Here is a 112469-nt window from a genome sequence, read left to right as displayed (position 1 = left end):
CCCGCACCCGCACCAGCTGGAGATGCTGGCTGCGGCGCGTGCCGGCCGCTCGGCCCTGCTGATCGCCCCGACCGGCGGCGGCAAGACCCTGGCCGGGTTCCTGGCCAGCCTGGTCGACCTCGCCGAGACTCCGCGCGACGGCCTGCACACCCTCTACGTCTCGCCGCTGAAGGCGCTGGCGGTCGACATCCACCGCAACCTGACGGTGCCGATCGAGGAGATGGGCCTGGCCGTCACCGCCGAGACCCGCACCGGCGACACCCCGCAGGGCAAGCGCCAGCGCCAGCGCCAGCGGCCGCCGAACCTGCTGCTGACCACGCCGGAGAGCCTGGCGCTGCTGATCTCCTACCCGGACGCGAGCCAAGTGTTCGAGGGCCTGCGCTGCGTGGTGATCGACGAGCTGCACGCGCTCGCCGGCACCAAGCGCGGCGAACTGCTGGCGCTCGGCCTGGCTCGGCTCTCCGGCCTCGCACCGCAGGCCCGGCGGGTCGGGCTGTCGGCGACGGTCGCCTACCCGGCGGCGCTGGAGGCGTTCCTGGCGCGCTCCGGGCAGGCCTCTTCCGGCGACGTCGCGGTGGTCCGAGGCGGGGAAGCGGCCCGCGCTGAGGTCAAGATCCTGATGCCGGACGGCCGGCTGCCATGGTCCGGGCACATGGGGCTGCACGCGGTCGAGCGGATCTACACCGCCATCAAGGCACACCGAACCACCATCGTGTTCGTCAACACAAGGGCGCAGTCCGAGCTGATCTTCCAGGCGCTGTGGCACGCCAACGAGGACCACTTGGCCATCGCCCTGCACCACGGCTCGCTGGCGGCCGAGCAGCGCCGCAAGGTCGAGGCGATGATGAGCCGCGGCGCCCTGCGCGCCGTGGTCGCCACCTCCTCGCTCGACCTCGGCATCGACTGGGCCGCCGTCGACCTCGTCATCCAGGTCGGCGCGCCGAAGGGCGCCTCGCGGCTGCTGCAGCGGATCGGCCGCGCCAATCACCGCCTCGACGAGCCGAGCCGCGCCCTGCTGGTGCCGGCCAACCGCTTCGAGGTGCTGGAGTGCAAGGCGGCGCTGGACGCCGTGCGCGCCGGCGACCTCGACGGCGACGCGCCGCGGCCCGGCGGGCTCGACGTGCTGGCCCAGCACGTGCTCGGCACCGCCTGCGCCGATCCGCTCGACCCGGACGAGCTGTACGCCGAGGTGGTGACCGCCGCACCCTACGCCGACCTCGACCGTGAAACCTTCGACGAGGTCGTGGAGTTCGTGCGCTCCGGCGGCTACGCGCTGTCGGCCTACGAGCGCTGGCAGCGGCTGCGGCCGACCGACGACGGCCGCCTGCGCATCGCCCACCCGCGGGTCGCCCAGTCCTACCGAATGAACGTCGGCACCATCGTCGAGGCCGAGGTGCTGAAGGTGCGGCTGTCGCGCAGCCGCATCCTCGGCGAGATCGAGGAGTTCTTCGTGCAGGGCCTCAGGCCCGGCGACACCTTCATGTTCGCCGGCCGGCTGCTGACCTTCCAGGGCATCCGCGAGCGCTTCGTCGAGGCCACGCCCGGCGGCCAGGGCGAGCCGGCGGTGCCGGTCTACGGCGGCGGCCGGCTGCCGCTGACCACCCGGCTCGCCACCCGGGTGCGGGCGATCCTGGAGGATCCGGACGCCTGGGCCACCCTACCCGGCCCGGTCGAGGAATGGCTGGAGCTGCAGCGCTGGCGCTCGGTGCTGCCGCGGGCCGACACCCTGCTGATCGAGAGCTTCCCGCGGGCCGAGCGCCAGTACCTGGTGGCCTACACCTTCGAGGGCCGCAACGCCCACCAGACCCTGGGCATGCTGCTGACCCGGCGGATGGAGCGCATGGGCCTCGGCCCGCTCGGCTTCGTCGCCACCGACTACGTGATCGCGGTGTGGTCGGTGCGCCCTTGCGAGGACATGGACGCGCTGTTCGACCAGGGCATGCTGGGCGACGACCTCGAGGAGTGGATGGCGGAGTCCAGCCTGCTGAAGCGCACCTTCCGCAACGTCGCGGTGATCGCCGGGCTGATCGAGCGCAAGCTGCCCGGCCACGAGAAGACCGGCCGGCAGGTCAGCTTCAACGCCGACCTGATCTACGACGTGCTGCGCCGCCACCAGCCGGATCACATCCTGCTGCGCGCCACCCGCGAGGACGCCGCCCGCGGCCTGACCGACATCTCCCGCCTGGCCGGGCTGCTGACCCGGGTGCAGGGCCGGATCGTGCACCGCCGCCTCGACCGCGTGTCGCCGCTGGCGGTGCCGGTGCTGCTGGAGATCGGCCGCGAGCAGGTCGCCGGCGGCGCCGTCGACATCCTGATGGACGAGCTGACCGAGGAGCTGGTGGCGGAAGCGACGGGCGGGGCGATGCAGGGGAGCCTGCCGGTGTGAACGGATGTGTCGTCAGAGCTACGCGGCGATGTAGCGCTCGATCTCCCTAACCCTAGCAGTCAAGACTTCGGGACCGGTCACTGCCTTGGCGTACCCGACGATCAGGCCGACCGCGAGGCTGGTCGGCGTGTCGATCGCAGCGCTCCCGGTCGCATAGCCGGCGACCGTCCGCTTCGAGACGTTGAGCAGACCGGCGACGTCGTCCTGCTTGAGGTGGCGGGTCGCCATCCAACGCCGGAAGAAGCTGGTGCGCAGCCGAGGACCCTTCTGGCTTTCGATCAGCTCGCGGAGCTGCTCCGGGCTCACTTCCAGGTCCGGGCCGTCGCCCCAGACGAGACCGTTGCCATACTCGTCGACAGCCACCTGCCGGAACCGCTCCAGATCCCGTAGCGGCCGGAGGATCTTGTACCGGAACACCAGCGGCGCGAGGTCGACCTCCTCGGTCCGGCCGTCCCGCCACGTGACCGAGAGCAGGTACTCCGGCCCGAGGTATTCGACGCTCCAGACGAACTCGAACGGCTCTTCAGGTCGCGCTTCAGTCATCCTCACGCTCCACGATCCGGTTCCATTCGGCCAACAGCCGGGACCGGTTCTCAAGGACCCATGCCAGACTCTCGGCCAGGGCTCGCACCGACGCCTCGCTGCCCTTGAGGACTTGGCCGGTTGCGATCTCGGCGACGATCTTGTGCTCCGCTGAAACAAGGTGAACGTGTGGCGGCGCATGGTCGTTGGCGAAGATCTGGACCTTCCAGCCTTGCTGCCTGTGAACCGTCGGCATCGCATGATTATATAGTGTAAAATTTGCACTATCAACCCGAGGGGCGCGGCAATACCCTCACCCCGCCGCCGCCCCGCACACTGCCTCCAGGAACTCCAGGAACACCCGCAGCCGGGCCGATATCAGTCGACGCGACGGGAACACGGCCGACAGGGTCGCCGCCGACATCTCGAACTGGACGTGCGGGAACACCTCGACCAGCTCGCCGCGGCGCAGGTGCTGGGTGCAGTAGCGGTCCGGCAGGAACGAGATCCCGGCCCCGCGCAGCACCGCCTCGCGCACGGTCACCGGGTCGTTGGCCCGCATCACGCCGCTCGCGAGAGACAGGACGGCCGGCTCGCCGTCCACCCGCACCGGCAGGCGCGGCAGCGCGTAGCGGGTCTCGCAGATCGCGATGTGCGCCAGCAGGTCGTCGACGGTCTCGCCGATCTCGGTCTGGGCCAGGTAACCGGGGCTGGCGATCCAGACCAGTCGGCCGGCCAGCAGAACCTTCTGGGTCAGCTCGGAATCCGGCTGCGCCCCGACCACGATGGCGATGTCGAGCTGGTCGCGCAGCACGTCGACCGGCTGACCGGTCACGACCAGGTCGAGCTCGACCCTGGGATAGCGCCGGCGGAACTCGTGCAGCCGGGGTGCCAGGATCTCCTGGCTGAACGCCGCCGGCAGCGCCACCGTCAGACGGCCGGTCGGCGTGGCGGTCAGCCCGGCCATCAGGGCGTCGGCCTCGTCGACCTGCTCCATGATCAGCAGGCAGTGCCGGTAGAAGGTCTCGCCCTCGCCGGTCAGCCGCATCCGCCGGGTGTTGCGGTCGAGCAGCCGGACGCCGAGGTCCTGTTCCAGCCGGCTGATCGCGGTGCTGACCGTCGACTTCGGCATGCCCAGCGCCTCGGCCGCGGCGCTGATGCCGGCGTGCTCGACCACCGCGCGGAACACCGGCACGTCGTCGATCTTCCACTTCATGGGGCACCCATTGTTCAATTATCTGAACACAGCGTTAGCACAACGCCGATTGTATCGTCACGCGAACCGGCTACCGTCAGTGGAGGCTGGGTGGTGCGGCGTCCGGGTCCGGAGGGTCGTCGGCGCGCCGCCACGGCCGCCCGACAAGAACCCGGAGGAGACACGGACATGGCCCGGATCATCGGCGGCATCGGCGCCTCGCACTCCCCGACCATCGGCTTCGCGCTCGACACCAAGAAGCAGGACGACCCGGCCTGGAAGCCGATCTTCGAAGGCTTCGCGGTGGTGCGCGACTGGGTGAAGCGCAACGACATCGACGTGCTGTTCATGATCTACAACGATCACATCACGTCGTTCTTCTTCGACCACTACTCGGCCTTCGCGCTCGGCGTCGACGACACCTACGCCCCGGCGGACGAGGGCGGCGGCCCGCGCAAGGTCCCGCCGGCCCGCGGCCATGCCGCACTCGCCCGGCACATCGGCCGGGCGCTGGTCGCCGACGAGTTCGACATGGCGTTCTTTCAAGGCAAGCCGCTCGACCACGGCTGCCTGTCGCCGCTGTCGATGATGGGCGACGAGACCGGCCCGTGGCCCGGCAGCATCGTGCCGCTGCAGGTCGGCGTGCTGCAGATGCCGATCCCGAGCGCCCGGCGCTGCTACAAGCTGGGCCAATCGCTGCGCAAGGCGATCCAGAGCTTCCCCGAGGACCTGAGGGTCGCGGTCATGGCCACCGGCGGGTTGTCGCACCAGGTCCACGGCGAGCGCGCCGGGTTCCTCAACGAGGCCTGGGACCAGGAGTTCCTGGGCCTGCTGGAGACCGCGCCCGAGAAGCTGGTCGAGAAGCGGCTGGCCGAATACGCCACCCTCGGCGGCATGGAGGGGTCCGAGGTCATCATGTGGCTGATCATGCGCGGCGCCCTGTCGGACACGGTCACCAAGGTGCATTCGGCGACCTACGCGCCGTCGGTCGCCAACATCGCGACCGTGGTGTTCGAGGACCAGGGCGACCAGCCGTCCGAGCAGGCGCTCGAGGCGTACCGCGCCCATATCGGCTACCAGATGGCCGGGGCCGAGGCGCTGAAGGGCACCTATCCGTTCACCCTGGAGCGCAGCCTGGACAACTTCCGGATCAACGACTTCCTGCACCGGCTGGTCGAGCCGGCGCACCGCGAGCGGTTCCTGAACGACTTCGCCGCCCTGGCCGACGAGTACGCGCTGACGGCGGAGGAGCGCGACCTGATCGAGGGCCGCAAGTGGATCGAGATGATCCGCCGCGGCGTCAGCTTCTTCGTGCTGGAGAAGATGGCCGCGGTGATCGGCGTGTCCAACCCGCAGGTCTACGCCAGCATGCGCGGCGAGACCCTCGAGGAGTTCATGAAGACCCGCAAGGTGGCGATCCAGTACTCGGTCGCCGGCGGCGCCAAGGCGGAGCAGATCGACAGGCGCTGACGGGCTCGGCGAGACCCGGGGCCGCCACCGCCTTGCGGCCGGGCGCGGGGAACGGTCACTATCGTCCGATACACCCGCAGCGCCCAGGAGCCGAGACCCGCATGCCCCAACCGATCCGCCTCGGCATGATCACGCCGTCGTCGAACACCGTGCTGGAACCGATGACGGCGGCTCTGCTGGCCGGCACGCCGCACATCTCGTCGCATTCGGCGCGCATCCGGGTGACCTCGATCTCGATGGGCGGCGGCTCGGTCGCGCAGTTCGACACCTCGCCGATGCGCGAGGCCGCCGGGCTGCTGGCCGACGCCAGGGTCGGGTCGATCTGCTGGAACGGCACCTCGGCCGGCTGGCTCGGCCCCGACCGCGACCGGCGGATCCTCGGCGACATCACCGCCGAGACCGGGATCCCGGCGACCTCGGCGGTGCTGGATACGCTGGAGGCGCTGCGGCTGCTCGATGTCCCGGGCTTCGGGCTGGTGACGCCCTACGTCGCCGACGTGCAGGAACGGGTGCGGGAGAACTTCGAGGCCGCCGGCTTCGCCTGCGTCGCCGACCGGCGGCTCGACATCACCGACAACTTCGCCTTCGCTGAGGTGCCGGAGGCGACCATCGAAGGCATGATCCGCGAGGTCGCCCAGGAAGGTGCGCCGGCGGTGGTGGTGCTGTGCACCAACCTGCGGGGCGCGCGGCTGGCCGAGCGGCTCGAGGCCGAGCTCGGCATCACGCTGCTGGACAGCGTGTCGGTGGCGCTGTGGGGCGCGATCCGGGCCGCCGGCGGGGCCCCGTCGGCGATCCGCGGCTGGGGCCGGCTGTTCGGACTCGGGTGATCGGCGGCGCGCTCAGCCGCCGGCCACGCGCCCGGCGAGCCAGACGTAGAACGGCAGCCCGACCGTCAGGTTGAACGGAAAGGTTATGCCGAGGGACAGCGTCAGGTAGACGGCCGGCCTCGCCTCCGGCAGCGCGACCCGCAACGCCGCCGGCACGGCGATGTACGACGCGCTGGCCGCGAGGGTGATCATCAGCGCGGCACTGCCCTGCCCGAGGCCGACCAGCCAGGCTGCGAGCGTGCCGAACAGCGCCCCGACCACCGGCAGCACGAAACCCGACGCCAGGGTCCGCGGCCCGAGTTCCCGCGTCGCCGAGCGCAGCCCTTCGCCGGCCTTCAGCCCCATTTCCAGGAGGAAGACGCACAGCACGCCGAGGAACGGATCCACGATCAGCGGCGCCACCTTCTCCATGCCCGGCTTGCCGGTGACCGCCCCGATCGCGAACGCCCCGAGCAGCAGAACGATGGAGCCGTTGACCGCGACCTCGCGCACCAGCGATCCGGTGGCGGCGCGCGTGGCGGTGCCGCTCCAGGCAGCCAGCAGCAGGGCGGTCAGGATGGCCGGGGCCTCCATGGCGGCGGCGACCGCCACCATCCAGCCGTCGGCCCCGATCCCCATCTCCCGGATGACTTCGGTGGCGGCGACGAAGGTGACGACGCTGATCGACCCGTAGTGGCCGGCGACCGCCGCCGCGTCGACCGCCGGCAGCCGGGTCACCGCACGCAGCCAGCCGAAGGCGACCACCGGCAGCAGGAAACTGAGGGCGATTCCGGCCGCGATCGCCGCCAGCAGGGTCTGGCCGACCCCCGCCTCGGCGACCGCAGCGCCGCCCTTCATGCCGATCGCGATCAGCAGGTAAAGCGACAGCGCCTTGGCGATGGCGTCCGGGATCGTCAGGTCCGACCGCACCAGCTGCGCGAACAGGCCGAGCAGGAAGAACAGCACCGGCGGCGACAGCAGGTTGGACAGCGCCAGATCGATCGGAGACATGCGTACCTCGCTGAAAGCCCGTCGGAAAGATGGCCGCCGGAACGCAAACGTCCAGCCCCGATCCTACCGACGGCCGTCTACGTCCCGACCAGCCGGCGTTCAAGCGGCCAGCGCGGCGCCGCCGGCACGCCCGGCCCGAAGCCGAGCCGCCCGAGCATCTGTACCGCCTGTCCGAGCTCGGCCAGCAGCTCGTGCGCCCGGCGCCGGTGCATCGACAGCTCGCGGTACTCCTGCAGGGTCTGGCTGACCGGGTGCAGCCCGAGGCCGAGGGCGGTCGCCGCCAGGTTCAACCGCAGCCAGCGCCGCCCGGCCTCGATCTGGTCCAGGCGGGTGTTGTCCGGGGTGACGATCACGGCGAAGGCCGGGGTCGCCCACAGAACCCGCTCCTGCAGCCGCATCATCGCGTCGAACGCCGCCGAGTCCCGGTCCAGCAGGGCGGCCCGGTCGAGCGCGCCGAGGCTCATCAGCCCTTCCAGGAGACCGCCGCCGACCGCGATCCCGTCGGGCTCGGCTTCGATCTCGGCCTTGCCGAACCGCATCAGCCCGACATTCTCCCGCAACGTGCGCGGGGTGCGGGCCTCGACCTGCCAGGCCGTCCAGCTCAACCCCTTGAGGCTCTCCACCAGGTCCGGTTCGACGACGATGCGGGCGTGCTCGGAAAGCTGCCTCACCATCTCGGCCGGCAGCGGCCTGTCCTCGTAGGGTTCCTTGCACGAGCGCCGCGCCAGAACCTGCCGGAACAGCGGGTCGGGCGTCCCGCCGGGTCCGAGATGCGCGATCGCGACCGGGCCATCGTCGCCGTCCGGCAGCAGGTCCAGGGTCACGGCATGGCCGTCCTCGGCCGCCGCCATGACCAGCAGTTCCAGGAAGCAGCCCATGGCGATGGTGAGCTGGCGGCCGTACGGATCGGTCTCCGGCAGCCGCCGGTCCGGATCGCGCAGGATGCCGATCCGACCCGGCTGCCGGAGGTCGGCCAGCCACGGCTGAAGGTTGTGCGGGCTCGGCGCCAGGATCGCATAGGACAGGGCTCGCCGCCGGGGCTCGTCGTAGCCGCCGGCGTGACGCCACGGCTCGAGCGCCGCCGCCGGCCGCCGCGTGCGGTCGTAGTGGTAGCCGCCGACGGCAGCGCCGGCCGCCAGCACGACCCCGCCGCCGACCAGCGCCAGGGCCTTCCGCCGGGACATCCGCCTGCGTCTCATCCTACCCCGCCGGTTGCACGCCTGATCTCTAAGTAGGACGGCCCGGGCGCGGCGTCGAGGCGCCGCCGGGCGTTGCACGATCCGGCTCCGCCCCGACCCGGTCGAGCCAGCCCAGCAGGCGCCGCCGCAGGAACGGGATGTCGAGAGCCGCGACGGCTCCGCCCAGCGGCAGCATCCAGAATCCGAGAACCGGCAGGAACCCGAACAAGCCGCCGATCATCAGCAGGAATCCGGCCGCCGTCCGGACGCCCGGCGGCAGGGTATCGTCCGCCCACCGCACGCCGTCGCGAATGACCGTCATCGGCCGGCGACCCGCGATCTTCATGGCCAGGTCCTTCACCGCAGCAAGCATCGCCGTCGGCAGCGTGGTGCCTGCCGAGGGTGCTCCGCAAGCCCGTTGACCTTTCGAACGCCGCGAATACGGTCGCACCATGACGTCCCCGATCCTGCATCTCAACGGCGCCGAACTGCATGCCGATCCCCTCGGCGTCCTGCTGTGGCCGGCGCGGCGCACCCTGGTGGTCGCCGACCTGCACCTGGAGAAGGGCTCCGGCTTCGCGCGCCGCGGCGTGCTGCTGCCGCCCTACGACAGCGCCGCGACCCTGGCGCGCCTGGCCACCGCCATCGAGGCGCATCGGCCGGAGCGCGTGATCTGCCTCGGCGACAGCTTCCACGATGCCGGCGCCGGCGACCGGCTGGGCGAGGCCGAGCGCGACCGGCTGGCCGCCCTGACCCGCGATGTCGACTGGATCTGGATCGCCGGCAACCACGACCCCGAGCCGCCCGCCGACTGGGGCGGCCGGGTGCTGCCGGACCTGATCGACGGGCCGCTGGTGTTCCGGCACGCGGCGACCGCCGGGCCGGTGCACGGCGAGGTCTCCGCCCACTACCACCCGAAGGCCCGGGTCAAGCTGCGGGCCCGCAACCTGACGGGGCGCTGCTTCGCGACCGACGGCAGGCGGCTGATCCTGCCGTCGTTCGGCGCCTACACCGGCGGGCTGGACGTGCTGAGCCCGGATCTCCGCCGGCTGTTCCAGCGCCGGTTCGAGGTCCTGCTGCTGGCGTCCGAGCGGCTGCTGCGGGTGCCGAACGACCGGCTGGTGCCGCCGGTCCCGGACCTGACCCGGGCCGAGCTCCGCGCCCGCGGGTGATCCGGTCGCCGACCGCGGCCGTAGACGCCTGCGTCCGTCCACCGCCCCGGAATGCCGCCCCATGACCGCCGCCCCCACCCTGCTGTGGTTCCGCCAGGACCTGCGCTTGACCGACAACCCGGCGCTCACAGCCGCCGTCGCGGCCGGCCGGCCGTTGATCCCGGTGTTCGTGCTCGACGACGCCGACGCCGGGCACTGGGCGACGGGCGGTGCTGCGCGCTGGTGGCTGCACCACTCGCTCGAAGCGCTGGCCGAGGCCATGGGCACGCGCGGCGGCAGCCTCGTCCTGCGGCGCGGTCCGGCATCCGAGGTCATCGGGCGGCTGGTCGAGGAGACCGGTGCTGCGGCGGTCTTCTGGAACCGCCGCTACGAACCCTGGGCGACGCGGCGCGACGCCGAGATCAAGGCGGACCTCAAGCGTCGCGGGGTCGAGGCCCGCAGCTTCAACAGCGCCCTGCTGTGCGAGCCGTGGCAGATCGAGACCAGGACCGGCGGCCCGTACAAGGTGTTCACGCCGTTCTGGAAGGCACTGCGCGCCGCCGTCGAGACCGCCACGCCGACCCCGCCACCGGAGCGCCTGCCGACACCGGCGCGGATGCCGACCGGCGACGCCCTCGCCGACTGGGCCCTGACCCCGCGCGGTCCGGACTGGGCCGGCGGCCTGCGCGCCGCCTGGCTGCCGGGCGAGAACGCTGCGCTGCGTCGCCTGGACGGGTTCCTGGACGAGGCGGTGCTGGACTACGCCCGCAAGCGCGACCTGCCGGCCGAACCGGCCACCTCGCGGCTGTCGCCACACCTGCATTTCGGCGAGCTCGGGCCGCGCCAGGCCTGGCACGCCGCGCTCTCCCGGCACGAGCCCGGCCGCACCGACAAATTCCTGTCCGAGCTGGCCTGGCGCGAGTTCGCCCATCACCTGCTGCATCACTTTCCCGACCTGCCCGACAGGCCGCTGCGCCCGGAGTTCGCCGGCTTCCCCTGGGTCGACGACCCGCAGGGCCTGCGCGCCTGGCAGCAGGGCCGCACCGGCTACCCGATCGTCGATGCCGGCCTGCGCGAGCTGTGGCAGACCGGCTGGATGCACAACCGGGTCCGGATGATCGTGGCGTCGTTCCTGATCAAGGATCTGCTGATCCCGTGGCAGGCCGGCGAGGCCTGGTTCTGGGACACGCTGGTCGACGCCGACCTCGCCAACAACGCGGCGTCCTGGCAGTGGGTGGCCGGTTGCGGCGCAGACGCCGCGCCGTTCTTCCGGGTGTTCAACCCGTCGCTGCAGGGCGTCAAGTTCGATCCGGACGGTGCCTATGTCCGGCGCTGGGTGCCCGAACTGGCGCGGCTGCCCGCCGCCGCCATCCATTCACCCTGGGCCGCCCGGCCGCTGGATCTCGCCGACGCCGGCATCCGCCTGGGGCGCGACTATCCCGGGCCGATCGTCGACCACGCCGCCGCCCGCGACCGGGCGCTGGCGGCGTTCAAGGCACTCCGGAAGGACTGAACCGGACGCGCGGGTTGGCAGCCCCCCCGCCAAACCTGATATACGGGGGGGTCCCGCTGACGGAGATCTCCTTGGCCGAGGCCGAACGCTTTCCCGGACACGAGCACGACCACGCGCACTGCGTCGCCGACGCGCTGGCCGCGGCCGAGATCGTGTGCCGCCAGCGCGGCGCCCGGCTGACCGACCTGCGCCGCCGGGTGCTGGAGCTGATCTGGGAAAGCCACGCCCCGATCGGCGCCTACGAGCTGATCGACAAGCTGTCGCGGGCCCGCGAGGCCGACGGCGAAGGCGGCCGGGTGGCGCCGCCCACCGTCTACCGGGCGCTCGAGTTCCTGATCGAGCAGGGACTGGTGCACCGGATCGAGAGCCGCAACGCGTTCGTCGGCTGCGCCCAGCCCGAGCACCCCCACCGCGGCTATTTCCTGATCTGCGAGACCTGCGGAATCGCCCACGAGCTGGAAGGCGGCGCACTCGACGCCGACCTCAAGGCCAAGGCCCGCGAAATGGACTTCGAGATCCGCCGCATCACCATCGAGGTGGCCGGCCGCTGTCCGGCCTGCCGCCGCCCGGGTGGTCAAGCCCGGTCCAGACCGTCCCACGCCGGAGAGCACGCATGACCGACGAAGCCCCCTCCCCGCTGGACCGCATGCCGGTCTCGATCCTGACCGGCTTCCTCGGCAGCGGGAAGACCACGCTGCTGAAGGCGCTGCTGGCGCATCCGGGGATGAACCGGGTCGCGGTGATCATCAACGAGTTCGGCGAGATCGGCCTCGACCACACCCTGATCGAGAAGGTCGACGAGGACGCCGTCCTGCTGAACTCCGGCTGCCTGTGCTGCACCGTGCGCGGCGACCTGCTCGACACCCTGAAGTCGCTCTACAAGCGGCGCGCCAAGGGCGAGATCGCGCCGTTCGACCGGATCGTCATCGAGACCACCGGCCTCGCCGACCCGGCGCCGATCCTGCACACCATGATGTCCGACGGCTTCCTGGTGACCCGCTTCACGCTGGACGGGGTGATCGCCGTGGTCGACGCGGTGAACGCGCCCTGGCAGCTCGACCAGCAGTTCGAGAGCGTCAAGCAGGTAGCGGTCGCCGACCGCATCGTGCTCAGCAAGACCGACCTCGCCCCGGCCGGGGCGGTCTCCGCCCTCGAGGAGCGGCTGTACGCCATCAACCCGGCGGCGCCGGTGCTGAAGGCGGTGAACGGCGACATCGAGCCGAAGGCGCTGTTCGACGCCGGCCTGTACAACCCGATGACCAAGTCGTCGGACGTTCAGCGCTGGCTGAAGGAGGAGGCCTACCGCGACACCGAGGGCCACGTCTATCACCGCGAGCACGAGCACGGGCATGGCCACGGTCATGGGCATCATCACCACGACCACGGTCATGACCACCATGGGCACGACCATCACCACCACGACGTCAACCGGCACGACGACCACATCCGCGCGTTCTGCCTGACCTTCGACGAGCCGTTCGCCTGGAACGCCATCGCCCCGGCGCTCGACATGCTGGTGCAGAGCCACGGCCTGAACCTGCTGCGCATGAAGGGCATCCTGAACGTCAAGGAGGTCGACCAGCCGGTGGTGGTGCACGCGGTCCAGCACCTGTTCCACCCGCCGGCCAAGCTCGACGCCTGGCCGGACGACGACCGCCGCTCCAAGCTGGTGATCATCGCCCGCGACCTGGAGAAGGAGGCCGTCGAACGGATCCTGAACTCCTACCTGGCGCTGGAGTTCGCGTAACCGTTCCCCGCTGAGGCGGCCGGTGGATCCCGGCTCGTCCCCCGGATCAGGTCCGGGGTTCGGCCGGGATGACGACAAAGGAAGGGAGTAGCCGCCCCCCACCCCTGTCGTCATTCCGGACGGACGCGCCGCCCCGGCGCGGTCGAGCCGGAACCCACCCGCCGCCACCGGCCCATCGCAATTGTACCGCAAGCGCCGGGACGCGGGCCCTCTCGCCAGACCCTAGCGTACCTCCATCGCAACGATGGAGGCCGTCATGGATTTCCGCATCTCCGGGCTGTCGCCCGAGCCGTTCCGCCACCTGTACGGCCTGACCGACGCCGCGCTGGCCGAGCGCGGCGCGCGGCGCTGCGTCGCCGACAGCAAGCCGGGCTTCCCCGACCGGGTCGAGGTCCGCGATGCCGAGCCGGGCGAACGCCTGCTGCTGGTCAACTACACCCACCAGCCGGCCGACGGCCCGTACCGCTCCAGCCACGCGATCTTCGTGCTGGAGGGGGCCGAGGTCGCCTACGACCGGGTCAACGAGGTTCCCGAGGCCCTCAAGCTCCGGCCGATCTCGCTACGCGCCTTCGACGCCGACCACATGATCGTCGCCGCCGAGCTGGCCCGCGGCGACGAGGTCGAGGCGCTGATCCATCGCTACCTGACCGACCCGGCGACCGCCTACCTGCACGCCCACTACGCGACGCGCGGCTGCTACGCCGCCCGCATCGACCGCGCCTGAGGGTGGAGCCCGCCATGTCCTCTCCCGCTCCCCGGTTCCCGGTCTCCTTCGTCCGACTCGCCTGGTCCAACCTGGCGGCCCAGTCGGCCGAGCAGGTGGCGCTGGCCGCCGCCCCGCTGGTCGCTGTGCTGGCGCTGGGCGCCGGCGCCGCCGAGACCGGCCTGCTGCAGACCGCCCTGACCCTGCCGTTCCTGCTGCTGGCGATCCCCGCCGGGGTGCTGGCGGACCGGCTGTCGCGCCGCGGCCTGATGGTCGCGGCCGAGGCGCTGCGCGCGCTTGCCCTGCTGGCGATCCTGGCGCTGATCCTGGGCGGCCACGTCACCTGGCCGCTGCTGGCGGCGCTCGGCTTCCTGGCGGCCTGCGGGACCGTGGTCTACAGCGTCGCCGCCCCGGCGCTGGTGCCGGCCCTGGTCCCGGCCGACCGGCTGGCACCCGCCAACGCCCGGCTGGAGCTCGCCCGCACCCTGGCCTTCACCGCCGGGCCGGCGCTCGGCGGCGTGCTGGTCGGCTGGACCGGCGCCGGCGCCGCCTTCGCCGTGGCGGCCGGGCTTTCGCTGGCGGCGACCGGCCTGCTGGCCGGCCTGCACGAACCGGCCCGGGCCGCGCGGCCCCGGCGCCACGTGCTGCAGGAGATCGCCGAGGGCGCGCGGTTCGTCGCCGGTCATGCCCTGCTGCGGCCGGTGCTGATCACCCAGTTCGTGTTCAACACCGCCTACTTCGTCATCATGGCGGTGTTCGTGCCCTTTGCGGTGCGCCACCTCGCCATGACCGCCTCCGGCGTCGGGCTGGTGCTCGCCCTGTACGGTGCCGGCATGGTGGCGGGCGCGCTGCTGGCGCCGGCGGTGATGCGCCGGCTGGCGTTCGGCACGGTGGTCGCGATCGGCCCGGTCACCGGGCTGGCCGCCTCGCTGGTGATGGCCGCGACCATCTGGGTCCCGACCCCGGTGCTCGCCGGCCTCGGCTTCTTCCTGCTGGGGCTCGGGCCGATCCTGTGGGTGATCAGCACCACCACGCTGCGCCAGGCGGTGACGCCGCCGGGCCTGCTCGGCCGGGTGTCGTCGTTCAGCGTCCTGGCCCAGGGCTCGCGCCCGCTCGGCGCCGCGCTCGGGGCGGCGGTGGCGGCGATGTCCGGGGCCGAGGCCTGCCTGCTGCTGGCGGTCGTCGGCTTCCTGCTGCAGGCCCTGGTCATCCTGGCGTCTCCGGCGGTCCGCCTGGCCCGCCAGCCGGAGATGGCGACGGCGACGACCTGACCTCAGAGAGAAAGGCCGCCGAACCGGACCAGCCAGATCACCACCGGCAGGGCGGCGAAGCCCAGCACCGTCGACTGCACGACCGCGCCGGCCACCGCCTCCGGGCGGCGGCCGTAGCGCAGCGCGAACAGGTAGCTGAACACCGCGATCGGCATCGACGACTGCAGGATCAGCACGCCGGCGGCCTCGGCCGACAGCCCGAGGCCCCAGGCGACCGCGGTTCCGACCCCGAAGCCGATGAACAGCCGGGCCAGCGCGACCGCCAGCCCGTCGCCGAGCGACCGCACCTCCAGCTTGGCCAGCGACACCCCGAGCGCGATCAGCATCACCGGGATGGTGAAGCCGGCCAGCAGGTGCAGGGTCTTGGCGGCGACCGCCGGCACCTCCAGGTCGAACGCCATCACCGGCAGCGCCGCGACGACCGCGTACAGCACCGGCGAGGTCAGCGCCATGCGCAGCGAGGCCCGGCCAGAGGCGATCGCCACGCCGACCGTGAACTGCAGGATCACCATGGCCGCGAAGAACGAGATCGCCAGGGCCAGGCCGCGGTCGCCGAACGCGAACAGGGCGATCGGCAGCCCCATGTTGCCGGTGTTCGGGAACATCAGGGCCGGCAGGAAGGTCGCCCGGTCGAGGCCGGCGGCGTACAGCCACGGGATCGCCAGCAGCCCGAAGCCGATCACCGTCAGCCCGGTGCCGGCCGCCATCATCCCGAAATCGGCGATGTTGAGGTCGAGCCGGGTCAGCGTATCGAACACCAGGCAGGGCGTGCCGATCTGCACGGTCAGGCCGGTCACCGTCTCGCTGTCGAACGCCTTGCCGAGCTTGGCCCAGGTCCAGCCGATGACCGCGCACACGAACACCGGGGCGACGATGCCCACCAGATCCAGGACGATCACGCGTTCACTTCCCCCGCTCGGCCACGGCCGGGCACAGTACCGTTTCCGCCGCGGCGGTTGCGCGGGCCCGGGCAGTGCGCCACATCTGATCCTGTCTTAGCGCGTGCGGGAGGGTAACGCATGATCTTCTACGAGCCGGGCCGTCACAAGGACCAGGGCTTCCGCCACGACCCGTTCAAGGCCTTCGTGTCGCCCCGGCCGATCGGCTGGATCTCGACCGTCGACGCCGACGGGCGCACCAACCTGGCGCCCTACAGCTTCTTCAACGCCATGTCGTTCCTGCCGCCCGTCGTGGTGTTCGGCACCGGCACCAAGCCCGACGGCTCGCCGAAGGACAGCCAGCGCAACGTCGAGGCGACCGGCGAGTTCGTCTGCAACATCGTCTCCGAAGCGCTGAAGGAGCAGATGAACGAGACCTCGGCCCACCTGCCGCACGGCGACGACGAGATGGCCAAGGCCGGCTTGCGGGGCGCCGCCTGCCAGAAGGTCAGGCCGCTGCGGGTCGCCGCCGCCCCGGTGGCGCTGGAGTGCCGGTACCTGGAGACCGTCAAGCTGCCGTCCTGGAACGAGCCGGCCGGCAACTACGCGATCTTCGGCGAGGTCATCGGCGTCCACGTCGACCCGGCGATCGTCGAGGACGGCCTGGTCGACGTCACCCGCTACCGCCCGGTCTCCCGGCTCGGCTACTTCGACTACGCGACCGTCACCGAGGTGTTCCAGATGATGCGGCCGGACTGACGGCGCAGGCGGCAGGCTTGCCGCAGTCGTCCCATGCGCTATCTTTATCGGCATAAGATTTCTGCCTGGGAATAGCGATGCCCCTGAACATCAAGGATCCGGTCACCGAGAGGCTGGTTCGGGAACTTGCTGCCGCCACCGGCGAAGGCGTGACGGGCGCCATACGGAAGGCGACCGAGGAACGGCTGCAGCGACTGCGACGCGACAAAGCCGGCCGCAGCCTCGCGGCCGAACTGCTGGCCATCGGACAGCGGTGCGCCGCCCTGCCCGATCTCGACAGCCGGACGGCCGAAGAGGTCATCGGCTACGACGAGCACGGACTGCCGCACTGATGGTGATCGACACGTCGGCGGTCGTCGCGATCCTTCTGAACGAACCCGACGCCGGCCGCTTCGCCGAAGCAATCGAGGCCGCCGGCCCGAGGCTGATGTCGGCGGCGACGCTGCTGGAGGCCTCGATCGTCATCGAAACCAGGAAGGGCGAGAGCGCCGGTAGGGAACTCGACCTGCTGGTCTACCGCGCCGGGATCGAAATCGTGCCGGTCGACCACGAGCAGACGGAGATCGCGCGCGTGGCTTGGCGGCAGTTCGGCAAGGGTCGGCATCCGGCCGCCCTGAACTACGGCGACTGCTTTGCCTATGCACTGGCGAAGGTCACCGGTTCGCCCCTGCTCTACAAAGGCGACGACTTCTCGAAGACCGACCTCTAGGCCCGCGCCACCGTCTCGGCGTCCTTGCCGAGCGCGGTCAGGGCGGTCGCCACGATGCCGGCGGCGTCGAGCCCGGCCCGGGCGTACTGCACCTCGGGCTTGTCGTGGTCGATGAAGCGGTCCGGCAGGGTCATCGGCCGCACCACCAGGCCGCGGTCGAGCAGGCCCTCGGACGCCAGGTACTGCAGCACCTGGGCCGCGAAGCCGCCGACCGCGCCCTCCTCGACCGTGATCAGCACGGCGTGCTCGGCCGCCAGCCGGCGCACCAGGTCGGTGTCGATCGGCTTGGCGAAGCGGGCGTCGGCGACCGTGGTCGACAGGCCGCGGGCCGCCAGCTCGTCGGCCGCCTTCAGGCATTCCTGCATGCGGCCGCCGAGCGACAGCAGCGCGACCGACGAGCCCTCGCGCACGATACGGCCACGGCCGATCTCCAGCGGCGTGCCGCGGGCCGGCAGCTCGACCCCGACGCCCTCGCCACGCGGGTAGCGCACCGCGCTCGGGCCGTCGTCGATGGCGGCCGCGGTCGCCACCATGTGCACCAGTTCGGCCTCGTCCGACGGCGCCATGATCACGAAGCCCGGCAGGCAGCCGAGATAGGCGAGGTCGTAGGCGCCGGCGTGCGTAGCGCCGTCGGCCCCGACCAGCCCGGCCCGGTCGATCGCGAACCGCACCGGCAGGCCCTGGATCGCCACGTCGTGCACGACCTGGTCGTAGCCGCGCTGCAGGAAGGTCGAGTAGATCGCGCAGAACGGCTTCATGCCCTCGGTCGCCATGCCGGCGGCGAAGGTCACGGCGTGCTGCTCGGCGATGCCGACGTCGAAGCTGCGCTCCGGGAACCGCCGGGCGAACCGGTCGAGGCCGGTGCCGGACGGCATGGCGGCGGTGATCGCGACGATCCGCTCGTCGCTCTCGGCCTCGGCGATCAGGCTCTCGGCGAACACGTGGGTATAGGACGGCGCGTTGGCCTTGGGCTTGGACTGGGCGCCGGTCACCAGGTCGAACTTGGCGACCGCGTGGTACTTCTCGGCACTGGCCTCCGGGAACGGGTGGCCGCGGCCCTTCTCGGTCACAACGTGCAGCAGCACCGGTCCGTCGCCGGGGGTGTCGCGCAGGTTCTTCAGGACCGGCAGCAGATGGTCGAGGTTGTGGCCGTCGACCGGGCCGACATAGAGGAATCCCAGCTCCTCGAACAGCGTGCCGCCGGTCACCAGCCCGCGGGCGAACTCCTCGGCCCGCTTGGCGGTGCGCTCCAGCGGCTTCGGCAGGTGCTGGGCGACCTGCTTGGCGATGTGCCGGAACGACCGGTACGAGCGCGACGAGACGATCTGCGAGAGATACGCACTCATGGCGCCGACCGCCGGCGCGATCGACATGTCGTTGTCGTTCAGGATGACGATCAGCCGGCTGTCGGACGAACCGGCGTTGTTCATCGCCTCGTAGGCCATGCCGGCGCTCATGGCGCCGTCGCCGATGACCGCGACAACGTTGAACTTCTCGCCCTTCAGGTCGCGGGCGACCGCCATGCCCAGACCGGCCGAGATCGAGGTCGAGGAGTGCGCCGCGCCGAACGGGTCGTACTCGCTCTCCGAGCGCCGGGTGAAGCCGCTCAGGCCCCCACCCTGACGCAGGGTCCGGATGCGGTCGCGCCGACCAGTCAGGATCTTGTGCGGATAGGCCTGGTGGCCGACGTCCCAGATCACCTTGTCGCGCGGCGTGTCGAACACGTGGTGCAGCGCCACGGTCAGCTCGACCACGCCGAGCCCGGCGCCGAGGTGGCCGCCGGTCACCGATACCGCGTCGATGGTCTCGCGCCGCAACTCGTCGGCGACCTGCTTCAGGTCGGCGACCTCGAGGTCCTTCAGGTCCGCGGGAAGGCGCACCGTGTCCAGCAGCGGGGTCTTGCTCTCGGCCATGGCCGGTCCTTCACTTGGTCCGCGCGACGACATAGCGCGCGGCCTCCCTCAGAAGATCGGCCTTCTCGTCGAAAACGTCGAGGGCCCTGATCGCCTGTTCGACCAACAGCCCGGCCTGGGCACGCGCGCGCTCGGCCCCCAGGATCGACACGAAGGTCGCCTTGCCGGCCTCGGCGTCGCGCCCGGTCGGCTTGCCGATCCACTCGGAATCGCCCTGCGCGTCCAGCAGGTCGTCCACGATCTGGAACGCCAGGCCGAACTCCTGGGCGTAGTTGTGCAGCGCCATGTACGACCGATAGGAGCCCTTGCCGAGCACCGCGCCGGCGATCGCCGAGAACGCGAACATCTCGCCGGTCTTCAGGCGCTGCAGCCGGGTGATGGCGCCGATGTCCATCTCGGTGCTCTCGGCCAGCAGGTCGATCATCTGGCCGCCGCACATCCCGCGTCCGCCCGCCGCCTGCGCCAGCTCGCGCACCAGTTCGGCGCGCACCGCCGGGTCCGAATGGGTCTCGGGCATCGACACCACTTCGAACGCCAGGGCCTGCAGCGCATCGCCGGCCAGGATCGCGGTCGCCTCGTCGAACTTGGCGTGGCAGCTCGGCCGGCCGCGCCGCATGTCGGCATCGTCCATCGCCGGCAGGTCGTCGTGGATCAGCGAGTAGGTGTGCACGAACTCGACCGCCGCGGCGACGCGGGCGGCGCAGCGGGTATCGACCCCGAACAGTCGGGACGACTGCATCACCAGGAACGGCCGCAGCCGCTTGCCGCCGGCGAAGGACGAGTGGCGCATCGCCTCGTACAGGCGTGCCTCCGGCCCTTCCGGCTGCGGCAGCAGCAGGTCCATCATGCGCTCGACCTCGTCGGCGCACTCCGACAGCGCGGCCTGCAGATCAGCCATCCCCGCCTCCGATCAGCCGTCGAGCCCGGCGGTCCCGGCCGGCTGGCCGCCGTCGTCGAGCTTGATCTTCTCGACCTTCAGGCGCGCCTCCTCGAGCTTGGCCTGACAGTACTTCTTCAATTTGGCCCCACGCTCGTAGGCGGCAATGGCATCGTCCAAGGATCCCTGGCCGCGCTCGAGGGTCTCCACGATGCGCTCCAGCTCCTTGAGGGCGTCCTCGAAGCTCAGGCCTTCGGGCTCGGCTCCGGGTTCGGCGGTATCGGTCGTCACGGCGTCCCTCCGAAAGAGGCGCGGAGTTTATGCATCGGCAGATGGCGAGACAAGGGCGGCGCGGCGCGACCGAGCGACGCTGCGCCGGTCCCGCGAGCGCAGGCTTGAACGTCGGAATCCGAGATGAGAGTATCTCCCGGATTTCGCGAAGGTTGATCCGTGATCCATTTCTTCAAGTATTCAGCCGGCCAGAACCTCGTCCAACGCCTCAAGGAGGAGATCGGCAATCCGGAGGTCGCCCAGCTTCTGGACACCTGGCTGCGGCTGGCGCCGGAGAGCGGCCTGCCGGACAAGGCCGGCTTCGACCCCCTGGACCATCCGTCGCTGCTACCCCGGATGTGGATCTACGAGCTGACGCCGGACCGCGACGATTTCGTCTGCCGACTGGCGGGCGAGGAGATCCGGCACGTCTGGGGCAAGACCACCAAGGGCATGCTGCTGTCCGATATCTCGGCGCCGGGATACTTCCGGGCCGGCCACCGGCGCTGGCTCTATTGCGTGTCGGCCCCGGCAGTGCTGCTCGGGCGCTCGATCGAGCGCGACCACTACGTCGTCAAGCGGCTGTCCCTGCCGTTCACCGATCAGGCCGGGCGCCTCTACGTCATCGGCGCCAGCCGGTACGACTTCGACTACGTAGACCCGTACGAGGAACGACACCCGTTCCGGTACTCGCAGCGGGCGGTCGCGGTACGGGCGGTCGACCTGATCCGGTCGGCGAGAACCCCCGAGGACGCCGATCAGGCGGCCATGAGCTCGCGAACATGGGCGGCGCAGGCCTCGCCGAGCGCGTGCAAGTCGTAACCGCCCTCCAGGCATGACACGACCCGGCCGTCGCACACCATGTCGGCCACCCGGATCAGTTCGCGCGTCGCCCAGGCGAAGTCCTCGGTCTCCAGCGCGACCGACGCCAGCGGGTCGTCGACATGCGCGTCGAACCCGGCCGAGATGATCAGCAGGTCGGGATGGAAGTCGATCAGCGCCGGCACGACCACCTCGCCGATCGCGTGCCGGAAGTCGGCACCGCCGGCCATCGGCCGCATCGGCACGTTCAGGATGTTGCCGACCCCGCGCTCGCTCGCCGCCCCGGTACCCGGGTACAGCGGAACCTGGTGGGTCGAGGCGTAGAACAGGCTGCCGTCGGCCTCGAACGCCGCCTGGGTGCCGTTGCCGTGGTGCACGTCGAAATCGACCACGGCGACGTGCCGCAGCCCGTGCACGGCGCGGGCGTGGGCCGCGGCGACCGCCACGTTGTTGAAGAAGCAGAAGCCCATGGCCCGCGTCGGCTCGGCATGATGGCCGGGCGGCCGGGTGGCGCAGAACGCGTTGCGCGCCTCCCCGGCCAGCACCGCGTCGACCGCGGCGACCGCCGCGCCGGCGGCCCGCAGCGCGGCCTCGCCGGTCCCCGGCGACATGAAAGTGTCGGCGTCGATCGCCGCCATGCCCTCGGTCGGCACAGAGGCGAGGATGTTGCGGACAAAGGCTTCCGGATGGACCCGGGCAATCTGCTCGATCGTGGCTTCCGGGGCCTCGCGCCGCTCGAGCGTCGAGAACTCCGGCTCGCCGAGCGCCAGCAGCACCGACTTCAGCCGGGCCGGGTGCTCGGGATGCATGCGGCCCGGATCGTGCGCGAAGCAGGCCTCGTGGGTGAACAGCAGCGTCGTCATGGCAGCCAACCTAGCACGGCGGAACCCCGCCGACAGCCTCGCCGATCGAGCCGCGGAAAGTCGACCGTCGTCCCCACCCTCATTCGGCCGCCTGTGGTATCGGCACGGCGCGGCGGCCCAGCGGCATCGGAAGTTCGAACCGCTCGAGACGCTCCGGGCACAGCCGGCAGATGCTCTCTTCCTCGCGCGCGAAGAACGCGTCGAGTTCGGCGTCGCCGGCCGACGGACCGAGCGGCTCGTATCCACGGAACAGGGCGCGCGCCGAGTCGGCGGTGCGACGGGTCCCCGCGACCATCTCGAAATAGGCGGCCGGCGCGCACTTCCAAAGCCGGCCGTCGTGCAACTGCGTGCAGTACTTGCCGACGCAAGCCGTCCAGGCCGTCCGCGCGTCGCTGTCATAGAACCGGATGGCCTCGTCGTCGGCTTCGTAGCGTCGGGACCACTTGCGGCTGGCTTCGATCAGCCGGACGTGCAGGCCGTAGGTCTGCTGCCATTGCCCGACAAGCTCGCGGACCGGCGCGAACCGGCGCTGAAACGGCTCGGAAGCGTGGTGCGAGTTCACCTCCAAGGTCGAGCGCGCGGCCCGCTTCATGACCTCCGGCAGGCGCGGATGGCGGTGCAGGTAGAAGCCGTTGGTCACGACCCGGATATGGCTCCGCGGCCAGCACTCCACCGCCGCTTCGACGATCTCGACAAACTCCCGGTTCATCGCCGGCTCGCCGCCGAGAACGGAAAACACCACCGGTTCCAGCCGGTCCCGCCAGGCGGCCATCCAGGCCCGGCAGTCCGCCGCCGACGGTCCGCCCCGCAGGTTCAGCGACGAGAAGTGGGAACAGCTCTCGCAGGCCAGATTGCAGCCATGCCACGCATGCATCTCGAGATTCTGGATGCGCTTCATGCGAGCGTGCCCCCCCACACGTGCCCCGATCCGCCCCGCCCGGGCCGGCCACGCCGATACGCCGGCGGCCACGCTACGACCGACGCGCGCAGGCATGCCCCAACCGGTGGAATTCGGCTTGTCGGCTGATGCCCCGGATCATGCTGCCCTGATCGAAAGACGGTCGCGATCGCCGGAGCGTCGATTCACCCATGCTCGCCCATCGACCCCGCCAGAACGACGTATCATTGTGCCCCGGCGAGAAGCAAGCTTCACCACCTTCGGATGTGGTTGGGGCAGTGGTCGACACGCCCGTCTCGGCGCGGTCGCGCTTCCCCGGCCCCCCCGTCACGGCCCGGCTTGACGGTCCGTTGCAGCGATGCTCACCTGCCGGCAACTGCGCCCCGGGCCGGATTCCGGCCGGCGCGTTCGATGGGAGGAAATCCGTATGAAGAAGACCCTGACGGCGGCGCTCGCTGCCGCCACGCTCGTCCTGTCGGCCGCCGGCCCGGCCGCCGCCGACGGCCGCGTCACCCTGAAGGCCGCAAAGTCCGGCTCGTCCTACTACGTGATGGCCGTCCAGCTGTCCGAGGCGGCCAAGACCGCCGCCGGCCTCGACGTCACCGTCGAGGAGAGCCAGGGCTCGGTGCAGAACGTCAAGGAGGCCAAGCGCCGGACCGGCGGCTACGTGTTCACCTCGCCGCCGTCGCTGGTCGGCAACGCCATGGCCGGCAAGAAGCCGTTCGAGGGCGAGGACGGCTACGACGTGGTGCGCGGCCTGTTCCCGATCCCGTCCCTGACCATGCACTGGGTGGTGCGCGCCGATTCCGGCGTGCAGAGCTTCGCCGACCTCGCCGGCAAGAGCTTCATCGCCGGCGGCAAGGGCAGCTTCGGCGAGCGCAAGACCCACGACGTCTTCAAGGCGCTCGGGATCGACGACAAGGTCTCGTTCGTCGACGTCGAGCTGAACGCCGCGGTGCCGGCCCTCAAGAACAACCAGGTCGCGGGCTTCGCGACCGCCGGCTCCTATCCGGCGCCGAACGTCACCGAGGCCGCCGCCGGCACCGCCGTCCGGCTGCTCGGCCTGAGCGCGGCCGACCTGGAGAAGGTCAAGGGCGACCAGCTGGTGATCCCGGCCGGGACCTATCCCGGCGTCGACTACGACGTGACGACGATCTCGCTGCCGGTCAACGCCTACACCGTCGCCTCGATGGACGACGACACCGCCTACAAGCTGACCAAGGCGTTCTGGACCAGCAAGGCCGGCATGACCAAGAGCAACCCGTGGTGGGGCGGCGTGACCGCCGGGATGCTGGCCAACCTCGGCGCCAAGCTGCACCCGGGTGCCGCGAAGTACTACGCCGAGGCCGGCGTGGCGGTCCCCGACACCGTGAAGTGAGCGACGGCGCCGTCACACCCGACCGGGGGACCGCCATCGTCGACCCGCTGGGCCATCCCCTGGTCCGGCGGGTCGCGGTGTTTTGGGGGCTGCTCGGCGCCGGCTACCATCTCTACCTGATGTCGGCCGGGCTGCTGCCGAACCTGGTGACCCGGCCGATCCACCTGCTGTTCGCGCTGCCCTGGGTGTTCGTGTTCGCGCCGGTCTCCGGGCGACTGGCGCGCTGGGGCGGCTGGCTGGCGGCCGCGGTCGGCGCCGCCGGCTGCCTGTGGGTCGCACTCGACCGCGACGCCCTGGTCGACCAGTACGGCTACCTGGAGGGCCCGGCCCAGGTCGCGATATCGGTCGGCCTGATCCTGGTGGTCCTGGAGATGGGCCGGCGGGCGATCAAGTGGATCCTGCCGGCGGTCGCCCTGGTGGCGCTCGCCTACGGGGTGTTCGGCGACCTGCTGCCCGGCCGGTTCGGCCACCCCGGCTTCCCGCTCGAGAGCTTCCTCGGCACCCTGACGATCGCCGAGGGCGGCCTGTGGGGGCCGCTGACCGGGATCTCGGTCGACGTGGTGGCGGTGTTCGTGCTGCTCGGCGCCGTGGTCGGCTCGGGCGAGGCCGGCCGCGCCTTCATGGCGATCGCGGTGTGGAGCGCCGGCGGCCTCAGGGCCGGCGCCGCCAAGGTGGCGGTGATCGCCTCGGCGCTGTTCGGCTCGATCAGCGGCTCGGCCTCCGCCAACGTCGCCTCGACCGGGGCGATCACGCTGCCGGCCATGAAGCGGCTCGGCTATCCGGCCAGCCTGGCCGCCGCGGTCGAGGCCGTGGCGTCGACCGGCGGCCAGATCATGCCGCCGCTGATGGGGGCCGGGGCCTTCGTCATGGCCGAGTTGCTGACCCGGCCCTACACCGACATCGTGGTCGCCGCGACGCTGCCGGCGATCCTGTTCTTCATCGCCGTCTGGATCGGCGTCGACCGCCAGTCCCAGCACGCCGGGCTGGCGCCGATGCCGGCCTCGGAGCGGCCGAGCGGCCGCTCGGTGCTGCGCCTGCTGCCGTTCTTCGCGCTGCCGTTCGGGGTGCTGCTGGCGGTGCTGTTCGGGACCGGCCGGACCCCGCAGTCGGCGGCCGGCGCGGCGATCGTCACCGCCGCCGCCCTGCTGATGGTCGACGAGCGGTTGCGCCCGGTTCCGCGGGCGTTCGTCGACCGGATCGCCCGGGCGGCGGTCGACGCCGGCCGGCAGACCGCCGGGATCGCCGCGATCATCGTCTGCGCCGGGCTGATCGTCGGGGTGCTGAACCAGACCGGGCTCGGGGTGAAGGTGACGTCGGCGATGCTGGCGGTGTCCGGCGGCCAGCTCTGGGCCGCCCTGGCGCTGACCGCGCTGGCCTGCCTGATCCTCGGCATGGAGGTGCCGACGACGGCGGCCTACGTGATCTGCGTCGCGGTCGCCGGCCCGGCGCTGATCGAGCTCGGCCTGCCGCCGCTGGTCGCCCATCTGTTCGTGTTCTGGTACGCCCTGCTGTCGACCATCACCCCGCCGGTGTGCGGGACCGTGTTCATCGCCGCCGGGATGGCCGACGCGCCGTGGCTGGCGGTCGCCGGCCGGGCGCTGCGGCTGGGCCTCGGCCTGTACCTGGTGCCGATCGCCTTCGTGGTGCAGCCGGCCCTGCTGGACCCGGCCGGCCAGCCGCTCGCCGCCGCGATCGCGTTCCTGCGCATCGGCGCCGCGCTCTGGCTGATCGCCGCCGCCCTGGCCGGCCGCACCGACGCGCTGGTGCTGTCCTGGCGGCGGTCGGCGATGCTGGCGGCCGGCCTGGTCCTGCTGTTCGTCCGGCTGGTGTGAGGTCCGGCGGCCTCACGCCTGCGTATACTGCGTCGATCGTCCTTCGCAGCTGCGAGGATTCGTTGATATAACCCGTGGTCCGGCCGCGTGTCCGGACCCGATCGGTGTTGGACAGGATGCGCCAGATGTTCCTCCGCCTCGCCCTCGTCGCCCTCGCCCTCCTGGCCTCGACGCCGTCCGCGACCGCGCAGTCCGGCCCCGGCCAGGAACGCAAGCAGGGCGTCGGCGTGGACGCGGTGCGCGAGGAGCCGATGAGCCAGACCATCGACGTGCTCGGCCGGCTGGTGGCCCGGCAGAGCGGCGTGGTCGCGGCCCGCGTGGCGGAGCGGGTGGACCGTGTGCAGGTCCAGGTCGGCGACCGGGTGCAGCGCGGCGACGTGCTCGCCAAGCTCTCGGACGACCGGGCCGAGAGCGAGCGGCGGCTGCGGGCGGCAGCCGTCGAGGCGGCGCGCGCGGCCGTCGGCCGCGACCGGGCCACCCTGGCCAAGGCCCGGCAGGCGCTGGACCGCCAGGAACAGCTCAAGGGCTCGACCGCCTACCGCAAGGACCGGGCCGAGGACGCCCAGCGCGACGTCGAGATCGCCCAGTCGACGCTGTCCCGGTCGGAGGCCGATCTGGCGGCGGCGACGGCGCAGCTCAACCTCGCCGAGATCGCGCTCGTGGACACCAGCGTCCGGGCGCCGTACGACGGGGTGGTGACCGTCAAGCACCAGGCCGCCGGCGCCTATGTGCGGGTCGGCGACCCGGTGGTCACCCTCCTGAACGATGCCGAGATCGAGGTCGAGGCCGACGTGCCGGCCGACCGGCTCGACGGCATCCCGCCCGGCACCACCGTCGAGGCCGAGATCCAGAACGGCGACCACATCCTGGTGGCGGTCCGGGCGATCGTGCCCGAGGAGAACCCGCGGACCCGCACCCGGGCGGTGCGCTTCGTCCTGGCGACCGAGCACGTCAGCCACGTGATCGCCGCCAACCAGTCGGTGATGCTGCACATCCCGATCGGCAACACCCGCGACGTCCTGACCGTGTCGAAGGACGCGATCGTGCGCGCCGGAGAGCGCCAGTCGGTGTTCGTCGTGGTCGACGGCAAGGCGGTCGCCAAGACCGTTCAGCTCGGCGAGAGCATCGGCAGCCGGTACGAGGTCCTGCAGGGCCTCAACGCCGGCGACGTGGTGGTGGTGCGCGGCAACGAGAACCTGCGCTCCGGCCAGCCCGTGCAACCGCAGTCCTGACGGCGCGAGGAGCGACTCATGGATCTCATCCGCGCCTCCATCGAGCGCCCGATCGCGGTGGTCTCCACCGTGCTGATGGTGATCCTGTTCGGGTACGTCGCCCTGCTCAGCATCCCGATCCAGCTCGCCCCCGACGTCAACCAGCCGGTCATCACCGTCACCACCGAGTGGCCGGGCGCGGCGCCGGCCGAGGTCGAGCGCGAGATCACCAACCGCCAGGAGGACGAGCTGCGCGGCCTGGAAGGGCTGCGCTCGATGACCAGCCAGTCGGAGATCGGCCGGGCCCGGGTCGAGCTCGAGTTCCTGATCGGCACCGACATGGACAAGGCGCTGCTGCTGGTGGCCAACCGGCTGGACCGGGTCGGCGACTACCCCGCCGAGGCCGAGGAGCCGATCCTCGACACCGCGGGGTCCGACGACAACGCCATCGCCTGGATGGTGCTGATGCCCGGTCCCGGCAACGAGCGGCGGATCGGGACCTACTACGACTTCGCCGAGGACGTCATCAAGGACCGCATCGAGCGCGTGCCCGGCATCGCCCGCATGAACATCTACGGCGGCAGCGAGCGCGAGATGCAGGTGATCGTCGATCCCGAGCGGCTGGCGCGCTTCCAGATCACCGTGCCGCAGGTGGTGTCGGCGCTGCGCCAGGCCAACGCGTCGATTTCCGGCGGCGCCGTCGAGGAAGGCAAGCGGCGCTATACCGTGCGCACCGAAGGCGACCTGGAGAGCCCGGGGGCAGTGCGCGACGTGGTGCTGCGGTCCGATACCGACCCGGTCACCGGCCGGGTCGCGCGGGTGACCGTGGGCGACGTCGCCGAGGTGACGTTCGACTACAAGGAAGCGGTCTCCAACATCCGCCGCTTCGGCACGCCGGCGATCGGCATGCCGATGTACCGTGAGACCGGCGCCAACGTCATCGAGACCATGCAGGGCGTGCGCGACGCCATCGCCGAACTGCAGCGCGACTACCTGCCGGCCCAGAACCTGATCCTGCAGCAGGTCTACGACGAGACCACCTACATCGACTCCGCGATCGAGCTGGTCACCAGCAACATCTACATCGGCGGCGCGCTGGCGGCGCTGGTGCTGTTCACCTTCCTGCGGTCCTGGCAGGCGACGCTCGTCGTGTCCCTGGCGATCCCGGTATCGGTCATCGGCTCGTTCGTCGCGATGGCGGCGCTCGGGCGGTCGATCAATGTCATCTCGCTGGCCGGCATCGCCTTCGCGGTCGGCATGGTGGTCGACGCCGCCATCGTCGTGCTGGAGAACATCTTCCGGCTGCGCCAGACCGGTCACAGCGCCCGCGACGCCGCCTATCGCGGCGCCGCCCAGGTCTGGGGCGCGGTGCTGGTCTCGGCCCTCACCACGGTCATGGTGTTCCTGCCGATCCTGATCATGGAGCTGGAGGTCGGCCAGCTGTTCCGCGACATCGCGGTGGCGATCTCGGTCTCGGTCCTGCTGTCGCTGCTGGTGTCGGTGACCGTGATCCCGGCGCTCGCCGGCCGGCTGCTCGGCAAGAACCCGAACTCCATGGGCACCCTGCGGATACCGCTGATCGACTCCGGCGCCCGGGCGTTCAAGGCCGGCGCCCTCGCCCTGACCCGCCAGGCCATCCACCACAAGCCGGTCGCGATCGGCCTGATCGTCGGGCTCACCGCCGTCACCTCGGCGGTCACCTGGGCGATGCTGCCGAAGATCGACTACCTGCCGAACGGCAACCGGAACCTGGTGATCGGGTGGGTGCAGCCGCCGGCCGGCTACAACCTCGGGACCATGACCGCGATCGCCGGGCGCATCGAGGACGCCACCCGCGACCTGTGGGCCACCGACGGCGACCAGTCGCCCACGACCGCCGACGGCCGGCCGAAAATCGCGCAGTTCTTCTTCGCCGCGTTCCGGGCCAACGCGATCATCGGCGCCGCGGCGGTCGACCCGGCGCGCGCCGCCGACCTGATCGACCCGATGCGCAATGCCGCGTTCAGCGAGCCGGGCACCCTCGGCTTCTTCCGCCAGACCTCGCTGTTCGGCCGCGGCATCGGCGGCGCCAGGGCGATCGACCTGGACATCGCCGGCGGCAGCCTGGAGCAGATCGTCGAGGTCGCCGGCCGGGCCGCCCGCAAGGTCGCGACCGCCATGCCGCGCGACCAGGGCACCCAGATGCGGCCGCGTCCCGGCCTGACCCTGGGAGCCCCGGAGGTCCGGGTGGTTCCCGACCGGCTGCGGCTGGCCGACAACGGCGTCACCGCGGTCGAGCTTGGCCAGACCGTCGACGCCTTCAACGACGGCCTGCGGGTGGCCGAGATCACCGTCGCCGGCGAACGCATCGACCTGACCCTGCGCGGCCCGTTCAAGCAGATCACCGAGACCCAGGGCATCCGAGACCTGCCGGTGGTCACCGCTTCGGGGACGATCGTGCCGGTCGGCTCGCTCGCCGGCGTGTTCGAGACCGCCGGTCCGACCGAGATCCGCCACCGCGAGCGCGCCCGGACCATCACCTTGCAGATCAGCCCGCCCGCGGCGATGCCTCTGGAGCAGGCGATGGACATCCTGCGCGCCGAGGTGATCGAGCCGCTGCGTGCCGAGGGGCTGCCGCCGGGCACCAAGCTGCTGATGTCCGGTACCGCCGACAAGCTGACCGAGACCTGGAACCACATGGTCCTGGACCTCGCGCTGGCGCTGGTCATCGTCTACCTGGTGATGGCGGTGCTGTTCGAGAGCTTCTTCTATCCGCTGATCATCGTGTTCTCGGTGCCGCTGGCGACCGCCGGCGGCGTGATCGGGCTGTGGCTGCTGAACCGGCTGTACCAGCAGAACCTCGACATGCTGACCCTGCTGGGCTTCGTGATCCTGATCGGGACCGTGGTCAACAACGCCATCCTGCTGGTCGACCAGACCCTGTACCACCTGCGCAAGGAGGGCCTGACGCCGGCCGAGGCGATCCTCGAGGCGACCGGCAACCGCATCCGACCGATCTTCATGTCCACCCTGACCAGCGTGCTGGGCATGATGCCGCTGGTGCTGATGCCCGGCGCCGGCTCGGAGCTGTATCGCGGCCTCGGCTCGGTGGTGGTGGGCGGGCTGTCGCTGTCGGCGGTGCTGACCCTCGGGCTGATTCCGCCGATGCTGTCGCTGTTCATGGCGGCGATCGAGGGGCGTGCGGCCCGGGACAAGGCCAAGCCGGCGGCCGGCCCGGTCGCCGAGGGCAAGGCTCCGGCCGAGTAGCGCCGCGCCGTCACCGGGCGGCCCGAAACCTGCATGAACTCGGACGGGCGGGTGCGCGTGTCACGCGCACCGTCGCGCGACGGGGAGAATATGTTAACATTTTCTAGGACAGGGTTGGGGAAGCCTGTACAGGTTCGTCAAGGGATCTCGGGGGCGCCGGCATGACGCCGCAGCAGTTTGTGAGCGTTCTACAGGAACACGAGGCATGGCTCGCCAAGGGCCGGGGCGGCGTGCGCGCCAACCTGGCCCGGCAGAACCTCGCCGGCTTCTCGCTGGAGGGCGCCCGGCTTCGCGGCGCCAAGATGTCGGGTGCCGACCTGTCCCGCTCGATCCTGATCCGCACCGACCTCAGCCACACCGACCTGTTCTGCGCGATCCTCGACGGCGCCGACGCCAAGGGCGCCAGCTTCGAGAACGCCGACCTGCGCGGCGCCAACATCCGCAACGTCAACTTCAACGGCGCAAACCTCCGCGGCGCCGACTTCCGCGGCGGCACGCTGATGTTCGGCAGCGACAACGAGGACGGCAGCCGCGAGGCCCCGACCCGCAACGAGCGCGGCGCCGACCTGTCGAACTCCGCGATGGCGAACGCCAACCTTGCCGGCGCGACCCTGACCGGGGCCAACCTGTCCAGCGTCAACCTGCGCAACGCCAACCTCGAGGGCGCCGATCTCTCGAACTGCATCCTGGCGGACACCGACTTCACCGGCGCCAACCTTCAGGACGTCAACCTGAAGAACGCGATCATCGACAACACCATCTTCAAGCACGCCAATCTCGCCGGCGCGACCATCGACGGCTGCGACATGGCCTCGGCGAACCTGACCGGCGCCAACATGGTGCGCAGCGAGGACTCGCTGCCGCCGGACATCCGCGACACCCTGAACAACCACTACGTCTGGATCCGCGAGGACGGCCGCCTCGGCAACCGCGCGGTGCTGGTCAACACCGACCTCACCTTCATCGACATCCCGGGCGTAAACCTGTCGGGGGCCGACCTGCACGGCTCCAACATGTCGGGCGCCAACCTCTCCGAGGTCCTGATGGTCATGTCCGACCTCGCCAAGTGCAACCTGGAGGGCGCCAATCTCTCCAAGTCGCTGCTCGAGGGCGTCAACCTGTCGGGCGCCAACCTGACCGGCGCCAATCTCGAGGAGGCGGTGATCGGCCCGGTCAACCTCAAGGACAGCAAGGGCAGGCAGACCGGGCGCCTGTGGCCCGCGAACCTGTCGGGTGCCAAGCTCAACGACGCCAAGCTGCGCGGCGCCAACCTGCGCGGCGCCAACCTGTCGCATTGCGATCTCACCGGCGCCGATCTGACCGGCGCCGACATCACCGGCTGCAATCTCACCGATTCGATCGTCGACATCGAACAGCTGGATGCCGCGGTGAACAACGAGGCCGCGACCGCCTGATCCGCACGGTTTCCGGGGGGCGCGCAAGGCGGTTCAGGCGTCGGCCCGCCGATCGGATACCGCAGGTTCGCCGATCGAATACCGAAACATCCTTTTAACCTTTGGCCCTTAAGGCTATGACAAGGCTGTTCATCCGGGCACTCTGTCCGGGTCGTGAAACCGTTAGCGATGAACGCCGGCTTGTCAGCACCTTCGAACGACGCACGCGGCCGAATGCTCTCGACCATCAGCGACCAACTGGAGCGGCTGATGACGCGGGTTGCGGATGACGTTGCCCGCTATGCCGACACCAAAGTCGGTCCGGCCGGTGGCGGTTTCGTGATTTACTACCTGACCGACGAGACCGGCGAGCCGTTGAAGTCCACGAACGCCGGCGACCAGGGAATCACGCTGGAGGATATCGAGAGGACCGGCGGGTTCGAACGACTGCGGAACTACTGCGAGGAACTGTCCCTGTCTCTCCGCATCGACGAGCACTACTACGCGGACGACCCGCGACCGACGAAGATCTACCGCGTCATCGTCGATGGGTGGGGTTGACGTGTCGTCATGACCATGACCCCCGAACAGATCCTGGACATCATCGCGAGCCATGAGCGTTGGCTTCAGCGCAAGTCCGGCGGCAGCCGGGCGAACCTGTCGGGCTGCAACCTCGCCGACTTCAACCTCGCCCAGGTCAACCTGCAGTCCGCCAAGCTGTCCGGCGCCTATCTGGCACGCGCCATTCTCACCGGCGCCGACCTGTCCTATTCCGACATGTTCTGCGCCAACCTGGACGGCGCCGACCTCAACCGCGCGCTGCTGATCCGCGCCGACCTGCGCGGCGCCTTCATGCGCGGCGCCAACCTCGCCCACGCCAACCTGAAGGAAGCCGACCTGCGCGGCGGCGCGCTGATCAGCGGCAACCCGGCCGCCCCCGCCACCATCATCCGTGCCAACATCGGCCAGTCGGACATGGACGAGGCCGACATGGGCGGCGCCAACCTGTCAGGCACCGACCTGTCGCATTCGAGCATGATCGGCGCGACACTCGAGAAGACGCTGCTGTGCGGCGCCAACCTGTCCGGCGTGAACCTGGAGGGGGCCAATCTGCAGGGCGCCGACCTGTCGGGCGCCAACCTCTCCAGCGCCCGTATCGTCGGTGCCAACCTCGCCGGCGCCAACCTGACCGGCGCGCTGATCCACCGGACCCAGTTCCAGAAGTCCGACCTGCACGGCGCCGTGCTGGAGAACGTCGACCTGTCCTCGGCCGACCTCGCCGGCGCCAACCTCAGCGCCGGCGACGGCCGCGGGCTGTCGCGCTCGATGCGGGACATCCTGCAAGAGCACGCGGTCTGGATCCGCGAGCAGGGACGCGGCGGTTCGCGGGCCCAGCTCGCCAAGACCGATCTCAGCAACATCGACATCTCGGACGTCAACCTGTCCGGTGCCGACCTGCGCGAGGCGGTGCTGACGGGGGCGGTGATGCGCCGGACCAGCCTGGTGATGTCGGACCTGTCCGGCGCCCGCCTCAACGGCGCCGACCTGCGCGACGCCGAACTGGCCGGCGTCAACCTGACCGGCGCCGACCTGACCGGCGCCCGGCTCGCCGGCGTCGATCTGACCTCGGTCGAGCTGAAGGGGGCCGACGGCCAGCCGACCGGCCGCCTCTGGGTCGCCAACCTGTCGGGCGCGATCCTCGTGGATGTCGACCTGACCGGCGCCCGGCTGTCCGGCGCCAACCTGAAGGGCGCCGATCTGACCGGGGCCCGCCTGACGCGCGCGCAACTCCGGGGTACCGACCTCGACGGTGCCCGCATCACCGAGCAGCAGCTCGCACAGGCGTCCATGCGGTGACCCGCCTGCCCGGCACCGCGTCAACGGCGGCGAACCGGGCGTCGAGCCTGCGGCAACCGCCTCGCGTCCCGCCGAGCCGGCCGGTACCGCGCGCCACCCCGGACAGCCCGCACTAACCGGACGTCGCCATGTCGAGCACCGGGCACGTCGAAGAGACCATGAGGCTGCTGGCGCTCGCCGGCCGACTGACGCAGGCCGGCGAACATGCCAGCGCGATCGAAACCTACCGCACCATTGCCGGACGCCATCCCGCCGCCCCAGCAGGCTGGCGACAGCTGGCCGCGGCAAGCGCACAGTACGGCACGCGCCCGGCCGCCGCCGTCGCCCTGAAGCGGGCCCTGACGCTCGCCCCGGAGGACGGCGCCACGACCCGGTTGCTGCTGTTCATCGACCTCGCCGGAACCCCCGCCGCCCGCCACCGGGCGCTCGCGATGGCAGCCTTGACCAACCCGGCCGAGGCCCGGGCGATGGGACAGCTCGCGTCGAGCTATCAGCTGCAGGACCGAACCGGACCGGCGGAGCGCTGCGCCCGGCAGGCGCTGGCCGCCGATCCCAGCCTGGTCGAGGTGCGGATGAACCTCGCCGTGATCCTGCGCAACAATGGGCAGGTCGCGGCCAGTCGCGCCGAGCTCCGGCGGGCGGCCATCCTGCAGCCGGCGGCGCTGCTGACCTGGCGCCGCATCGCCATCGCCGAGGAGCTGCTGTCCAATCTGGCGGGTGCCGAGGCGGCCGCCCGACGCGCCCTTGCCGTCGACCGCCGCGACCACGACGCCGCAATCGTCCTGGCCTTCGTCCACCGCCGGACCGGGCGGATCGAGGCCGCCCTGCAGGGCTTGGCCGCGCTGCCGGACCGGCTGCTCGGCGAGATCAAGCGCGACGTCGTCGAGTTCGAGCTCGGGGCCCTGCACGACCGGCTAGGCGAGACCGACGCCGCTTTCGCCCACTTCACCCGGGGAAACGCGCTGGCGCTCGCCCGCGCGGCCCCCGGTACGGCCAACGCGGCCGCCTATGTCGCCGAGGTCCGGGCGCACGCCCAGGCGCTGGCCGCGTCCTACGTGCGACGCTGGCGGCCGGCCCGGCCGGTCGACCCGCCGCCGGTCTTCATGGTCGGCTTCCCGCGGTCCGGCACGACGCTGCTCGACCAGGTCCTGGACGCGCATCCCGAGGTCCGCGTGCTCGAGGAACTGCCGATCCTGTCCGCGGTGGCGAACCGGCTCGCGCGCCCGCACGCGACCCTGCCGGAGCGCCTCGCCGACCTGACCGAGCCCCAGATCGGCGAGCTGCGGGCGACGTACTCGGCACTCCGCGAGCGCTACGCCGGCCCCGACGCGCCGGCGATGGTAATCGACAAGATGCCGCTCAACATCGCGCTGACCGGGCTGATCCTGCGGATGTACCCGAACGCCCGGATCGTGCTGTCGCTGCGCCACCCGTGCGACGTCTGCCTGAGCTGCTTCATGCAGCCGTTCCGGCTCAACCCGTCGATGGCGAACTTCGTCGACCTGGATTCGGCGACGCGCCTGTATGCCCTGGTCATGCGGGTCTGGCTGCGGGCCCGCCACGCGCTGTCGCCCGACCACGTCGCGGTGCGCTACGAGGACCTGATCGAGGACGTCGAAGGCCATGCCCGCCGGACGGTCGCCTTCCTGGGGCTGGAGTGGGACGACCGGGTGCTCGGCCATCTCGAGCACGCCAGGTCGCGCGGCCTGATCCGGACCCCGAGCTTCCGCCAGGTGACGGAGCCGATCTACAAGCGGGCCCGTGGCCGGTGGCACCGGTACCGCGCCCACCTCGAGCCGTTCATGGACCGGCTGGACCCGTTCATCGACGAATTCGGCTACCGCGAGGAAGGTTGACCGCGGCCGCCGCTACCAGCCGTTGACGCGATCCCAGAACTCGACCACCGGCTGCTCCTCGCCCAGCTCCGTCCCGTCGACCACCGCATAGCGCTCGTACATGGCGGCGGTCATGCAGGCGTGGTTCGGCAGCACCCGGACCCGCGCGCCGATCGGCAGCACCGCAAACGGAACGCCGCCGGGTCCACCCAGCCGCCCGTGCTCCTGGTGTACCGCCTCGACCGTGAGGTTGGGGAACGGCGACCCGGCGACGTCGGTGACCAGGCCGAAGTGGCGGTCGGTCGGCTGCGACGCCGTCGACCGGTCCTTCGACAGCGCCAGCCCGCCGGCGTCGATATGGGCGGTGCCCTCGGTCGTGCGGTGGTTGATCACGCTGGACAGCACGCTCAGCGCGATGTCGTCGAGCCCGCAGCAGCCGACGCCGGCCTGGAACAGGTCCATGAACATGTACACGCCCGGCCGGAACTCGGTCACCCCCTCCAGGTGGCGGGCGAACAGCGCGCCCGGGGTCGAGCCGACGCTGACCTCGCGGCACGGGATGCCGGTCGCCCGGATCCGCTCGGCCGCGCTCACCGCGCCGGCGCGCTCGGCCTCGGCGATCACCGCCACCGCGTCGGCATCGGTGCAGCCGTAGGTGTGGCCGGCATGGGCCAGAACGCCGCGCACCTCCATGCCGCCTTCGTGGAGGATCCGGGCGGCGGCAAGCAGCGCCTCGGACCCCGGGGCGACGCCGCCGCGGTGCTCGCCGACGTCGACCTCCAGCATGACCGCGAACCGCACACCCTGCCCGCGCCCGACCCGCACCACCTCGGCCGCCACGTCCGGGCTGTCGATGGTGATCGCCAGGTCGACGCCGTCGCGCAGCAGCGCCGCCGCCTCGGGCAGCCGGTTGGGGGCGATGCAGTTGGCGTGGACGATGTCGCGGATGCCGTTCTCCGCGAAGTAGTGCGCCTCGCGCAGGGTCGACACCGTCACCGCCAGCGGGCCGTCGCCGACCGCCCGGCGTACCACCTCGGCCGATTTCGCGGTCTTGCCGTGCGGCCGCAGCCGGACCCCCAGCTCGGCGGCACGCGCCCGCATGCGCGCCTGGTTGCTCTCCAGCTTGCGCCGGTCCAGCACCAGGTGCGGGGTCGGCAGATCCTTGATCAGCATGTCGGTTTCCTGTCCTCAGACCACGCGATGCACCAGCTCGCGCCCGTCGCGCAGCCGGGCGATATTGTCGATCACGACCGCCAGGCCGCGTTCCAGCGTGCCGAGCGTGAAGAACGCCACATGCGGGGCGACCACCACCCGGTCGATCGCCAGCAGCGGGTTGTCGCGCGGCGTCGGCTCCTCGGCGAACACGTCGAGCCCGGCCCCCATGAGATGCCCGCTGGTCAGCGCCGCCACCATCGCGTCCTCGGCTATCAGCCCGCCGCGCGCGGTGTTGACGACGATCGCGCCCGGCTTCATCGCGGCGATCGCCTCGCGGTCTAGCCAGTGCCGCGTGTCCTCGGTCAGCGGCATGTGCAGCGACAGGATGTCGGACTCGGCCAGCAGCGTCGGCTTGTCGACCCAGGTGCCGACCGCGTCGGCCTTCTCGGACCGGCAGCAGTAGACGACGCGCGCGCCCATCGCCTCCAGCACCGGCGCCAGCAGCCGCGGCACCGACCCGTAGCCGGCGAGGCCGACGGTACGGCCGGCCAGCTCGCCGAGCGTGTCCTGCATCTCGGCCGGCCAGCCCCAGCCCTCGCCGCGCCGGGTGCGGGCGTCGAACACCGGCAGCCGACGCAGGCAGGACAGCATCAGCAGCAGCGTCATCTCCATGACCGCCCGGCTGTTGGAGCCCGGCATGTTGCAGACCGCCACGCCGCGCGCGCGGGCGGCCTCCAGGTCGATGGTGTTGACCCCGACCCCGAGCTTCTGGACCAGCTTCAGCCGCGGGGCGGCCGCGATATGCTCGGCGGTGACCGGCCGAAGGTTGTGCAGCAGCACGTCGGTGTCCGGCAGCAGTTCGGCCAGCCGGGCATCGTCGTCCTCGGCGCAGGCGGCGATCTCCAGATCGTGCTCGGCCGCCAGCGCCTCCAGCCGGGCGGCCAGCCAGGGGCCGACGCCGTAGTGGTAGATGACCTTCATGACGCCACCGCCCGGCCCCAGGGGAAGCGCGAGCGCGGCGGCAGCGCGACTCCGCCCGGCACCTCCTCGGCCAGCCGCAGCCCCTCGTTCCACTTGGCCATGCGCTCGGACCGGGCGAACGACCCGACCTTGAGCTGGGGGATCGCCCAGCCGACCGCGAGGTGCACGATCGTAACGTCCTCGGTCTCGCCGGACCGGGCCGACACGATGGCGCCCCAGCCGGCCGCATCGGCCGCCGCGAGGGCGGCCCGGGTCTCGGTCAGGGTGCCGATCTGGTTCGGCTTGATCAGTGCGGTGTTGCCGGCCCCGGCCGCGGCCGCCGCGGCGATCCGCGCGGCGTTGGTGGTGACCAGATCATCGCCGACGATCTGCACGCCGGCCGGCGCCGCCCGGGTGAACGCCGCGACACCGGCCAGGTCGTCCTCGGCCAGCGGGTCCTCGATCGACACCACCGGATAACGCTCCAGCCAGCCCAGCAGCATCTCGGCGAGGCCGTCGGAGTCGATCTCCCGGCCGTCGCGCGCCAGCCGGTAGCGGCCGTCGCGGCCGAAATCCGAGGCGGCGATGTCGAGGGCGATGGCGACCTCGTCGCCCGGCTTGCGGCCGGACCGCTCGATCGCCCGCAGCAGCAGGTCGAGGGCGTCCTCGTTGCCGTCGAACGCCGGCCACCAGCCGCCCTCGTCGGCCACCCCCTGCAGCCGGCCGGCATCGGCCAGCAGTTCGCCCGCCGCCCGGTACACCTCGGCGGTCCAGTCGAGCGCGGTCGGGTAGTCGGGGGCGCCGACCGCGACCACCATGAAGTCCTGCACGTCGACCCGGCGCGCGGCATGGGCACCGCCGCCGAGGATCTGGATCTCCGGCAGCGGCAGCGGCCCGGGCTCGTCGCCGGCCAGGTAGCGCCACAGCGGCAGGCCGCGCGCGGCGGCGGCGGCGTGCGCCAGCGCCATCGAGGTGGCGACCAGCGCGTTGCCGCCGAGGCGGGACTTGTCCGGGCTGCCATCCAGCGCGATCAGCACGCGGTCCAGCTCCTCCTGGGCCGAAGCGTCGCGGCCGACCAGGGTCTCGGCGATCGGCCCGTTGACCGCCGCCACCGCGGCCCGCACGTCGCGGCCGCCGAACGCCGTCCCACCGTCGCGCTTGTCCAGGGCCTCGGCCGATCCGGTCGAGGCGCCGGCCGGCGCGATCGCCCGGCCGACGGCGCCGCCGGCACAGCGGATCTCGACCTCGACGGTCGGCCGGCCACGGCTGTCCCAGACCCGCCTGCCGATCACTCTCTCGATGCGGTCGCTCACCCTGCGATCTCCCTGGTCCAGTCGTCCCGAAGTGCCGCCAAACGTTCCACCGGCTCGGCCAGCCACTCCCTGGCCTTGCCCCGGACCCGCGCACGCTCCGCCTCGTCGGTCAGGTACTCGACCGGCGACTTGCCGTCCACCCGGGCCAGGAACAGCCCCGGCAGCAGCGTGGCGATGCGGGCCTCGACGGCGTCCGCCGGCTCCCAGTCCACCCGCGCCCGGTAGCCGGCCCACAAGCGATCGAACGATTCCAGCAGGTCGGCGGCGGCCCGCTTCACGTGCAGGGCCTTCAGCAGCAGGTGGTTGAGGCAGAACGCCACGTCGAAGGCCGGGTCGCCCCACCAGGCGCACTCGGCGTCCAGCAGGATGGGGCCGTGCGGCCCGACCTGGATGTTCTTCGGGCTGACGTCGCCATGCACCAGACAGCGCCTGGTCGCCGCCGTGCGGGCCACCAGCGCGTGCAGGATCTCGGCCCGGTCCGGGTGGGCCCGCGCCGCCGCCTCCAGATAGGGCTCCAAGCGGATCGCGTGGAAGATCGCATCGGTGGCGAACTCGACCGCCAGTTCGGGCCGGGCGGCGCTGCCGGCATGGATCCGCCCGAGCCGGTCGCCGACCGCCCAGGCGACCGCCGGGTCGACGACACCGGCCAGCAGGTCTGCCTTCCACAGCCGGTGCCGCGACGGCTCCAGCCACGCCATGGCGAACAGCCCGGCCGTCGCGTCGTGACCGAGGATCGCCGGCACCGCCTCCGGCACGAGCGCGCCGGCGACCCGGAACCACGCCACCTCGTAGACGTTGCGCTCGACCGGGGCGCGCCAGTCGGCCGCGACCTTGAGTCGGGCGAGCGCCCGCTTCACGCAGAATGGCCCGCCGGCCGCGTCGATCCGCCAGATGTCGGACGCGACCCCGCCGCTCAGCGCCTCGGTCTGCGGGGTCTCGTCGGGTCCGACCAGCCGCATCCGCCGGACGGCGTCCAGGACCTCGCGCGGCAGATCCCCCGTCATGCCGCACCCCCGTTCTCGAGCTCCCGGATCATGAGCTGCACCGTCTTGGCGCCGTTCTCGGTGTCCTGGGTGCCGACGCCGCGGAATCCCAGGCGCTCGTGAAACCGGATCGAGCGGTCGTTGGCCGGCCGCAGGTTGACCTCGCAGGCCAGCCGCGGCACGCCGGCGGCACCGGCCGCCGCCGCCAGGTCGTCGTACAGCGCGGCGCCGATGCCGGCCGACCGCAGCGCGGAATCGACCACGATCCGGTCGACGTACAGGAAGGCGTCGTAACGCTGCTCGAACCACCGGTAGTTCGGGCTGCCGTAGTCGACTCCGGGCCCCAGGGCGATCATCATCCCGACGGGGTTGTCGTCCCGCACCGCGACGCGGAAGTGCGGCACGGTCGCCGCGAACCGCTCGAGGTCGTGCCGCTCCAGGGCATTGACCGCCGGAACCGCGGCGTTGTTCAGCGGCACCAGCGCCGCAAGGTCGTCGGCCGCCACACCGCGTATCCGCACACCCGCGCTCATGCCGTTCGCCCCCGCCGCCCGCGCCGTCGCGGCGCCTCGTTGAAATCCAGACCGATACCGTTCAGTACACGATCCAGCTCGGCCGCGTCAGCCGGTCCGCAGGCCTCCCGGGCCGCCCGCACCGTGCGAGCGTCCAGGGTCGCCTCCGCCGCCCCCGTGCCGGACAGCCGGGCCCGGGCGGCGTCCAGCCGGTCGGCCGTCGGGGTCAGTGCCGCCAGTGTCCCCGCGAAGTCGGCGCCGCCCGCGACCGCCGCGGTCAACGCGAGCCGCCGCCGCGGTCCGCCCGCAGCCTCGACAACGGCCGACAGTCGCAGCGCGCGCTCCATCGCCGCCACCCGGTCGCCGCCGGACGCCAGCAGCCCGGCGATATCGACCTCGGCAGCCCCGGCGTCGACGGCGATCAGGGCGGCGACCGCAGCCGACCGGGCGAAGGCGTCGTCCGGGACCGCGTCGATCCGGTCGCCGGCCAGGATCGCCTCGGCCGGGCGCAGCGCCGGATGCCGGACCGGGCGCGCCGCACCGGTCTCGTCGGCGATCCAGGCAACCGCACCGACCGCGAGCGCCGCCGCCGGGGTCGCCGGCACCATCAGCAGCGCCGGGATCCCCGAGGCCACCACCGGGTCGCCGCCGGCGCCCGGCCGGTCCGCCAGTGCCCGGTAGGGGCTACGCTGGGCGACCATCAGCGCGGCCGCCTTTGCGACGTCCAGGGCGACGCCGCCACCGATCGCGACCACCGCGTCGCAACCCTCGAAGCCATAGCCGGCCACCGCCTCGGCGACGGTCGCCACGGACGGGCCGGTCGCCCGGTCGAACGCCCAGACCGCGAGGCCCTCGGCCTCCAGGCCGTGCACCACGTCCAGGCCGGCCGGCGGGGTTCCGAGCGACCGGCCACCGACCAGCATCGGTCGCCCGATCCGCCGGTCGCGGCACCATTCCGCAATCGCCGAAATCGCCGCGGGTACGCGCCGTGTCGGCGCGGGCAGCCCCCATAGATATCCACAGGCCGTCATCGCGAAGTCGTCCTGTCCACGACAAGAATGCCGAGCGGTTTCGAGCCCGATCGACCCCTGCTGTGTTGCCGCATCTGCAACGGCCTGCGGCAGGCGGAGGACCGAGTGTTTACCATAACAATTTGACATCTCCGGAGCGGCGACCAATGATTTTGCCGGCAGGTAGCGGCGGGCACACGATGCGTTCGTCGCTCCGCGTACGGCGCGGGGGGAAGACGCCGGGGACGACTGTAGACGCCAAGCAAGATCGATAAAAAGCGCGTCTGGACCATCACTCGGTAGTGTCTGAGCCGTCTGGGATTGCATTCCTGGAAACCGTGCCGCGCGGACAACGACAACGAACGAGAGACGGGAGCAGATCATGGACAAGCGCAAGTCGGGGGCCAATCATCCCTACATTCCCGAGCTGAGGGAACAGCTCCGACGAGGTGAGGTCGATCGTCGCGAGTTCCTGCGCACGATTACGCTGCTCGGCGTGTCGGCCGGGTCCGCCTACGCGATGGCGGGCGAGATCCTCGGCCAGGGGCTGACCGCGCCGGCGCGCGCCCAGGGCAAGGCCGGCGGCACCTTCAAGTTCGCCATGAAGGTCCAGGAGATGACCGATCCGGCGACCTTCGACTGGACCGAGAAGTCGAACGTGGCGCGCCACATCCTCGAGTATCTGACCATCACCGGGCCGGACAACGTCACCCGCCCGTATCTCGCCGAGAGCTGGTCGGCCTCCGAGGACCTGAAGACCTGGGAGCTGAAGCTCCGCAAGGGCGTGAAGTGGAACAACGGCGACGAGTTCAACGCCGACGACGTGGTCTACAACTTCACCCGCTGGCTGGATCCGAAGACCGGCTCGTCCAACGTCGGCCTGTTCTCGGCGATGGTCGAGGAGGTCGACACCGGCAAGAAGGACAAGGACGGCAAGCCCGTCATGTCCAAGCGGATGACCGAGGGCGCGGTCGAGAAGGTCGACAGCCACACCGTCCGCCTGCACCTGAACTCGCCGGTGCTGTCGATCCCCGAGAACCTGTACAACTACCCGACCGCCATCGTGCACCGGAAGTTCGGCGAGATGGGCGCAAACCTGTCGAAGAACCCGATCGGCACGGGCCCCTACGAACTCGCCGAGTTCACGGTCGGCAGCCTTGCCGTCCTGAAGAAGCGGAAGGACCCGTACTGGGGCGGCGAAGTGTATCTCGACGAGATCCAGTACATCGATCTCGGTGAGGACTCCTCGGCGCAGATCGCGGCGATCGCCTCCGGCCAGGTCGACGGCATCTACGAGGTCGACGTCAGCCAGCTCGACGTCTACGACGCCCTGCCGGGCGTGAAGGTATACGAGGCGGCGACCGCCCAGACCGCGATCGGCCGCATGAAGGTCACCGAGAAGCCGTTCGACGACATCAAGGTACGCAAGGCCGTCCAGCTCTGCATGAACACCCCGGAGATCCTGAAGATCGCCTATCGCGGTCGCGGGCAGCCGGCCGAGCACCACCACGTGTCGCCGATTCATCCCGAGTACTTCAAGCTGCCGTTCCCGAAGTACGACCCGGCGGCCGCCAAGAAGCTGCTCGCGGAGGCCGGCTACCCGGACGGCATCACCCTGAAGATCGATTTCGGCCAGACTTCCGGCGCCTGGGAGCTGGCGGCGATGCAGGCCTTCAAGGAGCAGTGCGCACCGGCCGGCATCAACCTGGAGCTCAACCCGGTCCCGGCGGCCACCTACTGGGGCATCTGGACGACCACGCCGTTCGGCATGACGTCCTGGACCCACCGGCCGCTCGGCGTGATGGTGCTGAACCTCGCCTATCGCTCCGGGGTGCCGTGGAACGAGGCCAGCTACGCCAATCCGGAGTTCGACAAGGCTCTCGACGTGGCCAGTGCGATCCTCGACGTCACCAAGCGCAAGGCTGCGATGGAGAAGGTCGAGAGGATCCTTCAGGACGACGCGATCATGGTGCAACCGATCTGGCGGTCGGTGTTCTCCGCCGCCACCGACAAGGTGAAGGGCTACGTCACGCACCCGACCCTGTACCATCAGTGGCACAAGGTCTGGCTGGACGCGTAAGCCGGCCGCGAACCGGCGGGCGGTGTGATGGCGCCGCCCGCTGGTCTTCGTAGCGACGATCGCGCGCCAAGGGTGCGCGCCACCGAGGGGGGCGTGCCGGCGGTCCAATGGCCGCCGGCGCGGCACGGGAGGCGAACCGAGCGATGCTGATCTTTCTCGCCAAGCGACTGGGATACCTGGTGTTCACCATGCTGGTGGTGTCCATCCTGGTGTTCCTCGTGCTGGAGCTCGATCCGGGGAACGTGGCGCAGAAGGTGCTGGGGCCGTATTCCAACGACGAGCAGCGCCAGATCTGGATGGAGGCCAACGGGTATCTCGACCCGCTGCCGGTCCGTTACGCGCGCTGGCTGGGCGACTTCATGATCGGCGACTTCGGGATGTCGACCCGCTTCAAGGTGCCGGTCTCCGAGATCCTGCTGCCGCGCCTCGGCAACACCGCCCTGCTCGGCCTCGGGGTGCTGCTGGTCATGGTCCCGCTGGCGCTGCTGCTGGGCGTGCTGTCCGGCATGAAGGAAGGCTCGGTCCAGGACCGCACGATCTCGGTATTCTCGATCGCCACGACCTCGGTTCCGGAGTTCGCCTCGGGCGTGTTCCTGGTCGGGATCTTCGTGCTGTGGCTAGGCTGGCTGCCGGGTGTCAGCAACATGGTCGGCGGGTTCGACATCGCCCAGATGGTGCTGCCGGTGGCGGCGCTGGTCATGTACGGCTTCGGCTACATCACCCGCATGACCCGGGCGTCGATGGCCGAGGTGATGCAGACCCACTACATCCGGACCGCGGTCCTCAAGGGCGTGCCGCAGCGCCAGGTGATCATGAAGCATGCGCTGCGCAATGCCCTGATCGCGCCGTTCACGGTGATCATGCTGCAGATCAACTGGCTGCTCTCGGGCGTGATCGTCATCGAGTACCTGTTCGCCTACAAGGGCTTCGGCTCGCTGCTGCTGGAAGCCGCCCTGAACAAGGACATCTTCGTCATCGAGGCGTGCACCATGGTGGCGGTGCTGGTCGCCGTCGGCACCCAGACCCTGGCGGACATCGGGTACATGTACCTGAACCCGCGCATCCGGTTCAGCTGAGGAGCGCGCGATGGTCGCAAGCACGGAAGCCGCCGTCCCGCTGCCTCGGCGCCAGTCCGCCCTGGCCCGGTTCCTCAAGAGCGTCGCCCTGCTGCGCGAGAGCCCGGTCGGGATGGTCGGGGCCGGCATCGTGATCGCCTGGGCCCTGGCCGCGATCCTCGCCCCGCTGATCTCGCCGTTCGACCCGAACTCGACGATCCTGCCGTTCCAGAAGCCCGGCGCGATCGACCCGACCACCGGCAAGGTGTTCTGGCTCGGCACCGACAAGATCGGCCGCGACATCCTTTCGCGGATCATCTATGGCGGCCGCCGGGTGCTGATCTACGGGCCGATCGCCACCGCCTGCGCCTACGCGGTCGGCATCGTCATGGGACTGGCCGCCGGCTACTTCCGGGGCTGGTGGGATTCGATCCTGTCGCGGGTGTCGGACATCGTGCTGTCGTTCCCGATCTTCGTGCTGTACGTGATCGTGATCTCGACCTTCGGCGCCTCGGGGCTGAACATCGTGCTGGCGATCATCTTCGCCTCCGCCCCCGGGATCATGCGCATCGTGCGCGGCCTGACCCTGGACCTGCGCAACCGCGACTACGTGGCGGCCGCGCAGACCCGCGGCGAGAGCCCACTCTACATCATGTTCGTGGAGATCCTGCCGAACGCCCGCGGCCCGCTGATCGTCGACGCCTGCCTGCGGCTCGGCTACGTGACCATCACCATCGGCACCCTCGGCTTCCTCGGACTCGGCCTGCCGCCGCCGGATCCGGACTGGGGCGGCATGGTCAACGAGAACCGGGCCCTGGCCCCGGCCTTTCCGCACATGATCGTGTACCCCTGCCTGGCGATCTCGTCGCTGGTGCTGGGGCTCAACCTGCTGGCCGACGGCCTGCGCGAGATCTCGATCCGGGATTGAGGAGGCAGCGATGACGGAAGACGCCCGCCCGCCGGTCCTGGAGATCGAGAACCTGTGCATCTCCTACTTCACCCGGGCCGGCGAGATCCCGGCGGTGAAGGACTTCAACCTGACCGTCCATGCGGGCGAAAGCGTCGGGCTCGTCGGCGAGTCGGGCTGCGGCAAGTCGACCGTCGCCATGGCGATCATGCGCTATCTCGGTTCCAACGGCGGCATCGTCGGCGGCTCCATCAAGTTCAAGGGCCGCGACATCACCCACCTGTCGGACGAGGAGCTGCGCCGGATGCGCGGCTCCGAGGTGGCGATGATCTACCAGGAGCCGATGGCCGCCCTCAATCCCGCGTTGACCATCGGCGCCCAGCTCATGGAAGTGCCGCTAATCCACGAAGCGGTGTCCGAGCAGGAGGCCTACGACCGCTCTCGGCAGATGCTGGCCGACGTCAAGCTGCCGGACCCGGACAGGGTGATGGCGGCCTATCCGCACCAGATCTCCGGCGGTCAGCAGCAGCGCGTGGTGATCGCCATGGCGCTGCTGTCCAAGCCCGCCCTGCTGCTGCTCGACGAGCCGACGACCGCGCTCGACGTCACGGTCGAAGCCGGCATCATCGAGCTGATCGCCGAGATCGCCGGGAAGTTCGGGACCGCCCAGGTGTTCATCAGCCACAACCTCGGGCTGGTGCGCGAGACCTGCGACCGGATCTGCGTGATGTACTCCGGCGAGGCGGTCGAGACCGGCACCATCGGCGACGTCTTCACCAGGATGCGCCACCCCTACACGCGCGGGCTGTTCGGCGCGATCCCGCTGCCCAGCGCCAACAAGAACGACCGGCCGCTGGTGGCGATCCCGGGGCAGCTGCCGCTGCCGCACCAGCGCCCGGAAGGCTGCAACTTCGGGCCGCGCTGCGAGTACTTCCGGGACGGTGTCTGCGGCCCGAACGCGATCGAGATGCGCGACGTTCCAGGGGAGAAGAGCCCGCACCAGACCCGCTGCGCCCGCTTCGAGGAGATCGACTGGGACGCGCCGCTCGGCGCCGGCCAGGTCAACGATCCGATCGAGCCCGGCGAGCCGGTGCTGGTGGTCGACGGCATGCGCAAGTACTACGAGCTGTACGACCGCTCGATCAAGGCCATGCTGTCGGGCGAGGGCGTGAAGTACGTCAAGGCCAACGAGACCCTGTCGTTCGACGCCCGCGAGGCGGAGATCGTCGCGATCGTCGGCGAGTCCGGATGCGGCAAGTCGACCTTCGCCAAGGTCCTGATGGGGCTGGAGACCGCCACCGAAGGCACCATCACCTTCAAGGGCGACGAGATCGAGAGCACCGAAGTCCAGCAACGGCCGCGCGAGCAGGTGGCGTCGCTGCAGATGGTGTTCCAGAATCCGAACGATACCCTGAACCCGTCGATGACGGTCGGCGGCCAGATCGGCCGGGTGATCCGCAAGTTCGGGGTCGAGACCGACCCCGACAAGGTGCACGAGCGGGTGATGCGGCTGCTCGACATGGTCAAGCTGCCGCGCGACTTCTACTTCCGCCGGCCGCGCCAGCTCTCGGGCGGCCAGAAGCAGCGGGTCGGCGTGGCCCGGGCGTTCGCCGGCAACCCGGCCATGGTGATCGCCGACGAGCCGGTCTCGGCGCTCGACGTGTCGGTGCAGGCGGCGGTCACCGAACTGCTCATGGAGATCCAGCGCGAGCACGGCACCACGCTGCTGTTCATCAGCCACGACCTGTCGGTGGTCCGCTACCTCGCCGACCGCATCGTGGTCATGTATCTCGGCCAGATCATGGAGCAGGGCACCACCGAGGAGGTGTTCGCGCCGCCCTATCACCCGTACACCGAGGCGCTGCTGTCGGCGGTGCCGATCGCCGACACCTCGGTCGACAAGCGCAAGATCGTGCTGGAAGGCAACCTGCCGAGCGTGCTCAACCCGCCGAAGGGGTGCCCGTTCGAGACCCGCTGCCCGCGCAAGCTGGGCGCGATCTGCGAGACCGAGCGCCCGCCGGTCCTGGTTGACAGCGACACCCATCGGATCGCCTGTCACATCCCGCTGGAAAGCCTGCAGGCGGTGGAACCGGTGTTCTTCAGCGTGGCAGAGACCGGATCGCCGGCCGGCCCAGGGGCCGGGAGCGCGACAACCGGGAGCGCGGCGGGCGAGTGAACGGGGCCGCAGCGACGATCGACGGCCGTTAACGGGATGTTCACCAGTCGGCCGTAAGGTGCTACTCGACCATCCGACGCACGGAGGAAATTTATGGCCATTGACGGCATCGGCACCACGCTCAGCTCGCACACCGTCGCCGGGGTGCGGGCCCAGAACGAGCAGGTCCGGACGCTCGGGGCCGGCTTCTCGAAGCTCCTGGAAGGCGCTGCGCAGGTCGCCGAGGGCGCCCAGGGCGCGGCGTCGAGCAGTGCGGCGGCTCCGATCGACCCGAACCGCGGCCAGACGGTCGACATCTTCGCCTGACAGCGCTTCGGGGCGGCATCGGACACCCGTTACCCGTTCCCTGCACCGACACAGACGAGAAGGGCGCACCGCTGATCGCGGCGCGCCCTTTCCGCATCCAGCCAGCGGCATGCTCCTTCAGAGCGGGTCGCTTCCGAACAGGCGGTGCAGCACGCGCACGGCCTGGGCGAAGTGGTCGGCCAGTTCGGCCAGGACGGCTTCTGAAGGCGCCCCGAGAGCCTCGCGCCGGGCGTTCTCCCGGAGCTTGGCCAGCATCGGGGCGCGGTCCTCCCTGGTGACGGCCACCAACGTCTCCTGCTCACCTTCCTCTTGGTCCCAGGCGCGCAGCGCCGTCAGGAGCAGGACGTCGAGGGATTCGATCAGAGTATCGGTCATGCGGCCGGGGTGGGCGCAGGCGAGGGAGGCGAAGCCGTGAACGGATTCCGTCAGGGCGTCGAAGGCCACCAGCTGTCTTTCCCGCCGAACGACGGCAGCGGTTTGTTCGGGGGTCTTGGACGCGGCGGCGATGTGGGCCAGGTATTTCTGGAGCAACTGCCGGATCCTGGCCGCGCACCGGGTGCGGACACCGAGGGAATACCCCTCGTCACTCTCACCGCGGGCGATGTTGAGTACGACCAGGAGACGGGCCAGTTGCACGCCCAGTTCCTGGTCGACCAAGGCCAGGGCCTCGCCGGGAGCCGGGGTGGGTGAGACGAGATACACGGGCTCGGAAAGTTCCGGCGCGGCCAGGGAACTGGCTTCGCGTTTCATCCAGCGGCTGGTGCGGGAAAGGTCGAAATGGATGAAATAGCGGGTCTCCCCCTCGATGACCGCCTCGTCGATCGGGATGGCTCCGATCCGCCGGTAGAGGGGGAGAATCTTGGGGGCGGTCGTGCCGACGGTGTGGGTGAAGCCCTCCTCGCGGAGCGCCTCGAAGACATCGTTCCAGAAGGCGAACAGGCCGGAGAGGGAGTTGTCGTCCACCACAAAGAACGCCATGAACTCGCAGACACGGCCCTGGGCCGCCTGCGGGGTGAGTTCCAGCGGCATGGTGAAGCCGAAGGCGCCGCTCTGCAGCTGGTTGAGCCGGACGTTCACCGCGGCCCCAGCGTCGAACCGATCGTTGGTGAAACGGCCCCAGAGTGCCTGGTCCTCGTAGGGCACGCGGGTGCGCAGGCGCTCGCCGGGAATATCCCAGTCCCAAAGGGTGCGGATGAGGCGGTTGTGGGTCACATGCGCGAAGCCCCGGTAGAAAAGGCGCTCGAACGATTCGCGCACGGCAGGATCGTTGGCATCGAGGCGGCGGGTGCGGCGGAGGAGCTTGGCGGGTTCGGTCACGGTGGGCGGCGGCCGGTCATGGATGATGCCGAATTGCGGTGTCAGTTACGATGACAGTGCGCCGGACTGACGATCGCGTCGAGCGACGCTGCCCTCTCGATCGATCCGAGTCGCGTCCAGACCGTCGGCATCTTCGCCCGACGGCGTCCCGCGACGATCCGCAGCAACGAGAAGAGCGCGCCGCGAATTGCGGCGCGCCCTTTCCTCATGCCACCCGGAGGGTCGGTCAGACCTCTTCGGGGATCGCGGTCGCGACCGACTTCACCATCTCGGTGATGCGCTTGCGCAGGTTCGGATTCTTGATCGAGTAGTAGGCGCGAACCAGCTCGAGGGTCTCGCGGCGGGCCATCGGATCCGTCGGGTTCTCCTCGTACTCGTCCTTCACTGCACCGCTCTTCATCCGGCGCGGCGAGTGCGCGGCGGTGTCATCCGACATGTCGTCGAAGAAAAAGCTGACCGGCACGTCCAGGATCTGGCCGATGTCCCAGAGCCGGGAGGCGCTGATCCGGTTGCTGCCGCGCTCGTACTTCTGAACCTGCTGGAACGTGATGTTGAGGGCGTCGCCGAGCTGCTCCTGGCTCATGCCGAGCAGTGTGCGGCGCAGCCGGACGCGGCGACCGACGTGAACGTCGATCGGGTTGTTGTTCGTGATCTGGTAGTTCGGATCGTCGCGTCGGGATTCAGCTTTCGCTTGAGCCATGTGACGAATCTAACCTCCTCGTGGCAAGTGCAATGCCAGCTTAATTACCAGCATATGCCGAATATTCCGTTAACAGTAGCGCAGCAGAGGTGATCGATAGATCCGTATTTTCCACAGTACCGCGCCCGGCACACAGCCCTTGCTTGGAATCTCCGGTCGGGGGACGGCGTGCGGAGGGCTCCCGCGTCGCCACGGTCGATCAACCGTGACGGGCGATATAGGGTTCCCGAATTCGGAACGCAATCAAAATGACCCGACGACGTGGGCCGGACCGTCCCGCCGCGCGGAGACGGCGGTCGCTGAATGCAGGGTTGCTCTGCCGTATCGCCGGGGCGCCGCAGTCGTGCGGCCGAAGGTCACACCGGCCGGCCGGGGTGCCGGGGATGGTCGCGCGGCGCCAGCAGCCAGCGGCGGGCCACCTCGCCGTATCCGGACAGCCGGAACCCGCCGTTGCGCTCCAGTACCGCACTGCGGTTGGCCCGAAAGACCTTCGGCAGCACGAACCAGGCGAGGCCAGGCCGCTCGTGGTGGAGCGCATGCAGGTTGTTGGAGAGGTACAGCCAGGCAAGCGGGCCGCGGCTCTCGACGATGGCGCTGCGGTGGCCCGGCAGCGCGGCCGGGCGATGCTCGGCGAACGACCGAAGCAGCATCAGCGAGGTCGCCGGCCAGGCCACGGCGAGCAGGTAGAGCCAGACCGGAACCCCGAACGCACCGTCGACGACGGCCGCCACCGCCGCCGCTTGCAGGGCGTGCCGGAGCCACAGGTTCCTCAACCTGCGGTCACCGCGATGCAGCCGCCGCCCCTCCGCGACCGCGAACCGGCCGACGGTCCACAACGGCCCCAGGACAAGCCGTCCGGCCAGCGTGTTGAGCACCAAAAGCAGGTTTCGGTGCAGCCGGCCGATGCGCTCCCAGGTCCCGGCGGTCACGTAGAAGCTCTCGGGGTCGTCCAGCGGATCGGTGAGCCGTTCGTCCACATGGTGCTGCATGTGGGTTTCCCGATAGCGCTCGTAGGCCAGCCAGAGGGTCAGCGGCGGCCCGGCGATCCAGCGGTTCAGGCCGGGGCTCGGCGTCGGATGGCCGTGGATGACTTCGTGCTGGAGCGAGGCCTGCCAGGCGACGCACCAGGCCGCCAGCGGCGCCCACAGCCAGAGCGGCAGCAACGCCCCGCCGCCGGCGGCCAGAGCCGCCGCCCAGCCGCCATAGATCCCGGCCGCCAGGGCCACGGTCTGCCATTCCACGCGGTCCGTCAGCCGGACCTCGGCGGCCGCGGCCGACGGCAGGGCGGCTCCGCCGCTGTCGCCGAAGATCCCGGTGGTCGGGGCGGCGGGACGGGCATCGAACGGAGCGCTGTCGGGGGTCTGCGTCATGCAGCCGACGGTATGGTCTGTGCGACCGTTGCCACAACGCTGGTACGCGAAACTTATGTTGTTTATGGTGCGCAATCGTTCTTTCTGTTTACTAAACGCAACACCCGACCATGGCCCCTGCGACGTCGAGCCTCGACAAGCGCCTCACCGTCCAGCTGTTCAGGGATCGCCTGGAACAGGCCATGGAGCGCACCGGCACGACCCGGGCCGGGCTGGCGCGCCGGATCGGCGTCGACCGCTCCACCCTGTCGCAGATCCTGTCGCCGGAAAGCGTCCGGCTGCCGCGGGCCGACACCGTCGCCGCCATGGCCGGGGCGCTGCAGGTCAGCCTGGACTGGCTGCTCGGGCTGACCGAAGGCAACCAGCTCGGTGCCGACATCCTGGAGCGGGCGCCGGAGATCTCGCCGCGGCGCCGGGCGCCGGAGGACGAGAACCTGCGCCGCTGGTACGCCGAGGCCGCCGGCTACAAGATCCGCCTGGTACCGACCAATCTGCCGGACCCCCTGAAGATCGCCGAGGTCGTCGCCTACGAGTACCGCGAGACCCCGGGGCTGAGCGCCGAGCAGGCCATGCGGCGCTCGCTCGACCGCCTCGACTACGCCCGCCAGCCCGAGACCGACATCGAGATATGCACCTCGATCCAGATGCTGCGCGGTTTCGCCCTGGGCCAGGGAGTCTGGGAGGACCTGCCGGCGGAGGTGCGGATCCGCCAGCTGGTCCACATCGCCGACCTGATCGACGAGCTGTATCCGAGCGTCCGGTGGTATCTCTACGACGGCCGGAACGAGTACGCGGTGCCGGTGACGGTGTTCGGCCCGAAGCGGGCGGCCCTGTATGTCGGCAACATGTACCTGGTGTTCACCACGACCGAGCATATCCGGGTGCTGACCCGCCGGTTCGACGACCTGATCCGGCGGGCCGTCGTCCAGGCCCACGAGATCCCCGGCTTCGTGCGCCGGCTGGTCGCCGAACTGCAGGAGACCGGTGGATGAGTGCCGTCGCCGCCCTCGCCATGTACGACCTCCCGGAACTGCGGGCCGCGACCGATTCCTGGTGGCATGCGATCGCCCGGGCCCTGCGGGCCGAAGGTCTCGCCGACGTGCCGCCGGCCCTCGACCGGGCCCGCCCGGTGCAGACGATCTGGCGCGACCCGGCGCTGCTGCTGACCCAGACCTGCGGCTACCCGCTGATGCACGAGTTCGCCGACGTGCTGTCCGCGGTGGCCGTGCCGAGCTACGCCGCCGAGGGCTGTGCCGCCGGCCGCTACCGCAGCGCCTTCGTGGTCCGCGACGACGATCCCGCGGTCGGTCTCGCCGACCTGCGCGGCCGCCGCGCGGCGGCCAACGGCCCGGACTCGCAGTCCGGCTGCAACGTCCTGCGCGCCGCCGTCGCGCCGCTCGCCGGGGCCGGCCGGTTCTTCGGCGCGGTCGTCTGGTCCGGCGCCCACCGGGCCAGCGCAGCGGCCGTGCGGACCGGCGCCGCCGACATCGCGGCGATCGACGCCGTCACCTTCGCGCTGCTGCGCCGCTACGCCCCCGCCGAGGTCGACGGGCTGCGGGTGCTGGACTGGAGCGCCGAGGCCCCCGCCCTGCCCTACGCCACCCGCCGCGACGCCGATGCCGAGACCCGGGCCCGGATCACCGCCGCCCTGTTGAACGCCGCCGAGCACCCGGACGCCGCCGCGGCGCGAGCCGGACTGCTGCTGACGGCCGTGGCGCCGATCGACGACGGCGCCTATGCCGCGATTCCCGCGATGCGACGGACCGCCGAGCGGCTCGGATATCCAGAGCTCGCCTGAGCTTTCCACCACTGGTTTCACCGCCCTGCCGACGGCGCCATACTGCCGGCCCGCAAGCAGAGGACCGAACCATGCACAAGAGCCGCCTGGGTGCCGTGGTGATCGACTGCCGCACCGATGACCTCGACGACGCCACCGCGTTCTGGACCGGGGCTCTCGGCTACGACGTGGCCCCCGACCAATCGGACGACAGATACGTCTCCCTGGTCGGGCCCGGCGGCGAGGTGAAGATCATCCTCCAGAAGGTCGAGCACGACAGCCGTGTCCATCTCGACATCGAGACCGACGATATCGAGGCCGAGGTCGAGCGGCTGGTCGGCCTGGGTGCTGCGATCGTCGCCCGGATCAAGGGATGGGTCGTGCTGGAGGCCCCCAGCGGTCATCGGTTCTGCGTGGTCAAGCCGCAGCGCTCGGACTTCGCCGCGAACGCCACCCCGCACGCCTGAACCCGGCCGTGCTGCTGATCTTCGACGTCGACGGCACCTTGGTCGACAGCCGCGCCATGATCCTGGAGTGCGCCCGCCGCACCTTCGCCGACGGGTGGTTTCCCCATCCCGGCGACGCGGCGTTCCTGGCGACCATCGGCCTGCTGCCGGACCGCATGATGGAGCGGTTGTTCCCGGACCGCCCGGAGCCGGAGCGCTTGGCGCTGGCCGCGCGCTACGTCGAGGCGGTGAAATCGGCCCGGCGCGAGCGGCCGGACATCGAGACGCCGTACCCCGGCATCGACGGCCTGCTGGCGGCGGTCGACCGGGCCGGCTTCGCCCTCGGCATCGCCACCGGCAAGCGCCGCCCGGGCGTCGACCACATGCTGGACACCAACGGCTGGCACGGGTTGTTCCGCTCGCTGCAGACCGCCGAGAGCGGCCCGGGCAAGCCGGATCCGACGCTGATCCGCAACGCCATGGCCGAGACCGGTCACGCCCCCGAGGCGACCGTGATGATCGGCGACTCGGTGTTCGACATGCAGATGGCGCGGGCGGCGGGCGTCACCGCGATCGGCGTCGGCTGGGGGTACAACGCCCTCGACGCGCTGTCTTCGGCCGGCGCCCACCATATCGTGGCCGGCGTGCCGGCCCTGCGGGACCTTCTGCTGGGTCTGGACCGCAACGCCTGAAGCCGGACGCGGCGACGCATGCGGTGTTGACGCCGGTCGAACCGCCGCGCCAACTGGATGTCATGAAGATCGAGCGGATCGACGTCACCCGGCACCGCCTGCATCTCGACCCGCCGTTCCGGGCCAGCTGGGACACCCGGCCCCGAACCGTGTTCGAGGCGGCGGTGATGCGGGTGATCACCGACGACGGGCTGGTCGGCATCGGCTCCGGCGACCTGATGCTGGGCTTCGAGCAGCACGAGCACCTGTTCCTCGGCCGGGACCCGCTCGACCTGGACCGCCACTGGCGGGTCCTCGACAACCTGGCGTTCCACTACAGCCGCTACTGGCCGCTCGACCTGGCGCTCTGGGACCTCGCCGGCAAGATCCTGGGCCAGCCGGTCTGGCGGCTGGTCGGCGGCCGCTCCGACCGCACGGCGCTGTACGCCTCGTCGGGCACCCTGCGCGACCCGTCGGCGATGGCCGACGCCGCCTATGCGTTCCTCGACGCCGGCTTCCCGGCGATGAAGATCCGCTTCCACCGCGGCGACTGGCGCGAGGACATCGCCGCGCTGGAGGCGGTGCGCGACGCGGTCGGCGACCGGCTGGTCCTGATGGTCGACTGCAACCAGGGTTGGCGCATGCCCTGGGACGTCGAGCCGCCCTGGACCCTGAAGGACGCCGTCGCGGTCGGCCGTGAGCTCGAGGAGCTCGACGTGTTCTGGATGGAGGAGCCGCTGCACCGCGCCGACTACGCCGGCATGGCGGCCCTGCGCGACATGCTCGACGTCCGCATCGCCGGCGGCGAGATGAACCGCGAGACCTTCGAGTTCCGCACCCTGATCGAGCGGCGCTGCCTGGACGTGCTGCAGCCGGACGCCGCCCTGACCGGCGGGATCGGCGGGCTGAAGCGGGTCGCCGAGGCGGCCGTCGACGCCGGGCTGACGTTCACCCCGCACACCTGGTCGAACGGGCTCGGCTTCGTCGCCAACGCCCATCTGGCGGTCGGCGCCGGCAACCCGCCCTTTCTCGAATTCCCCTACGACCCGCCGGAATGGACGCCGGAACGCCGCGACTTCATGCTGACCGAGCCGATCCAGGTCCCCGAAGGCGGCGAGCTGATCCTGTCCGATGAGCCCGGTCTCGGCGTCGCCCTCGACGAGGACCGGCTGGCGGCGACCCGGATCGGCTGACAAGCTGGGTCATGGGTCCCGGCTCTCCGCTTTGCTGCGGCCAGGATGAGGGGGATATGGATGCGCCCCGCTTCCTCATCCCGGCCGAAGCGGCGAAGCCGCGATGAGCCGGGACCCATGCGCGAGTTGCCCCGTCCTACACCGGCCCCGCCCGGCCGGCCGCCAGGTCGGCGATCCGGCCGGCGTGGAACGGCGCGTACCCCGGCGATTCATGGACCCGCGCGCCCTTCATCAGTTCGGCATAGGCCGGCAGCGCATGGAACGGGATCGCCGGGTTGGCGTGGTGCTCGGCATGGTTCGGCATGTTCCACGCGATCCAGCGCACCGGCGCCAGCGACACCGTCGAGCGGGTGTTGGCCCAGTAGTCCCTCACCGTCGGGCAGCCCCAGTGCTCGCTCAGCAGATACAGCCGCAGGAACGGCTGGCCGAGCAGCACCGGGACCACCCAGAGCCTTAGCGCAAGGTCGCTGCCGAGGGCGACGGATCCGGCCGCCAGGACCCCGTACAGCGCGAGATAGGCCCGGGCCTCCGCGATCGACCGGCGACGCAGCCGGTCGTCCAGGAAGGCGTCCGGCGCGATTCCGCGCGCCCGGCGCAGCAGGCCGCGGACGGTGCGGAACCAGTACTCGATTCCCGAGACGATCCAGGCATAGCCGACCAGTGTCGTCGGCTTCGGGGTCGCCAGTTCCGGGTCGCGTTCCGGGTCCTGGGTGAACCGGTGGTGGGCGAAGTGGAAGGCCGCGAACCAGCGCGGCGGCAGGACCAGGACGAATCCCGCCACATCCCCCACGACGCGGTTCAGCCACCCGGTACGGAACGCCGTGCGGTGCACCGTCTCGTGCAGCGGGGCGAACAGGAAGACCAGCACGATGCCATGGGCAACCGCCGGCAGCAGCCACCACGCCCCGGGGGCCGCCAGGACCGCCGCCCCGGTCATTGCCGCCAGGCCGAGATGCGTCAGAATCCGCCGGACTCCGGGGCCGTCGCGCCGTTCCGACAGGGCTTTCAGACGGGCCGCATCCGGCCGGGGACGATGTTGCAATTCGGTCACAGCAAGCTCGCTATCGATCATGCCAGAAAATTTTTTGCGCCTGCTCACTAATTTTCCGCTTGCGTTACGCAGCGCGGGAGACCAGATTTTGCAGTGCAGCACGACTGCCCAACGTGCTGCTTCACTTCTTGGGCGTTTCCTCCCTTAACTCGGGCCGCCGTCAGGCGGCCCTTTTTTCTTGCCCGGCCATCGGAGCGGCGGATCTTTGCGCCCGGCCGGCCGCCGATGCTACCCGGACGGGTGGGGTCTTGCCTACGCGGCTCGATGGTCCGGTCGGCTGCCAAGCCGGTCAGGCCCCGCGGCGCGGCGGGAACTGCCGGTGCCGCGCGGCAGGCCTTGCCGGGGCGGCCGAACCGGAGCCCCGGCAAATCCTGCCCCCGCCCTGCGTCGACCGTCTCAACCAACTGAAAAAATACACTTTTCATTCGACGACACCCTGGCCCGGCGCTTGCGACGCCTCCCGCGAACGAACACCAATCGCGGGAGCGACCGAATGTCCGACTACGATCCGCGCGCCATCGAGGGCGCCAGCACCGACTGGCCGGCAGTGATCGACGGGCCGGCGCCCGGGGTGCCGATCCGCACGCCGGCCGAGCTGTGCGGCCGCGCCGCCGGACCGGTCGAGATCGCGGCGGCCAACGAGAACGCCCCGCTGGCCGACGACGACGGCGACTCCGGCTCGCAGCTGTTCGACCAGCTGCCGCGGGTGATCCGCGAGGCGGTCGACGAGTGGGCCACCAAGCTGATGGCCCAGCCCTGGCGGTTCCGGCGCGAGGTGATGACCCATTTTGCCAAGGTGTTCGCCGACCAGTTCGAGGCCAACATCCCGGACATGACCGAGGAGGCCTATGAGGGCCTGCGCGAGATCGGCTTCACCTGCCTGCTCGAGCGCCTCGACGACGGCAAGCCGGTCGCCGACCTGCACCAGGCCCGGATCTACCTCGACAGCGTTCACGACCATCACAAGCTCGCGGCCAGGGTCTTCCTCGGCCGCACGGGGCCGCGTCAGCTGGCACTTAACTGACCGGTTTCGCCTACCGCCTCCTCGCAGGCGGCGACTACTCCAGAGCCCTCACTTCGGCCGTCCCCCTCGGGACGGCCGCTTTCTTTGCGGTGGCCTGCCCGTGCTGGCTTGCTCGGTGCGGAACGGACGTGGCGCGTCGCCTTTCCGCCCCCCCCCCGAGATCACGCCCGCGCACGCAGGTTCAGCGGCGGGCGCGGCCTGGCCATCCTCCGGACACAGGTCCCGGCTCTCCGCGGCTATGCCGCTACGGCCGGGATGAGGGGAGCAAGGGAGACCGCCCAAGCCCCCTCATCCCGGACCGGGGTGCCGGAGGCACGGCGGAGCAACTGTCATGTTCAGGCGTTGCTGCCGGGCGCCCGCCAGTTCGGCGCCCCCGGCGGTCGCGGGTACGCCGAGCAGCACCGGCGCGAGCCGACGGCAGCCCGTCGCACCGCATGCCTCCCGGTCCGCGGACAAAAAAGGGGCCGCCCGGAAGCGGCCCTCGAGTTCGGGGGGAATGAAAAGGTCCGGCGCGATACTCAGCGGCGAACCATGCCGGAGACACCGACGTCCCCGGCCTCGATCGCGGCCTTGAGCATGTCGAGGCCGCGGGCGAGCTCTTCGTAGGTCTCGCGATAACGGGTCAGCTCGCGGACCTCGGTGTCCTGGACGGTTCCCTTGGTCGGGTTGCCGAGATCGAGCAGCTTGGCGAGGTATCGGCCCTTGATCCGGGCGGCCAGCTTGGCGACCCCCTCGATCTCGGCGGGGTTCACGTCCATCACGGTGTCGGCGACGACGCGCCGGGACTCCTCGGCCGCGAACCGTTCCAGCTCGCGGATGTACTGGGCGGCGTTGACCCGGCCGCGTTGCGGCATGCCCTCGTGCAGCCAAGCGGCCTTGCCGCGGGCCTTCGGGGCGGCGGAACGCGGCGCAGGCTTCCCGGACAGGACCGCGCGGGCCTGGGCCGGCCGGGCATCGCCGGAGCGGGCGGCTGCGGCATGGGCCGCCGGGCGGTCGAAGTCGGCAAGCTCGTCCATGTCGCGGACCGGCCGAAGCTGGCTCTGCACCCGCGGCGCGGCGCGATCCGCCGCCGCGTTGACGTTGGCCGGGGTGCGGTTCGGGGACGCCACGCTGCGCGCCGGGCGGGCCGGACGGGCCGCCGGCAGCTTGGCCGGCGCCGGCGCCTCGCCCCCGGTCTCCTGGAACGGATCCCAGTTCCCGAGGGTGTCGATGGCGGCCTGGCCCTTCTTCAACGCTGCAGCAAGCGACATGTGCGTCTCCCTGGTCTCGGCGGCCCGGCAGAGGATTCCGCCGCACCTGATCTCGATACGACCGAAGCAAGGGGCATGCCATTCACCGGGACAACGCTCGACCGTCGCCCCCGGTTCCCGGGTCTGCTAGGGTCCGCGCGGGCCGCGTTCGCCGGCCCGGAGAACCGACGGGGCGCGCAGGGAGGACGGGATGGTCGCGGTCATCGAGGGGCTGCTGTCCAAGGATCAGGTACAGACCATCGCCAAGCGGCTGTTCGGCGCCCAGTTCGTCGACGGCAGCATGAGCGGCGGCCCGCTCGGCGAGAGCATCAAGAAGAACACCCAGGTGTCGCCGCAGAGCCCGGAGTACCGGGAGCTGTCGCAGCTGGTCCTGGGCGTGCTGCGCCAGAACGACCAGGTGGCGATCACCGCCCTGCCGCGGCGCATCCTGTCGCCGATCTTTGCGTCCTACGTCGAAGGCAACCGCTACGGCGAGCACGTCGACGCCGCCCTGATGGGGCCGTATCCGGGAATGCGTACCGACCTGTCGATCACCATCTTCCTGAACGATCCCGGCGCCTACGAGGGCGGCGAGCTGGTGATGCAGACCCCGTTCGGCGAGCAGGTCTACAAGCGCCCGTCCGGCGACGCGGTGCTGTACCCGACCCACTACGTGCACCGGGTCAACCCGGTGACCCGCGGCCGGCGGCTGGCGATCGTGACCTGGATGGAGAGCATGGTCCGCGACCCGGCCAAGCGCGAGATCATCGGCGACCTGGCGGAGGTGATGGACCGGCTGGTCCGCGACAACGCCGACGGCGAGAGCATCCGGCGGGTCGAGAAGGCGCGCCTGAACCTGCTGCGGATGTGGGCCGAGACCTGACCGGCCGCGGCTTGACCCGGCCCCGGCCGCGCGCGAGCATTCCCATGGAACGACGAACCGGACCTGTGCCGGCAGGGAGCGAGGCAGACCGATGGTCGCAGGCCGCACATCCGCCCTGCTGAAGCGGCTGACCCGGCCGGCCCCGCCCTTGCCGGCCGACTTCCCCAATTTCTCCTACGCCACCCCCGAGCACCGGCTGCTCAAGCGGCTGGCGATCCAGGTGGTCGAGCGGCTGACCGGCCAGCCGAGGCTGAAGCGGCTGTACCTGGAGCACCGGCTGAACCCGATCCCCGACGAGGACTTCTGGACCGCCGCGATCCGCAAGCTCGAGCTCAACCTGGTGTACGACCGGGCGCGCTGGCGGGCGGTGCCGAAGGACGGCCCGCTGGTGATCGTCGCCAACCACCCGTTCGGGGTACTGGACGGCATCATCATCAGCTACCTGACCTCGCAGATCCGACCGCGCTTCAAGGTGCTGACCAACTCGGTGCTGTTCCGGGCGCCGGAGGTCCAGCCGTTCCTGCTGCCGATCGACTTCGCCGAGACCCGCGCAGCGCTCGCCACCAACATCGAGTCGCGGCGCCAGGCCCTGCAGGAGCTGTCGGAAGGCGGTGCCGTGGTGGTGTTCCCCGGCGGCACCGTGTCGACGGCGACGCCGCCGTTCGGCCGCGCCTACGACCCGGACTGGAAGCCGTTCACGTCGAAGCTGATCGTGCAGGCCCGGGCCAGCGTGGTGCCGGTGTTCTTCGAGGGCCAGAACAGCCGGTTGTTCCAGATCGCCAGCAACCTCAGCCAGACGGCCCGCGAGTCGCTGCTGTTCAAGGAGATCGCCCGGCGCATCGGCAGCGACGTTCCGATCCGGATCGGCGACGTCCTGCCCTACGCGACCCTGGAGCGCTACCGCGACCGCAAGGAGCTGATCGAGTACCTGCGCCGGGTCACCTACGAGCTCGGCGGCCAGGATCCCTCGAAGCGGATGCGGGTGCGGTAGCGGTCACGCGCTGCGCGGCCAGTCCGGGTGGTGGCTGTCGATCACGTAGGCATGGCTGTGCCGCAGCCCGCCGCCGGCCGGCACGGCGCCGCGCACGTGCGGGTGATCGGCCGGCAGGTCGGCATGCACGTGCTCGAGAGTCTCCGGGTCCCGGCTCGGCCAGAGCATGACGGCCAGCAGCACGGCGCCGCCGGCGACCGCCGCCAGCACGGCGAAGGTCAGCGGGATGCCGATCCCGGTCCCGAGCCAGCCGGCGGCCGGGTAGGTCAGCAGCCAGCAGGCATGCGACAGCGCGAACTGCGCGGCGAACAGCGCCGGCCGGTCCTCCGGATGCGACGACCGCCGCAGCAGCCGGCCCGACGGGGTCTGGGTGACCGAATAGGCCAGCCCCAGCAGCAGCCAGAACCCGACGATCGCCGGGAAGCCCGAGCCGAACGCTGCCGCCGCCGCCAGCCCCGCCGTCAGCATCGCACCGCCGCCGAGCATCGCGGCCCGGTCGGCAACCGTCTCCAGCAGACGCGGCAGCACCAGGGCGGCGATCATCGAGCCGCCGCCGAAGGCCGCCAGCGCCAGCGCGGTCGCCTGCTGGTCCAGCCCGAGACCGCCCTGCACGATCACCACGGTGTTGACGATCACCATCGACCCGCCGGCCGAGACCGCCAGGCTGAGTGCCAGCAGACCGCGCAGCCGCGGCGTGGCCAGGTAGATGCGCAGGCCCCGGGTGGTGCGGTCGTAGATGCCGCGCGGTGCCACCGGCGCCGGACTCGGCAGCGCCACCGACACGACCAGCGCCGCCGACGCCAGGAAGCCGAGGACGGTCCCGGCGAACAGGTCGTGGAAGCCGACGACCGTGAGCAGCGCCGCCGCCAGCATCGGGCTGACCAGGCTCTCCATGTCGTAGGCCAGCCGGGACAGCGACAGCGCGCGGGTGTAGTCGGCCTCGTCCGGCAGCACGTCCGGGATGGTCGCCTGGAAGGTCGGGGTGAAGGCGGCGGAGGCAGCCTGCAGCGCGAAGATCAGGACGTAGACCTGCCAGACCTCGGTCACGAACGGCAGCGAGACGGCGACGGCCGCGCGTACCAGATCGAGGGCGACCAGCATCCCCCGCCGCGGCCAGCGCTCGGCGAACGCCGCAGCGATCGGGGCGACGCCGACATAGGCGATCATCTTGATGGCCAGCGCCGTCCCCAGCACCAGACCGGCGTCCGCGCCGGCCAGGTCGTAGGCCAGCAGGCCGAGCGCCACCGTGGCCAGTCCGGTGCCGACCAGGGCGACGACCTGGGCCAGAAACAGGTGGCGGTAGGTCCGGTTACCGAGAACCCGCAGCATGGCGCCGGTCCGCGCGGTTCAGCCGGGATAGCCCAGCAGCCGCGCCGCTTCGGCCGGCAGCCGGCCGCGGCGGCCGAGCGCGTCGACCTTCATCAGCATCATCATGCTGAACGCGTCGCGGATCTTGCCGTCGAGCACCATGTCCAGGGCCTCGGCGAACGGCAGCCGGCGGATCTCCAGCATCTCGCCGTCGTCGGGGTCGGTGTCGCCGGGGCTGAGATCCCAGGCCAGGAACCCGAAGCCGATCTCGTCGGTCACCGCGTTCGAGAAGTCGGTCTGCAGGAACTCGTGCCAGCTGGCGGCGCTCAGCCCGGTCTCCTCGCGCAGCTCGCGCCTGGCCGATTCCAGCGGCGGCAGGGCCGGGTCGCCGCCGCCCTCCGGCAGCTCCCAGGAGTAGTAGTCGCGCGGGAACCGGTGCTGGCCGACCAGCCAGGTACAGCCGTCGGCATCGACCGGCACCACTCCGACGGCGATGCCCTTCATGCTGCACACCCCGTAGATGCCGGGATTGCCGCTCGGCCGCAGCACGTCGTGCTCGATCACGCTGATCCACGGATTGTCGTAGACCCGCCGGCTGCTCCGCACGGTCCACGGCCCGCGCCGCTGCTCGTCCGCCATGAAGAACTCCGATATGGTGCGGCGGGACCCTACCCCGCGGCGACCGCTGCCGGAAGATGGTGAGACGGCGATGACCATGGATGCTGGCGCCACCGCGTTCTGGATCGAGCGGCCCGGGCACGCGGCCCTGCGGACCGAGGACCTGCCGCCGCGCGGCCCCGACGACGTCCTGGTCGAGACCCTGTACAGCGGGGTCAGCCGCGGCACCGAGACCCTGGTGTTCACCGGCCGGGTCCCGGTCAGCCAGCACGACGTCATGCGCTGCCCGTTCCAGGCCGGCGGGTTCCCCGGCCCGGTCAAGTACGGCTACTGCTCGGTCGGGCGCGTCGTCGAAGGGCCTGCCGGCCTGGTCGGCCGCGCCGGGTTCTGTCTGCACCCGCACCAGGACCGCTACGTGGTGCCGGCCGCCTCCTTCACCCCGCTGCCCGACGCCCTGCCGCCGGCGCGCGCGGTGCTGGCCGCCAACATGGAGACGGCGCTGAACGGGGTCTGGGACGCCGCGATCCGGCCGGGCGACCGGGTCTGCGTGATCGGCCTCGGCGTCGTCGGCCTGCTGGCCGCCCGGCTGGCGGCGCGGATCCCGCAGGCCGAGGTGCTGGCGGTCGACCTCGATCCGGCCAAGCGGACGCCGGCCGAGGCGCTCGGGCTGCGCTTCGCCGAAGCGCCACCGGACGGGGCCGAGTTCGACGTGATCCTGCATGCCAGCGGCCACCCGGACGGGCTGGTCACCGCCCTCGGGGTCGCCGGCTTCGAGGCCACCATCGTGGAGCTGAGCTGGTACGGATCGACCCCGGTGACATTGCCGCTCGGCGAGGCGTTCCACTCCAGGCGGCTGACCATCCGGTCGAGCCAGGTCGGCGCGGTGGCGACCGCCCAGCGCAGCCGCTGGAGCTACGCCCGGCGGATGGCCAAGGCGCTGGACCTGCTGTGCGATCCGGCACTCGACGCGCTGATCGACGGCGAGAGCCGGTTCGCCGACCTGCCGGCGACCATGGCGGCCCTTGCCGAGGGACGGCTGGCGGCCCTATGTCATCGCGTCCGCTACCCAGCCGCCGAAGGATAGGCCGTCGATGTTCAGCGTCACCGTCCGCGACCACGTGATGATCGCCCACTCGTTCCGCGGCGAGCTGTTCGGCCCGGCCCAGGGGCTGCACGGCGCCACCTACGTGGTCGACGTCACCTTCCGGGCCCGCGAGCTCGACCCGAACGGCGTGGTGATCGACATCGCCGCCGCCCACCAGGCGCTCAAGGACACGCTCGGACCCTGGGCCTACCGGAACCTGGACGAGCTGCCGGAGTTCGCCGGCGTCAACACCACCACCGAGTTCCTGGCCAAGGCGGTGTTCGACAAGCTGGCCGCCAGGGCACGCGCCGGCGCGCTCGGCCGGCCGGGCGGCGAGCTCGACTCCATCGAGGTGGTCCTGAACGAATCCCACGTCGCCTCGGCCGGCTTCAGCGGCCCGGTCTGAGGCGCCATGCGCGACGCCCCGGTCTGGTTCCTGGTTCCGGGCGACCCGGACACGCCGACCGGCGGCTTCGTCTACGACCGCTACGCGGTGCAGGGGCTGGCCGGCGCCGGCCGGCTCGGTGGCGTGCTGCGGGTCGACGGGCGGTTCCCCGCCACCGACGCCGACACCCTCGCCCGGTCCGCCGAAGCCGTGGCCGGCGTGCCGGACGGCGCGATCCTGGTGGTCGACGGCCTGGCCTTCGCCCCGCTGGTCGAAAGCCTGCGGCCGCACGCCGGTCGGCTGACCCTGGTCGCCCTGGTGCATCACCCGCTGGGCGACGAGACCGGGATCACCGACGCCGAGCGGGCCCGCTGGCTGCGCGACGAGGTCGCCGCCCTGCGACCGGTCCGGCGCATCGTCACCACCAGCCGGACCACCGCCCGGCGGCTCGCCGAGCTGGGACTCGACCCGGGCCGGATCCGGGCGGTCCCGCCGGGCGTCGACGGCCCGATCGACCTGTCGTTCCGCAGGCCGCCGGCCGCCGACGCACCGCTGCGGCTGCTGACCGTCGCCACCCTGATCCCGCGTAAGGGCCAGGACCTGCTGGTCGACGCCCTGGCCCGGCTGCAGGACCGGCCCTGGACCGCCGACCTGGTGGGCGACGCCCGCCACCCGGCGTTCGCCCGAGCGGTCGCCGGGCGCATCGGCGAACTCGGCCTCGGCGACCGGATCGCCCTGCGCGGCGCGGTCCGCCACGACGACCTGGACCGCTACTGGCGCGCGGCCGACCTGTTCGTGCTGCCGAGCCGGCACGAGGGCTGGGGCATCGCCTATGTCGAGGCGGTGCGCTGGGGGTTGCCGGTGATCGGCACTTCGGCCGGCGCCATTCCCGAGGCTGTGCCGGCCGGGGCCGGCGTCCTGGTGCCGCCGGACGACCTCGAAGCCCTGACCGCGGCGCTCGCCCGGCTGCTGGACGACCGTGCCGCGTTCGCCCGGCTGGCCGTCGGCGCCGTCGCGGCCGCCGCCGGCCTGCGTCGCTGGATCGACACCGAGCGCGAGTTCGTCGCCGCCGTGACCGAGGGACCGCCGTGACGGAGGAATCGTGAGCTTCTCGGAAACCTGGCTGGCGCTGCGCGCCGGCTACGACACCGCCGCCCGGTCCCCTGTGCTGGAGCGCGAGCTGGCCCGCTGGGCCGCGGCCCGCACCGCAGCGGCCGGCCGGGCACTATCGGTGGTCGACCTCGGTGCCGGAACCGGCAACAACCAGCGGCATCTGGCGCCGCGACTGCCGGTCGAGCAGTCCTGGACCCTGGTCGATGCCGACCCGGCCCTGCTGGAGGCGGCCCGTCGGGCCGACCCGTCCGTTGCGGTCCGCGGGGTCGACCTCGCCGCCGACCTCGAGGCGGCGATCCCGGAGACCACCGACCTGGTCACCGCCTCGGCGCTGATCGACCTGGTCTCGGCCGGGTGGCTGGAGCGCCTGCTGGCGCGGGTCGACGCCGTCGGCGCCGCCCTGCTGGTAGTGCTCACCTACGACGGCCGGACCGCCTGGCAGCCGCCGGATCCGGTCGACGGGCGCGTCGTCGAACTGGTGAACCGGCACCAGCGTACCGACAAGGGCTTCGGGCCGGCGCTCGGCCCGGATGCCGGACCGGCGTTGGCCCGGCTCGCCGGCGCCCGCGTCTCCCAGGCGACCAGCGACTGGGTCATCGCCCCGAACGACGCGCCGATGCGGTCGGCCCTGGTCGAGGGCTGGACGGCGGCCGCCATCGAGATGTCGCCGGGCGAGGCGACCGAGATCGACGCCTGGCGCAGCCGCTCGCTCGGCCGGCAGGCCAGGCTGACCGTCGGCCACCTCGACCAGCTGGTCATGCCGGGAGCTTAGCGGCCGACGCCGTCAGGTCGAACAGCGTGTCGTCGCCGAGCGGATAGCGGCGGGCGTCGAACCGCAGGGCGCCGGCCATGGTCGCCACCTCCGGCAGGACGATGCCCGGCCGCCCGGACCCGAGCAGGGTCGGCGCCACCAGCAGGTGCAGCCGGTCGATGCAGCCGTCGCCCAGGAACCGCGAGACCGTCGCGGCCCCGCCCTCGACCAGCACGACCTCCAGGCCACGCGCCGCCAGCGCAAGCAGGATCGCCCGCGGCGACGCGCCTCCCGCCGGCAGATCCAGGGTCTCGGTGCCGTCCCGGGCCGGGCCGCACACCAGGGTCGGCGCCAGTCCGTCGGTGAGTAGCTTGCGGCCGGCCGGGACCCGCCCCGACGGGTCGATCAGGACCCGGACCGGGTTCGGCCCGTCGACCCGGCGGGTGGTCAGCGAGGGATCGTCGTCGACCGCGGTGCCGGCCCCGATCACCACCGCGTCCGCCAGCGCCCGCAGCCGGTGCAGGTGGTCGAGCGCCTCCGGCCCGTTCACGTAGCGCGAATGACCGGTGACGGTGGCGATCCGGCCGTCCAGGGTCTGGCCGAGTTGGGCGACCGCCGTCGGTCCGGCTCCGGCCCGCGCCACGAGATCGAGCAGGGCCGGCCCGGCGGGCGGCAGATCGGCACGGCCGCGCAGGCCGGCCAGGAGCGCCGCAAGATCGTCCGCGGACACGTCGCCACGCCGCACGCGCCGCGCCGTCGCCATGGCGTCGCGGACCGCCGGCCAGGCGTCGCTCATCCGCCGAACCCTTCGAAGGCGTGGAGTTCGCCGATCAGCACCGCCAGGCGCCCGGCGACCCGGTCGAGCAGGTGCCGGCCGATCGCCTCGGTGGCGGCCGCGGCGTTGCCGGTGGCCCCGGACGGGTTGAGGTCCTCGGCCATCCAGCCGAGCCCGGCCGTACCCTCGACCCGCAGTTCCCGATAACGGTCGGCGACGGACTCGGCGGCCGACACGAAGTCGTCCAGGCGATCCCGCCGCACCAGTTCCGGTCGCAGCGCCAGCATCAGCGCAGTCTCGACCTGGCCGCCGTGCCAGCCGAACCGGCGCTCGCGCCCGTCGATCGCGGGATCGCCGCCGATCAGGTCGAAGTAGGTGACCCGGGCGACCGTCATCCCGTGCTCGGCGCGCAGCCGCATGGCCACCACGTCGACCATGGCGGCCTGGCCGCCATGGCCGTTCACCAGCATCAGGCGACGGATCCCGGCGCGCGCCACCGCGGCGCCGATGGCCGTCCACTGCGCCATCACGGTCCCGGGATCCAGGGTGAGGGTGCCGGCAAAGCCGGCGTGCTCCGGGCTGAGACCGACCCGCTGGGTCGGCAGGCGAAGCGCGAGGCAGGAGTCCGGGAGCCGGTCCAGGGCGGCATCGAGGACGCCGTCGACCAGGATCGCATCGGTGCCGAGCGGCAGGTGGGGGCCGTGCTGCTCGACCGCCCCGACCGGCAGCACGGCGACCGCGTCGCGGAAGCCCGGGGCCGCGAGGTCGGTGGTCGTCAGGTGTTCCCAGTGATGCCAGGCCATGCGCGACAGAACGCCGGGGACGGGACGGCGTCAAGCCCGCCCCGCCCCCGGACGCATCAGATGTCCGGCCGCATCAGTTGTCGGGCCGCGACGGCACGGCGTGGCTGAGCGTCATGGTCGGGCCGAGCGCGGCGCCCGGCGCGATCACCGGCGTCGGCACCGGCGCCATCACCTCGGCGACCTCGGCGGTCGGCTCGAACTCCTCCGGAACGGCGCACAGGCCGACCCGCCGGAAGAACCGGCCGAGGCCGGCGCTGGAGGTCAGCACCGCGAACGGCACCGCCAGCACCCACGCGACCAGCAGCGGCGTCGCCCACGGCAGGGCCCCCGGCGCCCAGGCCCAGAGCGCGGCACCGAACAGCACCCCGCACACCGTCTGCAGCCACAGCCCGCGCAGCGCCCGGCTCCAGGCGACGGTCTCGAGGTCGCGGGCCTGGACGTTCCAGGCGACCTTCTTGCCGAACATCAGCCCGATCACGAACACGGTCTGGGCGACCGCCACGATCGGCGCCAGCAGCGCGCCGAACACCATCTCGACGACGGTGCCGACGAGCGTCCGGACGCCGCCGCCGTAGCGCCGCCGCTTCTGCGACGACAGCATGATGTCCAGCACCCCGAAGATCTTCGGCGCGAAGATGATCGCCATCATGGTCCCGAACAGCGCCAGCCCTTCGCCCGACGCCGCCCGCTCCCACACCGCCGGCATGAACGCGAACTCGGTGTTCGGGAACAGGGCGGTCGCCACGGTCCGCATCAGCCCGGCGAACAGGAAGCCCATCCACATGACCGGCGACAGGTACATCAGGATGGCCAGCGCCAGCTGCAGGCGGCCGAGCGGCCGCCAGACCTTCCAGTTGATCAGCCGCACGTACTGGATGTTGCCCTGGCACCAGCGCAGGTCGCGCTTGATGAAGTCCGGCAGGGTCGGCGGGTTCTCCTCGTAGGAGCCGCACTCGATCGGCAGCACCCGCACGTCGTAGCCGGCGGCCCGCATCAGCGCCGCCTCGACCTGGTCGTGGCTCAGGATCTCGCCGCCCAGCGGCGCCTTGCCCGGCAGCCGCGGCAGGTGGCAGTGCCGGATGAACGGCGCCAGCCGGATGATCGCGTTGTGCCCCCAGTACGGGCCGCTGTCGCCCTGCCACCAGGCGCTGCCGGTGGTGTAGGAGCGCATGCCGTGGCGCATGCCGAACTGGAACATCCGCGCGAACGGGCTGGTGGCCGGCAGGCCGACGACCAGGGTCTGCAGGATACCGAGCCGCGGGTTGTGCTCCATCAGCCGGACCAGCCGGGTGACCGCCTCGCCCGACATCAGGCTGTCGGCGTCCAGCACCAGCATGTGGTCGAACTTGTGGCCCCAGCGGTCGCAGAAGGATTCCAGGTTGCCGACCTTCTGCCGCACGTTGTCGAGCCGGCGACGGTAGTGCAGCCGCTCCGGGTGCGCCGAGGTCATGCGCCAGTTCTCGAACCGCCGCTCCTCCTCCTCGTAGACCTCCTGCACCCGGGTGTCCGACAGCAGGAAGAACTCGAAGGCGTGGGCCTGACCGGTCCGCTCGAGCGAGGCCTCGATCGTGTGGAGGTGCTTGAACACGCGCGCCGGATCCTCGTTGTAGACCGGCATGACGATCGCCGTGCGCGACGTGATCGGCGAGCTCGTGTCGTCCAGCCCGTCCAGCGGCACGACCGAGCGCAGCCAGCCGCGCTTCAGGTAGATCAGGGCCACGCCGATCACGGCGTTCCACAGCCCGATCACCACCCATGGGAGAGTCCCGCCGTACAGCGCCAGCACCATCACGTCGAACACGTCGACCCCGTCGGCGCCGACGAGGCGGGTCATCCACCCGAACAGCGCCAGACAGGTGAGCGAAACCAGGGTGAAGAAAACCATGCGGCGGCGCGCCATGATGCGCGCCTGATCCACTGTGGCGCCATCGCTGGCCGGCGCCGACAGATCGATACTGGACATGCTGTCGTCCCCTCACGGCAAAACGGCCCGGAAATCGGGCTACCCGACCGTGCGGGACTATGTGGGCTGGAAACGGGCGAATCCAGATGCGCGAAAGCCGCATGACAGACTCGTGAGTCGATATGATCCAAAGCGCTTGACCGGAAGCCCGGAAGACCCATCGGCTCCCTCACATTCCCGTCAGAAGGCTTGATCCTTGTTGATTGGCCCGGACGCCCCCCGATCTCTTAGGTTGTCCAGCACGATCGACGTACTGACGAGGCATAGACCATGACGACGAGCGGCCCCGGCACGGGCGGCCCTCGGGTCCGCGATCCGCGGCTCGACTTCTTCCGCGGTCTCGCGATGCTCATCATCTTCATCGCGCACGTGCCGAACAATCCGTGGAACGAATACATCCCGGCCCGGTTCGGCTGGTCGGACGCCACCGAGATGTTCGTGTTCTGCTCGGGCTTCGCGGCCGCGATCGCGTTCGGCGGCACCTTCGTCAAGGCCGGCTACGGCTACGGCACGGCGCGCATCGGCTACCGGGTGTGGCAGATCTACGCCGCGCACGTCGCGATGTTCTTCTTCATCGCCGCCGTCGTCGCCGCCGGCAGCGCCTGGCTGGACGGCGACTACCTCAAGCAGTTGAACCTCACCTGGTTCATGGAGAACCCCGCGCAGGGTCTTCTGGGGCTGTTCACCCTGACCTATGTGCCGAACTACTTCGACATCCTGCCGATGTACATCGGCGCCCTGGTGCTGGTGCCGGTGGTGATGGCGCTGTCGCGGCTGCATGCCTGGGCCGGGCTGACTTTCTGCGCCGCCCTGTACGCCGCCAACTGGCTGTACGGCTGGGGCCTCCCGGCCGAGCCGTTCTCCGACCGCGAGTGGTTCTTCAACCCGCTCGGCTGGCAGCTGCTGTTCTTCACCGGCTTCGGCATCTCGATGGGCTGGATCCGGACCCCGCCGATCTCGCGCCCGCTGCTGTGGCTGGCCGGCGGCTTCGTCGTGCTGTCGATCCCGGCCGCCCATTGGGGCACCGCCCAGCATTTCGGGTTCCTGCAGCAGCTTCGCGAGGACATCTGGATCTGGCAGGAGAAGACCGACTTCGGCGTTCTGCGCTACCTGCACTTCCTGGCGCTCGCCTATCTCGCGGTGGCGCTGGCGAAGGGCCGCGAGCACCACCTGCTCGAGCGCTGGGCCCGGCCGATCCTGACCGTCGGCCGCAACTCCCTGCCGATCTTCCTGCTGTCGATGGGCCTGGCGCGGGTCGCCGGCATGGCGCTCGACGAGTTCGGTCGCTCGGCCGCGTCGCTCGCCCTGGTTCACGGAGCCGGAATCGCGATCCTGATCGGGTTCGCCTACTGGTGCACCCTGCTGAAGCGCCAGCCCTGGCGCCGGCTCGAGGCCGAGCACTCGTCCCGGTCGGCGGCGGCCGCCAATGCGAGCGCCCCGCATCCGGTCGTCACCTACCGGCCGGGCGTCGCCCCCGCCGAATGAGCCTCGCCGGAGCCCTCACCCGTACCGCCGTCGTCGCCCTGGCCCTGGCCGGGGCGACCGACGTTCGCGGGGCGGGCGCCGGAACCCTGGAGACCCGGTCGTTCGCAAGCCCGGCCCTCGGCGCCGACATCCCGGCGGTCGTCTACCGGCCGGACCGCGCCGACGGACCGCTCGGCGTGCTCTACCTGCTGCACGGCTACGGCGGCGGCGAGCGGGACTGGGGCAATGCCGGCGTCGTCGAGACGGCGGACGCGGTGTTCGCGGAGCCCGACGCGGTGCCGCTGCTGATCGTGATGCCGGGCGTCGGCAACTCCTGGTATGTGGACTCGGCGCGCTACGGCAACTGGGGCCGGGCGGTCGGCGAGGATCTGGTGGCCGCGGTCGACGCCGCCTACCCGACCGACGGGCGGCGCGCCCGCCGGTTCGTCGCCGGGCTGTCGATGGGCGGGTACGGCGCCCTGCACCTGGCGACCCATCGTCCGGACCGGTTCCGCGCGGCCGCGGCGCTCAGCCCGGCGATCTTCGAGGACGTCAGGTCGGCCGGCCAGTTTCCCGACTTCCAGATCGAGTTCTTCGCCGGGGCCTTCGGCAGTCCGCTCGACCCGGCGGCGTTCAACGCCCGCAACGTGTTCGCGCCGCTGGTGTCGCTGGGGCGGCGAAGCGGCGGGACGCCGACCGATTTCTACCTGATGACCGGCGACCACGACTCCTTCGGCCTGTGGCACGGCACGTTGCAGTTCTTCAAGGCCGCGCGCCGGGCCGGTCATGGCGCCGAGTTGCGGGTCCGGGACGGCGACCACGAGTGGCGCCTGTGGCGCGAGGAGCTCGCCCCGGTCCTGCGGTGGATCGGCGCGGTGATCCGCGCCGACCGTTCCGCGGCTCAGTGAGCCACCGGCTGCAGCAGCTCGATCTCGTCCGCATCCGCCAGCGACCAGTCGTCGCCGTAGGCGTCGATCAGTTCGTCCAGATCCGAGGACAGGATGGCCGAAGCGGTAAGCTCGTCGGCCGCGGGCCCGTAGTCGTCGGAGAACTTCGGCAGGTGTCGCATCGTTCCCTCCCGGGTGATGTCATGTCCTGCAAGCAACGAAGCAAACAGCGTGCCATTGCCGACTACCGGACGATCCGCCAGCTGCCGTCCGGCCGCCGGCAGGCGGTGCCGTAGGCCTCCTGGGTGCGGCCGCCGACCGAGGCGCGCGTGGTGTACTCGCGGCAGTAGGTGCCGGCGTTCTCGTAGGTCCGGGTCGGGACCATGGCGTACCGGGTCCCCCGGTCCGGATTGTCCCAGACCACCGGCCGGCCGGTGTCGGCGGTCTCGAGCGCCTGCTGCGCGCACGCCGCATCGGCGGCGTCGAGCGATCCGCCGATCTCGGTCCCGATCAGGACACCCAGCAACGCGCCGCCGGCGGTGGCGGCGAGCTTACCGGTTCCCTTGCCGAACTGCGAGCCGGCGACCGCGCCACCGGCGCCGCCCAGGATCTGGGCCAGCAGGGTCTTGTTGCCGTCGAGCAGCGACCGGTCGCAGCGGTAGGATGCGCCGCGGGTGACGATCACCGGCCGGCCGTAGTCGTCCGCCCGGTCGTAGTGGTGATAGACGTGGACCTCGCGGTGGCGGTCATGGCCATGATGCTTGGCCCGCCAGCCATGGGCCGGCGCCCAGGGCGGCGGTTCGGCAAACGCCGGCCCGGCCGGGGCTGCCGCGATCATCAGCGCTGCGGCAACGGCAAGACCGAAATTGAGGGAGCGCATGGTCGACCTCCGTTGGGTTGGCGATCGGACAACGCCGACCGATTTCCCCGGTTCCCGTCCCAAGCAAACGGCCGCAGCCGCGATTTCCGTCGCGCGGGGCGCGGCGACACGGCATCGTCGCCTGGCAGTTCCGGAGGTCCCATGCGCAGCAATACCGTCATCCACATCGTCGGCTGTCACGCCGAGGGCGAGGTCGGCGACGTCATCGTCGGCGGCGTGGCACCGCCGCCCGGGGCGACCCTGTGGGAACAGTCGCGCCACATCGCGCGCGACGGGGCGCTGCGGAACCTGGTGCTGAACGAGCCGCGCGGCGGCGTGTTCCGGCACGTCAACCTGCTGGTCCCGCCCAAGGACCCGCGCGCAGCCATGGGTTTCATCATCATGGAACCGGCCGACACCCCGCCGATGTCCGGGTCGAACAGCCTGTGCGTCGCCACCGTCCTGCTGGAGACCGGGATCGTGCCGATGACCGAGCCGGTCACCCGGCTGGTCCTGGAGGCGCCGGGCGGGCTGGTGGAGGCGACCGCCACCTGCCGCGCCGGCAAGGTCGAGCGGGTGCGGATCCGCAACATCCCGTCCTTCGCCGACCGGCTCGACGCGGTCCTGGAGGTCGAGGGGATCGGCACGCTGACCGTCGACACCGCGTTCGGCGGCGACAGCTTCGTGATCGTTCCCGCGGGCGACCTCGGCTTCGCGCTGACGCCCGACGAGGCGCGCGACATCGCGGTCGTCGGCACCCGGATCACGGCGGCCGCGACCGAGCAGCTGCCGTTCGCCCATCCCGACCTGCCGGAGTGGACCCACTACTCGTTCTGCCAGGTCGCCGGGCCGGTCGAGCCGCAGGGCGACGGCTTCACCGCCAGGAACGCGGTGGTGATCCGGCCCGGCAAGATCGACCGGTCGCCGACCGGCACCGGCTGCTCGGCCCGCATGGCCGTGCTGCACGCCCGCGGCCGGCTCGCCGTCGGCCAGCCCTTCGCGGCGACCTCGATCATCGACTCGCGCTTCGACGGCCGCATCGAGGCGGTCGAGCAGCGGGCCGGCAAGACCTGGGTGACGCCCTCGATCGAGGGGCGCGCCTGGATCACCGGCACCCGCCAGCTGATGGTCGACCCGGACGATCCGTGGCCACAGGGCTACCGGTTGAGCGACACCTGGCCGACTGGTTGATTTTCGCCGCCGGTCTTAGGATTTCGTTCACCCGACTCGGGGACAATGAGGTTAACAACCCGCCCCCCCCGAGACACGCCATGACCGCGCCGGAAACGCTCGACAGAATCACTCTCGATCTGATCCGCGACACCTACATGGAAGCGGCCGAGGAGACGCTGCAGCGCGGCGGCTCCAAGCTGACCGCCCACAAGGAGGGCACCGTGGCGGCCGCCATGTACGTTGCCGCCGCCATCGGCATCGAGGACGAGGACGCCAAGCGCCTGGTCGTCCAGGTGGTGCGCAGCGACGCCGAGATGGCGCTGTAGAACCGCCTCACCCGTTCGCCAGCTGCATCGCCAGCGCCCGCCGCACCGCCGGCCGCTCACCCATCATCTCGCGGTGCGCCGCGACCTTCGGGAACCGGGCCGGATCGACCTCGTCGCCCTCCATCCAGCGCGCCAGCGTGAACAGGTACGGATCGGCGATCGTGTAGGTCTCGCCCATCACGTAAGGGCCGACGAAGGCGTGGCGCTCGATATAGTCGAAGCCCGCCGCAACGGTCTCCGGCACCTTCCGCTTCATCTCCGCAATGGCGTCGGGGTCGTCGGCCCAGCGGTGCCCGCGCATCCTGTGGGCATGCGCCACGTGCAGGGTCGAGCACAGGAAGCTGTTGAGCTCCTGCACCCGGGCCAGCGCGAACGGGTCGGCGAGCGGCGCCAGCCGGGCCTGCGGGAACGACTGGGCGATGTAGACCAGCAGCGCCGGGGTCTCGGTCAGTACGCCCGACGGCGTCACCAGCGCCGGCACCCGGCCCTTCGGGTTGATCGCCAGGTAGGCCGGCTGGCGCTGCTCCTGCTTGGCGAAGTCGACCCGGCGCGCCTCGTACTCGGCACCGGCCTCCTCGAGGCAGATATGCGACGCCAGCGCACAGGTACCGGGCGTGTAGTACAGGGTCAGCACGGGGCGGCCTCCGGAAGGTGATCGGCCACGATCTTCGCGGCGACCGGGGCCGGCGTCCAGACCAGGGCGAAGCTGGCGGGATGGTGCCGGTACCTGGCGTGCCATTTCGGCTTCACGTCCCGCCAGTCGTCGTCGACCACATTCTCCGCCATCTCCTGCAGCCGGAACCCGGCGGCGTGGGCGGCCGCTACATGGTCGCTGGTCAGGTGCACGTGGCTGCGGATCGCCACCGGCCCGCCGCCCGGCCGGTCGAAATGGGTGACGATGCCGAGCATCAGGAAGTGCGGGTGGTAGCCGACCAGCACGAACCGCCCGCCGGGTGCCAACAGGCGATGCGCCTCGCGGTACAGCGGCCGCAGATCCGCCAGGTGCTCGTCGACCAGGCACGCGGTCACGAGGTCGTAGGCCCCGGTCTCGAAGCCGGTCGCCGCGAGGTCGCCAAGCACAAGATCGTCGTGGACGCCCCTCGCCCGGGCCTTCGCCAGCATCTCCGGCGTCAGGTCGATGCCGTCGATCCGTCCGACCCCGGCGGCCTTCAGCCAGGCGCCGGTGCGGCCGGTGCCGCAGGCCAGGTCGGCAGCCCGATCGCAGGCCGGCCAGTCGACCGCGGCCAGCCGCTCCAGAAGCCGGATGTCCAGCAGGTCGAACACCGTCCGCTCGTAGCTCTCGGCCCATTCGCCGTAGCCTTCGGCCACCGGCAGGGTCGGGTAGCCGCGGGTGTCGAAGGGATCGAAGTCCATGGTTCGCTCGTCGCTTAAGGGGCACCGCCAGATAGCGCATCGGAGGTCCCGCCGCCGCGCATATCTTATGCACCCGGTCTTGGGCACCTGGACGGAACGATGCCGGTCGCCGCTCGCTGCTGGGAAAGCCCGGGCGGCCGGGATACTGTCCGTCATCCGCCCTCTCAGCCGCCCGCTCAGCCGGAGCGCCTATGCCCGACCGACGCCTGCCGTCCCCGCCGACGTCACCCTGCCAGAGCTGCGGCGCCTGTTGTGCGTATTCGCGGAACTGGCCGCGCTTCACCGTCGAGGACGACGCCGAGATCGCGCTCATCCCCGGTTATCTGGTCGACGACACCGGGTCCGGCATGCGCTGCACCGGCAATCGCTGCGCCGCCCTGGTCGGGAAGATCGGCGTCGAGACCGCCTGCGGGATCTACGACTTCCGACCGGTCGTCTGCCGGGAGTGCCAACCCGGCGACGAGGAGTGCCTGACGGCGCGCCGGCACCACGGGCTGGGCCCGCTCGAAGCCTGCCCGGCAACCTGACCGCACCGAACACCGAACCCCCCGGCGCGCCGGGCGCCGAGGGTCGCTTCGCGTTCTCCGGTGCCTGTTCGCCGGCTCAGACCGGGCCGGCGTACTCGCCGCGCGCCGGGTAGTTCTTGGCGATCGCGAAGTCGAGGGCCGCGACCAGCTCGGAGAAATGCGGCCGCACGAACGGCATGGTCTGGACCGAGCCGTAGTACAGCGAGCGGTCCGGCGTCACCATGAACAGGCCGGGCTCGGCAAACAGCGCCGGCTCCTCGATGCCGATCGAGGTGGTGCCGCGCGAGGTCGAGATGTACAGCCCCCACTCGCGGGCCTTGGCGAGCGTCAGGCCGTAGCCGAAGCGCAGCGCCTTGGCGCCGATCTTTTCGGCCATCGCCCTTGTGCGCTCCTCGTCGTCGGTGCTGACGGCGATCGTGCCGACCCCGCGCTCGGCGAACTCCGGCGTCCGCTTCTCCAGCTCGGTCAGGTAGTTGGCGCAGATCGGGCAGTGCAGGCCGCGGTAGAAGCAGACCACGGTGCCGCGTTCCGACGGCTCCGAGCCGAGGTCGAAGCGGCCGTGGGCGACGGTCTCGAGGGTCAGGTCGGGGGTCTTCTGGCGGGGCATCAGCATCGGGGCTCTCCCGGGCGTCGTTGCGGAGCATCGACAGGTAGCGGATGATACGGTCCGAAAAACCCCGATTATCCGATAGAAACCCCCATGATCCGCTACGACCGCCTGTCCGCCCTGATCGCCCGCTTCGAGATGCGCGTGGTCCAGGCCGACCCCGGGACCGGCAACCTGCGCATCCTCGGCGACGCCGACACCGGCACGCCGTCCCGCATGACGCTGCGGCTGCGCGGCCCGGCGGGCGCCGGGCCGGCCGGGGAGCGCCCGCTGATCGAAGCCGCCGCCACCTGGGGCGGCGACAGCAACCCCCTGCTCGCCGCACTGCCGGCCTGCGTGAGCCTGGCGATCGACGACGACGATACCCGCGCCCTGGTGCGGTTCCTGATCGCCGAGGCGCAGGCGAAGCGTTGCGGCTCGGGCGTCGTGCTGAGCCGGCTGGCGGAGGTGCTGGTGGTCCGCATGCTGCGGGCCGAGATCGAGCGCGGCAGCACCGAGCCCGGGCTGGTCGCCGGCCTGGCCGATCCGCGGTTGAGCCGCGCCATCGTCGCCATGCACGAGGAGCCGGGCCAAGGCTGGTCCAGCGCCGATCTGGCAGAAGTCGCCGGCATGTCGCTGAGCCGGTTCGCCGAGGCCTTCCGCACCCGGGTCGGGGAAACCCCGATGGCCTATCTGCGACGCTGGCGGATGACGCTGGCTCGCCAGGACCTCGACCGCGGACATCGCGTGCAGGCCGTGGCACGACGCTACGGCTACGGCAGCTCGGAGGCCCTGGCGCGTGCCTTCCAGCGCCAGCACGGCGTGACCCCGCTGGCGGCGCGCCGATCCGCCGCGGCCACGCCCGCACCGTGATCGCGGCCGGGCGTTCGCTCCGATCGGCTGTCGGCGGCCGACCGCGCCGGTTGGCCGAACCACCCTGGACCCGCGGGCGAAAACTCCTCTACCCTCGACCCTCCACAACTCCTTAACAACGGAGGGGCTCATGAACTGGGGACGCTCGTTCGCACGCAGCCTGCTGGCAGCGGCGGCGGCGGTGCCGATGCTCGCGGGGCTGATGACCGCGACGCCGGCAGCTGCCGAGACCACGCTGCGCGTGGTGATGCACTCGGACCTGAAGATCGTCGACCCGATCTGGACCACGGCCTACATCACCCGCAACCACGGCTACATGATCTACGACACGCTTTTCGCCATGGACGAGAAGCTGAACGTGACGCCGCAGATGGTCGACACCTGGAAGGTCAGTGACGACAAGCTGACCTACACCTTCACCCTGCGCGACGGCCTGAAGTGGCACGACGGCGCCCCGGTGACGGCCGAGGACTGCATCGCGTCGGTCAAGCGCTGGGGTTCCAAGGACTCCATGGGCCAGAAGCTGATGTCCTTCGTCGCCGAGATGAAGGCCGTCGACGACAAGACCTTCACCATGCAGCTGAAGGAGCCCTACGGTCTGGTGCTGCTGTCGCTCGCCAAGCCGAGCTCCAACGTGCCCTTCATGATGCCGAAGCGGGTCGCCGAGACCCCGGCCGGCGAGCAGATCTCCGACTACGTCGGCTCCGGCCCGTTCGTGTTCCAGAAAGACGAGTGGAAGCCGGGCGACAAGACCGTCTACACCAAGTTCGCCGACTACAAGCCGCGCAGCGAGCCGGGCAGCTGGGCCGCCGGCGGCAAGGTCGCGAAGGTCGACCGGGTCGAGTGGATCTCGATGCCCGACCACCAGACCGCGGTGAACGCGCTGGTCGCCGGCGAGATCGACGTCCTGGAGGCGCCGCCGCACGACCTGCTGCCGATCCTCGAGGGCGCCGAGGAAGTCGCGCTGCTCAACACCAACCCGCTGGGCAACCAGTACATGTTCCGCATGAACTGGCTGCATCCGCCGTTCGACAACCAGAAGGTCCGGCAGGCGGCGATCGCAGCGCTCAGCCAGGAGCCGTTCCTGCAGGCCGTCATCGGCAACCCGGCCTACTACAAGGTCTGCCCGGCGATGTTCGTCTGCGACACGCCGTTCGCCTTCACCGAGGGCGGCGACGCGATGGTCAAGTCGGACTTCGAGAAGTCGAAGGCGCTGCTGAAGGAAGCCGGCTATGACGGCACGCCGGTGGTGCTGATGCACTCGACCGACCTGGCGGTGCTGGCCAACCTCGCCCCGGTCGCGGCCGACCTGCTGCGCAAGGGCGGCTTCACCGTCGACATGCAGTCGATGGACTGGCAGACCCTGGTGTCGCGCCGGGCCAAGAAGGAGAAGCCGTCCGAGGGCGGCTGGAACGCCTTCCTGACCTCCTGGGTGGCGGCCGACATCCTGAACCCGATCTCGGCGGCCGGCTACAACACCGGCTGCGACAAGGCGTGGTTCGGCTGGCCGTGCGACGAGAAGATGGAGCAGCTGCGCAACGCCTTCGCGACCGAGACCGACGAGGCGAAGCAGAAGGATCTGGCCAAGCAGATCCAGGTCCGCGCCATGGAGATCGGCACCCACGCCCATGCCGGCCAGTGGTACCAGCCGACCGCCGTCCGCAAGGACAAGGTCGAGGGCATGCTGAACGGCCCGGCGCCGTTCTTCTGGAACATCAGCCGCATCGACGGCTGACGTCCGGCCGCATCGGAGCACGGAGAGCGATGACGGACATCCGAGGGGAAGACTGCGCATGACCGCCTTCGTCGCGCAACGTCTGTTGGCCACCATCCCGGTGCTGGTGATGGTGGCGCTCTTCGTGTTCCTGATGCTGCGGCTGACCCCGGGGGACCCGGCGGCGATCATCGCCGGCGACAACGCCACCCCGGTGCAGATCGAGGAAATCCGCGAGCGCCTGGGGCTGAACGACCCGCTGCCGACCCAGCTCGCGATCTGGGCCGGCAAGCTGCTGCAGGGCGATCTCGGCGAGTCCTTCTTCTTCAAGAAGAAGGTCACCGAGCTGATCCTGCAGCGGGTCGAGCCGACCCTGGCGCTCGCCACCACCACCATGATCATCACTCTGCTGGTCGCGATCCCGCTCGGCGTGCTCGCGGCTTACCGGCAGGGCGGCTGGCTGGACCGGACGGTCATGGGGTTCTCGGTGGCCGGCTTCTCGGTGCCGGTGTTCGTGCTCGGCTACCTGCTGATCTACGTGTTCGCGGTCGAGCTGAAATGGTTCCCGGTGCAGGGCTACAAGTCGATATCGGCCGGGTTGTGGCCGTTCCTGCACCGCCTGATCCTGCCGAGCCTGACGCTGAGCGTGATCTACATCGCGCTGATCGCCCGGATCACCCGGGCCAGCGTGATCGACGTGCTGGGCGAGGACTACATCCGCACCGCCAAGGCCAAGGGACTGACCAACCGCACCGTGCTGGTCAAGCACGCGCTGCGCAATGCCGCGGTGCCGATCGTCACGATCGTCGGCATCGGCATCGCCCTGCTGATCGGCGGCGTGGTGGTGACCGAGAGCGTCTACAACATCCCAGGGCTCGGCCGGCTGACCGTCGATGCGGTTCTGGGCCGCGACTACCCGACGATCCAGGCGGTGATCCTGGTGTTCTCGTTCGTCTACGTGCTGATCAACCTGGTGATCGACCTGTCCTACACCCTGCTCGACCCGCGGATCCGGTATTGAGGGGGCGGGCATGAGCCGGTTCGCAAACAGACTTCCCGTCGGATCCCTGCGCCGCCCGTCACGACGCGGGTTCCGGCGCATCCGCCCAGCGTAGCGAGGCGACCGTTCGATGACCTCCCCCGACCTCGTCGATTCCGCCGCCCAGGCCGCCGCCTCCGCCGAACGGCCGGGCCTGCTGCGCCAGCTCTCGCGCAACCCGAGCGTGGTGTTCGGCACGGTGGTCCTGCTGGTGATGGTGGTGCTGGGCCTTCTGGCGCCGGCGCTGGACACCCTCGACCCGGCCGGGATCGACCCGGCCTGGCGCAACAAGCGGCCGGGCACCGAGCACACCATCACCCTGCCGTCCGGCCAGGAGCTGGAGTACGTGCACCGCATGGGCACCGACTCGCTGGGCCGCGACCTGTACAGCCGGGTACTGTACGGCGCCCGCATCTCGCTCGTCGTCGGCCTGGCGGTGGCGGTCATCTCGATCGCGGTCGGCCTGGTGATCGGCCTGCTGGCCGGCTACGTGCGCTGGCTCGACGGCGTCGCGATGCGGGTGATGGACGGCCTGATGGCGATTCCGGGAATCCTGCTCGCCATCGGCCTGGTGTCGCTGTGGGGAGCCGGCCTCGCCACGGTCATCATCGCCATCGCCGTGCCGGAGATCCCGCGGGTGGTGCGGCTGGTGCGCTCGATCGTGCTGTCGATCCGCGAGGAGCCCTACGTCGAGGCGGCGATCTCGGTGGGCACGCCGCTGGTGCCGATCCTGTACCGCCACGTGCTGCCGAACACCATCGCGCCGCTGCTGGTCCAGGGCACCTACGTCTGCGCCTCGGCGATCCTGGTGGAGGCGATCCTGAGCTTCCTCGGCGTCGGCATCCCGCCGGAGACCCCGACCTGGGGCAACATCATGGCCGAGGGTCGCGTGCTGTTTCAGGTGTTCCCGCACAACATCCTGTTCCCGGGCGTGTTCCTGGCGCTGACCATCCTGGCGGTGAACCTGCTCGGCGACGGTCTGCGCGACACGCTCGACCCGCGCATGGCGAAGCGTTTCTGAGGGGGCCCGGAGTGGCTGACAGCGTGACGACGGCCGACGGGAAGGCGGACCGGCCGGTCCTGGAGATCGACGACCTGACCATCAGGCTGCCGAAGGGCGCCGACCGCGAGCACGCGATCGAGAACGTCTCGATCAGCGTCCGCAAGCGCGAGATCGTCTGCCTGGTCGGCGAGTCCGGCTCCGGCAAGTCGGTCAGCGCGTTCTCGGTCATGGGGCTGCTGCCGAGCCGCGACATGGCGCCGGTCGGCGGCGCCATCCGGCTCGAGGGCGAGAACCTGCTGGAGGTCGACGAGGCCCGCCTGCGCGAGCTGCGCGGCGCCCGTATGTCAATGATCTTCCAGGAACCGATGACCGCCCTGAACCCGACCATGACCTGCGGCGCGCAGATCGAGGAGGTCCTGACCACCCATACCGACTACGGCCCCGAGGAGCGCCAGCGCCGGATCCTGGGCATTCTGGAGCAGGTGCACCTGCCGGACCCGCCGCGCATGGCCGCGTCCTACCCGCACCAGCTCTCGGGCGGGCAGCGCCAGCGCATCATGATCGCCATGGCCCTGGTGCTGGAGCCGGTACTGCTGATCGCCGACGAGCCGACGACCGCGCTCGACGTCACGACCCAGGCGCAGATCCTGAAGCTGATCAAGGAGATCCAGGAGACCCACGACACCGCCGTGCTGTTCATCACCCACGATTTCGGCGTGGTCGCCGACATCGCCGACCGGGTGGCGGTGATGCAGTGGGGCAAGGTGGTCGAGGAAGGCACCGCCGAGGAGGTCCTGCAGCGGCCGAGCCATCCCTACACCAGGATGCTGATCGGCGCGGTGCCGAGCTTCACGCCGCGCCAGCGGCCGCGCGATCCGGCCGCCATGGTGGTGCTGGCGACCGACGGGCTGTCCAAGATCTACACCGGCGGCGGGTTCTTCCAGAAGGCCCGGGCGGTGCACGCCGCCGACAGCGTGTCGATCGAGATCCGCAAGGGCGAGACCCTCGGCATCGTCGGCGAGTCCGGGTCCGGGAAGTCGACGGTGGCGCGCTGCATCGCCCGGCTGATCGATCCGAGCGACGGCCACGTCTACCTGGACGGCGACGACATCGCCCGTGCCTCGACCGCCCGGCTGCGCCAGCTCCGGCGCCGGGTGCAGATCGTGTTCCAGGACCCGTACCGCTCGCTCAACCCGCGGCGCACCGTCGGCGCCTCGATCGTCGAGGGGCCGATGAACTACGGCACCGGCGCGGCCGAGGCGATGGCCCGGGCCCGCGAGCTGATGACCCTGGTCCGGCTCGATCCGGGCGCGCTCGACCGTTACCCGCACCAGTTCTCCGGCGGCCAGCGCCAGCGCATCTGCATCGCCCGGGCCCTGGCGATGGAGCCGGATCTGCTGATCGCCGACGAGGCGGTCTCGGCGCTGGACGTGTCGGTGCAGGCCCAGGTGCTCGACCTGCTGGACGACATCCGCCAGCGCCTCGACCTCGCCATGCTGTTCATCACCCACGACCTGCGGGTCGCGGCCCAGGTCTGCGACACCGTCGCGGTCATGCACCGGGGCAAGGTGGTGGAGTACGGTACTGCCGGCGAGGTGTTCGGCGATCCGCGGCACGACTACACGCGGTCGCTGTTCGCCGCCGCCCCGGGACGGGGCTTTGCCTTCGGCGGCGTCGCCGCGTAGCCTGCGCCATCGGAAGGCCGCGCCCGGAGCTCGCGGCAGCGGTCAGAGGGTTCTCCCCATGAGCGACAACGCCGCCGCCCGGTCGAGCGTGATGTACCTGTCGGTCGACATGGTCAGCTCGAAGAAGCTGAAGACCGCCTACATGCAGCGGAACGAATCCTGGCTGCCGTTGTTCCGCGACCTGTTCGAGACCTTCCCGCTGGTGTTCGTCGGCAGGGTCGCCCTGCGGTTCGACGACGAGCACGAGATCCCGGACTACAGCGTCTGGAAGACCCTCGGCGACGAGATCGTGTTCTACGCGCCGGTGCCGGACGGCCGGCCCCGGGTCCTGCTGCTCGCGGCGTTTCACGACGCCGTCGAGCAGTTCGACGCGCGCAACCGGCAGATGGGCGGATACGGGGTCAAGGGCTGCGCCTGGAACGTCGTGCTCGATGGCCTGAACGAGACCATCGAGATTCCGGAGATGGGCTCCGCCGGCGGTGCCGCCTACACCGACGTCATCGGTCCCGACGTCGACTTCGGCTTCGTGCTCTCGAAGCATGGCCGCGGTGGAAAGACCGTGGTGGACCAGGGCCTGGCCGGCCTGGTCGGGCGGCTCGGCGGCCCGATCGGTCTCGGGACGATCGAGCATGACCGGGTCGACACGCCGTTCCGGCTCGAGAGCGCGGCCAACACCTTCCTGCTGCAGACGCAGCCCTGACCACGCAGCCGGGACAAGCAAGCGTTACTTTGCCGTCGGGCGTAACTTGTGACACTCTGCCGCAGGGGTGACCTGCCGGACCCGTCAAGGTCGAGTCCTGCCCGACCGGCCGACGGCCCGTGCCACCCCCGAAGCGCACGCAGGAGGTGGCCGAGCAACGTCCGCATCGAACCCGACGCTGAAGCGCCAGACCTCCGACCGACAATAGTCCGACAAGGACACACCCGTCAGGGTTGATAACGCAAGGGGAGGAGTGCCGTGAACATGATCACCGAGAACCATTCCCTGTCGCGCCGCAAGCTGCTGAAGGGCAGCGCCCTCGCTGCCGGCGCGTCCGCCGCCGGCGTCCTCGCCGCACCGGCGATCGCCCAGAGCCCGGTCGTCGTTAAGATGCAGACCTCCTGGCCGGCCTCCGACATCTGGATGGACTTCGCCCGGCAGTACGTCGACCGGGTCGAGCAGATGTCGGGCGGCCGCCTGAAGGTCGACCTGCTGCCGTCCGGCGCGGTCGTCGCGGCGTTCCAGGTCCTCGACGCCGTGAACGACGGCGTTCTCGACGCCGCCCACACCGTACCCGTCTACTGGTACGGCAAGCACAAGGCCGCCTCGCTGTTCGGCACCGGCCCGGTGTTCGGCGGCAGCGCCAACACCATGCTTGCCTGGTTCTACGCCGGCGGCGGCCAGGAGCTGTACCGGGAGCTGACCCAGGACATCCTCGGGCTCAACGTCTACGGGTTCTACGGCTTCCCGATGCCGGCGCAGCCCTTCGGGTGGTTCAAGCAGCCGGTGACCAAGGTCGCCGAGCTCAAGGGCTTCAAATACCGGACCGTCGGCCTCGCCGCCGACCTGATGCAGCGGCTCGGCATGAGCGTGGCCCAGCTGCCGGGCGGCGAGATCGTGCCGGCCATGGAACGCGGCGTGATCGACGCCTTCGAGTTCAACAACCCGTCGTCCGACATGCGGTTCGGCGCCCAGGACGTCGCCAAGAACTACATGCTGTCGTCGTACCACCAGGCCAGCGAGTCCTTCGAGTTCCTGTTCAACAAGGACTTCTACGACGACCTGCCGCCGGACCTGCAGGCGATCCTGCGCTACGCCGTCGAGGCGGTCAGCACCTCGAACACCGCGCTCGCGCTCGACCAGTACTCGACCGACCTGCGCAAGCTGCAGGACGAGCACGGGGTCAAGGTGCACCGGACCTCCAAGGAGATCCTCGACGCCGAGCTCAAGGCCTGGGACGAGCTGATCCCGGAGCTGGAGCAGGACGCCTACATGAAGAAGGTCCTCGACAGCCAGCGCGCCTGGGTCGAGCGGGTGGTGTTCTACGAGCTGATGAACGCGCCCGACTACGCGCTCGCCTACGACCATTACTTCCCCGGCAAGCTCCAGCTCTGAGGCTGCCCCGCGTCCGTCGGGCCGCCCCGGTGCCCAGTCCGCCGGGGCGGCCGAACGCCGCCAGCCCGTGAGGCCGCGATGATCAGCTGCATCATGTTCGCCGACCGCCTGTCAGCGTGGTTCGGCAAGGCGTTCGCGTGGACGATCCTGGTCATGACCTTCGGCGTGGCCTACGAGGTGTTCGTCCGCTACGTGCTGAACGCCCCGACCACCTGGTCGCTCGACGTCTCCTTCATCATGTACGGCAGCCTGTTCATGATGGGCGGGGCCTACACGCTGTCGCGCGGCGGCCACGTCAGGGGCGACTTCGTCTATCGGCTGTGGTCGCCGCGCACCCAGGCGCGGGTCGAACTGGTCCTGTACTTCCTGTTCTTCTTTCCCGGCGTGCTCGCCCTGGTGTTCGCCGGCTGGAAGTACGCGGCCCGCTCGTGGCGGTACCTCGAGGTCAGCGTCAACAGTCCGGCCGGCGTACCGGTGTTCCAGCTGAAGTCGGTGATCGTCGCCGCCGGCCTGCTGCTGCTGATCCAGGGGATCGCCCAGGTCCTGCGCTGCATCCTCTGCATCCGCACCGGCGAGTGGCTGCGCGCCGCCGAGGACGTCGAGGAGACCGAGGTCATGCTCATGGACAAGGCCTCCCACGACATCCTCGACCACGGCTCGGAGGCGGTCGACTTCATCAGGCCGTCCGACGACGACAACCGGGGTGGCAGGCGCTCATGACCGATCCGCAAGTCGCCCTGTTCATGCTGGGCATCTTCATCCTGATCATCTTCCTGGGGTTCCCGATCGCCTTCACCCTGATGGCGATGGGCATCAGCTTCGGCTACTACGCCTACTTCGACGCCCCGCGCATGTGGCGCGCCTACAACCGGGCGGTCGACCGCGGCGCCGACGACTGGACCCAATTCCAGACCTGGATCGAGGGGTTCTTCAACAACCGCATCTTCGACCTGTTCATCAACCAGACCTACTCGGTCATGACCAACGAGGTCCTGACCGCGGTGCCGCTGTTCCTGTTCATGGGCTACATCGTCGAGCGCGCCAACATCGTGGCGCGGCTGTTCTCGACCCTGAACATCGCGTCGCGGCGGATCCCCGGCTCGATGGCGGTGGCGGCGCTGATCACCTGCACGCTGTTCGCGACCGCCACCGGCATCGTCGGCGCGGTGGTGACGCTGATGGGGCTGCTGGCGCTGCCGGCCATGCTGAAGGCGCGCTATGACAACAGCTTCGCCGCCGGCATCATCTGCGCCGGCGGGACCCTCGGCATCCTGATCCCGCCGTCGATCATGCTGATCGTGTACGCCGCCTCGTCCGGGGTCTCGATCGTCCAGCTCTACGCCGGCGCCCTGCTCCCGGGACTGCTGCTGTCCGGGCTGTACCTGCTCTACGTCGTCGGCCGCGCCGTCGTGCAGCCATCGGTGGCGCCGAAGCCGACCGCGGAGGAGGTTCCGGACATTCCGGTCGGCGAACTCATCGTCATGCTGCTGACCTCGTTCTTCCCGCTGGCGGTGCTGATCCTGGCGGTGCTCGGCGCCATCCTGTTCGGCCTCGCAACCCCGACCGAGGCGGCGTCGATCGGCGCACTCGGCGGCCTGGTGCTGGCGGTCGCGTACCGCGCGCTCACCTGGGACCGGCTGCGCGAGTCGGTGTACCTGACGGTGCGGACGACGGCGATGGTATGCTGGCTGTTCGTCGGCTCGTGGACGTTCTCGTCGGTGTTCTCGTACCTGGGCGGCGAGCAGATCATCAACGACTTCGTCACCGGCCTCGACATCACGCCGCTGCAGTTCCTGATCCTGGCCCAGCTGATCATCTTCCTGCTCGGCTGGCCGCTGGAATGGTCGGAGATCATCATCATCTTCGTGCCGATCTTCCTGCCGCTGCTGCCGCATTTCGGGATCGACCCGCTGTTCTTCGGCATCCTGGTCGCGCTCAACCTTCAGACCTCGTTCCTGACCCCGCCGATGGCCATGTCGGCCTATTACCTCAAGGGGATAGCGCCACCGCACGTGCAGCTCATCCAGATCTTCAAGGGCTGCATGCCGTTCCTGGTGATGGTGTTCATCGCCATGGCGGTGCTGTACCTGCAGCCGAAGATCGCGCTGTGGCTGCCGGGGATCATCTATGGCCGCTGAGGCGCCCGCCGATCCGATCCTCGGGCTCGACGCCGTCGCCCTGCGCGAGCGGCTGGCCGCCGGCTCGCTGCGCGCCGCCGAGCTGGTCGAGGCCTGCCTGGCGCAGATCGCCCGGCGCGAGCCGGCGGTCGGCGCCTGGGCCTGGATCGACCCCGACCACGCCCGCCGCCAGGCCCGTGCCCTGGACGAGCACCGGGCGGCCGGCCGGCCGATCGGACCGCTGCACGGCCTGCCGGTCGGCCTCAAGGACATCGTCGACGCCGCCGGCATGCCGACCGGCAACGGCACCGCGGTCGACGCCGGCAGGGTACCGCAGTCCGACGCGTTCGTGGTGCGGCGCCTCAGGCAGGCCGGCGCCGTGGTGATGGGCAAGACCGTGACCACGGAGCTGGCGTTCCGGCATCCGGGGACGACCCGCAATCCGCACGACCCGGCGCGTACGCCGGGCGGGTCGTCCTCGGGATCGGCCGCGGCGGTGGCGGCGGCCATGGTGCCGCTGGCGATCGGCACCCAGACCGTGGGCTCGGTGATCCGCCCGGCGTCGTTCTGCGGGGTCGTCGGGTTCAAGCCGAGCTTCGGGGCGATCCCTCGCACCGGCATCCTGGCGCAGGCGCCGTCGCTCGACACCGCCGGGGTGTTCGCCGGCAGCGTCGCCGGCGCCGCCCTGCTGGCCGAAACCCTGTTCGGCTGCGACCCGGGCGATCCGGCGACCCGGCCGGCACCGGCACCCGGCCTGGCCGCCGTCGCCGGCAGCGAGCCGCCGGTCCGGCCGAGCCTCGCCTTCGTCCGGCAGCCGGCCTGGGACACCGCCGATCCCGACATCCACGCCGGCTTCGCCGAGCTGCTCGCCGCCCTCGGCGACGCCTGCGACGAAGCCGAGCTGCCGCCGGCCTTCGCCGAGGCCGGGCCGTTGTGCGAGCTGGTGCAGCTGGCGGAGATGGCCAAGAGCTACCACCGCTACCGGCAGCGGGCCGGCGACCGGCTGAGCCCCGAGCTCGTGGACGCGATCGACCGGGGCCGGCGGATCCTGGCCCACGACTACCTGGCGGCCCGCGACTGGCCCGGTGTCCTGACCGCGTCGCTGGAGGCGGTGTTCGAGCGCTACGACGCCATCCTCACCCCGGCGGCATCCGGACCGGCGCCGCCCGGGCTGGACTCGACCGGCAGCCCGGCGTTCAACGCGCTCTGGAGCTTCTGCGGCCTGCCGGCGGTGACGGTGCCGCTGCTCCAGTCCTATGGCGGGCTGCCGATCGGCGTGCAGCTTGTCGGCCGCCACGGCGACGACGGGCGGCTCCTGCGCACCGCCCGCTGGCTGGCTGCCGCAGTCTCGGCGCAGGCCGGAAGCGGATCGACGGAGGACGGGCAATGGACAAGGTGATCGGCGTCGCGGCCATCGCTCTGCTGGCCGGGTTCATGGGCATCCTGGTCGGCTTCGTGCCGGACATCGACCTGGTGATCGTCGTCGCCGTGGTCGTGGCGATGGCCGGCTACGATTTCTACCGGTCGCTGTTCGCCAAGCAGGACGATCGGCAGTGAGCTCCCGTCGAACCGCCTAGCCGACGGGATCAAGCGTCCGTACGGCGCCCTTGGACGCACTGGCGACGGTCCGGCCGTACAGGGCGAGCGCCCGGGAGATCGGCCGATGCCGCTCACCGGGCCGCCAGACCGGGCCGCACCGGGCGTCGGTCGCGGCCCGGCGCCGCTGTAGTTCGTCCTCGTCCACGGCGAGTTCGATGCAGCGGTCGTCGATGTCGATACGAATGACGTCGCCGTCCTCGACCAGCCCGATGACCCCCGCCTCCGCCGCCTCGGGCGAAATGTGCCCGACCGAGAGCCCGGACGACCCGCCGGAGAACCGGCCGTCGGTGATCAGCGCGCAGCTCCGGTCCAGCCCCACCGAGCGCAGGTAGGTCGACGGGTACAGCATCTCCTGCATGCCCGGCCCGCCCTTGGGGCCCTCGTAGCGGACCACGATCACGGTTCCAGGCTCGATGCCGCCCTCCAGGATCGCAACGGTCACCGCCTCCTGCGACTCGAACACCCGGGCCGGCCCGACGAAGCGCCGCATCTCCGCCGGCACCCCGGCGGTCTTCACGATACAGCCGTCGCGCGCCAGGTTGCCGTACAGCACCGCCAGCCCGCCATCGCGGCTGTAGGCGCCGTCGAGGTCGCGAATGCAGCCCTCGCGGCGATCGAGATCGAGGGCTTCGTGCATCCGGTCCTGCGAGAGCGGCTGGATGGTGCGCACGCCGCCAGGCGCGGCGCGGAAGAAGTCGTGGACCGCCGGATCGCCGGTCGAGCGGACGTCCCAGGCGTCGATGAAGGCGCCCAGGCTCGACGAATGGATGGTCGGGATCTCGGTGTGCAGCAGGCCGAGCCGGCGCAGCTCGCCGAGGATCGCGACGATGCCGCCGGCCCGGTGCACGTCCTCGATGTGGAACCTGCCGGTCGACGGCGCGACCTTGCACAAATGCGGCACCCGCCGCGACAGCCGGTCGATGTCGGCGAGCGTGAAGTCGACCTCGGCCTCGCCGGCCATCGCCAGCAGGTGCAGCACCGTGTTGGTCGACCCGCCCATGGCGATGTCGAGGGCCATGGCGTTCTCGAACGCCTCGAAGGTCGCGATGCCGCGCGGCAGGGCCGTCGCGTCCTCGTGTTCGTACCAGCGGCGCGCCAGCTCGACGATCAGTTCTCCGGCCCGCTCGTACAGGCCGAGCCGCAGCTCGTGGGTGGCCAGCAGCGAGCCGTTGCCGGGCAGCGCCAGCCCGAGCGCCTCGGCGAGACAGTTCATCGAGTTGGCGCTGAACATCCCGGAGCAGGATCCGCAGGTCGGGCAGGCCGAGCGCTCCAGCGCGTCGACGTCGGCGTCGCTGACGGTCGGGTCGGCGCTCGCCGCCATGGCGTCGATCAGGTCGGTGGCACGCTCGACGCCACCGAGGGTGGTGCGCCCCGCCTCCATCGGCCCGCCGGAGACGAACACCGTCGGGACGTTCAGGCGCATCGCCGCCAGCAGCATGCCGGGCGTGATCTTGTCGCAGTTCGAGATGCAGACCATCGCGTCGACGCAGTGCGCGTTGATCATGTACTCGATGGAGTCGGCGATCAGCTCGCGCGACGGCAGGCTGTACAGCATCCCGTGATGGCCCATGGCGATGCCGTCGTCGACCGCGATGGTGTTGAACTCGCGGGCCACCCCGCCGGCCGCCCAGACCGCCTCGGCGACGATGTCGCCGATCCCCTTCAGGTGGACATGGCCCGGCACGAACTGGGTGTAGGAGTTGACGATCGCCACGATCGGCTTGCCGAAATCCTCGTCGACCAGCCCGGTGGCGCGCCACAGGCTGCGGGCCGACGCCATGCGGCGCCCCGAGGTGGTGGTACGCGAGCGATAGGCCGGCATGTCTGAACCCCCTTCGGACGTGACTTGTCGCGTCCACGCTAGGCGGCCCCGAATCATCTGAGAAACGAATTGAATTGATAGTCGTCATTCGAATCTCTGATATTGAAACGATGCACGATCTCGACACCCAGACCCTCCGCTCGTTCCTGGCGGTCGCCGAGACCGGGGGGTTCACGCACGCCGCGCGGCGGGTACATCGATCGCAGTCGGCCGTCAGCATGCAGATCAGGAAGCTGGAGGACGCGGTCGGCGGGCCGGTGTTCGAACGGTCGGCCCGCGGCGTGACGCTGACCCGCAAGGGGGAGACGCTGCTCGGCTATGCCCGACGCCTGCTCGAGCTGCACGACCGCGCCCTGACCGAGATGCACGGCGCCTCGGTCGAGGGCACGGTCCGGATCGGCGTCATGGACGACTATGCGACCCACGTGCTGCCACGGATCTTCGCCGGGTTCGAGCGCCGCTTCGCCAGCGTGATCCTGGAAGTGACCACCGGCTTCACCGCCGACCTGCTGCAGGAGCTCGGCGAGAGCTTCGACCTGGTACTGGCGACCCAGCCGATCGGCACCGGGACCGGTCGGGTGCTGCGGACCGAGGACACGTGCTGGGCCTATGCCGCCCGGCTGCCGCTGCCCGATCTCGGCACGGTGCCGCTGGCGGTGCTGGCCCGCGGCAACCTGTTCCGGAACTGGGCGACCGGCGCGCTGGACGCGGCCGGCATCCCGTGGCGGGTGGTGTACAGCAGCACCAGCATCGCGGCGGTCGAGTCGGCCGCGGCGGCCGGCATCGCGGTCACCGTCGTCAAGCGCAGCACCGCGCGCGACGACCTGCGCCTGATCGGCCCGTCCGAGGGCCTGCCGCCGCTGCCGGTCTCGGAGATCGCCCTGCACCGCGCGCCCGGCGCCGGCTCGCCGGCGGTCCATCACCTGGCCGCGTTCCTGGAAGACCAGCTGGTCCGGCGCTCCTGACCGGACGGGCCATCGGGTCGTCCCGTCAGACCCCGAGCCGGTTCACACACCGAGCCACTGCGCCTGCACGGCGGTGTCGGCGCGGATGTCGGCGGGCGAGCCGGCCCACACCACGGTGCCGCGGCCCATCACCCGGACCTCGTCCGCCAGGCTGGTGGCGAAGCCGAAGTTCTGCTCGACCAGCAGCATGCTGAGCCCCTCGCCCCGCAGGCCGTCCAGCACGGCGTGGATCGACTGCACGACGATCGGCGCGAGGCCCTCGGTCGGCTCGTCCAGGATCAACAGGCGGGGGTTCATCAGCAGCGCCCGGGCGATCGCCAGCATCTGCTGCTCGCCGCCCGACAGCTGGGTCCCGCCGTTGTCCAGCCGCTCGCGCAGGCGCGGAAACAGGTCGAGCACCCGTTCCAGGGTCCAGGCGCCGTCCGGGCGTCCGAACCGCCGGGCCGCCAGCTCCAGGTTCTCGCGCACCGTCAGAGACGGGAAGATGTCCCGGGTCTCGGGGACGTAGGCGATGCCGAGGGTGGCGATACGGTATGGCGGCAGGCCGAGCAGCGGGCGCCCGTCGAACCGGATCGTGCCGCGCACGCTGCCCAGCAGGCCCATGATCGCCTTCAGGGTGGTCGACTTGCCGACCCCGTTGCGGCCCAGCACCGCCAGCACCCGGCCGGGCGCCACCGACAGCGACAGACCATGGGTCACCCAGGTCTCGCCGTAGCCGGCGTGCAGGTCCTCGATCTCAAGCATGGCCGCCCCCTTCAGCGCCCCAACTGCCGAGATAGATCTCCCGGATCAGGGCGCTGTCGCGGGCCTCCTGCGGCGGGCCGTCGAACACCACCTCGCCGTGGTTCAGCACGGTGACCCGGTCGGCGATGCCGAACGCCAGGTCCATGTCGTGCTCGACGATCAGGATCGTCAGCTCCGCCGGCAGGCCGTGCAGGAATGCGTGGAAGGCATTGATGCCGCCGGGCCCGATGCCGGAGGTCGGCTCGTCCATCAGCAGGATCCGCGGCTTCGACGCCAGCGCCAGCCCGACCTCCAGGCGGCGGCGGGCGCCGTAGGGGATGGTGTCGACCGAGGCATCCAGCAGCTCGGACAGCCCGACCCGCTCGGCCACCTCTTCCACCGTCGCGACCACCCCGCGGTCGCGGTGGCTGTCGGCCAGCAGCGCCGTCGCCTTGCCCTGGGCGCAGGCCGCCGACAGGGCCAGGTTCTCGTGCACCGTCAGGCCGGCGAACAGGTTGTTCTTCTGGTAGCTTCGGGCGAGGCCGAGCCGGGCCCGGGCGTCCACCGACAGGGCGGTGACGTCGCGGCCGTCGACCAGGATCAGCCCGGAATCCGGCGCCAGCTCGCCGACCAGCAGGTTGAACAGCGTGGTCTTGCCGGCGCCGTTCGGCCCCAGCAGCACGCGGCGCTCGCCCGGCGCGACCCGGAGCGAGACCCGCTGGGTCACCGCCAGCGCCCCGAAGCTCTTCGAGAGATCGCGCACCTCAAGCATGGTCCGGCGATCCTTCGGTTGCCGCCGGCTCGGGCCTGCGTGCGCCGCGCCGGCCCCACAAGAACTCGATCTGTCCGAAGATCCCGCGTCCGCCGCTCAGCACCGTCGCGATCAGCACCAGCCCGACCACCATGTGCCAGTGGTCGGTGAAGCGCGCGACCTCGTGCTTGACGAACACCAGCACCCCGGCCCCCAGCACCGCGCCGACCAACGTGCCGAGCCCGCCGAGGATGACCATGATCAGCAGCTCGCCCGACACCGTCCAGTGCAGCAGCCCCGGCGAGACGTACATGGTGTGCTGGGCGGCCAGCGCCCCCGCCAGCCCGGCCAGCGCCCCGGAAGTGCCGAAGGCGGCGGCCTTGTGCCGCCACACCGGCAGGCCGAGTGCGCGCATGCGCGGCTCATTGGCGCGGATGCCGACCAGCGTGCGGCCGAAGCCGGACCGCAGCAGCGTCGCCGCCAGAGCGTAGGCCAGCAGCGCCAGGACCGTGCAGAACAGGGCATAGCCGCGCGAGTCGTTGAGATCGAGCCCGGCCCCCGACAGGTCGAGCCGGGCGATGCCCGGCATCCCGTCGCTGCCGCCGAACAGCGGGCTGTCGAAGAAATAGGCGTAGGCCATCTGACCGAACGCCAGGGTCGCCATGATGAAGAAGATGCCGTGGGTGCGGGCCGAGACCGCGCCGATCAGCCAGGCGAAGGCGCCTCCGCCGGCGACCGCCATCGCCATTCCCGCACCCCCGCCCCAGCCCAGCAGCACGGTCGCCGAGGCGAAGGCGTAGGCGCCGACCCCGTACAGCGCGCCGTGGCAGAGCGAGACCATGCCGCCGTAGCCGGCCACCAGGTCGAGGGCGATGGCGACGATCGCCAGGATCGCCACCTCGGTCAGCAGCTCGAGGCCGAAGAACCCGGTGGTGAAGGCGTACACCACGGCGGCGGTCGCCAGCAGCAGGACGGCGCCGGTCTTGAGCGGGGTCTGGTGGAACATGCGCTCAGCCCCTGGCCGGGAACAGGCCGGCCGGCCGCAGGATCAGCACCACCGCCAGCAGGGCGTACACTGCCACCGCCGCCGCCTGCGGCGCCAGCACCGCGCCGAAGGTCTGCACGAACCCGATCAGCAGGGATCCGGCGATCGCGCCGCGCAGGCTGCCGAGGCCGCCGATCACCACCACGACCAGGGTCGGGATCAGGATCGCCGTCCCCATGTCGGTGGTGACCGACAGCACCGGCGCCGCCACCGCCCCGGCCAGCCCGGCGAGCGCGCAGCCGAGGCAGAACACGACGAAGAACACCCGCTCGACGTTGATGCCGAGGCAGGCCGCCATGTCGCCGTTGTCGACCCCGGCCCGCACGATGGCGCCGAGCTGGGTGCGCGACAGCAGCAGCGACAACGCCGCGAGCACCACCAGCCCGAGCCCGATGATGAACAGCCGGTAGGTCGGGTACACGATGCCGAGGAATTCGGTGCGACCGCTGAACAGGTCGGGCTCGGCCATGCCCAGCGGGATGTCTCCCCAGCCGAGCCGGAACAGGTCGAGGAACACGAAGATCAGGCCGAAGGTCACCAGCACCTGGTTCATCGGCCCGGCGTTGCGCATCCGCCGGATCAGCGCGACGTACAGGACGATGCCGACCAACGCCACCGCCACCGGCGCCACCGCGAACGCCGCCCAGTAGCTGCCGGCGAACGCCGAGGCCGAGACCCCGACGAAGGCACCGAGGGCGTACAGCGAGCCGTGCGCCAGGTTCACGAAGTGCAGCAGGCCGAAGATGACCGTCAGGCCGACCGACAGCAGGAACAGCAGCATCGAGAGCTGCAGCGCATTCAGCGTCTGAACGATCCAGAACGAAGCGTCGGCAGTCATCGACGACCCTGGGCGATGCGTGGCGAGGAGAAGGCGCCGCCCCCGGCTGCCATGGCAACCGGAGGCGGTGGGTGGGTCGATGAGCGGCCTATTTCTGGCAGCCGCTGACCGGGTCGCGGACCGCCTTGGCCACGTCCAGGATCTTCTGGGTCAGGGTCCCGTCGCCCTGTACCGTCTCGTAGATGTAGATGTTCTGGACGATGTTGTTGGTCGCCGGGTCGATCTCGACCGGTCCGCGCGGGCTGGTGAACCGCACCTTGCCGAGAGCCTCGGCCAGGGCCGCCCGGTCGGTGGCGCCGGACTTGACCGCCTCGACCAGCGCCTGGCCGGCGTCGTAGCCCTGCACCGCGTATTCCGACGGCGCATGGCCGTAGGCCGCCGAGAACGCTTTCACGAAGGCGGCGTTCTCCGGGGACTCGATGGTCGGCACGTAGTGCAGGCTGGTGACCACGCCCTTGGCGGCCGGCCCTTCGGCGTTGACGTACAGCGGCGAGGTCAGGAAGCCGGAGCCGTACAGCGGCACCGAGTCGGCGACGCCGAAGCTGGCGTACTGCTTGACGAACGAGATCGCCTCGCCGCCGGCGTAGAACACGAAGATCGCGTCCGGCCCGGCCGACTGGGCCTTGGTCAGGTACGGGCCGAAGTCCTTGGTCGTGCGGAACGGCGTGAACTCGCCGCCGACGATGGTGCCGCCGGCCGCCTTGAAGGCCGCGGAAAAGGTCTCGATCATCTGGTGCCCGGCCGCATAGTCGGGGGCCAGGGTGTACACCTTGCGCACGCCCTTGTTGTACAGCCAGTCGCCCATCGGCCGGTTGACCTGCCCGTTCGAGAACGACACCCGGGTGATGAACCTGCTGCAGCGCGCACCGGTCGCGTCGTCGTTGCCGGCGTTGGCGACGATCAGCGGCGTGCCGGACTGGTGCACGAAGTCGCGGATCGCGCCCAGCACGCCGGACGACACGATGCCGACCATGACGTCGACCTGGTCCTGCAGGATCAGCTTGCGGGTCTTGGCGAGGCCAACCGGCGGCTTCACCTCGGTGTCCTCGCGGACGATCTCGATCTTCGAGCCGGCCATTTCGCCGAGGCGGGTCTGCAGGGCGAGCTCGAACCCCTGGTCGATCTCCTTGCCGAGCGCGGCGTATACGCCCGAGTACGGCAGCAGGAGGCCGACCTTGTAGTCCTTCGCGTGCGCCGTCGCGGGAACCGCGAGCATCAGCGCAGCGGCGGCGGACAGCCATGTGCGAGACAGCTTCATTCTCTTCCTCCCTGTATGACCCGGCGCTTGCGGGACCGGCATTTTGTTTCCGGAAACGCTACCCGACTGACCGGAGAGGAACAAGCACTATAATACATATTGAAAGCCCAGCAGCCGCCACACCCCCATCAAACCCACCGATTTCCACGGGAAACCCGGCAGAAACCCGGGGATCACCGGCGCCTTTCGAGATGACACCGCCATGCGACTATGCAACATAATGCCTAACCGCATCGAATCGAACGGATCCGTCGAAGCCGCCGGCACAGGCGCGCCGACACCCAAGGGAGGGACTTCGCGTGACGACGACCACCGAGAACGCGGCCAGCTATTTCGTCGACCGCCACCTCGCGGAAGGCCGCGGCGGCAAGACCGCCTTCATCGAGGGCGACCGCACGCTGTCCTACGGCGAACTCGCCGCCCGGTCGGACCTGATAGCCGATCTCTACGCCCGGCACGGCATCACCCCGGAGGACCGGGCGGCGATGATCGCCCTCGACGTGCTGGAGTTCCCGATCATCTTCTGGGGCAGCCTGAAGGCCGGGATCGTCCCGGTCCCGCTGAACACCCTCCTGTCGGCCGACAACTACCGGTTCATCCTGCGCGACAGCCGTGCCAAGGCACTGTTCGTGTCGGCGCCGCTGCTCGAGACGGTGCGCCCGATCCTCGGCGACCTGCCGCACCTGCGCGCGGTGTTCGTGCTGGGCGGCGACAGCCAGGGCTTCCTCGACTTCTCGGCCGAGCTGGCAACCTGCAGGCCGCAGCCGATGCAGCCGGCGTCGGCCGACGAGGTGGCGTTCTGGCTGTATTCCTCCGGCTCGACCGGCGCACCGAAGGGCGTGCGCCACGTGCACGGCAGCCTGAAGGGCACCTCCGACACCTACGCGGCCCAGGTTCTGGGCATCCGCCAGGACGACCTGGTGTTCTCGGCGGCCAAGCTGTTCTTCGCCTACGGCCTCGGCAACGGCATGACCTTCCCGATGTCGGTCGGCGCCACCACCGCGCTGCTGTCCGGCCGGCCGACGCCGCAATCGGTGTTCGACCTGATGGCCGAGGTCCGACCCACGATCTACTGCGGGGTGCCGACGCTGTACGCCGCCATGCTGGCGCACGCCAAGGAGGGTCCGGCGCCCGGCTGCGACCGGTTGCGGATGTGCGTCTCGGCCGGCGAGGCGCTGCCGCGCGAGGTCGGCGAGAAGTGGCGCGCCCTGACCGGCGTCGACATCCTCGACGGGGTCGGCTCGACCGAGATGCTGCACATCTTCCTGTCGAACCGCCCGGGCGACGTGGTCTACGGCACCTCCGGCGTGGCGGTGCCCGGCTACGAACTGCGGCTGGTCGACGAGTCCGGCAAGGAGGTCGAGGGCGATGCGGTCGGCGAGCTGCTGGTCAACGGCCCGACCGCGGCCGACGGCTACTGGAACAAGCGCGACAAGTCGCGCAGCACCTTCGAGGGTGTGTGGACCCGCACCGGCGACAAGTACCAGCGCCAGGCCGACGGCCGGTACGTCTACTGCGGCCGCACCGACGACATGTTCAAGGTCAGCGGCATCTGGGTGGCGCCGTTCGAGGTCGAGCAGGCGCTGATCTCGCACCCCTCGGTGCTGGAGGCGGCGGTGGTCCCGGCGCTCGACGAGAACGGCCTGGAGAAGCCCAAGGCGTTCGTCGTGCTCAAGGACGGGGCGGCGCGCGACGGCCTCGAGGACGCGCTGAAGGACTGCGTGAAGGAGGCGATCGGCAAGTGGAAGTACCCGCGCTGGATCGAACTCGTCGACGAGTTGCCGAAGACCGCGACCGGCAAGATCCAGCGCTACAAGCTGCGTTCGCAGGCCTGACGGAACCGGCTCCGGCGATGGAGTGGATCGACGGTCAGCCCCGGCGGATCCGGGCCGGCGGCGCCGAGCTCGAGGCCATGTGCCTCGGCCCGCCACCGGCCGAGGCCGCGACCCTGGTCCTGCTGCACGAGGGGCTCGGCTGCGTGGCGCTGTGGCGGGACTTCCCGGCCCGGCTGGTCCGGGCGACCGGCTGCGGGGTGTTCGCCTACTCCCGACAGGGCTACGGCCAGTCCGATTCCTGCCCGCTGCCGCGACCTCTCGACTACATGACCGACGAGGCGGTGCGGGTGCTGCCGGCGGTGCTGGACGCCATCGGCCTGCGGCGCGGCATCCTGGTCGGCCACAGCGACGGCGCCTCGATCGCCGCCCTGCACGCCGGCCTGGTGCGCGACCCGCGGATCGCCGGTATCGTCCTGATGGCGTCGCACTTCTTCACGGAGCCGATGGGCTTGCGCTCGATCGCCGAGGCCAGGACCGCCTACGCCGAGGGCGACCTGCGATCGCGGCTCGCCCGCTACCACGCCGATGTCGACGCCGCGTTCCGCGGCTGGAACGACGCCTGGCTCGACCCGGACTTCGAGCGCTGGGACATCCGCGCCCCGCTGGCCGATATCGCGGTGCCGGTGCTGGCGGTCCAGGGCGAGGCCGACCAGTACGGCACCCGCGCCCAGATCGACGTGGTGGCGGAACGGGTCCCCGGCCCGGTCGAGACGGTCCTGCTGGCGGACTGCCGGCACGCGCCGTTCCTTGACCAGCCGGACCGCACCCTCGACCTGGTGGGCGGCTTCGTCCGCCGGCTGGTGCCCGGATGAAACCGCTCCAGGACACGTACTGCATGCCCGGCCGACCACACCTGCCAGGAATCAACGCTCGCCCGGAAGGCGGGCCGGTCGCGGCCGCAGCGGCCGACGCCCGCCGGGCGTTCGACCCGGCCGCCTGGTCGGCGAGCGCCGCCTATCTCTACGGCTTCGACCTGACGGCCGGCGGCTTCTTCTGGGAGGCCCACGAGGTCTGGGAGCCGGCCTGGGCCCGCTGCCTGCCGAACAGCCGCGAGCGCGCCGTGCTGCGCGGGCTGATCCAGTGCGCCAATGCCGGCCTGAAGAGTGCGATGGGCCGGCATGGCGCGACGACGCGGCTGCTGCGCCTGGCCGAGACCGACTTCGCGGAGGCCGCCGGAGCGACGGCGGTGCTGGGCATCGAGCCGGCCCGGGCGGCTGCCGCGCTGCGGCGCCTGGGCGCCGCGCTGCCCGGCACGGACGCGGCCCGGGAACTCGCGGATTGCGACAGCCTTCGACCGAAATGCATTATAATGCACACACAATCTCCCGGCTTCGACGGCCGGAAAGATCCGGCAATAAGCGGAAATACTTAGATGATCAGCCAACCCTGTCCCGATTCAGGGTGGATCGACGGGCATCTATGCATTATAATGCTGACTTGAAACACGCGAAGGCAAGGGAGCGTCCGGCGGTGACCACGATCGATTTCCAGACCGAGCCGTCCCGCTATCGACACTGGCGGATCCAGGTCGACGGCGACGTCGCACAGCTGATCATGGACGTGGACGAGAACGGCGGCCTGTTCGAGGGCTACCAGCTCAAGCTGAACTCCTACGACCTCGGCGTCGACATCGAGCTCGCCGACGCGATCCAGCGGCTGCGCTTCGAACACCCCGAGGTCAAGGCGGTGGTGCTGCGCTCCGGCAAGGAGCGGGTGTTCTGCGCCGGCGCCAACATCCGCATGCTGGCGGGCGCCGCCCATGCCCACAAGGTCAACTTCTGCAAGTTCACCAACGAGACCCGCAACACCATGGAGGCGGCCGGCGCGGAATCCGGCCAGCACTACATCTGCGCGGTCCAGGGGGCGTGCGCCGGCGGCGGCTACGAGCTGGCGCTGGCCTGCGACCACATCATGCTGGCGGACGACGGCTCCTCGACGGTCGCCCTGCCCGAGGTGCCGCTGCTGGCGGTGCTGCCCGGCACCGGCGGCCTGACCCGGGTCACCGACAAGCGCAAGGTGCGGCGCGACCGCGCCGACGTGTTCTGCGCCATGGAGGAAGGCGTAAAGGGCCAGCGCGCCCGCGACTGGCGGCTGGTCGACGAGCTGGTGTCGAATGCCACGTTCGACCAGTCGGTCCTGGCCCGCGCCAAGGCGTTCGCCGCCGAGAGCAAGCGCAAGGTCGACGCCCCCGGGATCGCCCTGACCCCGCTGCAGCGCCGCTTCGACGGCACCGACGCGATCGTGTACTCGACCGTCTCGGTCTCGATCGACCGCGCCACCGGCATCGCCACCGTCGAGATCCACGGGCCCACCGAGCCGGCGCCGGAGACCGTCGAGGCCCTGCACGGCCAGGGCGCCGAGGCCTGGGTGCTGCGCTGCGCGCGTGAGCTCGACGACGCACTGCTGCACCTGCGCTTCAACGAGCTCGAGGCCGGGGTGATCGTGTTCAAGGCGTCCGGCGACCCGAAGCTGGCGGCCGCCCACGAGCGGATGCTGCTGGACAACGCCGACCACTGGCTGGCCGGCGAGATCCTGCTGTACTGGAAGCGCGTGCTGAAGCGGGTCGACCTGACCTCGCGGTCACTGGTCGCGCTGGTCGAGCCCGGTTCCTGCTTCGCCGGGATGCTGGCCGAGATCGCGTTCGCCTGCGACCGCAGTTACATGGCCGAGGGCAGCTTCGAGGGCGACAACCGGCCGCCGGCGGCGCTGATCCTGACCGCCGGCAATTTCGGCCGCTATCCGATGTCGAACGGCCTGACCCGGCTGCAGACCCGCTTCCTCGGCGAGCCGGACAGCCTGGCCGCCGCCCAGGCGCAGCAAGACCGGGCGCTGACCGCCGACCAGGCGGCCGAGCTCGGCCTCGTCACCTTCGCGTTCGACGACATCGACTGGGAGGACGAGGTGCGGATCTTCCTCGAGGAACGCGCCAGCTTCTCGCCCGATGCGTTGACCGGCATGGAGGCGAACCTGCGGTTCGCCGGCCCGGAGACCATGGAGACCCGCATCTTCGGCCGCCTGACCGCGTGGCAGAACTGGATCTTCCAGCGCCCGAACGCGGTCGGCGAGGCCGGCGCCCTGCGCCGCTACGGCACCGGCGTGCGCGGCGACTACGACAGACGGCGCGTCTGACAGACGCCGCAAACCCTCGGGAGGACAGGATGTTCGACGCAACCAACGTCAGCTACGACACGCAGATCCCGAACAATGTCGGCCTGTCGGGCGACCGGCGCGTGCTGAAGGCCCTGGAGCGCTGGCACCCGGGCTATATCGACTGGTGGAAGAACCTCGGCCCCGAGGGCTTCCAGGAGCACATGGTCTACCTGCGCACCGCCGTCAGCGTCGACCCGAAGGGCTGGGCGCGCTTCGACTACGTGAAGATGCCCGAGTACCGCTGGGGCATTCTGCTGGCGCCGCAGGTCGAGGGCCGCACCATCCCGTTCGGCCAGCACTACGGCGAGCCGGCCTGGCAGGAGGTGCCGGGCGAGTACCGGGCCATGCTGCGCCGCCTGATCGTCATCCAGGGCGATACCGAGCCGGCCTCGGTCGAGCAGCAGCGCCACCTCGGCGCCACCGCCCCGTCGCTGTACGACCTGCGCAACCTGTTCCAGGTCAACGTCGAGGAAGGCCGGCACCTGTGGGCCATGGTCTACCTGCTGCACAAGTACTTCGGCGCCGACGGCCGCGAGGAGGCCGACGGCCTGCTGCAGCGCTGCTCCGGCTCGGCCGAGGCGCCGCGCATGCTGGGGGCGTTCAACGAGGCGACGCCGGACTGGCTGTCGTTCTTCATGTTCACCTTCTTCACCGACCGCGACGGCAAGATGCAGCTGGAGAGCCTGGCGCAGTCCGGGTTCGACCCGCTGAGCCGGACCTGCCGGTTCATGCTGACCGAGGAAGCCCATCACATGTTCGTCGGCGAGACCGGCGTCGGGCGCACCATCCAGCGCACCTGCGAGGCGATGGTGGAGGCCGGCATCGACGACCCGTACGCCATCGAAAAGGTCCGGGCGCTCGGGGTGATCGACCTGCCGACCATCCAGAAGAAACTGAACCTGCACTTTTCGCTGTCGCTCGACCTGTTCGGCGCCGAGGTGTCGACGAACGCCGCCAACGCGTTCAACGCCGGCATCAAGGGCCGCTACCAGGAGACCAGGATCGACGACGACCACAAGCTGACCAACGCCACCTACCCGGTGGCGGAGTTCAAGGACGGCCGCATCGAGATCGTCGACATGCCGGCGCTGTCGGCGATCAACATGCGGCTGCGCGACGACTACGTGCGCGACGCGGCGGGCGGCGTGAAGCGCTGGAACGCGATCATCGCCAAGACCGGCGTGAACTTCGAGATGACGCTGCCGCACGAGGCCTTCAACCGGAAGATCGGCACCTTCGCCCCGGCCAACGTCACCCCGGCCGGCGAGGTCCTGGGCGCCGACGCCTGGAACGCCGGCCGCGACCAATGGCTGCCGAGTGCGGCCGACGGCGAGTTCATCGCATCCCTGATGAAGCCCGAGACCGAGCCGGGCAAGTACGCCGGCTGGATCGCGCCGCCCAAGATCGGCATCGACAACAAGCCGGGCGACTTCGAGTACGTGAAGCTGCACGACGCTTGAGCTCGACATTGGGCGGTCTTGCGATGCTGCCGATGGCGTTGGACGAGCAGAAATGCCGGGGTGTGGGGATGTCATCCTGTCGCCGGCCTGCCGGGAGAGGGGATCATTCGATCCGCCGCGATCCACGGGCGAGTTCGACGGACAAAACCCCCTTGTTGTCGTCATTCCGGCCGGAGCGACGCGGTCGCGGAGAGCCGGAACCCACGGGGCGCCGGCCGCGGCCACCGCCGAAGCGGCCGGTGGGTTCCGGACGCGCGCCGCTCGTCGCAGCCCGCTCCGGAATGACGACAGTGTGGGAAGGGCCCCGAAGGGCAAGGGGCGGAACGCTTTACGACGCCTGAGGTGCCGGCATGCCTGACGGAAGTCAGTCCGAGATGAACGTCCCGATCAAACAGCACCTGATCGACCCGGAGATCTGCATCCGCTGCCATTCGTGCGAGGAGGCCTGCCCGGTCGACGCGATCACCCACGACGACAACAACGTCGTGGTCGACGCCGCGACCTGCAACTTCTGCATGGACTGCATCGGCCCCTGCCCGACCGGCTCGATCGACAACTGGCGGGTGGTGCTGAAGCCGTACACCCTGGACGAGCAGTTCTCCTGGACCGAGCTGCCGAAGCAGGAGGACATCGAGACCGGCACCGGCAACGGCACGGTCGAGGCCCTGGAGGACGACGTCGAGCGGCTGCTGGCGGAGGCCCACCAGGGCGCCGGCGGGCGGGCGCGGGCACCGGACTCGGCGGCCAAGCCGACCGTCAACATGTACAGCCGCCGCGACCCGGCGATCGCCACCGTGCAGGGCAGCTACCGGCTGACGGCGGCGGATTCCGACAGCGAGGTGCGCCACATCGTGCTCGACCTCGGGCGCACGGTGTTCCCGGTGCTTGAGGGCCAGAGCGTCGGGGTGCTGGCGCCGGGCGCGGCCGCGAACGGGCAGCCTCACGCGCCGCGGCTGTACTCGGTGTCGAGCCCGCGCGACGGCGAGCGGCCGAACACCAACAACCTGTCGCTGACCGTCAAGCGCGAGCCCGGCGGGGTGTGCTCGAACTACCTGTGCGACCTGCAGAAGGGCGACCAGGTCCGGCTGAGCGGGCCGTTCGGCTCGACCTTCCTGATGCCCGACGATCCGGCGACCGATATCGTCATGGTCTGCACCGGCACCGGCTCGGCTCCGTTCCGCGCCTTCACCATGCGGCGCCAGCGCACGGCCGGCGACCGGGGCGGCCGCCTGACCCTGTTCTTCGGGGCCCGCAGCCCGGACTCCCTGCCGTATTTCGGACCGCTGCAGAAGATCCCCGACAGCGTGATGACCAAGCACCTGGTGTTCTCGCGGCTCGCCGGCCGGCCCAAGGAGTACGTCCAGGACCGCATGCTGGCGGAGGCCGATTCGCTGGCCGCGGCCCTGGCCGACGACCGGACCCACGTCTACGTGTGCGGTCTGAAGGCGATGGAGGACGGCGTCGAGCGGGCGTTCGAGACCATCGCCGGCGGCGCCGGGCTCGACTGGCCGTCCCTCAAGGCCCGGATGCGCGACGCCGGCCGCTATCACGTCGAGACCTACTGACCATGGAGCGGCCGTTTGCAAGCGGCCGGCAGGCCGTCGGCCCGGACGGCCCGTGGCGGGCGCGCCTCGCCTTGCCGTATAATCCGTGTGATTCCAGGCCGGCGCGGCGTCGATGAGCGAACTCGCACGATTTCACGGGGAGGCCGTCCCGGTCTCGGAAGACGCGGACTCGACCGAGGCGTTCCTGCGCACCGTCGGCGAGCGGGTGCGCGACGCCCGCGGCCGCAAGAGCATGTCGCGCAAGGTCGTGTCGGAGCGCTCGGGCGTGTCCGAGCGCTACCTCGCCCAGCTCGAGGGGGGCTACGGCAACATCTCGATCGTGCTGCTGCGGCGGGTCGCCCGCGCCCTCGACGTACCGATGGAGTGGCTGGTCTGCGAGGAGGACCCGTGGTCCTCGGACACCATTCCGGTCATGACCCTGTACCAGCGCGCCACTGCCGAGGTGCGCGCGAAGGTGCAGCAGATCCTCGACCCCGAGCCGGCCGACCTGCGGCGCGCCCGCCGGGTGACGCTGATCGGGCTGCGCGGGGCCGGCAAGTCGACCCTCGGCCGGCTGGCCGCCGACAGCCTCGGCATCCCGTTCCTGGAGCTGAACGAGGAGATCGAGCTGGCCAGCGGCATGCCGGTCGGCGAGCTGATGGCGCTGTACGGCAACGAGGGCTACCGCCGGCTCGAGCAGCAGGCGGTCGAGCGGGTCGCCGCCACCCATGAGCAGGTCATCCTGGCGGTCGCCGGCGGCATCGTGTCGGAACCGGCGACCTACGACTTCCTGCTGCGCCACTTCCACGCCATCTGGCTGCGGGCCCGCCCGGAGGAGCACATGGCCCGTGTCCGTGGCCAGGGCGACGAGCGGCCGATGGCCGGCAATCCGTCGGCGATGGAGGAGCTCAAGGGCATCCTCACCAGCCGGGAGGCGCTGTACGCCCGTGCCGAAGCCCAGGTGAACACCTCCGGCCGGACCCTGGACGAGAGCGTCCAGGACGTGGTGCGCACGATCGCCGAGCACTGCTGGCACGGCACCGCCGCCGGCTGACCGCCTGCCCCCGATGGAATAAGACCGCCGCCTCAGCGTTGTCCTTGCGAAGCCGCGCCGAACCGGCGGCGGCCAGCGGAGGGACACGATGCTCGCAGCGCTATCCCGCTCCCTGTTTCGGCCCGGCCGGGAACGGCCCGGCCCAGCCGCCGATCGGCGGGCCGAGCCCCGGCTGCGGGCGCTGGGCAATGCCTACCTCCGGATCGGGCGGCGCGACGTGCCGCTGATCGACTGGTCGCGCGGCGGATTCTGCGCCCAGGATGCCGGCGACTTCGCGGCCGGCCAGTTCGCCCGCTTCCGGGTCTACATCCACGGCATCCAGGATCCCGACCCGGCGCTGTCGATCACCGTCGACGCCGCCATCCTGCGGATCCGCGACGACCGGGTCGCCGGGCGCTGGCTGCCGGTCAGCCGGTCCGACGCCAAGGCCCTCGCGGTCTTTGCCGCGCGCAAGGCCGCCGATCGGCGCTGGCTCATCCCGACCGAACTTTCGACGATCCGCCGGCATCACGGCCGCTCCGCGCCGTTCTGCGCCGGCCACGCGATCGGCTTCGGGGAATAAACCCGCCGCGTAGTCGTTGTCGGAATGCAACGACAACCCAACGGGCCGGCGCCGCGATGGCCGCCGCCGCCCGCACCAGGGGAGGTGACCATGCTCCGGCCTCGGACGACTCAGAGCCCGAACGACGCCTTCGGCCCCGGCGGGCGGCCGGGCGTCGACGTCTCGATCCAGAGCCAGCGCAGCGTCGACGGCACCGGCAACAACGAGACCGACATCGACCTCGGCTCGGCCGGCAGCACCATGATCCGTCTCGGCGACGCCGACTACACCGACGGGATCGGCAGCATCGACGCCGGCCTGCCGAACGCCCGAACGATCTCGAACACCCTGTTCGACCAGACCGAGAGCGTCGAGGACCCGAACGGCTACAGCGACTTCCTGTGGGCCTGGGGCCAGCTGGTCGACCACGACATCACCCTGACCCCGACCGGCACCGAGCACGCGGACATCGCGGTGCCGGCCGGCGATCCGGACTTCGACCCGACCGGTACCGGCACCGTCACCCTTTCGTTCACGCGCTCGGAAGTCGCCGACGGCACCGGCGAGACCGTCGCCCGCGAGCAGGTGAACGACATCACCACCTATATCGACGGGTCCTTCATCTACGGGTCCGACGAGGCGACCCGCCAGAGCCTGGTCGACGACACCGGCCGGATCGTCCTCGACGACGACGGCTTCCTGCCGCTCGACGAGACCGGCCAGGTGATGGCCGGCGACGTCCGCGCCGGCGAGAACGTGGCACTCACCTCGCTGCAGACAGTCATGGCGCGCGAGCACAACCGCTGGGTCGACCTGATCCAGGCCCAGAACCCCGGGATGACCGGCGACGAGCTGTTCGCCGCCGCCCGGGTCCGGGTCGAGGCGGTGGTCCAGGCCGTGACCTACAACGAGTTCCTGCCGAAGCTGGTCGGCGCCGACGCGATCGCCGACTACACCGGCTACGACTCGACCATCGACCCGAGCATCGCCACCGAGTTCGCGACCGCCGCCTACCGGTTCGGTCACTCGATGCTGTCCTCCAGCCTGCTGCGGCTGAACGCCGACGGCAGTTCCATCGACGCCGGCGCCATCGAGCTGAGCGACGCCTTCTTCAACCCGGACGCCATCACCGAGAACGGCGGAATCGACCCGATCCTGCGCGGGCTCGGCGCCCAGACCGCCCAGGCGGCCGACACCTTCGTGGTCGACGACGTCCGGTCGTTCCTGTTCGGCGCACCGGGGGCCGGCGGCCTCGACCTGGTCTCCCTGAACATCCAGCGCGGCCGTGACCACGGCCTGCCCGACTACAACGACCTGCGCGAGGCAGTCGGCCTCGAGCGCGTCACGAGCTTCGACGAGATCACGTCGGACGCCACGATCGCCGCCAAGCTGGAAGCGCTGTACGGCAACGTCGACTCGATCGACGCCTGGGTCGGCGGGCTGGCTGAGGACGCGGTCGACGGCGGCGTGCTCGGCGAGCTGTTCGCCACCGTCGTAATCGACCAGTTCACGCGGCTGCGCGACGGCGACCGGCTGTGGAGCCAGGCGGTCCTCGGCGACCAGGAGGCCGACCGGATTTGGGGCACGACGCTGTCCGACCTGATCGAGCGCAACACCGATGTCGGCATTCTCCAGGAGGATGCCTTCACCGCCTATGCCCGGGTCGGCGGGACCGCCGGCGCCGATACCCTGATCGGCTCGGCCGGCGAGGACCTGGTACTCGGCGGCGGCGGCAACGACGTCCTGTCCGGTGGCGCCGGCACCGACGAGCTGCACGGCCAGGACGGCATGGACACCCTGAACGGCGGCGCCGGCGACGACCTCCTGGTCGGCGGACGCGGTCCCGACATGTTCGTGTTCGAGGCCGATTTCGGCGACGACCGCATCCGCGGCCTCGACACTGGCGACCGGATCGACCTGTCGCGGATCGCATCGGTGACGTCGGTCGACGACGTCGAGGTCGTCGAGACCGCCGACGGCCTCGTGCTGATGGTCGCCGAGGAAGGCACCATCACCCTGCTCGGGACGCGGTTCGAGCCGAACCAGTTGGACGGTTACCTGCTGATCTAGGAGGGGAGCGGCCGTCGACCGACCGCTCCCCCGAACTCACCCGGGAGAACCGGGAGCCAGGGCGGGGATCGCCTCCTGAAGGCTGACCACCAGGTTGATCGCCGCCCGCAGCCGCTGATCGGCCTGAATGTCGGCATGGAGGGCCTCCAAGGCCGCCCGGAACGCCTTCACCTCGTCGTCGGTCGGGGCGTCCACGGTCACCGCAGCGGCCGCCCGGTGAGCCGCGACGAGCTTGTCGGTCGCACGCTGCAACGCCGCTTCCATGTCGTCCAGGCTGTCGCTCAGGTCCTGCTCGACGAAAATCGACGCCAGTTCTTCGCCGAGATCGTCCGGTGTGCGAACGACACTCGGGAACGGGACCGACTCCGGATTGTCGATTTCCCGGACGATCAGCTTCATCGCACGACGCGCGATGTTCGCTTCGAATGTGCTCATGCTCATGGCATCTGGGTCCTTTCAGCCCGGAACGGAGACGCGCGACCGGCGATGCCGGCCGCCGATCACTGCGCTGCGGAAGCAGCCTTGATCTGCTCGACGATCTTCTCGGCGATCGTCTGGACCTGGCCCAGATCGAGGCCGGTATCCGGCGTCGCCGACAAGGTGGTCAGCCCCTTGCGGATCGTCGCCAGCCGGGCCTTCTGCTTCTGCAGCGGCTTGAGGCTCCCTGCCACCTGATCGGTGAGGGCGCGCTGCTGGTCGGCGACCTCGCGGAGGGCGGCACGCTGGACGTCGATGCCGCGGCCGGCGAAGTCGATGATCTCGGCAATCACCGCGCCGTCGTCCGACGACAGCAGCCGGCCCGCGGTCGTCCGGGCGTCACGCTGGGCCGCGGTGAAGATGCGCCCGTACAGCCAGCTGCTCTTGAAGTCCGGGTTGCCGAAGCAATCCCTCTCGTCGGCCGGTTTGGCCGCCAGCCCGCCTGCAGGTGCACTTCCGCCCGTCGGGCCTGCGCCGTCCGGCAGGCATTTCCGGTCGATCGGCGCGCCCGCCAGGCTCTCGCGCAGCGTGGTGAGCTGGGTGCGATAGAAGGCCTGTTCCGCCGCGATCTTCGCGTCCAGCTTCTTCTCGTACAGGACGGTGGTCTGCAGGGTATTGAAGGCGACCGTGCGGGCGTTGTCGCCGGCGCAACCGGCGAGCATCAGCTGGGCGGCGCAGGCGCCGAGCAGCACGGCCTGCCGGGCAGTTGGAATTCGGTACCGGTTCATGGCGCCCTCCTATGCGGCAATGATGAACAGCGCGACGCCCTGGGCGACACGGATGAGGTTGGCGATGTCCTCCTCGGTGATGCCGCCCGCGTGGTACGCGACCAGCGCATCCAGCCCGCTGGAGATGACCGCCTGGTTCGCGCGATCGCCGACTGCCGACCGGGCGATCGAGTCCAGATGCTCCAACCTCGCCAGCCGGAGCCGAACCAGGGCGTCCTGGCGCGCGATCAGCGAGTCCGCGCTGACCAGCAGCCGCGGCGGCATCAGCAGCAGGTGAATGATGTTCTGGACCCTGACGACGTCCTCGCCGGACTTCGGCGTGGTCTTGTAGGCGATGATCGCGACCGCCGGCCTGGACGTCGGCGAGGCGCTCTTCAGCAGGCCCGTGGCCGTCTTGCGGTAGTCCTCGGCCTTGTCGAGCAGCGACGAGGCGACGCTGACCGACGCCGCGAAGTCCTCGTACACCTTGCGGCGCTCGTCGAGGGCGAGAAGGGTGAGCTGCGCCTGCTCCCGCTCGAGCTCGGCGAGATCGAGGCCGAGCTGCAGGATCCGGACCGCGATGCCCGGGGCGTCGGTCAGCTCGGTGCGGGCGATGCCGGCGAGCTTGTCCTTGAGCGCGGTGGTGTCGGCGTCCCTGGTCGTGAAGACGCTGTCCAGGGCATCGAGTCCAGCCCTGCCGGTCGCCAGCTTGTCCAGGGCGGCCGGCAGCGCCGCGATCGCGTCCTGGAAGGTGGCGATCATGGCGGCCCACTTCTTCTCCTGCGCCTCCGCCGCCTTGATCTTGGCCTTGAAGTCCTTGATCACCCCGTCGAGGTCGTCGCGCTTCGTCAGCGCGCCCCCCCGCTTCTTCAGGTCCTCGCGAAGCGCGTCGGATCCTTCCGTGCCCAGGGCGTCGAGCGCCGCCCGCTTCTTCTTGATCCGGTCCTCGTACTCCTTGAACGTCAGGGTCGGCGCCTTCGTCAGGAGCGCGGCCTCGACATTGTCCGCGAAGCGCTCCAGCGTCGCGTCCTCTTCCTTGGCGAACGCCGCGACGTTCGCCGTCATGGTCAGGTAGAGCGACGGCTGATCCTCCTGGTAGGCCGCGAACTCGCTCTGCAGTTTGGTGGAGAGGTTCGCCAGCTTCTCGTCGTGGAGGTGCGTCGTCATTCCGCAGCCCGACAGCAGCAGGGCGCCGGCGGCAGCCGCGAGCGGTGCCCTACGCCCGAACACCGGCGGCATCCGAAGGGCGAACGCGCAGGTTCTCGATTTCATGGTTTCCCCCGTGGTCGCGTACCGTCTGGTGCGAGAGACCGGCATCCGAAGACCGGTGCCGGTCTCTCGCCGATCGGCATCCGGATGCTGCGGATCCGGTGTGAGCGCACCGTGAATCGCCTGCCGACGCGGGTACCGGCATGGGAGATCACCGGTGCGGGGGGATCACCGGTGCGGGGTACGCAGTGTCCGTGAGGCACCGACCGGGGGCAGGTCCGGTTCGGTCAGCCCAGAGACGCCCGGTTCGACGGACAGTGGGGCCGGCCGCTCGACTCCGGGCCGCTCGCGTCCGACCGGTCACACGTAGTGCTTCAGGGTTTCGGCGTAGAACGCCAGCGTCCGGGCGACGCCGTCCCGAAAGGAAACCCGCGGCTGCCATCCGGTCCGTTCGCGCAGCAGCGAGTAGTCGCTGTAGTAGTCACCGATGTCGATGGCCTTGCGCTCCGCCGGATAGTCGCGCACGACGTAGCGGGCTCCCGGCCAGGCGGCGCGGATGATGTCGGCGGTCTCGGCCAGCGACAGCACCTCGTGGCCGCCGACGTTGAAGGTCATGGCGTCGCAACCCGGATCGACGGCAGCCAGAAGCAGGGCTTCGACGACGTCGTCCACATAGCTGTAGTCGCGCTTCTGCTCGCCGCCCCAGACCTCGAACGGCTCGCCCTCGATCACCTTGCGGAACCACACGCCCAGAAAGGTCTGCCGTGCATCCTTGATCCGCATGCGCGGACCGTAGGTGTTCGTCAGCCGCAGGACCGTCGTCCGCAAGCCGTAAACCTCGCCGTAGAGAATGTGATAGAACTCGCCGGCGGTCTTGTTGATGCCGTTGACGTCGACCGGTTTGATGGGGTGCTTCTCGTCCACCGGCAGATACTGCGGCCGACCGTAGATCTGGCGCGTCGAGGCGAAGACGATCTTGGCGTCGACGGCGTGCTCGCGGCAGGCCTCCAGCAACGCGAGCTGGGCGGTCGCGTTGATCTCCATGTCGGTGAAGGGGTCGAGCATGGAGTCCATGTGACTGGTCTGGCCGGCGAGATTGAAGATGAACTCCTGACCTCGCAGCAGATGCGGCAGACTGTGGCGGTCGCGGACGTCCGAGATGTTGACTTTCACCCGGGCGGCGATACCGGCGATGTTGTACATGTTGCCGCCGTAGAGCGGGTTCATGCTGTCGACCAGCAGGACATTCGCCCCGAGCCCGACCAGCCGGCCCGCCAGGTTGGCCCCGATGAAGCCCAGGCCGCCGATGATCAGGACGGATCGACCGGACAGCGCTCCGACATCGACGGTCATGCCGCCGCACTCGAGAACCGCCGAATGAGCGTGGCCACGTGGCGGGCCCGCTCGGCCCCGAGTTGCGGAAACATCGGCAGGCTGAGGATCTCGCCGGAAACCGCTTCGGTCGCCGGCAGGTCCTCGGGCGGAAAGCGGCCGGCATAGGCCGGCTGGCGGTGAACCGGGACCGGGTAGTGGATCGCGGTACCGATGCCATGCGACGCGAGAAACGCCGCCAGTTCGTCGCGGCGGGGATGGCGAACCACATACTGGTGATAGACATGCCGGACACCCGGCGATGTCCCCGGCAGCCCGAGATCGGCCACGCCGGCCAGGGCCGCGTCGTAGGCTGCGGCGGCGGCACGCCGGGCCTCGTTGCGGGCCTCCAGGCGGCCCAGCAGGACACCCAGCACCGCCGCCTGCAGGGGATCCAGCCGCGTGTTGAAACCCTCTTCGGCGCTGACGAAGCGCTCGCGCCAACCGTACTGGCGCAGGCGCCGGGCCCGTGCCGCCACCTCGGCATCGCCGGTTACGACCATGCCGCCGTCCCCGAGCGCACCGAGGTTCTTGGTCGGGTAGAAGCTGAAGGCGGCGGCGTCGCCGAAACCGCCGGCCGATCGGCCATCCCAGGAGGCGCCGTGCGCCTGGGCACAGTCCTCGATCAGCCGCAGACCGTGGCGGCGGCAGATCTCCAGCAGCGGCCCGGGCGGCACCATGTTGCCGTACAGGTGCACCGCCACCACCGCCCTCACCGGCTCCG

108 protein-coding genes (2 of these 108 only partly in view) are annotated in these 112469 nt (G+C 70.7%); 64 read left to right on the top strand and 44 right to left on the bottom strand.

Going from position 1 to position 112469, the window contains the following annotated elements; all coding sequences use genetic code 11:
* Nucleotides 1-2386 carry the 3' portion of a ligase-associated DNA damage response DEXH box helicase gene (locus IE246_RS13260; RefSeq protein WP_189990303.1) on the top strand. It extends 71 nt beyond the left edge of the window, so 2386 of the gene's 2457 nt are visible here — the last part of the coding sequence; its start codon lies off the left edge, out of view; the stop codon is at nt 2384-2386.
* 18 nt (nt 2387-2404) lie between these two features.
* Here IE246_RS13260 and IE246_RS13255 read toward each other — a convergent pair whose 3' ends face one another.
* The 3 genes from IE246_RS13255 to IE246_RS13245 are packed head-to-tail and all read right to left on the bottom strand — an operon-like array spanning nt 2405 to nt 4124.
* A complete protein-coding gene (locus tag IE246_RS13255; protein WP_189990302.1) occupies nt 2405-2929 on the bottom strand; it encodes a DUF2442 domain-containing protein in 525 nt (174 codons plus the stop codon).
* The gene (locus IE246_RS13250) at nt 2922-3164 is read right to left on the bottom strand and encodes a DUF4160 domain-containing protein (RefSeq protein WP_189990300.1); all 243 of its coding nucleotides are present in this window, start codon (nt 3162-3164) and stop codon (nt 2922-2924) included. The genes IE246_RS13255 and IE246_RS13250 overlap by 8 nt, the downstream gene beginning before the upstream one ends.
* A gap of 57 nt (nt 3165-3221) precedes the next feature.
* The gene (locus tag IE246_RS13245; RefSeq protein WP_189990298.1) at nt 3222-4124 is read right to left on the bottom strand and encodes a LysR family transcriptional regulator; all 903 of its coding nucleotides are present in this window, start codon (nt 4122-4124) and stop codon (nt 3222-3224) included.
* Nucleotides 4125-4292: 168 nt separating this feature from the next.
* On the opposite strand from IE246_RS13245, the gene IE246_RS13240 reads away from it, so the two are divergent.
* Together IE246_RS13240 and IE246_RS13235 are read left to right on the top strand one after the other, a co-directional pair.
* On the top strand, nt 4293-5573 hold the full coding sequence (locus tag IE246_RS13240) for a gallate dioxygenase (protein WP_189990296.1): 1281 nt from the start codon (nt 4293-4295) through the stop codon (nt 5571-5573).
* A 101-nt stretch (nt 5574-5674) separates the two neighbouring features.
* Nucleotides 5675-6400, top strand: a complete 726-nt coding sequence (locus tag IE246_RS13235; protein ID WP_189990294.1) for a maleate cis-trans isomerase family protein — start codon at nt 5675-5677, stop codon at nt 6398-6400.
* A 12-nt stretch (nt 6401-6412) separates the two neighbouring features.
* Here IE246_RS13235 and IE246_RS13230 read toward each other — a convergent pair whose 3' ends face one another.
* The 3 genes from IE246_RS13230 to IE246_RS13220 form a co-directional block, all read right to left on the bottom strand.
* Nucleotides 6413-7390 carry a sodium-dependent bicarbonate transport family permease gene (locus IE246_RS13230; RefSeq protein ID WP_189990292.1) on the bottom strand — a complete coding sequence of 326 codons (978 nt, stop codon included), beginning with the start codon at nt 7388-7390 and terminating at the stop codon, nt 6413-6415.
* A gap of 77 nt (nt 7391-7467) precedes the next feature.
* Complete coding sequence (locus IE246_RS13225; RefSeq protein ID WP_189990290.1) at nt 7468-8574, bottom strand: Acg family FMN-binding oxidoreductase; 1107 nt, start codon at nt 8572-8574, stop codon at nt 7468-7470.
* Nucleotides 8575-8617: 43 nt separating this feature from the next.
* Nucleotides 8618-8914 (bottom strand): hypothetical protein, encoded by a 297-nt coding sequence (locus IE246_RS13220; protein ID WP_189990288.1) that lies wholly within the window; start codon nt 8912-8914, stop codon nt 8618-8620.
* A gap of 106 nt (nt 8915-9020) precedes the next feature.
* Between IE246_RS13220 and pdeM the strand changes: the two genes are divergently transcribed.
* The 6 genes from pdeM (at nt 9021) to IE246_RS13190 (ending at nt 14953) form a co-directional block, all read left to right on the top strand.
* A complete protein-coding gene (pdeM, locus tag IE246_RS13215; protein ID WP_189990286.1) occupies nt 9021-9740 on the top strand; it encodes a ligase-associated DNA damage response endonuclease PdeM in 720 nt (239 codons plus the stop codon).
* 61 nt (nt 9741-9801) lie between these two features.
* Nucleotides 9802-11232, top strand: a complete 1431-nt coding sequence (locus tag IE246_RS13210; protein ID WP_189990284.1) for a cryptochrome/photolyase family protein — start codon at nt 9802-9804, stop codon at nt 11230-11232.
* A 71-nt stretch (nt 11233-11303) separates the two neighbouring features.
* Nucleotides 11304-11849, top strand: a complete 546-nt coding sequence (locus IE246_RS13205; RefSeq protein ID WP_189990282.1) for a Fur family transcriptional regulator — start codon at nt 11304-11306, stop codon at nt 11847-11849.
* A complete protein-coding gene (locus IE246_RS13200) occupies nt 11846-12979 on the top strand; it encodes a CobW family GTP-binding protein (RefSeq protein ID WP_189990279.1) in 1134 nt (377 codons plus the stop codon). Before IE246_RS13205 ends, IE246_RS13200 begins: the two co-directional genes overlap by 4 nt.
* Nucleotides 12980-13235: 256 nt before the next feature.
* Nucleotides 13236-13703 (top strand): DUF1203 domain-containing protein, encoded by a 468-nt coding sequence (locus tag IE246_RS13195; RefSeq protein WP_189990277.1) that lies wholly within the window; start codon nt 13236-13238, stop codon nt 13701-13703.
* A gap of 14 nt (nt 13704-13717) precedes the next feature.
* Nucleotides 13718-14953, top strand: coding sequence for an MFS transporter (locus tag IE246_RS13190; protein ID WP_189990275.1), 1236 nt, complete (start codon nt 13718-13720; stop codon nt 14951-14953).
* A 2-nt stretch (nt 14954-14955) separates the two neighbouring features.
* On the opposite strand, the gene IE246_RS13185 is transcribed toward IE246_RS13190, so the two are convergent.
* Nucleotides 14956-15852 (bottom strand): AEC family transporter, encoded by an 897-nt coding sequence (locus tag IE246_RS13185; RefSeq protein WP_189990273.1) that lies wholly within the window; start codon nt 15850-15852, stop codon nt 14956-14958.
* A gap of 120 nt (nt 15853-15972) precedes the next feature.
* Between IE246_RS13185 and IE246_RS13180 the strand changes: the two genes are divergently transcribed.
* From IE246_RS13180 to IE246_RS13170, 3 genes are all read left to right on the top strand, one after another.
* Nucleotides 15973-16590 carry a flavin reductase family protein gene (locus IE246_RS13180; protein WP_189990271.1) on the top strand — a complete coding sequence of 206 codons (618 nt, stop codon included), beginning with the start codon at nt 15973-15975 and terminating at the stop codon, nt 16588-16590.
* Between the two features lie 77 nt (nt 16591-16667).
* On the top strand, nt 16668-16922 hold the full coding sequence (locus IE246_RS13175; RefSeq protein WP_189990269.1) for a type II toxin-antitoxin system VapB family antitoxin: 255 nt from the start codon (nt 16668-16670) through the stop codon (nt 16920-16922).
* A complete protein-coding gene (locus IE246_RS13170; RefSeq protein ID WP_189990267.1) occupies nt 16922-17299 on the top strand; it encodes a type II toxin-antitoxin system VapC family toxin in 378 nt (125 codons plus the stop codon). The genes IE246_RS13175 and IE246_RS13170 overlap by 1 nt, the downstream gene beginning before the upstream one ends.
* Here IE246_RS13170 and dxs read toward each other — a convergent pair.
* The 3 genes from dxs to IE246_RS13155 are packed head-to-tail and all read right to left on the bottom strand — an operon-like array spanning nt 17296 to nt 20380.
* On the bottom strand, nt 17296-19212 hold the full coding sequence (gene dxs, locus IE246_RS13165) for a 1-deoxy-D-xylulose-5-phosphate synthase (RefSeq protein ID WP_189990265.1): 1917 nt from the start codon (nt 19210-19212) through the stop codon (nt 17296-17298). The genes IE246_RS13170 and dxs overlap by 4 nt on opposite strands.
* Before the next feature lie 10 nt (nt 19213-19222).
* Nucleotides 19223-20110, bottom strand: coding sequence for a polyprenyl synthetase family protein (locus IE246_RS13160; RefSeq protein ID WP_189990263.1), 888 nt, complete (start codon nt 20108-20110; stop codon nt 19223-19225).
* 12 nt (nt 20111-20122) lie between these two features.
* Nucleotides 20123-20380, bottom strand: coding sequence for an exodeoxyribonuclease VII small subunit (locus IE246_RS13155; RefSeq protein WP_189990261.1), 258 nt, complete (start codon nt 20378-20380; stop codon nt 20123-20125).
* Nucleotides 20381-20539: 159 nt separating this feature from the next.
* Here IE246_RS13155 and IE246_RS13150 point away from each other — a divergent pair, with 159 nt between their 5' ends.
* Nucleotides 20540-21181, top strand: a complete 642-nt coding sequence (locus tag IE246_RS13150; RefSeq protein ID WP_189990259.1) for a PAS domain-containing protein — start codon at nt 20540-20542, stop codon at nt 21179-21181.
* On the opposite strand, the gene IE246_RS13145 is transcribed toward IE246_RS13150, so the two are convergent.
* Nucleotides 21118-22044 carry a histone deacetylase family protein gene (locus IE246_RS13145; RefSeq protein ID WP_189990257.1) on the bottom strand — a complete coding sequence of 309 codons (927 nt, stop codon included), beginning with the start codon at nt 22042-22044 and terminating at the stop codon, nt 21118-21120. The two genes, IE246_RS13150 and IE246_RS13145, sit on opposite strands and share 64 nt — an antisense overlap.
* Nucleotides 22045-22123: 79 nt before the next feature.
* Entirely contained in the window at nt 22124-23038 is a 915-nt protein-coding gene (locus tag IE246_RS13140) for a radical SAM family protein (RefSeq protein WP_189990255.1), read from the bottom strand.
* A gap of 331 nt (nt 23039-23369) precedes the next feature.
* On the opposite strand from IE246_RS13140, the gene IE246_RS13135 reads away from it, so the two are divergent.
* From IE246_RS13135 to IE246_RS13100, 8 genes are all read left to right on the top strand, one after another.
* Complete coding sequence (locus tag IE246_RS13135) at nt 23370-24320, top strand: TAXI family TRAP transporter solute-binding subunit (RefSeq protein WP_189990253.1); 951 nt, start codon at nt 23370-23372, stop codon at nt 24318-24320.
* Complete coding sequence (locus tag IE246_RS13130; protein ID WP_229837056.1) at nt 24317-26152, top strand: TRAP transporter permease; 1836 nt, start codon at nt 24317-24319, stop codon at nt 26150-26152. Before IE246_RS13135 ends, IE246_RS13130 begins: the two co-directional genes overlap by 4 nt.
* A gap of 125 nt (nt 26153-26277) precedes the next feature.
* Entirely contained in the window at nt 26278-27384 is a 1107-nt protein-coding gene (locus tag IE246_RS13125; protein WP_189990251.1) for an efflux RND transporter periplasmic adaptor subunit, read from the top strand.
* Nucleotides 27385-27402: 18 nt separating this feature from the next.
* On the top strand, nt 27403-30609 hold the full coding sequence (locus IE246_RS13120; RefSeq protein WP_189990249.1) for an efflux RND transporter permease subunit: 3207 nt from the start codon (nt 27403-27405) through the stop codon (nt 30607-30609).
* Nucleotides 30610-30788: 179 nt separating this feature from the next.
* The gene (locus tag IE246_RS13115; protein WP_189990247.1) at nt 30789-32024 is read left to right on the top strand and encodes a pentapeptide repeat-containing protein; all 1236 of its coding nucleotides are present in this window, start codon (nt 30789-30791) and stop codon (nt 32022-32024) included.
* Between the two features lie 213 nt (nt 32025-32237).
* Nucleotides 32238-32564 carry a hypothetical protein gene (locus IE246_RS13110; protein ID WP_189990245.1) on the top strand — a complete coding sequence of 109 codons (327 nt, stop codon included), beginning with the start codon at nt 32238-32240 and terminating at the stop codon, nt 32562-32564.
* Between the two features lie 9 nt (nt 32565-32573).
* The gene (locus IE246_RS13105) at nt 32574-33860 is read left to right on the top strand and encodes a pentapeptide repeat-containing protein (protein WP_189990242.1); all 1287 of its coding nucleotides are present in this window, start codon (nt 32574-32576) and stop codon (nt 33858-33860) included.
* 128 nt (nt 33861-33988) lie between these two features.
* Nucleotides 33989-35716 (top strand): tetratricopeptide repeat-containing sulfotransferase family protein, encoded by a 1728-nt coding sequence (locus IE246_RS13100; RefSeq protein WP_189990240.1) that lies wholly within the window; start codon nt 33989-33991, stop codon nt 35714-35716.
* A gap of 12 nt (nt 35717-35728) precedes the next feature.
* On the opposite strand, the gene IE246_RS13095 is transcribed toward IE246_RS13100, so the two are convergent.
* Genes IE246_RS13095 through IE246_RS13070 form a run of 6 tightly spaced genes read right to left on the bottom strand, consistent with a single transcriptional unit; the run spans nt 35729 to nt 41649 of the window.
* Complete coding sequence (locus tag IE246_RS13095; protein WP_189990238.1) at nt 35729-36868, bottom strand: alanine racemase; 1140 nt, start codon at nt 36866-36868, stop codon at nt 35729-35731.
* Nucleotides 36869-36883: 15 nt separating this feature from the next.
* A complete protein-coding gene (locus tag IE246_RS13090) occupies nt 36884-37831 on the bottom strand; it encodes a 2-hydroxyacid dehydrogenase (protein WP_189990236.1) in 948 nt (315 codons plus the stop codon).
* Nucleotides 37828-39123 carry a phosphopyruvate hydratase gene (gene eno / locus IE246_RS13085; protein ID WP_189990233.1) on the bottom strand — a complete coding sequence of 432 codons (1296 nt, stop codon included), beginning with the start codon at nt 39121-39123 and terminating at the stop codon, nt 37828-37830. Before eno ends, IE246_RS13090 begins: the two co-directional genes overlap by 4 nt.
* Nucleotides 39120-40127, bottom strand: coding sequence for a phosphotransferase family protein (locus IE246_RS13080; RefSeq protein WP_189990231.1), 1008 nt, complete (start codon nt 40125-40127; stop codon nt 39120-39122). The genes eno and IE246_RS13080 overlap by 4 nt, the downstream gene beginning before the upstream one ends.
* Nucleotides 40124-40639: a GNAT family N-acetyltransferase gene (locus IE246_RS13075; protein ID WP_189990229.1), complete on the bottom strand. Its 516-nt coding sequence runs from the start codon at nt 40637-40639 to the stop codon at nt 40124-40126. Before IE246_RS13075 ends, IE246_RS13080 begins: the two co-directional genes overlap by 4 nt.
* Nucleotides 40636-41649: an iron-containing alcohol dehydrogenase gene (locus tag IE246_RS13070; protein ID WP_189990227.1), complete on the bottom strand. Its 1014-nt coding sequence runs from the start codon at nt 41647-41649 to the stop codon at nt 40636-40638. Before IE246_RS13070 ends, IE246_RS13075 begins: the two co-directional genes overlap by 4 nt.
* A 361-nt stretch (nt 41650-42010) precedes the next feature.
* On the opposite strand from IE246_RS13070, the gene IE246_RS13065 reads away from it, so the two are divergent.
* The 5 genes from IE246_RS13065 to IE246_RS13045 all read left to right on the top strand — a co-directional run bounded on the left by IE246_RS13065 (nt 42011) and on the right by IE246_RS13045 (nt 48152).
* Entirely contained in the window at nt 42011-43708 is a 1698-nt protein-coding gene (locus tag IE246_RS13065; protein ID WP_189990225.1) for an ABC transporter substrate-binding protein, read from the top strand.
* Nucleotides 43709-43851: 143 nt separating this feature from the next.
* Nucleotides 43852-44784, top strand: coding sequence for an ABC transporter permease (locus tag IE246_RS13060; RefSeq protein WP_189990223.1), 933 nt, complete (start codon nt 43852-43854; stop codon nt 44782-44784).
* Nucleotides 44785-44794: 10 nt separating this feature from the next.
* Nucleotides 44795-45691, top strand: coding sequence for an ABC transporter permease (locus IE246_RS13055; RefSeq protein ID WP_189990221.1), 897 nt, complete (start codon nt 44795-44797; stop codon nt 45689-45691).
* Nucleotides 45692-45701: 10 nt separating this feature from the next.
* Complete coding sequence (locus IE246_RS13050) at nt 45702-47846, top strand: dipeptide ABC transporter ATP-binding protein (protein ID WP_189990219.1); 2145 nt, start codon at nt 45702-45704, stop codon at nt 47844-47846.
* A 93-nt stretch (nt 47847-47939) separates the two neighbouring features.
* Entirely contained in the window at nt 47940-48152 is a 213-nt protein-coding gene (locus IE246_RS13045) for a hypothetical protein (RefSeq protein WP_189990217.1), read from the top strand.
* Between the two features lie 117 nt (nt 48153-48269).
* Here IE246_RS13045 and IE246_RS13040 read toward each other — a convergent pair whose 3' ends face one another.
* The 3 genes from IE246_RS13040 to IE246_RS13030 form a co-directional block, all read right to left on the bottom strand.
* Nucleotides 48270-49469: a hypothetical protein gene (locus tag IE246_RS13040; protein WP_189990215.1), complete on the bottom strand. Its 1200-nt coding sequence runs from the start codon at nt 49467-49469 to the stop codon at nt 48270-48272.
* A 226-nt stretch (nt 49470-49695) separates the two neighbouring features.
* Nucleotides 49696-50169, bottom strand: a complete 474-nt coding sequence (locus tag IE246_RS13035; protein WP_189990213.1) for a helix-turn-helix domain-containing protein — start codon at nt 50167-50169, stop codon at nt 49696-49698.
* A 356-nt stretch (nt 50170-50525) separates the two neighbouring features.
* Nucleotides 50526-51539, bottom strand: coding sequence for a fatty acid desaturase (locus IE246_RS13030; RefSeq protein WP_189990211.1), 1014 nt, complete (start codon nt 51537-51539; stop codon nt 50526-50528).
* A 110-nt stretch (nt 51540-51649) separates the two neighbouring features.
* On the opposite strand from IE246_RS13030, the gene IE246_RS13025 reads away from it, so the two are divergent.
* The 5 genes from IE246_RS13025 to IE246_RS13005 all read left to right on the top strand — a co-directional run bounded on the left by IE246_RS13025 (nt 51650) and on the right by IE246_RS13005 (nt 55626).
* The gene (locus IE246_RS13025) at nt 51650-52531 is read left to right on the top strand and encodes a helix-turn-helix domain-containing protein (RefSeq protein WP_189990209.1); all 882 of its coding nucleotides are present in this window, start codon (nt 51650-51652) and stop codon (nt 52529-52531) included.
* On the top strand, nt 52528-53337 hold the full coding sequence (locus IE246_RS13020) for a phosphate/phosphite/phosphonate ABC transporter substrate-binding protein (protein WP_189990207.1): 810 nt from the start codon (nt 52528-52530) through the stop codon (nt 53335-53337). Before IE246_RS13025 ends, IE246_RS13020 begins: the two co-directional genes overlap by 4 nt.
* Nucleotides 53338-53408: 71 nt before the next feature.
* Nucleotides 53409-53783 carry a VOC family protein gene (locus IE246_RS13015; RefSeq protein ID WP_189990205.1) on the top strand — a complete coding sequence of 125 codons (375 nt, stop codon included), beginning with the start codon at nt 53409-53411 and terminating at the stop codon, nt 53781-53783.
* An 8-nt stretch (nt 53784-53791) separates the two neighbouring features.
* Nucleotides 53792-54454 (top strand): HAD-IA family hydrolase, encoded by a 663-nt coding sequence (locus tag IE246_RS13010; protein WP_189990203.1) that lies wholly within the window; start codon nt 53792-53794, stop codon nt 54452-54454.
* Between the two features lie 62 nt (nt 54455-54516).
* On the top strand, nt 54517-55626 hold the full coding sequence (locus tag IE246_RS13005) for a mandelate racemase/muconate lactonizing enzyme family protein (RefSeq protein ID WP_189990201.1): 1110 nt from the start codon (nt 54517-54519) through the stop codon (nt 55624-55626).
* A 136-nt stretch (nt 55627-55762) separates the two neighbouring features.
* On the opposite strand, the gene IE246_RS13000 is transcribed toward IE246_RS13005, so the two are convergent.
* Nucleotides 55763-56677, bottom strand: coding sequence for a fatty acid desaturase (locus IE246_RS13000; RefSeq protein ID WP_189990199.1), 915 nt, complete (start codon nt 56675-56677; stop codon nt 55763-55765).
* Nucleotides 56678-57170: 493 nt separating this feature from the next.
* On the opposite strand from IE246_RS13000, the gene IE246_RS12995 reads away from it, so the two are divergent.
* Nucleotides 57171-57701: a hypothetical protein gene (locus IE246_RS12995; protein WP_189990197.1), complete on the top strand. Its 531-nt coding sequence runs from the start codon at nt 57171-57173 to the stop codon at nt 57699-57701.
* Between the two features lie 518 nt (nt 57702-58219).
* On the opposite strand, the gene IE246_RS12990 is transcribed toward IE246_RS12995, so the two are convergent.
* Nucleotides 58220-58951, bottom strand: a complete 732-nt coding sequence (locus IE246_RS12990; protein ID WP_189990195.1) for a hypothetical protein — start codon at nt 58949-58951, stop codon at nt 58220-58222.
* Between the two features lie 190 nt (nt 58952-59141).
* Here IE246_RS12990 and IE246_RS12985 point away from each other — a divergent pair, with 190 nt between their 5' ends.
* A complete protein-coding gene (locus tag IE246_RS12985; RefSeq protein WP_189990193.1) occupies nt 59142-59813 on the top strand; it encodes a Fe2+-dependent dioxygenase in 672 nt (223 codons plus the stop codon).
* Between the two features lie 91 nt (nt 59814-59904).
* A complete protein-coding gene (locus IE246_RS12980) occupies nt 59905-60804 on the top strand; it encodes a lysophospholipid acyltransferase family protein (protein WP_189990191.1) in 900 nt (299 codons plus the stop codon).
* A 3-nt stretch (nt 60805-60807) separates the two neighbouring features.
* Here IE246_RS12980 and IE246_RS12975 read toward each other — a convergent pair whose 3' ends face one another.
* Together IE246_RS12975 and IE246_RS12970 are read right to left on the bottom strand one after the other, a co-directional pair.
* Nucleotides 60808-62133, bottom strand: coding sequence for an MFS transporter (locus tag IE246_RS12975; RefSeq protein ID WP_189990189.1), 1326 nt, complete (start codon nt 62131-62133; stop codon nt 60808-60810).
* Between the two features lie 18 nt (nt 62134-62151).
* Nucleotides 62152-62751, bottom strand: coding sequence for an NUDIX domain-containing protein (locus IE246_RS12970; RefSeq protein WP_189990186.1), 600 nt, complete (start codon nt 62749-62751; stop codon nt 62152-62154).
* A gap of 70 nt (nt 62752-62821) precedes the next feature.
* Between IE246_RS12970 and IE246_RS12965 the strand changes: the two genes are divergently transcribed.
* From IE246_RS12965 to IE246_RS12950, 4 genes are read left to right on the top strand one after another with little or no spacing between them, the layout of a single operon-like run.
* On the top strand, nt 62822-63814 hold the full coding sequence (locus IE246_RS12965) for a zinc-dependent alcohol dehydrogenase (protein ID WP_229837046.1): 993 nt from the start codon (nt 62822-62824) through the stop codon (nt 63812-63814).
* Between the two features lie 7 nt (nt 63815-63821).
* Nucleotides 63822-64220: a 6-pyruvoyl trahydropterin synthase family protein gene (locus IE246_RS12960; protein ID WP_189990184.1), complete on the top strand. Its 399-nt coding sequence runs from the start codon at nt 63822-63824 to the stop codon at nt 64218-64220.
* A gap of 6 nt (nt 64221-64226) precedes the next feature.
* Nucleotides 64227-65291 (top strand): glycosyltransferase family 4 protein, encoded by a 1065-nt coding sequence (locus IE246_RS12955; RefSeq protein ID WP_189990182.1) that lies wholly within the window; start codon nt 64227-64229, stop codon nt 65289-65291.
* A 10-nt stretch (nt 65292-65301) separates the two neighbouring features.
* Complete coding sequence (locus IE246_RS12950) at nt 65302-66084, top strand: class I SAM-dependent methyltransferase (protein ID WP_189990180.1); 783 nt, start codon at nt 65302-65304, stop codon at nt 66082-66084.
* Here the strand turns inward: IE246_RS12950 and IE246_RS12945 are convergent.
* The 3 genes from IE246_RS12945 to mdoH form a co-directional block, all read right to left on the bottom strand.
* Nucleotides 66068-66859 (bottom strand): RibD family protein, encoded by a 792-nt coding sequence (locus IE246_RS12945; protein WP_229837045.1) that lies wholly within the window; start codon nt 66857-66859, stop codon nt 66068-66070. The two genes, IE246_RS12950 and IE246_RS12945, sit on opposite strands and share 17 nt — an antisense overlap.
* The gene (locus tag IE246_RS12940) at nt 66856-67641 is read right to left on the bottom strand and encodes a creatininase family protein (protein WP_189990179.1); all 786 of its coding nucleotides are present in this window, start codon (nt 67639-67641) and stop codon (nt 66856-66858) included. The genes IE246_RS12945 and IE246_RS12940 overlap by 4 nt, the downstream gene beginning before the upstream one ends.
* A gap of 73 nt (nt 67642-67714) precedes the next feature.
* A complete protein-coding gene (mdoH, locus tag IE246_RS12935) occupies nt 67715-69604 on the bottom strand; it encodes a glucans biosynthesis glucosyltransferase MdoH (protein WP_189990177.1) in 1890 nt (629 codons plus the stop codon).
* Nucleotides 69605-69874: 270 nt separating this feature from the next.
* On the opposite strand from mdoH, the gene IE246_RS12930 reads away from it, so the two are divergent.
* Complete coding sequence (locus IE246_RS12930; protein ID WP_189990175.1) at nt 69875-71089, top strand: OpgC family protein; 1215 nt, start codon at nt 69875-69877, stop codon at nt 71087-71089.
* The gene (locus IE246_RS12925) at nt 71086-71976 is read left to right on the top strand and encodes an alpha/beta hydrolase (RefSeq protein ID WP_189990173.1); all 891 of its coding nucleotides are present in this window, start codon (nt 71086-71088) and stop codon (nt 71974-71976) included. The genes IE246_RS12930 and IE246_RS12925 overlap by 4 nt, the downstream gene beginning before the upstream one ends.
* On the opposite strand, the gene IE246_RS12920 is transcribed toward IE246_RS12925, so the two are convergent.
* Nucleotides 71970-72137, bottom strand: coding sequence for a hypothetical protein (locus IE246_RS12920; protein ID WP_189990171.1), 168 nt, complete (start codon nt 72135-72137; stop codon nt 71970-71972). The genes IE246_RS12925 and IE246_RS12920 overlap by 7 nt on opposite strands.
* Nucleotides 72138-72199: 62 nt before the next feature.
* Nucleotides 72200-72835 carry an RT0821/Lpp0805 family surface protein gene (locus IE246_RS12915; RefSeq protein WP_229837043.1) on the bottom strand — a complete coding sequence of 212 codons (636 nt, stop codon included), beginning with the start codon at nt 72833-72835 and terminating at the stop codon, nt 72200-72202.
* A 141-nt stretch (nt 72836-72976) separates the two neighbouring features.
* On the opposite strand from IE246_RS12915, the gene IE246_RS12910 reads away from it, so the two are divergent.
* Both IE246_RS12910 and IE246_RS12905 read left to right on the top strand, forming a co-directional pair.
* Nucleotides 72977-74005, top strand: coding sequence for a trans-3-hydroxy-L-proline dehydratase (locus tag IE246_RS12910; protein WP_189990170.1), 1029 nt, complete (start codon nt 72977-72979; stop codon nt 74003-74005).
* An 80-nt stretch (nt 74006-74085) separates the two neighbouring features.
* Nucleotides 74086-74313 carry a hypothetical protein gene (locus IE246_RS12905; protein WP_189990168.1) on the top strand — a complete coding sequence of 76 codons (228 nt, stop codon included), beginning with the start codon at nt 74086-74088 and terminating at the stop codon, nt 74311-74313.
* Between the two features lie 7 nt (nt 74314-74320).
* Here the strand turns inward: IE246_RS12905 and IE246_RS12900 are convergent, their stop codons facing one another.
* A complete protein-coding gene (locus IE246_RS12900) occupies nt 74321-74947 on the bottom strand; it encodes a glutathione S-transferase family protein (protein ID WP_189990167.1) in 627 nt (208 codons plus the stop codon).
* Nucleotides 74941-75597, bottom strand: a complete 657-nt coding sequence (locus IE246_RS12895) for a class I SAM-dependent DNA methyltransferase (protein ID WP_373297888.1) — start codon at nt 75595-75597, stop codon at nt 74941-74943. Before IE246_RS12895 ends, IE246_RS12900 begins: the two co-directional genes overlap by 7 nt.
* A gap of 281 nt (nt 75598-75878) precedes the next feature.
* Between IE246_RS12895 and IE246_RS12890 the strand changes: the two genes are divergently transcribed.
* On the top strand, nt 75879-76214 hold the full coding sequence (locus tag IE246_RS12890) for a YkgJ family cysteine cluster protein (RefSeq protein ID WP_189990163.1): 336 nt from the start codon (nt 75879-75881) through the stop codon (nt 76212-76214).
* A 76-nt stretch (nt 76215-76290) separates the two neighbouring features.
* Here IE246_RS12890 and IE246_RS12885 read toward each other — a convergent pair whose 3' ends face one another.
* Nucleotides 76291-76827 (bottom strand): peroxiredoxin-like family protein, encoded by a 537-nt coding sequence (locus IE246_RS12885; protein ID WP_189990161.1) that lies wholly within the window; start codon nt 76825-76827, stop codon nt 76291-76293.
* An 87-nt stretch (nt 76828-76914) separates the two neighbouring features.
* Between IE246_RS12885 and IE246_RS12880 the strand changes: the two genes are divergently transcribed.
* The 11 genes from IE246_RS12880 to IE246_RS12830 all read left to right on the top strand — a co-directional run bounded on the left by IE246_RS12880 (nt 76915) and on the right by IE246_RS12830 (nt 88883).
* A complete protein-coding gene (locus IE246_RS12880) occupies nt 76915-77673 on the top strand; it encodes a helix-turn-helix transcriptional regulator (protein ID WP_189990159.1) in 759 nt (252 codons plus the stop codon).
* A 130-nt stretch (nt 77674-77803) separates the two neighbouring features.
* Nucleotides 77804-79408, top strand: coding sequence for an ABC transporter substrate-binding protein (locus tag IE246_RS12875; RefSeq protein ID WP_189990157.1), 1605 nt, complete (start codon nt 77804-77806; stop codon nt 79406-79408).
* Between the two features lie 58 nt (nt 79409-79466).
* Entirely contained in the window at nt 79467-80408 is a 942-nt protein-coding gene (locus tag IE246_RS12870) for an ABC transporter permease (RefSeq protein ID WP_189990155.1), read from the top strand.
* Between the two features lie 109 nt (nt 80409-80517).
* Nucleotides 80518-81447, top strand: a complete 930-nt coding sequence (locus IE246_RS12865) for an ABC transporter permease (RefSeq protein WP_189990154.1) — start codon at nt 80518-80520, stop codon at nt 81445-81447.
* A gap of 11 nt (nt 81448-81458) precedes the next feature.
* On the top strand, nt 81459-83114 hold the full coding sequence (locus IE246_RS12860; protein WP_229837041.1) for an ABC transporter ATP-binding protein: 1656 nt from the start codon (nt 81459-81461) through the stop codon (nt 83112-83114).
* 58 nt (nt 83115-83172) lie between these two features.
* Entirely contained in the window at nt 83173-83814 is a 642-nt protein-coding gene (locus IE246_RS12855) for a hypothetical protein (protein ID WP_189990151.1), read from the top strand.
* A 264-nt stretch (nt 83815-84078) separates the two neighbouring features.
* The gene (locus tag IE246_RS12850; protein ID WP_189990474.1) at nt 84079-85209 is read left to right on the top strand and encodes a TRAP transporter substrate-binding protein; all 1131 of its coding nucleotides are present in this window, start codon (nt 84079-84081) and stop codon (nt 85207-85209) included.
* 78 nt (nt 85210-85287) lie between these two features.
* Entirely contained in the window at nt 85288-85929 is a 642-nt protein-coding gene (locus IE246_RS12845) for a TRAP transporter small permease subunit (protein WP_189990149.1), read from the top strand.
* Entirely contained in the window at nt 85926-87347 is a 1422-nt protein-coding gene (locus tag IE246_RS12840) for a TRAP transporter large permease (RefSeq protein WP_189990147.1), read from the top strand. The genes IE246_RS12845 and IE246_RS12840 overlap by 4 nt, the downstream gene beginning before the upstream one ends.
* Complete coding sequence (locus IE246_RS12835) at nt 87337-88725, top strand: amidase (protein WP_189990146.1); 1389 nt, start codon at nt 87337-87339, stop codon at nt 88723-88725. Before IE246_RS12840 ends, IE246_RS12835 begins: the two co-directional genes overlap by 11 nt.
* Complete coding sequence (locus IE246_RS12830; RefSeq protein ID WP_189990144.1) at nt 88713-88883, top strand: hypothetical protein; 171 nt, start codon at nt 88713-88715, stop codon at nt 88881-88883. The genes IE246_RS12835 and IE246_RS12830 overlap by 13 nt, the downstream gene beginning before the upstream one ends.
* A gap of 16 nt (nt 88884-88899) precedes the next feature.
* Here IE246_RS12830 and ilvD read toward each other — a convergent pair whose 3' ends face one another.
* Nucleotides 88900-90747 carry a dihydroxy-acid dehydratase gene (gene ilvD, locus IE246_RS12825; protein ID WP_189990142.1) on the bottom strand — a complete coding sequence of 616 codons (1848 nt, stop codon included), beginning with the start codon at nt 90745-90747 and terminating at the stop codon, nt 88900-88902.
* Nucleotides 90748-90857: 110 nt separating this feature from the next.
* On the opposite strand from ilvD, the gene IE246_RS12820 reads away from it, so the two are divergent.
* Nucleotides 90858-91712: a LysR substrate-binding domain-containing protein gene (locus IE246_RS12820; RefSeq protein ID WP_189990140.1), complete on the top strand. Its 855-nt coding sequence runs from the start codon at nt 90858-90860 to the stop codon at nt 91710-91712.
* 42 nt (nt 91713-91754) lie between these two features.
* On the opposite strand, the gene IE246_RS12815 is transcribed toward IE246_RS12820, so the two are convergent.
* From IE246_RS12815 to IE246_RS12795, 5 genes are all read right to left on the bottom strand, one after another.
* Entirely contained in the window at nt 91755-92456 is a 702-nt protein-coding gene (locus IE246_RS12815; protein WP_189990138.1) for an ABC transporter ATP-binding protein, read from the bottom strand.
* Nucleotides 92449-93207 (bottom strand): ABC transporter ATP-binding protein, encoded by a 759-nt coding sequence (locus tag IE246_RS12810; RefSeq protein ID WP_189990136.1) that lies wholly within the window; start codon nt 93205-93207, stop codon nt 92449-92451. The genes IE246_RS12815 and IE246_RS12810 overlap by 8 nt, the downstream gene beginning before the upstream one ends.
* The gene (locus IE246_RS12805; protein WP_189990135.1) at nt 93200-94192 is read right to left on the bottom strand and encodes a branched-chain amino acid ABC transporter permease; all 993 of its coding nucleotides are present in this window, start codon (nt 94190-94192) and stop codon (nt 93200-93202) included. The genes IE246_RS12810 and IE246_RS12805 overlap by 8 nt, the downstream gene beginning before the upstream one ends.
* Before the next feature lie 4 nt (nt 94193-94196).
* Entirely contained in the window at nt 94197-95069 is an 873-nt protein-coding gene (locus IE246_RS12800) for a branched-chain amino acid ABC transporter permease (RefSeq protein WP_189990132.1), read from the bottom strand.
* Nucleotides 95070-95157: 88 nt separating this feature from the next.
* Nucleotides 95158-96327, bottom strand: a complete 1170-nt coding sequence (locus IE246_RS12795; protein WP_189990130.1) for an ABC transporter substrate-binding protein — start codon at nt 96325-96327, stop codon at nt 95158-95160.
* 299 nt (nt 96328-96626) lie between these two features.
* Here IE246_RS12795 and IE246_RS12790 point away from each other — a divergent pair, with 299 nt between their 5' ends.
* The 9 genes from IE246_RS12790 (at nt 96627) to IE246_RS12750 (ending at nt 107981) form a co-directional block, all read left to right on the top strand.
* The gene (locus IE246_RS12790) at nt 96627-98162 is read left to right on the top strand and encodes a benzoate-CoA ligase family protein (RefSeq protein ID WP_189990128.1); all 1536 of its coding nucleotides are present in this window, start codon (nt 96627-96629) and stop codon (nt 98160-98162) included.
* Nucleotides 98163-98179: 17 nt separating this feature from the next.
* Nucleotides 98180-98974, top strand: coding sequence for an alpha/beta fold hydrolase (locus tag IE246_RS12785; protein ID WP_189990126.1), 795 nt, complete (start codon nt 98180-98182; stop codon nt 98972-98974).
* A 23-nt stretch (nt 98975-98997) separates the two neighbouring features.
* Nucleotides 98998-99534 (top strand): DUF309 domain-containing protein, encoded by a 537-nt coding sequence (locus tag IE246_RS12780; RefSeq protein WP_189990124.1) that lies wholly within the window; start codon nt 98998-99000, stop codon nt 99532-99534.
* Between the two features lie 98 nt (nt 99535-99632).
* Nucleotides 99633-101291 carry a 2,3-epoxybenzoyl-CoA dihydrolase gene (gene boxC, locus IE246_RS12775; protein ID WP_229837039.1) on the top strand — a complete coding sequence of 553 codons (1659 nt, stop codon included), beginning with the start codon at nt 99633-99635 and terminating at the stop codon, nt 101289-101291.
* 29 nt (nt 101292-101320) lie between these two features.
* Nucleotides 101321-102772, top strand: a complete 1452-nt coding sequence (boxB, locus tag IE246_RS12770) for a benzoyl-CoA 2,3-epoxidase subunit BoxB (RefSeq protein WP_189990120.1) — start codon at nt 101321-101323, stop codon at nt 102770-102772.
* A gap of 350 nt (nt 102773-103122) precedes the next feature.
* Complete coding sequence (gene boxA / locus IE246_RS12765) at nt 103123-104337, top strand: benzoyl-CoA 2,3-epoxidase subunit BoxA (protein WP_229837030.1); 1215 nt, start codon at nt 103123-103125, stop codon at nt 104335-104337.
* Nucleotides 104338-104449: 112 nt separating this feature from the next.
* Entirely contained in the window at nt 104450-105370 is a 921-nt protein-coding gene (locus IE246_RS12760; RefSeq protein ID WP_189990118.1) for a helix-turn-helix transcriptional regulator, read from the top strand.
* A gap of 88 nt (nt 105371-105458) precedes the next feature.
* Nucleotides 105459-105932 carry a PilZ domain-containing protein gene (locus tag IE246_RS12755; RefSeq protein WP_189990116.1) on the top strand — a complete coding sequence of 158 codons (474 nt, stop codon included), beginning with the start codon at nt 105459-105461 and terminating at the stop codon, nt 105930-105932.
* 90 nt (nt 105933-106022) lie between these two features.
* The gene (locus tag IE246_RS12750; protein WP_189990113.1) at nt 106023-107981 is read left to right on the top strand and encodes a peroxidase family protein; all 1959 of its coding nucleotides are present in this window, start codon (nt 106023-106025) and stop codon (nt 107979-107981) included.
* A gap of 36 nt (nt 107982-108017) precedes the next feature.
* Here IE246_RS12750 and IE246_RS12745 read toward each other — a convergent pair whose 3' ends face one another.
* The 5 genes from IE246_RS12745 to IE246_RS12725 form a co-directional block, all read right to left on the bottom strand.
* Nucleotides 108018-108422 (bottom strand): hypothetical protein, encoded by a 405-nt coding sequence (locus IE246_RS12745; RefSeq protein ID WP_189990112.1) that lies wholly within the window; start codon nt 108420-108422, stop codon nt 108018-108020.
* 59 nt (nt 108423-108481) lie between these two features.
* Nucleotides 108482-109186, bottom strand: a complete 705-nt coding sequence (locus tag IE246_RS12740) for a putative periplasmic lipoprotein (RefSeq protein ID WP_189990110.1) — start codon at nt 109184-109186, stop codon at nt 108482-108484.
* A gap of 9 nt (nt 109187-109195) precedes the next feature.
* Nucleotides 109196-110437, bottom strand: a complete 1242-nt coding sequence (locus tag IE246_RS12735; RefSeq protein ID WP_189990108.1) for a hypothetical protein — start codon at nt 110435-110437, stop codon at nt 109196-109198.
* 297 nt (nt 110438-110734) lie between these two features.
* The gene (locus IE246_RS12730) at nt 110735-111727 is read right to left on the bottom strand and encodes an NAD-dependent epimerase/dehydratase family protein (protein WP_189990105.1); all 993 of its coding nucleotides are present in this window, start codon (nt 111725-111727) and stop codon (nt 110735-110737) included.
* Nucleotides 111724-112469, bottom strand: partial view of a DegT/DnrJ/EryC1/StrS family aminotransferase gene (locus IE246_RS12725; RefSeq protein ID WP_308434490.1) — the 3' portion only. Its footprint extends 313 nt past the window's final position; 746 of the gene's 1059 nt are visible here — the last part of the coding sequence; the start codon falls outside the window, past its right edge — the gene reads right to left on this strand; it ends in the stop codon at nt 111724-111726. The genes IE246_RS12730 and IE246_RS12725 overlap by 4 nt, the downstream gene beginning before the upstream one ends.

It is taken from the genome of Thalassobaculum fulvum, assembly GCF_014652915.1.
Classification (GTDB): Bacteria; Pseudomonadota; Alphaproteobacteria; order Thalassobaculales; family Thalassobaculaceae; genus Thalassobaculum_A; species Thalassobaculum_A fulvum.
This window is presented reverse-complemented; position numbering and strand designations above follow the sequence as displayed.

Bases quoted from the DNA above. Each gene is read 5' to 3' on its own strand.
- IE246_RS13140 (WP_189990255.1), bottom strand. From the start codon at position 23,038: ATGCCTGCGCGCGTCGGTCGTAGCGTGGCCGCCGGCGTATCGGCGTGG.
- IE246_RS12945 (WP_229837045.1), bottom strand. From the start codon at position 66,859: ATGAGCGACGCCTGGCCGGCGGTCCGCGACGCCATGGCGACGGCGCGG.
- IE246_RS13055 (WP_189990221.1), top strand. From the start codon at position 44,795: ATGGTCGCAAGCACGGAAGCCGCCGTCCCGCTGCCTCGGCGCCAGTCC.
- IE246_RS12885 (WP_189990161.1), bottom strand. From the start codon at position 76,827: ATGCTGATGCCCCGCCAGAAGACCCCCGACCTGACCCTCGAGACCGTC.
- IE246_RS12930 (WP_189990175.1), top strand. From the start codon at position 69,875: ATGACGACGAGCGGCCCCGGCACGGGCGGCCCTCGGGTCCGCGATCCG.
- IE246_RS13230 (WP_189990292.1), bottom strand. From the start codon at position 7,390: ATGTCTCCGATCGATCTGGCGCTGTCCAACCTGCTGTCGCCGCCGGTG.
- IE246_RS13190 (WP_189990275.1), top strand. From the start codon at position 13,718: ATGTCCTCTCCCGCTCCCCGGTTCCCGGTCTCCTTCGTCCGACTCGCC.
- IE246_RS13100 (WP_189990240.1), top strand. From the start codon at position 33,989: ATGTCGAGCACCGGGCACGTCGAAGAGACCATGAGGCTGCTGGCGCTC.
- IE246_RS12925 (WP_189990173.1), top strand. From the start codon at position 71,086: ATGAGCCTCGCCGGAGCCCTCACCCGTACCGCCGTCGTCGCCCTGGCC.
- IE246_RS12980 (WP_189990191.1), top strand. From the start codon at position 59,905: ATGGTCGCAGGCCGCACATCCGCCCTGCTGAAGCGGCTGACCCGGCCG.
- IE246_RS13240 (WP_189990296.1), top strand. From the start codon at position 4,293: ATGGCCCGGATCATCGGCGGCATCGGCGCCTCGCACTCCCCGACCATC.
- IE246_RS12890 (WP_189990163.1), top strand. From the start codon at position 75,879: ATGCCCGACCGACGCCTGCCGTCCCCGCCGACGTCACCCTGCCAGAGC.
- IE246_RS13135 (WP_189990253.1), top strand. From the start codon at position 23,370: ATGAAGAAGACCCTGACGGCGGCGCTCGCTGCCGCCACGCTCGTCCTG.
- IE246_RS12840 (WP_189990147.1), top strand. From the start codon at position 85,926: ATGACCGATCCGCAAGTCGCCCTGTTCATGCTGGGCATCTTCATCCTG.
- IE246_RS13105 (WP_189990242.1), top strand. From the start codon at position 32,574: ATGACCATGACCCCCGAACAGATCCTGGACATCATCGCGAGCCATGAG.
- IE246_RS12745 (WP_189990112.1), bottom strand. From the start codon at position 108,422: ATGAGCATGAGCACATTCGAAGCGAACATCGCGCGTCGTGCGATGAAG.
- IE246_RS12975 (WP_189990189.1), bottom strand. From the start codon at position 62,133: ATGCTGCGGGTTCTCGGTAACCGGACCTACCGCCACCTGTTTCTGGCC.
- pdeM (WP_189990286.1), top strand. From the start codon at position 9,021: ATGACGTCCCCGATCCTGCATCTCAACGGCGCCGAACTGCATGCCGAT.
- IE246_RS12985 (WP_189990193.1), top strand. From the start codon at position 59,142: ATGGTCGCGGTCATCGAGGGGCTGCTGTCCAAGGATCAGGTACAGACC.
- IE246_RS13025 (WP_189990209.1), top strand. From the start codon at position 51,650: ATGGCCCCTGCGACGTCGAGCCTCGACAAGCGCCTCACCGTCCAGCTG.
- IE246_RS13075 (WP_189990229.1), bottom strand. From the start codon at position 40,639: ATGAGCGCGGGTGTGCGGATACGCGGTGTGGCGGCCGACGACCTTGCG.
- IE246_RS12960 (WP_189990184.1), top strand. From the start codon at position 63,822: ATGTTCAGCGTCACCGTCCGCGACCACGTGATGATCGCCCACTCGTTC.
- IE246_RS12970 (WP_189990186.1), bottom strand. From the start codon at position 62,751: ATGGCGGACGAGCAGCGGCGCGGGCCGTGGACCGTGCGGAGCAGCCGG.
- IE246_RS13200 (WP_189990279.1), top strand. From the start codon at position 11,846: ATGACCGACGAAGCCCCCTCCCCGCTGGACCGCATGCCGGTCTCGATC.
- IE246_RS13045 (WP_189990217.1), top strand. From the start codon at position 47,940: ATGGCCATTGACGGCATCGGCACCACGCTCAGCTCGCACACCGTCGCC.
- IE246_RS12760 (WP_189990118.1), top strand. From the start codon at position 104,450: ATGAGCGAACTCGCACGATTTCACGGGGAGGCCGTCCCGGTCTCGGAA.
- IE246_RS12795 (WP_189990130.1), bottom strand. From the start codon at position 96,327: ATGAAGCTGTCTCGCACATGGCTGTCCGCCGCCGCTGCGCTGATGCTC.
- IE246_RS13070 (WP_189990227.1), bottom strand. From the start codon at position 41,649: ATGACGGCCTGTGGATATCTATGGGGGCTGCCCGCGCCGACACGGCGC.
- IE246_RS13090 (WP_189990236.1), bottom strand. From the start codon at position 37,831: ATGAAGGTCATCTACCACTACGGCGTCGGCCCCTGGCTGGCCGCCCGG.
- IE246_RS12830 (WP_189990144.1), top strand. From the start codon at position 88,713: ATGGACAAGGTGATCGGCGTCGCGGCCATCGCTCTGCTGGCCGGGTTC.
- IE246_RS12910 (WP_189990170.1), top strand. From the start codon at position 72,977: ATGCGCAGCAATACCGTCATCCACATCGTCGGCTGTCACGCCGAGGGC.
- IE246_RS13005 (WP_189990201.1), top strand. From the start codon at position 54,517: ATGAAGATCGAGCGGATCGACGTCACCCGGCACCGCCTGCATCTCGAC.
- IE246_RS13080 (WP_189990231.1), bottom strand. From the start codon at position 40,127: ATGACGGGGGATCTGCCGCGCGAGGTCCTGGACGCCGTCCGGCGGATG.
- IE246_RS13035 (WP_189990213.1), bottom strand. From the start codon at position 50,169: ATGGCTCAAGCGAAAGCTGAATCCCGACGCGACGATCCGAACTACCAG.
- IE246_RS12785 (WP_189990126.1), top strand. From the start codon at position 98,180: ATGGAGTGGATCGACGGTCAGCCCCGGCGGATCCGGGCCGGCGGCGCC.
- IE246_RS12740 (WP_189990110.1), bottom strand. From the start codon at position 109,186: ATGAACCGGTACCGAATTCCAACTGCCCGGCAGGCCGTGCTGCTCGGC.
- IE246_RS12850 (WP_189990474.1), top strand. From the start codon at position 84,079: ATGATCACCGAGAACCATTCCCTGTCGCGCCGCAAGCTGCTGAAGGGC.
- IE246_RS13060 (WP_189990223.1), top strand. From the start codon at position 43,852: ATGCTGATCTTTCTCGCCAAGCGACTGGGATACCTGGTGTTCACCATG.
- IE246_RS13125 (WP_189990251.1), top strand. From the start codon at position 26,278: ATGTTCCTCCGCCTCGCCCTCGTCGCCCTCGCCCTCCTGGCCTCGACG.
- IE246_RS13210 (WP_189990284.1), top strand. From the start codon at position 9,802: ATGACCGCCGCCCCCACCCTGCTGTGGTTCCGCCAGGACCTGCGCTTG.
- IE246_RS12855 (WP_189990151.1), top strand. From the start codon at position 83,173: ATGAGCGACAACGCCGCCGCCCGGTCGAGCGTGATGTACCTGTCGGTC.
- IE246_RS13235 (WP_189990294.1), top strand. From the start codon at position 5,675: ATGCCCCAACCGATCCGCCTCGGCATGATCACGCCGTCGTCGAACACC.
- IE246_RS12965 (WP_229837046.1), top strand. From the start codon at position 62,822: ATGACCATGGATGCTGGCGCCACCGCGTTCTGGATCGAGCGGCCCGGG.
- IE246_RS13170 (WP_189990267.1), top strand. From the start codon at position 16,922: ATGGTGATCGACACGTCGGCGGTCGTCGCGATCCTTCTGAACGAACCC.
- IE246_RS12920 (WP_189990171.1), bottom strand. From the start codon at position 72,137: ATGCGACACCTGCCGAAGTTCTCCGACGACTACGGGCCCGCGGCCGAC.
- IE246_RS12845 (WP_189990149.1), top strand. From the start codon at position 85,288: ATGATCAGCTGCATCATGTTCGCCGACCGCCTGTCAGCGTGGTTCGGC.
- IE246_RS13120 (WP_189990249.1), top strand. From the start codon at position 27,403: ATGGATCTCATCCGCGCCTCCATCGAGCGCCCGATCGCGGTGGTCTCC.
- IE246_RS12805 (WP_189990135.1), bottom strand. From the start codon at position 94,192: ATGTTCCACCAGACCCCGCTCAAGACCGGCGCCGTCCTGCTGCTGGCG.
- IE246_RS13020 (WP_189990207.1), top strand. From the start codon at position 52,528: ATGAGTGCCGTCGCCGCCCTCGCCATGTACGACCTCCCGGAACTGCGG.
- IE246_RS12870 (WP_189990155.1), top strand. From the start codon at position 79,467: ATGACCGCCTTCGTCGCGCAACGTCTGTTGGCCACCATCCCGGTGCTG.
- IE246_RS12875 (WP_189990157.1), top strand. From the start codon at position 77,804: ATGAACTGGGGACGCTCGTTCGCACGCAGCCTGCTGGCAGCGGCGGCG.
- IE246_RS13160 (WP_189990263.1), bottom strand. From the start codon at position 20,110: ATGGCTGATCTGCAGGCCGCGCTGTCGGAGTGCGCCGACGAGGTCGAG.
- IE246_RS12940 (WP_189990179.1), bottom strand. From the start codon at position 67,641: ATGGCCTGGCATCACTGGGAACACCTGACGACCACCGACCTCGCGGCC.
- IE246_RS13065 (WP_189990225.1), top strand. From the start codon at position 42,011: ATGGACAAGCGCAAGTCGGGGGCCAATCATCCCTACATTCCCGAGCTG.
- IE246_RS12810 (WP_189990136.1), bottom strand. From the start codon at position 93,207: ATGCTTGAGGTGCGCGATCTCTCGAAGAGCTTCGGGGCGCTGGCGGTG.
- IE246_RS13175 (WP_189990269.1), top strand. From the start codon at position 16,668: ATGCCCCTGAACATCAAGGATCCGGTCACCGAGAGGCTGGTTCGGGAA.
- IE246_RS12905 (WP_189990168.1), top strand. From the start codon at position 74,086: ATGACCGCGCCGGAAACGCTCGACAGAATCACTCTCGATCTGATCCGC.
- IE246_RS12815 (WP_189990138.1), bottom strand. From the start codon at position 92,456: ATGCTTGAGATCGAGGACCTGCACGCCGGCTACGGCGAGACCTGGGTG.
- boxA (WP_229837030.1), top strand. From the start codon at position 103,123: ATGCCTGACGGAAGTCAGTCCGAGATGAACGTCCCGATCAAACAGCAC.
- IE246_RS13225 (WP_189990290.1), bottom strand. From the start codon at position 8,574: ATGTCCCGGCGGAAGGCCCTGGCGCTGGTCGGCGGCGGGGTCGTGCTG.
- IE246_RS12865 (WP_189990154.1), top strand. From the start codon at position 80,518: ATGACCTCCCCCGACCTCGTCGATTCCGCCGCCCAGGCCGCCGCCTCC.
- IE246_RS12780 (WP_189990124.1), top strand. From the start codon at position 98,998: ATGCCCGGCCGACCACACCTGCCAGGAATCAACGCTCGCCCGGAAGGC.
- IE246_RS13095 (WP_189990238.1), bottom strand. From the start codon at position 36,868: ATGCTGATCAAGGATCTGCCGACCCCGCACCTGGTGCTGGACCGGCGC.
- IE246_RS13250 (WP_189990300.1), bottom strand. From the start codon at position 3,164: ATGCCGACGGTTCACAGGCAGCAAGGCTGGAAGGTCCAGATCTTCGCC.
- IE246_RS12880 (WP_189990159.1), top strand. From the start codon at position 76,915: ATGATCCGCTACGACCGCCTGTCCGCCCTGATCGCCCGCTTCGAGATG.
- IE246_RS12990 (WP_189990195.1), bottom strand. From the start codon at position 58,951: ATGTCGCTTGCTGCAGCGTTGAAGAAGGGCCAGGCCGCCATCGACACC.
- mdoH (WP_189990177.1), bottom strand. From the start codon at position 69,604: ATGTCCAGTATCGATCTGTCGGCGCCGGCCAGCGATGGCGCCACAGTG.
- IE246_RS12915 (WP_229837043.1), bottom strand. From the start codon at position 72,835: ATGCGCTCCCTCAATTTCGGTCTTGCCGTTGCCGCAGCGCTGATGATC.
- IE246_RS13030 (WP_189990211.1), bottom strand. From the start codon at position 51,539: ATGACGCAGACCCCCGACAGCGCTCCGTTCGATGCCCGTCCCGCCGCC.
- IE246_RS12755 (WP_189990116.1), top strand. From the start codon at position 105,459: ATGCTCGCAGCGCTATCCCGCTCCCTGTTTCGGCCCGGCCGGGAACGG.
- IE246_RS12995 (WP_189990197.1), top strand. From the start codon at position 57,171: ATGTCCGACTACGATCCGCGCGCCATCGAGGGCGCCAGCACCGACTGG.
- IE246_RS13180 (WP_189990271.1), top strand. From the start codon at position 15,973: ATGATCTTCTACGAGCCGGGCCGTCACAAGGACCAGGGCTTCCGCCAC.
- IE246_RS12820 (WP_189990140.1), top strand. From the start codon at position 90,858: ATGCACGATCTCGACACCCAGACCCTCCGCTCGTTCCTGGCGGTCGCC.
- IE246_RS12955 (WP_189990182.1), top strand. From the start codon at position 64,227: ATGCGCGACGCCCCGGTCTGGTTCCTGGTTCCGGGCGACCCGGACACG.
- boxB (WP_189990120.1), top strand. From the start codon at position 101,321: ATGTTCGACGCAACCAACGTCAGCTACGACACGCAGATCCCGAACAAT.
- ilvD (WP_189990142.1), bottom strand. From the start codon at position 90,747: ATGCCGGCCTATCGCTCGCGTACCACCACCTCGGGGCGCCGCATGGCG.
- IE246_RS13255 (WP_189990302.1), bottom strand. From the start codon at position 2,929: ATGACTGAAGCGCGACCTGAAGAGCCGTTCGAGTTCGTCTGGAGCGTC.
- IE246_RS12730 (WP_189990105.1), bottom strand. From the start codon at position 111,727: ATGACCGTCGATGTCGGAGCGCTGTCCGGTCGATCCGTCCTGATCATC.
- IE246_RS13245 (WP_189990298.1), bottom strand. From the start codon at position 4,124: ATGAAGTGGAAGATCGACGACGTGCCGGTGTTCCGCGCGGTGGTCGAG.
- IE246_RS13050 (WP_189990219.1), top strand. From the start codon at position 45,702: ATGACGGAAGACGCCCGCCCGCCGGTCCTGGAGATCGAGAACCTGTGC.
- dxs (WP_189990265.1), bottom strand. From the start codon at position 19,212: ATGGCCGAGAGCAAGACCCCGCTGCTGGACACGGTGCGCCTTCCCGCG.
- IE246_RS13015 (WP_189990205.1), top strand. From the start codon at position 53,409: ATGCACAAGAGCCGCCTGGGTGCCGTGGTGATCGACTGCCGCACCGAT.
- IE246_RS12735 (WP_189990108.1), bottom strand. From the start codon at position 110,437: ATGAAATCGAGAACCTGCGCGTTCGCCCTTCGGATGCCGCCGGTGTTC.
- IE246_RS13220 (WP_189990288.1), bottom strand. From the start codon at position 8,914: ATGAAGATCGCGGGTCGCCGGCCGATGACGGTCATTCGCGACGGCGTG.
- IE246_RS12835 (WP_189990146.1), top strand. From the start codon at position 87,337: ATGGCCGCTGAGGCGCCCGCCGATCCGATCCTCGGGCTCGACGCCGTC.
- IE246_RS12800 (WP_189990132.1), bottom strand. From the start codon at position 95,069: ATGACTGCCGACGCTTCGTTCTGGATCGTTCAGACGCTGAATGCGCTG.
- IE246_RS13110 (WP_189990245.1), top strand. From the start codon at position 32,238: ATGCTCTCGACCATCAGCGACCAACTGGAGCGGCTGATGACGCGGGTT.
- IE246_RS12750 (WP_189990113.1), top strand. From the start codon at position 106,023: ATGCTCCGGCCTCGGACGACTCAGAGCCCGAACGACGCCTTCGGCCCC.
- IE246_RS13195 (WP_189990277.1), top strand. From the start codon at position 13,236: ATGGATTTCCGCATCTCCGGGCTGTCGCCCGAGCCGTTCCGCCACCTG.
- IE246_RS13145 (WP_189990257.1), bottom strand. From the start codon at position 22,044: ATGACGACGCTGCTGTTCACCCACGAGGCCTGCTTCGCGCACGATCCG.